Origin of the sequence: Aminobacter sp. UC22_36 (assembly GCF_044056035.1) — a bacterium.
Taxonomy (GTDB): Bacteria; Pseudomonadota; Alphaproteobacteria; order Rhizobiales; family Rhizobiaceae; genus Aminobacter.
The window spans coordinates 5,215,748-5,331,090 of sequence record NZ_CP171996.1; the positions used below are offsets into that span (position 1 = coordinate 5,215,748).

The following is a 115,343-nucleotide window of genomic DNA, read 5'->3' on the forward strand; positions in this document are numbered from 1 at the left end:
GGCACCGACGGCACGATCATCGTCGCCCCGAGTGTCCTTAACAACAACCAGCTCATCGCCGGCGGTGCGTTGACGGGCAGCCTCGGCGGCGGCGTTCTCGGCCTTCAGCAGAACAGCGCCGGCAACTTCACCATCGCCTCCACGATCACTGACAATGGCGGCGCCATCGGCTTCACCAAGGGCGGAAACGGGCTCGCGACACTGACCGGCGCCAACACCTATACCGGCGCCACGACGCTGAGCGGCGGCATCCTGGCGATCAATACCGTTGCCAATGGTGGGCAGGCGAGCAGCCTGGGCAAATCGAGCGCGGCTTCCTCCAACCTTGTCCTTGAAAGCGGCACGCTGCGCTATACCGGAGCCAACGGCTCCACCGACCGGGGATTCACGCTCGTCAATGGCGGTCCATCGCGCACGATCGACATCGTCAACGGCGCGGCGAACGTCGTCTTCAGCGGTCTTGTCACCAGCCCGGACGATTCCGGGTTCACCAAGACGGGCAGCGGCACGCTGACGCTGGCAAATGGCGCCAACGACTATGTCGGCGTTACCACCGTAAATGGCGGCGTGCTGGCGGTGACGACTCTCACGGATGGCGGCTTGGTCAGCAGCATAGGCATGTCGAGCAGCGACGCAGCCAATCTTGTTCTGGCAGGGGGCACGCTGAACTATCTCGGCGCGACCACCATCAGCAATCGCGGCCTCACCCTTGGGACGGGCAGTGGCGGCATCGGCGTCAATGAAGCCGGTTCGACACTCACCTTGAGCGGAACGGTGATAGGGTCGGGCGGCTTGCGCAAGGAGGGTGCCGGAACGCTGGTGCTCACCGGCGCCAACACCTATGCGGGCGACACTGTCGTAAACACGGGCACCCTGCAGGCCGGTTCGGCCCAGGCCTTCGGCAGCCCGTCCGGCTTCATGACCGTCAACAATGGTGCCAAACTGGAGCTTGGCGGCTACAACGTAACCGTTGCCGGGCTGCTCGGCGGCGGTACGGTCAACCTCGGCAACAACACGCTGACGTCGAGCGGCGGTTCCGCTCACGGTTTCACTGGCAAGATCACCGGTACCGGGGGCTTTACCCGTACCGGCGATTGGACCCAGACCCTGAGCGGCTGCAGCAACGACTATACCGGCAAGACGACGATCTCCGGCGGCAGCGCACTCGCCGTCGATTGCATCGCCAATGGCGGCGTGGCCAGCGGTATCGGCGCTTCCAGCAACGCCTCGGCCAATCTGGTCTTCAACAACGGCACGCTTGGCTATTCCGGTGGCACCGTTACCACCAACCGTGGCTTCACTCTCCAGGGCGGAGTCGGCGCCATCGGTGTCATGAACGCCGCAACGACCCTCACATTCACCGGTCAGGTCGTCGGCGCAGGGACCCTGCGCAAGGACGGCGCAGGCACGTTGGTGTTGTCGGGAGCCAACACCTATACTGGTGCAACACAGATCAATGGCGGCATTCTGCGTGCCAATTCGAGCAGCGCCTTCGGTGCTCCCGCGGCGATGATCCTCGCCAATGTCGCCGGCGCGGAACTCGACCTCAACGGCTTCGACACAAGCGTGACCGATCTGCAACAGGGCGGCGCGCTAGGCGGCAACATCACACTCGGCGGCGCCGACCTGACGATTGCAACCGGCAACAATTCCGCGACCTCCTACTTTGCGGGTGCCATCAACGGCACCGGCAGCCTGATCAAGAACGGCGCCGCAACCCAGAGGCTGACCGGCTGCAGCAGCAGCTACACTGGAAGCACGACCATCAATGGCGGTGTTCTGGCGGTTGCCTGCCTGACCGATGGCGGCACAGCCAGCTCGATCGGCATTTCGAGCGCGGCGGCAAGCAATCTGGTGATCAACGGCGGCACGTTGCGCTATATCGGCACCGGCGGCAGCACGGATCGCCGCTTTACGCTGGGCGCCAGCGGCGGGAACGCGCTCGACGCCTCGGGCACCGGCGCGATCAATTTCACCAGCAATGCGCCGGCCACATTCGCCGCGGCCAACACCGCGCAGACCTTGACGCTGACGGGCACCAACACCGGTGACAACAAGCTGGCCACGCGGCTGACCAACAACGGCACCGGTGTGACATCGCTCGCCAAGACCGGCACCGGCACCTGGATCCTCACCAATCCGGCCAGCACCTATACGGGCGTCACCACTATCAGCGGCGGCGTGCTCGGCGTCGACAAGCTTGCCAATGGCGGGCTGGCGAGCAGCCTTGGTGCATCTTCGGCAGCCGCATCGAACCTGATCATCGGCAACGGCTCGACGCTGCGCTACACCGGAGCGGGCGATACCACCAATCGCCTGTTCACGCTTTCGGCGGGTGTAACCTTCATCGAATCCTCCGGCACGGGTGCAATCGTCTTCACTGACACCGGACCGGTGACACTTGCAGGCGCCAACCAGAACCGCACCATTGCGCTGGGCGGCACGAATACCGGCAACAACACGCTCGCCGGCTCGATCGGCGATGCCGGCACGGGCAAGACCATTCTCGCCAAGAACGATAGCGGCACCTGGGTGCTGACCGGCAACAACACCTTTACCGGCAACACCGTCGTCAACGCCGGCACGCTGGTGCTGGGCAACGGCGGCACAAAGGGCTCGGTTGTCAGCGACGTCATTGTTGCCGGCGGTGCGCTCGCCTTCAACCGCTCCGATAGCTACAGCTACGGCGGTCTGATCTCGGGTGCCGGCGGCATCAGCCAGATCGGTTCGGGGACGACCATCCTGACCGGCAACAACAGCTATACCGGGGCGACGAACGTCAATTCCGGCACCTTGCTGGTCAATGGCAACCAGTCTGCCGCAAATGGCGTCACGACAGTCCGCGCCAGCGCGACGCTGGGCGGAACCGGCATCGTCGGCGGCAACGTGGTCGTCGCCGGCGGCACGCTCGCGCCGGGCAGCAACGGCGCCGGCACGCTCACCATCAACGGCAACCTTTCGCTCGATGCGGCGTCAACGCTTGCCATGCAGTTCGGGCAGGCCAGCACGGTCGGTGGGGCGCTCAATGATCTGATCGACGTCAAGGGCAACTTGACGCTAGACGGCACGCTGAATGTCTCCGCAACGGTGGGCGGCACCTTTGGCCCCGGCATCTACCGCATCATCAGCTACACCGGCACCCTGACCGACCACGGCCTCGACATCGGCGCCCTGCCAAGCGGCACCGGCGTGATCCAGACCTCGGTGGCGGGACAGGTCAATCTTCTGGCCGGCGGGAACAGTTTCAGCTTCTGGGACGGCGACGCCGGCCCGAAGTTCAACGGTGCCGTCAATGGCGGCAATGGCACCTGGCAGAACGGCACCGGCAACGACAACTGGACGGATTCAAGCGGCGTGCTCAACGCCGCCTACAGCGACGGCACCTACGCCATTTTCGCTGGCGCGGCGGGACCCGTCACTGTCGACAACGGCCTTGGCCAAGTGACGGCCGAGGGCATGCAGTTTGCGACGAACGGCTACCGTATCCAGGGCGGCGTTCTCCAACTCGTCGGCCCGCAATCGACCATCCGGGTCGGTGACGGCACGGGGGCGGGTGCCGGCATGACGGCCACCATCGACTCCGTGCTCGCCGGCAACACTCAACTGGTCAAGACCGATGCCGGCACGCTGGTGCTGACCGGCAGCAATACCTATACCGGCGGCACGGCGATCAATGGCGGCACGGTCAGGATCGCCAGCGACGCCAATCTCGGTGCCGCCGCGGGCGGCCTGAGCTTTGGTGGCGGAACGCTCAACACCACTGCGAACATCACGACCGGCAGAGCCGTGACACTGGCGGGCGCGGGAACATTGCTCACCGATGCCGGCACGACACTGACGCTGTCCGGGGCGATGACCGGCATCGGCGCGCTTACCAAGAGCGGTACGGGCACGCTGCTGCTGACCGGCAATGCCACGCATAGCGGCGGCACGACGATCGCAGCGGGTACGCTGCAAATAGGTAATGGCGGGACGACCGGCAGCATCGCTGGCAACATCGTCAACAACGGCGCGCTGATCTTCAACCGTTCGAATGCGCTCCTCTATGCCGGTTCCGTTTCCGGCACCGGTACGCTGACGCAGAACGGCACCGGCACGACGACCATGACCGGGACCAGCACTTATACGGGCACGACCTCGGTCGATGCGGGCAAGCTCGTGCTGCAATCCGGCGGCCAGATCAACGGAACATCCAACTTCAATGTTGCCACCGTTGCGGGCGTCAGCGCAGAAGCGGTCGTCGACGGCCCCGGTTCGCGCATCGTAGCAGGCTTGGGCATTTCCTCCGTTGGAAACAGCGGAACGGGCACCTTGACGGTGCAAAATGGCGGGTCGGCGTCCTTCGGCACCCTGGTTGTCGGTGCCAATGCCGGCAGCGACGGCACGCTCAGCATTGTCGGGCAAAATTCCCTGGTCATCACGACGGGAGGGGCCACGCAAGCGATCGGCTTCGGCGGCACGGCCACGCTCAGCATCCTGGACGGCGGTAAGATGGTCGCTGGCGGTTCCGATGGAATCAAAGTCGGCGTTAGCGCCGACAGCACGGGCACGATCACGGTTTCGGGTGCGCGATCACAGTGGGATGTGACGGCTGCATTGGATGCGCGTCGCGGCTCGGTCACCGTGTCCAACGGCGGCCTTGTGATGGCCGGCTCGGCCAGTTTCGCGGGAGTTGCCAATGGTTTGGCGGACCTGATCGTTACCGGCGCAGGGTCCCGCTTCGAGACGACTGGCGCGCTCACCATCGCAAGCAACGCAACCGCAACCGGCAGCGTCACGATCACCGACGGTGGTGTGGTCGAGGTGGGCACGCTTGCCATGGGCGCTGGCAATGCGGTGCTGAATATCGGCGGGGCGGAAGGCAGTGCGGCCGCTCATGCGGGTAAGCTGGAAGCGGCGGCGGTCACGATGGCCGCGGCCGGCAATCGCATCAACTTTAACCATGACGACAGCAACTATGAATTCGAAGCCGCGATCTCGGGAGCAGGGTTCGTCAACCACAACGGTCCCGGCGCGACGGTGCTGTCCGGTGCCAGCAGCTATGCTGGCGCAACGACGATCAATGCCGGCAGCCTCTATATCAATGGCGACCAGTCGGCGGCGCAGGGGCTCACCACCGTCAATTCCAGCGGCACGCTCGGCGGCATCGGCATCATCGGCGGCGACGTCCTGATTGCCAACGGCGCTGCGATCAATCCGGGTGGTCCTGGCGTCGCGCCGGGAACGCTGACGATCAACGGCAACCTTTCGCTCGCTAGCGGCTCGAAGCTGAATTACAGCTTCGGCCAGGCAAATGTCGCCGGCGGTCCGCTCAACGACCTGATCGATGTCGGCGGCAACCTGGTCTTGGACGGCACCCTCGATGTCGCGACCTCTGGTGGCGGCAGCTTCGATCCCGGCGTCTACAGGGTCATCAATTATGCCGGTACGCTGACCGGCAACGGGCTCACTATCGGCACGATCCCGTCGCCGGACTTCTACCTGCAGACATCGGTCGACCATCAGGTCAACCTGGTCAACACCGGAGGCTTGACGCTGCGCTACTGGGATGGTGCGGCGATGGCCAACAAGAACAACGACACGATCGATGGCGGAAACGGCATCTGGCAAAACGTCGCCGGCAACGACAACTGGACCGAGGATACCGGCGCTGCCAACGCGCCCTTCCAGGACGCGGCCTTCGCCGTGTTCATGGGGGCTTCCGGCACCGTCACCGTCAACAACGGCCTCGGCTCCGTCAACGCCGCTGGCATGCAGTTCGTCACCGACGGCTATGTCATCGACGGCGGTGGCATCAACCTTGCCGGCGCGCCTTCTTCGGTGATCCGTGTCGGTGACGGCACGACCGGAGGCGCGGGGATCACCGCCACCATCGCGTCCGTACTTGGAGGCGCAACCCAACTCGTCAAGTCCGATCTCGGCACGCTGGTCCTCACGGGCAACAACACTTATACAGGGGGCACCGCCGTCAAGGGCGGTACGCTTCTGGTCAACGGCGATCATACGGCGGCCGGCGGCCCGACCGAGGTTGCAGGCGGAACGCTCGGCGGCACCGGCATCATCGGCGGCGACGTTATAGTGGCCGGCGGCACGATCGCGCCGGGCAGCAACGGCGTCGGCACGCTGACGATCAAGGGCAATATGACGCTCGGCGCGGGTTCGACGCTGGCGATGGAATTCGGCGAGGCGGACGCGGTTGGTGGCGCGCTCAACGACTTGATCGATGTCGACGGCGACCTCGTCCTCGACGGCACGCTCCATGTCTCCGAATCTGCGGGCGGCGGCTTCGGCGCCGGCATCTACCGCGTCATCAACTATGGCGGCACGCTGACCGACAATGGGTTGAACCTCGGCACTATGCCGGTGGGCAGCAAGGCCGTGGTACAGACCTCAGTGTCCGGCCAGGTCAACCTGATCAACACCGGCGGCCTGTACCTCAGCTTCTGGGACGGCGCTGCCGGACCCAAATTCGACGGCGTAGTCAGCGGCGGCGACGGCGTCTGGCAGAACAGCAGCGGCAACGACAACTGGACCGATGGTGCCGGCGCGCTCAATGCGCAGTACGACGACGGCGGCTATGCGGTGTTCGCAGGCACGGCCGGTACTGTCACCATCGACAACGGCCTTGGCCAGATCACCGCATCCGGCATGCAGATAGCGAGCAATGGCTATCTGATCACGGGCGGTACGCTGGACCTCGTCGGTCCGCAGGCGGTCATCCGTGTCGGCGACGGGACGACGGCGGGCAGCGCCATTGTCGCGACGATCGCCTCGGAGCTTTCCGGCGCGAGCCAGTTGGTCAAGACCGACCTCGGCACGCTCGTGCTTACCGGAAACAACAGCTACACGGGCGGTACGGCCATCAATGGCGGCACGCTCGAGATCGCGGCCGACGTCAATCTCGGCGCCGCTGCCGGCGATGTCAGCTTCGACGGCGGCATCCTGCATACGACCGCAGACCTGGACAGCGACCGATCAGTCACGCTTGCGGGCAATGGCACGATCGCGACCGATGCGGGAACGACGTTCACGCTGAACGGCCTGCTTTCGGGCACCGGCGTGCTAACCAAGGGCGGGGTGGGCACGCTGCTGCTCACGGGCGACAGCAGCGCCTACCTTGCCACCAGCAAGGTTGCGGGGGGCACGCTCGCCGTCAATGGCATTCTCGGCGGCAAGGTGAATGTCGCAAGCGGCGGCCGGCTCGAGGGCGACGGACATGTCGGTGGCGTCACCAATGCGGGTGTTGTCGGGGCTGGCCACGAGGGCATCGGCACCCTGACCATCGACGGCGACTATGTCGGCTCGGGCGGCTTCCTCGAGATCGAGACAACCCTTGGAGGCGATGCTTCCCCGACCGACCTGCTGGTCGTCAACGGGGCCACCTCCGGATCTACGACGGTCAATGTCATCAACCGCAACGGGCTGGGCGCCCAGACGCTGAACGGCATCAAGATCATCGATATCACCGGCGTTTCCAACGGCACGTTCACGCTCAAAGGCGACTATCTGTTCGAGGGCGATCAGGCGGTCGTGGCGGGAGCCTTCGGCTATCGTCTCTACAAGAACGGCATTGCCGATCCGGTCGACGGCGACTGGTACCTGCGCTCCTCCCTCCTCGATCCCTCGGGGCCGGGTGAGCTCTACCAGCCGGGCGTGCCGATCTATGAAAGCTATGCCGGCTTGCTCCAGCAGCTCAACAAGCTCGGCACGTTGCAGCAGCGTGTCGGCAACAGGGCATGGGGAACCCGCACCGATGGTGCTCGTCTGACCACCGAGGGGCAGACCGCAGCCGACAGCAACGGCATCTGGGCGCGCATCGAAGCGGCCCATGCCGAGTTCGAACCGGAGGTCTCGACGAGCGGCGCCGACTATGACGCCACCACCTGGAAGCTGCAGACCGGGATCGACGGGCTGCTCATGGAAACCGAGGCCGGACGCCTCATCGGCGGCCTGTACGCACAATACGGCACCGCCTCGTCCAGTGTCTGGTCGCGCTTTGGTGTCGGTGGCATCGACTCCACTGGCGTCGGCCTGGGGGCGACGCTGACCTGGTACGGCGAAAACGGGTTCTACCTGGACGGGCAGGCGCAAGTCACGTGGTACGACAGCGATCTGCAATCGGCGACGGCCGGGCGCAGCCTGGTCGAGGGGAACGACGGCGTGGGCTACGGCCTCAGCATCGAGGCGGGACGGCGCATCGCCCTCTCCGGCAACTGGTCGCTGACGCCGCAGGCTCAGCTGGCCTATTCCTCGGTCCGGTTCGACGACTTCACCGATACGTTCGGGGCCGATGTGTCGCTTGGCAGCAGCCGCAGCCTCGTCGCTCGCCTTGGTATCGCTGCCAACCATGATGTCGAATGGCGAGACGGAGATGGGCGCATCAACCGCGCGCAACTCTACGGCATTGCCAATTTGTATTACGACTTGCTGGGCAGGTCAGAGATCGATGTCGCCGGCATGGCTTTCGCAAGCCGAGACGATCGCCTGCGCGGCGGCCTCGGAGTCGGCGGTTCCTACAACTGGGCCGGCGACAAATATTCGGTCTATGGCGAGGCGCATGTGAACACGAGCCTGGAGAACATCGGCGGCAGCAATGCCATTGGTGGCACCGTCGGCTTCCGGATGAGCTGGTAGCACCCACTAGCTATAGAGCCATACGCGTCAGGGGCGCTGTGGCAACTAACCCTCGATCGCGATGGGTCACGCTCGTAACGGCGTGGCCCACCGATGCCAAACTCACCAGAACGAGTGCAAGAACACCATGAAGACCTCCAGATTTGCTGCCCGGCATTTTTTGCTCGCATTGAGCGCCGCGACGTTGACGACCGCCGCCATGGCCCAGACGGCCGAGGGCGTGCAGGCGCCGAGCACATTGTCCGAAACCTACGAGGCCTGGACCGTGCAATGCGCCAATCGAGCGGAAGGAGAACAAATCCAGCGCACCTGCCAGATGAGCCAGGAACTGTTGCAGCAAGGTACCGGCCAGCGCGTACTCATGGTTGCAATCGGCAACGCCGATCAGGGCGGCGCCAAGGGGACGATGGTGCTGCCGTTCGGCCTGCGTCTGTCGGACGGCGTCAGCGTCAACATCGCCGAGGAAGAAGTCCTGCGCGGTGCCTACCGCACCTGCCTGCCAGCCGGATGTGTCTCTGAGATCGACTTGTCCGAGGAGCTACTCGGGAAGCTCGCGAATGCCGAGGCCGCCAGCGTGCTGATGACTGCCGACAACGGCCAGCCAGTGAAAACCGACGTCTCGTTGAAGGGTTTCAAGCCGGCCTATCAGCGATTAGTCGTGTTGGCAGGTTCAGGTAAGTGACTCCCTGAAACAGGTTGAGGGTCAGAGACATGAAGATCATTCCTTTTCGAACATAGTCTAGGATCTCAGAGTAGCAGCAGACAGCACCGCGATTCGCCTCCATGAACATTGCACGAACGGCTCTCGACTTCATTCCAGACAAGGATCGCAGCCTGATCGTAACGTTAAGTGGCGGGGCTACCCATTCTATCCGGTCCGCCACCTCGCTCTCCTTCATTGCCGAGAGCCACTATGCGACGGTCTTTTTTGCACCGGCGCGAAAGGTGAGAGCAGCAATCGATAGCAGCACCATGCAGGAGTTCGATGTGCCGGCAGGCGCCCTTGGCATCGTGCCCGCCGGAAGCGAGGCCGCAACGGTCTGGCCTTCGCGAAAGGAAAGCGTTTCAGTGGTAATCACGCCAGCTGCGCTGGCAGCCCTTTCGGAAGGGGAATATGACGGCAAGACTTTCGCACCGCGCCCGACGATGGCCACCACAATTGACTTGAACGCCTTGCATTTGGCCAGCCTGCTTAGATCGGAGCTTACGGAGCGACCCGCCGCGAACGAACTGTATGTCGATTCGATCGTCACCTTGTTCGGCATACATCTTCTGAGAAACTATTCTCAGGCCGAGCATCAGGCGACCGCGGCCCGCGGGGCGTTGTCACCACGCAATGTACGGCGCATCAGGGAGTACCTCGCCGAGAATTTCACCAGCAAACTGCTTGTGGCCGATCTGGCCGCGGTTTGTGAATTGTCACCGCGCCATTTCATTCAGGCCTTCACCAGGTCCTTCGGCAGGCAGCCACATCAGTATCTGATGGGTTTGCGATTGGATTTCGCCGAACGCCTGCTGGTCGAAGGGAAGCTGACGGCCACGGAAGTTGCCCTGCTCAGCGGCTTTGCCAGCCAAAGTCACCTTACCTATACGCTCAAGAAGCACCGGGGACTGACACCGGTCCAGGTCCGGCAGGGGTAGCCAGCCAGCAGTGTTGAGGAAAGCTTGTAGGGCAAGGATGGACGGGCAGAGAAAGCCCCCCAACGCCGTTACCGGCAAGAAATCGGTGGCGGAACGTCCGCGCTGGTCAGATCGCGTCGATGCGCTCAAAGAGGCTGAATATGCGCTTCTGACAATATTGGCCTCGAAGCCGCCAGTCCGCTCCCGACCCCCTAAGCTACCGGGCAGCGACGAGCCCATCTTGGACACCCACACCGACTTCGTCGGCGATCAAGAGCAGACATCGCGAGTGCCGGTGTCATAGGCGAGTTTTGCGCTAGAAATGGACATGACGCTCGCGCCGCATCGCTTGCTCTATATCCGACCATCAGCTTTTCGGCATGAGCTCGACCACCTTATCGATTGAGAAGCGAGCGACCTTGCCGCGGGGGATGCCCCTAACCGCTCATCCAAGGCATCTCAATCGCCCCGAGCGATACAGCGATGCCGAGGCCCACAAGCGCAAGGCCCAAAGCACCTTCGAAGCGGCGGCCACGCGGCAGCAGCTTCTCGATGAAGACGACCAGCGTCAGAAGCAGCATCCAGGCGACGCTCATGACGCCGGCCGCAACCAGCACGGCAAACAGCGCCCAGCAGCACCCAAAGCAATAGACGCCGTGGCGCAGCCCCATCTCAAGCGCGCCAACCCGGCCGTCGCGCCAGTGCTGCGCAACGAACGCGAGCGGCGAACGGCAATGGCTCAGGCAAATGTGCTTGAGGGTCGTGAACTGGTAGAGCCCGGCGACGCCAAGCGTGGCACCGAGCGCGAGCGGCGCCCATTTCGATCGCTGAGGCGGATCGAGGCTCGCCGCAAATTCGCTGCCGACCTGGACCAGGACATACACGAGAAGGCCTGCCGCCGCCCACACGAGCATGTAGCCCGCGACAAAGATCCATGTCGGGATGGCCATGTGCTGTTCGCGTCTCGCCTGTGCCGTCGCGAACATAAAGATCATGGGCGCTGCGGCGGGCAGCATCATAGCTGCCATCATCACAGTCCACACAGCGAGAAAGGCGGCGGCGCCGGTAACTGACCAGCCGGCGGCGGCGATTCCGGCCATAGCCATGCCGGCCATACCTTCCATACCCTCCATCCCGCCGCGCACGGCGATGCCCATGGGCATGTCCATGCTGAAGGCCTGGTAGAGGGTGAGCGCCCATGCCGCCGCTGTCAGCACAGCGAGCGATGCAAAGAGACCCAGCGGCACGCCACGGAGATTCCGAGTGAAACGCCACCATTTCCTGGGGAACGCGTCAGGCAACGGCTCGCCGCCCTAGTTGGGGCCGGTCCAGTCGAACGGAATGTGCTTGCTCGAGCGGGCGGTGCCCGTCCAGTCGAGCCCGAAACCCTTGGTGCTTACTTCTACGGAGCGCCCCCAGGTGGCAACCTGGCCCGGGCCAACCTCCGAGCCCGGCGGGTTGATCGTCTGCACCCGCTTGCCGGGCGGTGTGGTTGGACCGGAAAGTGCTTCTGCGCGCCCGACGACGCGGCCGGGAATTTCAACCCGCCAAGTGGCGAGGTCGCCCGCTACCTCAAAACTGATCGGCACGAACTCGATGCCACGCATCTCGCCGATATTGGCCGCAAAACCCGCCGGCCAGCCGCCGGCCTGGCCGCCGAAGATCGCCTGCAGGGCTTCGCGCTGCCGCTCGTTCGCCTTCTCGTCGATGTACATGCCCATCACGGCCTTTGCCTCGCCAGCCCAGAGATTGCCTTCGAACTCGCCGAGTGCGACGAGCGTCAGGCCGTCTAGCTTCACGCCGCCATATTGACCCTCGCGCACATGCCAAGCGAGCACGCCTTGGCAGTGATTACCCGTTGGCCGCTGTGCGAACTCGCAAGGGCAAGGGATGTCGCAGCTGCAGATGTCGAACCAATCGCCTGCGAGAACTCCATTGGGGCACTGCATTCATAGCCGTCCCTCCCGGAAAATTCAGGACCAGACTATACGTCGATGCCGGGTCACAATCCAGCAGTTCGTGCGTCGTTCGCTGATAGACTGGCCGTTCGGCCACAAGTCACCGCTTGTGCGCAGCAACTGCACCCAGAACCAAGCCGCCACATGCCAGCATCGCTTTTCTGACAGAGCCGTTGGGTCAGGCGTTCGGCCGCCGAAGATGGCTCAAAAGTTCGTATTTCCGACGTCCGCCTTGCGCCTCCAAAGCAGCATGTTTCCGCCCATCGACACCTGCTGGGTCGTCGCCGAAAGCGGGTGACGCAGACATTTCGTCTCCGGCCTGAAAAGTAGTTTTCGGGCGCTCGTCTGCCGAGCTGCCTGCGTGGCTCGGGCCGGCCAGCCCTCCTACCTGGGTGCCATTGCGTCTCCCGGCAAATCTGGCGAGACTGGGCTTGCGGGGAGACTGGCGACCGAGATGCATGAGGTCACGAAACTGGAGGGCTGGTCGTCGCCGCATGTCGAACAGGTGACGCACACCAGGTTCGCCACCGGGGGCAGCATGAAGATGCAGCCGGATGGCTGCTGGGACGTGGTCATTTTCAGGAATGCGGACGCGACGACCGTGCTGCGCACCGGCCTGACCACCACTGCCGTCACCCATGACTATGCCGCCGGCGACGAGATTCTCGCCATAACCTTCAAGCCGAGCAGCTTCATGCCGCTGATGCCGGGCGAGTTGATGCGCGACCAGGGTGTCGTGCTGCCTCTGATCGGCAAGGACCGCTTCCGGCTCGGGGCGGATGTGCTCGAAATTCCGACGTTCAACTCGGTCGACGGCTTTGTCGGCAGACTGGTGCGCAGCAGCATCGTCGAGGACAACAGGGTCGTTGCGTCGATCGTCTCGGGCCATCCCATGGCGATGTCGGAGCGGACCTTGCAGCGCCATTTCCTGAAGACAACAGGCGTCACCTACAAGACCTTCACGCAGATCGAACGCGCCCAGAAGGCGCTGGCGCTGCTGCAGCAGGGCCGGCCGGCGGCGGACGTCGCCTTTGCGCTCGGCTATGCCGATCAGCCGCACATGATCCGCTCGGTCAAGGCGATCATGGGCGTCACCCCCGGCCAGATCGCCCGCAGCTGAAACTGTCGGAAATCTTCAATCCCGTAGGCCGTCCGGTGGCTAGAAAGGATGCACTTTCAACCCCGTGCATGACCCCTGAAATCGGAACCGATTTCGAATGGGACCATGCACAAATTCAAAGTGGACACGCGGCAATGTCTGACATCACCCCCTTCAAGATCGCTATCCCCCAGGCGCAGCTGGCCGACCTGCGGGCGCGCCTGGCCAACACGCGCCTCGCCAACGAGATTTCAGGCGCGGGCTGGAGCTACGGCATGTCCAGCGATTTCGTCACCCGCGCGATCGAGCGGCTGTTGAACGGCTTCGACTGGCGCGCTGAGGAGGCAACGATCAACAGCCATCCGCAGTTCGTCACCGAGATCGACGGCCAGACAATCCATTTCCTGCACGTCAAGTCACAGGCCGCCAATGCCGTGCCGCTGCTTCTGCTGCATGGCTGGCCGAGCTCGTTTGTCGAGTTCCTCGGCACGATTGCACCGCTCACCGAGGCCGGCTTCGATCTCGTCATCCCTTCGCTGCCCGGCTTTGGCTTCTCCGGCCCGACGCGCGAAGCCGGCTGGAACGACGGCCGCATCGCCAACGCCATGCTCGAGCTGATGTCCCGCCTCGGCTATCGGCGCTTCGGCGTGCAGGGCGGCGACGCCGGCGCGATCATCGCGCCTGCCATCGGTCGCGCGGCGCCGGATCGTGTCATCGGCGTCCATGTGAATGCGGCGACCATGGGCTTCATTCCGCTCGGCCCGATCGATCCGAGCGAGATCGCCTCGTTCAGCGACGCCGAGAAGAGCCGGCTTCAACGGCTGCAGCAGTTCATGGCTGAGCGCTTCGGCTTCAACGCGCTGCAGTCGAGCCGGCCGCAGACGCTGGCCTATGGCATCACCGACTCGCCGGCCGGTCTCATCGCCTGGCTGGGCGACATGTTTGCCGGCTTCGGCGACAGCCCTGATGCCGTCGAGCTGGACCGGTTCCTGACCAATGTGCTGGTCTACTGGTTCACCGGCACCGCGGCCTCGTCGATCCGGCTCTATTATGAAAACGCGCATGATCCCGAGGCCTGGTCGCCGAAGCCGAATTCGGGCGTGCCGACAGGCGTTGCCGTGTTCGCGCGCGACGAGGTCGCCATCCGCCGCCACGGCGAAGGAGGCAACACCATCGTGCGCTGGACCGAGCTCACCAGCGGCGGCCACTTCGCCGCGATGGAGGTGCCAGAGGTCTGGGCAGGTGAGGTCGCGGCCTTCTTTGCCGGTCTGAAGCGCTAGCTGCCCAATTGCGGGAACGCGACAGCGCGCGGCCAAAGAAATGGCCGCGCGCTGTCGGCATCTGTCGTTCCCATGCGTCCTCGGTTCAGGACCGCAACGAGGAGACGGCGATGAGAGAGCTGGTGTTGAAGATGTCGATGTCGGTCGACGGCTTCGTCAGCGACATGGACGGGCGAAACGGCTGGATGTTCGGCACCGACCGGGAGGCCAAGGCGTGGAGCGTGGAGTTCCTGTGGAACGCCAGCCTGCATGTCATGGGCAGCCGCACTTTCCATGACATGGCCGCCTGGTGGCCTGCGTCCACCGACCAGTTCGCAGCACCGATGAACCAGATCCCCAAGGCGGTGTTCTCGCGGCAGGGGCCGGCGATGCCGACGAAAGCGAACGCCGAAGCGGCGACCACGCGGGCCGCGCCGCAAGCCGGCGCGGAAAGCTGGGCGGAGGCCTATGTGGCGAGCGGTGACCTCAGGGCGGAAATCGCAAAGCTGAAGGCCCAGGAGGGCAAGCCGATCATCGCCCATGGCGGGGTCAGCTTTGCGCGCAGCCTCGTCGCCGGTGGGCTGGTCGACCGCTTCGCGCTGCTGGTAGCCCCGGTGGGGCTGGGCCGGGGCCTGCCGCTGTTTTCCGAACTCGTCGCGCCTGTCCCTCTCGATCTGGTGAGCTCAAGAGCCTTTCCAGGGGGCGCCGTGGCGCAGGTCTATCGCACGGCGTGACGATGTCGGCCCGCTCAGGCGGCGGCCTGGGCCCGGTTCTGCTCGCGCCAGGAGGCCGGGCTGAGTGCAGTGACGCGCCGGAACTCACGGTTAAAATTGGACTTGGTCTGGAAGCCGGAGTCGAGCATGGCCGCGGTGACCGACATGTCGGTGTCCCTGAGCAGGCGGCAGGCTTCCGATATCCTGATGTCGTTGATGTATTGCGAGACGTTCTTGCCGGCGAGGCGGTTGACGGCGCCCGAGATCTGCCGCGCCGGCACGCACGCACGCCGCGCCAGCCGTGACAGGGTCAAATTGTCGTCGCGATAGAGTTTCTGGTCGACCAGCAAGCGCTGGACCTGGTCGAAGACCTCGCGGTCCTGCTCGGACGGCGACGGCTCGGGTGGACTGGGCTGGGTCGGCGCGGAGGGATGGGCCCGCGAGGCGACGAAGGCGGTCAGGCCGATGAAGAACAGGCCAAGCAGATTGGCGTTGCTGGCGATGACGGCGGCGTTTTCGCCCTGCAACCTTTCGAAGGCGAGCAGCACGCCGAGGTCGAACAGGGCCGAGACGCAGAGTGCCACTGCGGCGATGACAAGCGCGCGATGGGCGGCGACCGCACTGTCGAGGCGCGCCTCGACCAAGGCGTCCGGGCCGCTGCGTCCGAGGCTCAGCACGGCGATCGCATAGCCGACGAACAGCACGATAAGCGCCGCATCGATGAGGGCAGGCGCGAACAGCACGATGGCGGTCATCACCACCGGCGGCAAGGCGTGAAGCCAGCGCAGGCGGCCGTCCTCGAAATCGTCGCGCTGGAGCAAGGTGCGGAAACTGAACAGCACCAAAGGCGGCAGGCAGCTTGCCAGGATCGGCTGGATGTAGCGCGCCGCCTCGACATGATAGCCCCAGCGCAGACCGACGACGACCGACTGCAGGGCGCAGAGAGCGACAAGAAAGAGGAATGCCGTGTTGCCGCCGGTGGTTTCGCGGGCACGCAAAGCTGCGACGAGCAGGATGACCAGCAACAGGGCGGCGACGAAGGACAAGGGCACGAAGATCAAGGCTTAACCCACCGGAGGAATGAAGGCCGATCATGGCCTGCATCGCGATCGAGCACGACCTGAATCACGATCGAGGACGCTCATGATGGCCGATTTCGCCATCGCTTGCTCGTCTTGTTTCGCAAACAGAGCGAGGTTCCCGTGCTCCAGCTACTCACCACCATTCCCGCCCTCATCGGCTTCGTGTCCGCCTGCTTCGCCTCCGAAGTGGGCGTGCGCGAGCTGTCGGTCGCCCAGCCCGGCCGCGACCTAACCGTCACCGTCTGGTATCCGGCCGGCCCCGGCGGCAAGCCGACTGTCGTCGGCGACAACAAGGTGTTCCAAGGCGCGGCAGCCAGCGTCGATGCGCCTGTCGCGCCGGGGCGCCATCCGCTGGTGCTACTGTCGCATGGATCGGGCAGCCGCGTGCAGGCGATGGGCTGGCTCGCCACCCAGCTTGCCAAGGCAGGCTTCGTCGTTGCCGGTCCCAACCATCCGGGCACGACCAGCGGTTTTTCCACCCCGGCCGAAACGCCGAAGCTGTGGCAGCGCACAGGCGATCTTTCGACCATCATCGACGAGTTGGCCAAGAATCCGGCCTGGAGCAGCGTCATCGATGCCGACAGGATCGGCGTCGTCGGCTTCTCGCTCGGCGGGGCCACCGCCATGGAGCTTTCGGGCGCGCGCGCCAATCTCGAGGCCTATGCCAGCTATTGCGACGGCTACAAGAAGTGGGACTGCGCCTGGTTTACAAGCGGCACAGGCTACGTCAATGACGAGAAGGTGGACGTGGAAAAGCTCGACCTCAGGAGCATCGATCGGGCGCGCTTCGAGCAGTCGAACCTCGATCGCCGCATCAAGACGGCGGTGCTGGCCGATCCCGGCCTCGCCCAGGCCTATGACGCCGCGAGCCTGAAGCAGATCGCGATCCCGATGCACTTCATCAATCTCGGCGAGGGCGACACCATTCCGCTGGCGGTCATTTCCGACCGGCTGGCGCAGCTGACGCCCAAGGGCAGCTACGCCACGGTGGCAGGCGCGACGCATTTCAGTTTCCTGCCGGAATGCAAGGAAGGTGCTGCCGAGCTGCTCAAGTCGTTTGGCGAGTTCGATCCGATCTGCTCGGACGAGGCCAGCCGGCCACGCGCCGAGTTGCATGCCGAGCTGATTGGGCTGGTGAAGGATGTGCTGGTGCGCGACCTGATGGTATCAGGGCAATGAGCCCTGCCCGGCGCCGGCTACCAGGCCGGCGCCGGGACCTAGGCATGATGCCTGGCGCGCGGCCCGAAGGCAGCGAGGAAAATGCGCACGCTTTCAGCGGCATGGCCGCGGCAGGCCTCGGCGGGCAGGATGGCGCCGTCGCCCAGAAGCATGGCGTCGTTGACCGGGCCACCCATGACCAGCCAGTTGAAGAACGAGGCCGCGGCCTCGAGGTCGTCGGCCTCAATCTGGCCCAGCCTGCGGTAGCGCTCGAACGAGCGCGACAGGCGATTGATCGAGCGTTGCGGCCCGAGTGCATGCAGCGCCCTGCCGAGTTCCGGAAAACGCTCGACCTCGCCGATGACCAGCCGCCGCAGCTGCATCAGCTTCGGCGTCATGACGATGGTCAGCTGGAGTTCGGCGAATTCCTGGAGGTAGTCGGCGATCGGGCGATCGTCCAGCGGCTCGGCGACCTGTTCCTGGTGGACGTCGCCGGCAACGCCGGTCAGGCCCCTGACGACGTCGAGAAACAATGCCTCCTTGCTGTGGAAATGGGCATAGACCGTCTGCTTGGAGACGTCGGCCACCGCTGCGATCTCGTCCATATTGGCGCCAAGGAAGCCGTTGCGGAGAAACAACCCGGCGGCGGCACCGAGGATTGTGTCGCGTGTCCGTTCCTGGCGCGTTTTCGCAGCTTTCATCGATGCACTTTCCCCTGTGTCCCTGGCCGCATTCAGGAGGATAGACCGAAGCCGTTGACAAATCAAACTAGACGGTACAGTCTAGTTTCAAGTTCAAAGGACGAGGTGATGACATGGCTGACAAGGACATGCGACGGGTCGCCTGCAGGTGCGGACAGGTAGCGTTCGAGGCGAGCGGCGCGCCAATCGTCGGCGCGATCTGCTATTGCTCGAGCTGCCAGAAGGCGGGCGGGATTTTCGCCGCGCTGCCCGGCGGCACACCGGTGCTCGAGAGCGATGGCGGCACGAATTACACACTCTACCGCAAGGACCGGATCCGCTGCGTGCATGGCGCTGAGCTTTTGCGCGAACATCGGCTGAGCCCAACGGCGCCGACCCGGCGCGTGGTGGCCACATGCTGCAATTCGCCTGTTTTCCTCGAATTCAAGGGCGGCCACTGGTTGTCGGTCTATCGCGAGCGCATCGACCCCGCCGAGCGGCCGCCGGCCGAGATGCGCACGATGACCGCCGACCGCCGGCCCGGCGTCGAATTTTCGGACGGCTTGCCCAGCTATGCCAAGCATTCCGGCCGCTTCATGTGGCGGCTTTTGACGGCCTGGGCGGCGATGGGTTTTCGCGCCCCCAAGGTGGCATACGTAAAGGGAGAGCTCGATGTCCAAGGCGGCTGAGAAGATCGAGATCCGCAACATCGTCTCGCCCAACCATGTCGTGCGCGTCGACAAGGCCAAATACACGGCGATGCGGCACGCGCTGCTCCAGGTGCTGCCGGTAACGAGCCCGGGCCTGACGGTGGCGGAGGCCAAGGCGGCACTGCTACCGATCCTGTCTGAGGAGTTGTTTCCCGGCGGCGACAAGGCCGGCTGGTGGCTGAAGGCAGCGCAGCTCGACCTCGAAGCACAGGGCGTCATCCAGCGCGAAGCGACCAAGCCGCTCAGACTTCACCGGGCTTAGGGAGCACGTACCAGTTCAGCGGCGCGTACCGGCCCTGGTGACAGCTTCGGCGGCTGATCTGAGCTGGCCGAGGTCGACCCCCATCGCCCGCAATGCACGGGCTGAAACGCCGTGCGGCATGCCGGCAACGATGGCGACGACATGCGCGCCGAGCAGCGGGCCGTGCTGGCCACGGCTCGCCGCCAGCGCCTGCATGACCTCTTGACCGGAGGCTGACGCGTTGAATGCGCCAGGCCGGGCGACCAGTTGCGCCTGCCCGGCCGCAGCCTCGGACGGCGAACCGACGTCCAGCCCGATGGCGGCAAGGGCATTACCATACTGGCGGGCGATGGCATCCTTCAGTGCCGCAGGGTCCGCGCCGACGTCTGCGAAGGCGCGGCGCGCCGTACCGTCGGGCAGGTCGAGCGCAGCAAGCAGGAAGTGCTCAGCGCCCGGCTCGCGCTGCTGATCCCGCAGAGCGTGTTGCTCCGCTCCGGTGCATAGCGTGCCGATCGTGCCCATGTCGCTGAAGCGCGCCTTGATGCGGCTGAACATTCTTGTCTCCTAGCTCTCTGGCCCATCGCCGATGTCGGACAGCCGCTTGTGGGCGGCCTGCTTGCTGACGCCGAGCGCTTGGGGCGATCCGCGCCCATGACCATCCCTGGCCGAGCGCGGACCTGACGGCGCGCCGTTCGAGCGCGTCGGCCAGCCGCCGCAAGGCAACCACCGCGGCCAGCGCTTCGTCTGGATCATCGGGCAAGTGCAGAGCGCTCAGGTCAACCATGCGTCAACGTTAGTTGACGCAAGCGTGCCCGTCAACCAATGTTGACGAAAAACACAAGCGGCAGGGCGAAAGCATCTTTTGGATTGACGGGGCAGTCTTGGCAAACTAATGATACAGACCTGTCTCACCTCTGCGGTGAAAGGTCCGCAAATGCCCGCACCCTACGGCAATCGCGAGAAGCGCCAGCACATCCTGGAAACGGCCTATGGGCTGTTCAAGCGCGACGGCTTCCACGCCACCGGCATCGACAGGATCATTGCCGAGGCTGATGTGGCCAAGATGACGATGTACCGTCATTTTCCCAGCAAGGACGGCCTCATTGTCGAAGTGATCGACTGGCGGATGGAGCGCTTCGAGCACCAGCTTGACCAACTCGCAGAGGCCGGCGGCACGCCTGAAGCCAAGATCGAAAAGATCTTCGACTGGTATGGAAGCTGGTTCCAAAGCCCCGATTTTCACGGCTGCCTGTTTGCTCACGCGCTGGCGGAATATGGCGACCCGACGCATGCGGTGTTCAAGGCCGCGACCGATCAGAAGAACAGCCTGAGACGCCGCATCCGCGAGATTGTCGACGATGCGTTGCCCCAGGAACGAGCCGAGGGCGTTGCGACCGTACTGCTCATGCTGATTGAAGGCGCAACGCTTCTGGCACAAATGGGACAAGGTGAAACCGCTATCCGCGATGCCCGGAAAGCGGCGCTGGGCCTTTTCGCCCAGTCGACATCGCCGTCATGAGCGCGGTCGTCGTCGGCCTCGCCCTTTTCGCTGCGATCCTGCACGCGACCTGGAACGCCTTCTTGCGCACCGGCACAGACAGGCTTTGGACCATTACGGTGATGAGCTTTGCCGGCACTGTTATCGCGCTGCCGTTTGCCCTTGCCCATCCCATGCCGGCGTCTTCGGCGTGGCTCTACATCGTGCTCTCGGCCTGCCTCCAGGTCGGCTACAGCGTCTTTCTTGTCGCTGCCTACAGATATGGCGAACTCGGGCAGGTCTACCCCATCGTCCGAGGCTCGGTGCCGTTGCTGGTGACCCTTGGCGGGTTGTTGCTCGCCGGCGAGCGCCTCAGCGTCTCGCAGACGCTAGGTGTCGTGCTTGTGGCCACGGGCATCATCAGCCTGTCGTTCGGAAAAGGCAGAGCCGGCGCATCGTCGATCGTGTTTGCTCTGGCAACGGGTGCGATCATCGCCAGCTATGCGACGATTGATGCGATCGGCGTGCGTGTTGCCGGCCATAGCGGGGCCTACACCGCCTGGGTGGTGCTGCTCTACGGCCTGCTGCTGCCCCTAACCTTCATGCTGATGCGCGGCAGGCTGGTGGTCGATGTCAGGTCGCCGGAAACATGGAAAGCATTGGCAGGCGGGATCGTCGCGCTCGTTGCCTATGCCGTCGTGGTGGCGGCATTCGCGCTTGGACCTGCCGGCCCGATCAGCGCATTGCGCGAGACCAGCGTTGTGTTTGCCGTGCTGATCGGATGGCTGTTCCTTGGAGAGACGCTGACAATGCGGCGTATCATCGCCTGCGCCGTCGTTGCCGCCGGTGCCATCTGCCTCGGCTATTGATCGATGGACTGCCGCGGCTGCGGCCAATCAACCTTCCGTAGCGTCACTATTCTGAATTCTACTTTGATCCTTACCGGGAAAGGAATCTTAAAGCTTGCTCATATAGGTATTGCAAATATTCGCGCCGGAAACGCGAAGGAGAACAAGATGGGGGGCGAGTTCATTTCGCCGAACATGTGACGAGGCAACGCGACATCAGATCACGGTTTCAGCTCTTCGGGCTGCTGTGGCCCTTCATTGCCGTTGTCCTGATCCAGACCGTCATTGCCGGCGCCAGTCTTTACACGCTTTCCGCCGTACGCGCCTATGCCGCCGGCGAAAGCGCCTGGTCGAAGGGCCACAAGGACGCGATCTATTACCTGACGCTCTACGCCAACACAGGCGAAGCGCAGTATTACGAACGGTTCCGGCAGTCGATTGCGGTACCGCTGGCCGATCGCGACGCGCGGCTGGCGATGGAAAAGCCGCTTTTGGACTATGACGCGGCGCTCAACGGCTTCAGCCGCGGAGGCAACCATCCGAGCGACAATCCCGGCCTGATCTGGCTGTTCCAGAACTTCCGCCACGTGCCCTACCTCTCCAACGCTGTCGACCGCTGGGTCGACGCCGATCCGAAGATCCTGGAGATCGCGGCACTCGGCGAAGCCATGCATGCCGACATTTCGACCAACCATGCGACGCAGCACGAGCTCGCGGCGTGGAAGCGCAACATCCACCGCCTGCACGAGGAGACGGCGCCGCTGGCGGAGGCCTTCTCGGTTTCGCTGGGACGCGGGTCGCGCGACATCACGACACTGCTGCTCGGCGTCAATGTGGTGACGGCAGCGGCGCTGATCCTGCTGGCGATGCGGCGCACCGGCAATCTGCTGGAACAGCGCCGGGCCTTCGAAAGCGCGCTGAACGCCGAGCGCGAACGTGCGCAGATTACCCTTGCCTCGATCGGCCAGGCGGTGGTGGCGACCGACGCCGACGGCCGGCTCGACTACATGAACGAGGCGGCTGAGATCATGCTGGACTGGCACGGCGCCAGCGCCAAGGGCAAGCCGCTCGACCAGCTGTTCCGGCTGGTCAGCGAAGACAGCGACGAAGAAGAAAATGGCTTCATCGCGCGCGTGCTTTCAGGCGAGGCGATCGGCGGCAGCGGCGTGCCACAGCAGCTGATGCGGCCTGACCTTTCGAGCGTCGCGGTGTCGCTGGTGGCAGCCCCGCTCTATGTCGACGAAAAGGTGGCGGGCGCGGTGCTGGTGTTCCACGACCGCACCAAGGAACAGGAATTCATGGCGCAGCTGTCGTGGCAGGCGACCCATGACACGTTGACGTCGCTTGCCAACCGGCGCGAATTCGAGGCGCGGCTGAATGCGTCGCTCGCCGCTTTGGCCAAGCGCCCGGCGGTGCACGCGCTGATGTATCTCGACCTCGACCAGTTCAAGATCGTCAACGACACCTGCGGCCATGCCGCCGGCGACGAGCTGCTGCGCAAGGTGTCGGCAGCTTTGCGCAGCCAGCTGCGCCCCGGCGACCTGCTGGCGCGGCTGGGCGGCGACGAGTTCGGCATCCTGATGGAGAACTGCCCCGAAGAGCTTGCCGCCAGCACGGCGGAAGGGCTGCGCAAGGCGGTCGACGAGCTGCATTTCGTCTGGGCCGGGCGAGCCTTCAACACCAGCGTCAGCATCGGCGTCGTCGGCATGTCGGATGCCAGCATGTCGCTGGAAGAGACGCTGCGCAGCGTCGACGTCGCCTGCTACATGGCCAAGGAGCGCGGCCGCAACCGCATCCAGATCCAGCAGATCGGCGACATGGAGGTGGAGCAGCGCCTCAGCGAGATGGCATGGGTCCAGCGCCTGCGTGAGGCGCTGGAGCAAAACCGGTTCCGCATTTATGCGCAAGAGATCGTGCCGCTGCATGGCGATGGCGCGGCAGGCGCCCATGTCGAGTTGCTGATCCGGCTGGCCGACGCCGAGGGCAAGCTGATCGCGCCCGGCGTCTTCATTCCGGCAGCCGAACGCTACGGACTGATGCCGCTGATCGACCGCTGGATGGTCCGCTCTGCCTTCGACATCCTGTCCAGGCAGACAGCTGATGCAACGCCGATCAGCACCTGCGCCATCAACCTGTCGGGCGCGAGCTTCGGCGACGACAGCTTCGCCGACTTCGTGCTGGAGCAATTCGCCCGCAGCGGTATTTCGCCCGCCACGATCTGCTTTGAGATCACCGAGACCAGCGCGATCGCCGACCTCGACCGGGCGGCGCACTTCATCACCACCCTGCAGGCGCATGGCTGCCGCTTCTCGCTCGACGATTTCGGCTCGGGCATGTCCTCGTTCAGCTATCTCAAGGCCCTGCCGGTCGACTATCTCAAGATCGACGGCGGCTTCGTAAAAGACATGCTCGTCGACCGCATCGACCGCGCCATGGTCGAGATGATCCAGCATATCGGCGAGGTGACCGGCAAACGCACGATCGCCGAATTCGTCGAAAACGACGATATCGCCAGGGTGTTGCGCGACATCGGCGTCGACTATGCCCAAGGCTACTGCATCGCCAAGCCGCGGCCGTTCGGCGAGTGTTATGTCGGGATCAAGAGCCGCAGCTTCGAGGCCAGGACCGAGGCGCCCGACGTGGCGCTGGCGAGTTGAGGCTCAGATCATCTCCAGCGGTCGCTTGCGGGCCGGCGGCGGGAACAGCCGGTCGAGTTCTGCCAAGTCCTCAGGCGTGAGGCGGATGTCGCGCGCGGCGGCGTTCTGCCTGACGTGTTCGAGGCGCGTTGCCTTGGGGATGGCGATGACACCGGCCTGCGCCATGACCCAGGCAAGCGCTAGCTGAGCGGCCGTTGCATCGTGGCGGGCAGCGATGGCGGCAAGGCCCTTGTTGTCGGCCAACGCGCCCTGTTCGACCGGCGAATAGGCCATGACAGGCACGCCACCTTCCCGGCACCATGGCAAAAGGTCGAACTCGATGCCGCGTCGCGTCAGGTTGTAGAGCACCTGGTTGGTCTGGGCGCCCTTGCCTGCACGCAGGCGGCCCATTTCTTCCATGTCGTCGGTGTCGAAATTGCTGACGCCCCAATGACGGATCTTGCCTGACTGGCGCAGTTCCTCGAACACGGCGATGGTTTCCGACAACGGCACGCCGCCGCGCCAGTGCAACAGATAGAGATCGATGCGGTCGGTATGCATGCGCTTGAGGCTCGCCTCGCAGGCGCGGACGACGCCGTTGCGCGAGGCGTTGGACGGCAGCACCTTGGAGACCAGGAACACCTCGTCGCGGCGCCCGGCGATGGCCTCGCCCACCACCTTTTCCGCACCACCGCTGCCATACATCTCGGCGGTGTCGATCAAAGTGACGCCAAGATCGAGCCCGAGCCGGAGTGCGGCGATTTCGTCGGCGGCGCGATTGCGGTCCTCGCCCATCATCCAGGTACCCTGGCCGAGTACGGGAACGGCTTCGCCCGAAGGCAGTGTCGTGGTCGTGGATGGTGAAGGCATGGCGGTCTCCTCGGCGGTTTCCGCCAGCTTACTGCACCATTTGGCGTTGGCTACCGTGGCGACACCGGAAGTGTTTGCGACTCACTTCGCCGGGTTGGCGGCGAGCCAGGCGTCCATCTGCCTGATTTCGGCCTCCTGGGCTGTGATGACCTCTTCGGCGAGCTTGCGCATCTCGGGATTGTTGCCGTGTTCGAGCACCACCTTGGCCATGTCGATGGCCGCCTGGTGATGCGGGATCATGCCACGGGCGAAATCGACGTCGGCATCGCCGGAATATTCGACGGCCATCATCGCCGCATGCATCTTGTCCATCGCCGCCTTGTAGGCCTCGGTGGCGGCGCTGTTGGTGGCGGGCGCGGCGATGTCCATGGCGTGACCGCTATGGTCGGTCTGCGCCGGAGCGGTTTCGAGCAGCACGGCTACCAGCATGCCAGCCGCCATCAGGGCCAGCACGATCTTCTTCATCAGGTTCATCCACGATCTCCTTGGTGGTGGCTAGAGCTTGAGCGCCCTGAGCCGCAGCGCATTGGCAACGACCGACACCGACGACAGGCTCATCGCGGCGGCGGCAATCATCGGCGACAACAGCGTGCCGAGGACCGGATATAGGACGCCGGCGGCCACGGGAACACCCAGCACGTTATAGATGAAGGCGAAGAACAGGTTCTGCTTGATGTTGCCGATGGTCGCCTGGGCCAGCTTGCGCGCCCGCACGATGCCGCCCAAATCGCCCTTGACCAGGGTAATGCCGGCACTTTCCATGGCAACGTCCGCGCCCGTGCCCATGGCGATGCCGACATCGGCGGCGGCAAGAGCGGGCGCATCGTTGACGCCGTCGCCGGCCATGGCAACGCCCTGCCCCTTGGCGCGAAGTTCGTCGACCAGCGCCTTCTTGCTCTCGGGCAGCATGTCGGCGCGGACCTCGTCGATGCCAAGCTTCTGGGCGACGGCTCGGGCGGTACGCTCGTTGTCGCCGGTCGCCATGATGATCCTGAGGCCGAGAGCGTGAAGCGCGCGGATGGCTGCGGCAGCGGTTGCCTTGATCGGGTCGGCGACAGCGACGATACCCGTCGCCTTGCCGTCGATGGCAACGAACATCGCCGTCTTGCCATCCATGCGCAGGGCATCGGCCCGAGCCGACAGATCGCCCAATTGCAGACCGAGATCGGCCATCATCGCGGCATTTCCGAGCGCCACCTTGCGGCCAGAAACGGTGCCAGACACACCCTTGCCGGTGATGGATTCGAAATCCTGGGCGTCAGGCACTGCCACGCCACGCCTGGCCGCGCCGTCGACGATGGCTTCGGCGAGCGGGTGCTCGGAGCCCTTTTCAAGCCCGGCGGCGAGCGACAGCAGCTCTTCTTCCGAGATGCCGCCCGTGGCGACCACGTCGGTCAGTTGCGGCCGACCCTCGGTCAGCGTACCGGTCTTGTCGACGATCAGCGTGGCGACACTGGAGAACCGCTCCAGCGCCTCGGCATCCTTGATCAGCACGCCGGCCTGGGCACCACGGCCGGTCGCCGTCATCACCGACATCGGCGTGGCTAGGCCAAGGGCACAGGGACAGGCGATGATCAGCACCGACACCGCCGAGACGATGGCGTAAACCATGCTCGGCTCAGGGCCGAACATCGCCCAGACGGCGAAGGCAACGATGGCGATCAGCACCACCGCCGGCACGAAATAGAACGAGACGCGATCGGCGAGCCCCTGGATCGGCGCGCGGCTGCGCTGGGCCTTGGCGACCATCTCGACGATCTGCGACAGCACCGTGTCGGCACCGACTTTGTCGGCGCGCATGATCAGCGAGCCGTTCTTGTTGAGCGTCCCGCCGGTGACCCTTTCGCCCTCGACCTTTTCGACCGGGACCGGTTCGCCCGTAATCATCGATTCGTCGACCGAAGAGCGGCCTTCCAGCACGATGCCATCGACCGGAACGGCGTCGCCGGGACGGATGCGCAAACGGTCGCCGCTGACGACCTCCTCCAGCGGCACCTCGGTTTCCGAACCGTCGTCGGCGATGCGGCGCGCCGTCTTGGGGGCGAGATCGAGCAGCGCACGGATGGCCGAGCCGGTGCGCTCGCGCGCCCTCAGCTCCAGCACTTGGCCGAGGAAAACCAGCGCAACGATGACCGCCGCCGCCTCGAAATAGACCGGCACCGAGCCACCATGGCCACGGAACTGGTGTGGGAACAGATCAGGGAAGAGTGTGGCGACGACCGAATAGAGATAGGCGGCGCCGACACCAAGTGAGATCAGCGTCCACATGTTGGGGCTGCGGTTGACGACCGAGTCCCAGCCGCGATGGAAGAATGGCAGCGCCGCCCAAAGCACGACGGGCGTTGCCAGGATGAGCTCGAGCCAGGAGGCCAGCGGCTCGCCGATCCAGTCGCGCACCGGCAGGCCGAGCATCGGACCCATGGCGATGACAAGCAGCGGAATGGAGAGCGCAGCGCTAACCCAGAAGCGCCTGGTGAAATCGACCAGTTCAGGGTTGGGACCGTCGTCGGCGCTTGGCATCATCGGCTCCAGCGCCATGCCGCAGATCGGGCAGGAGCCGGGCTTGTCGCGGAGGATCTCGGGGTGCATCGGGCAGGTGTATTGCGAGCCTTTGGGCGCGGGCGCGGCAGCCGGCTTGCCCGAGAGGTACTTTGCCGGCTCGGCGGTGAACTTGCCCTCGCAGCCCGACGAACAGAAATAGTAGCCGGCGCCTTCGTGCTTGAGGAAGTGCCTTGCGCTGTCGCGGGCAACGTCCATGCCGCAGACCGGGTCTTTGGCGGTCACATACTTGTCCGTTGCCGCCTGGAACTTGTCGCGACACGAGGCACTGCAGAAATGAAACAGGTGGCCCTGATGTTCGAGCGACGGCTTGCCAACTGCAGGATCGACGGTCATGCCGCAGACCGGGTCGCGGACCACCGTTTCGGGTGGGGCTTCGCGGCCGTGGCCATGATGGGCGTGTCCGGCGTGATCTTCGGTATGTTTCATCTGAAAAAATCCAGTATATGCAGCGGCATGAACCAGTAAGGTAGATGTTCCACCTGCTGGAAGGTCAAGGCTTCCATGGGATGGAATGTCGTCCGAGCATAGCGGCGCTGGGATGGCTTACGCGAGTACAGATGCAAGATGACGGGCGCAGCCGAAACCAACGAGACTTCCCTTCCCGACCAAGCCGTGGTGAAAGTCCATGCCTGCCATTTCTGGCAGCAAATGGAACCGCACATGGCGGTCGAGATTTATGTCGCGCCATGGGCTCGGGCGTGCGGCGTGGCGACCGCACCCTGTGACGACATCGGACAGGCCGACCTCGTGCTGATGGGACCGTTTGCACCCAAGAACCAGAATGTGGGCCGCACACGCATGCCCAACGTGGCCGCTGGCGACTATGAGCGTGTGTTCCTGACGGGCGAGAACGCGACGCCGCTGATGGACTATTGCGAGTGGGCGCTGGGCTTCGACTACGAAGCCGACATCGGCCACGAAGGCTACATGCGCTATCCGCTCTATGTCTGGGGTAACGGCGGTGGGTCGATCCTGCACAGGCTGGCCGCAAGGCAGCCCGAGACACCAGCCGAGCGCCAGGCCCGGCCGCATTTCTGCGCCTTCATCTATGGCAACAAGCGCGCCAAGCTGCGCCGTTGGCTGTTTCGCGTGCTATCGCTGTACCGCAAGGTCGACGCGCCCGGCAGGGTGCAGCGCAACTGTGCGCCGATCGGCAGCTCGCTCGATGACAAGCTGGCGTTCCTGAAAGACAGGCGCTTCACCATCGCCTTCGAAAACAGCAGCGCCTCGGGCTACACGACGGAGAAGATCGTTGATGCGATGCTGGCCGGCAGCGTGCCGATCTACTGGGGTAACCCGCGCGTCGCCGAAGACTTCGACGAGCGTTGCTTCATCAACTGGCACGCACATGAAGAGCGCATCTGCCGTTCGCTGGCATTTGGCTGGCAGCCGCTGGCGCGGTCGCGCCTGATGCGCAAGCTGGCGACGCCGCTGACGCTGATTTCGGTTGCCCGGCGAACGATCAATGCGGACCGGGACGCCGCGACCTACGAGGCATTCTTCGCGCAAAGCCCGCTGACCGAGCATTCGCGCCAGTTCCTGGACGAGCAAGCCATCGCCAAACGCTGGGCAGCGATCCTGCTGAAAGCGCAAGCGCGGGCCTTGGCCAAGCTCGGCACAATCGCCAGCTGACACTTCGAAGGTCGGCCATACCCATGGCAAAAAATTCGCGCTATAGACGCCGCCACAAGGGCGAGGCCAGCCGAGGCAGATGAACAAAGTTCCGCTCAAACTCGAACAGCTGATAGACGCGGACGAACTGCGCCGCGAACTGACAGCGCAGACCAGCGACGGCGATGGCACCGACCCCGCCGTGCGGGCCAAGGCGCTGCAGTTGTTCAAGGAGCGCATTGCCGCCGGGAAAAGCGTCGCCGAAAAGCTGCTGATGGAAGACAGCGGCGGCACGAGTTGCGCCGTGCGGATTTCGCATCTGATGGACGAGAGCATCCGCGTCCTCTACGACTTCGCCGTCACCCATGTTTACCGGGCCAAGAACCCGTCCTCGGCCGAGCGCATGGCGGTTGTCGCTGTCGGCGGCTACGGACGCGGCACGCTTGCCCCGGGATCCGACATCGACCTGTTGTTCCTGCTGCCCTACAAGCAGACGCCGTGGGGCGAGCAGATCGTCGAATACATGCTCTACATGCTGTGGGACATGGGGCTGAAGGTCGGCCACGCCACCCGCAACATCGATGAGTGCCTGCGGCTTTCGCGCAGCGACATCACCATTCGCACGGCGATTCTCGAAGCCCGCTTTGTCTGGGGCGAAAAGCCGCTTTGTGACGAGCTGATCGACCGCTTCGACAAGGAGCTGGTGAAAGACACCGGGCCTGAATACGTCCAGGCCAAGCTTGCCGAGCGCGACGCGCGCCACGCCAAGGCAGGCGAGAGCCGCTATCTTGTCGAGCCCAACATCAAGGACGGCAAGGGCGGCCTGCGCGACCTGCACACGCTGTTTTGGATCGCCAAATATTATTACCGCGTGCGCACCGGCGCCGAGCTGATCGACAAGGGCGTGTTCACCGAAGGCGAATATGGCCAGTTCGTCGAGGCCGAGGACTTCCTGTGGGCGGTGCGTTGCCACATGCATTTCCTGACCGGCAAGCCGGAGGAGCGGCTGCATTTCGACATCCAGCGCGAGATTGCCGAGCGACTCGGCTACACCACGCATCCCGGGTTGTCGGCTGTCGAACGTTTCATGAAGGACTACTTCCTCGTCGCCAAGGAAGTCGGCGACCTGACGCGCATCTTCTGTGCTGCGCTCGAAGAGGAGCAGGCCAAGGACGTACCGGGCTTCAACCGCTTCCTGCAGGGCTTTTCGCGGCGGCGGCGCAAACTGGCCGGCACCAGCGACTTCATCATCGACAATCATCGCATCACTGTCGCCGACGACAAGGTGTTCGAGCGCGACCCGGTCAACATGGTGCGCTTCTTCTGGTTCGCTGACCGGCACGGACTGGAGCTGCACCCCAACGCGCTCAAGCTGCTGACACGCTCGCTCGGGCTTGTCGACAAGACGCTGCGCCGCAACGTCGAGGCCAACCGGCTGTTTCTCGATGTGCTGACCTCGGACCGCAATCCCGAGCTCAACCTCAGGCGGATGAATGAGGCAGGGCTGCTTGGCCGGCTGATCCCCGACTTCGGCAAGATCGTCGCGATGATGCAGTTTTCGATGTACCACCACTACACCGTCGACGAGCACCTGCTCCGCTGCATTGGCGTTCTGTCGGAGATCGAGCATGGCGACGGCGCCAAGATCCATCCGCTCAGCCATTCGCTGATCGGCGGACTGAAGAAGCAGCGTGAAGTGCTCTATGTCGCGGTGCTGCTGCACGACATCGCCAAGGGCCGGCCCGAGGATCATTCCGAGGCCGGCGGCAAGATCGCCCGCCGCATCTGTCCGCATATGGGGCTGTCGCCGGCCGACACCGAAACCGTCGCCTGGCTGGTCGAAAACCACCTCGTGATGTCGATGACGGCGCAGACGCGCGACCTCAACGACCGCAAGACGATCGACGACTTCGCCGATGTGGTGCAGTCGGTCGAGCGGCTCAAGCTTCTGCTGATCCTGACTGTCTGCGACATTCGCGGCGTCGGGCCTGGCGTGTGGAACGGCTGGAAGGGCCAGCTCCTGCGCACGCTGTACTACGAGACCGAGCTTTTGCTGACCGGCGGCTTTTCCGAACTGTCGCGGGCCGAACGCACGGCCGCAGCGCGCGAGACGCTGGCCACGGCGCTGTCTAACTGGACCGAAAAGGCGCGGCAGAAATACGTCAAGCTGCATTATGACGACTACCTTTTGACCGTCGATCTGGAGGACCAGAAGCGTCACGCCGAATTCATCCACGGCGCCGACGAGGCCGGCAAGCAGCTGTCGACGATGGTGCGGACGCACGAATTCGAGGCGGTCACCGAGATCACCATTCTGGCGCAGGATCATCCGCGCCTGCTGTCGGTGATCGCAGGTGCCTGTGCTGCTGCCGGAGGCAACATCGTCGACGCGCAGATCTTCACCACCGCCGACGGGCGCGCGCTCGACATCATCTTGATTTCGCGCGAGTTCGACCGCGACGAGGACGAGCGCAGGCGCGCCGAACGCGTCGGCCAGCTGATCGAGGACGTGCTGTCGGGCAAGAGCTGGTTGCCGGAGATGATCGCCAGGCGGGCCAAGCCCAAGCGCGGCCAGAAGACCTTCCGCATCCAGCCGCGTGCCGAGATCCGCAACGCCCTGTCGAACCGCTTTTCGGTGATTGAGGTCGAAGGCCTCGATCGTCCAGGCTTCCTGTCGGAGATCACCGGTGCGCTGTCCGACCTGTCGCTCGACATCGCTTCGGCGCACATCACCACCTTTGGCGAAAAGGTGATCGACACATTCTACGTCACCGACCTGACCGGCCAGAAGATCGACAATCCGACGCGGCTCGAAAACATCCGTACCCGCCTGATCGCCACGCTGGAAGGTCCGAACGCCGAGCGCAGCAAGGCCAAGGCGGCGGCGGAATGATCTGTCCCGATCCGAAGACCATCGTCCCGCCCGAATCCCCAAGGCATCGTCGCACCCCATGTCACTGATCAAAAAATTCGCGACGGTCGCCTCGGGCACGCTGATGAGCCGGGTGCTGGGGTTTGCGCGCGAGATGCTGATGGCGGCGGCACTCGGCACCGGACCGGTGGCCGACGCCTTCTACGCCGCCTTCCAGTTTCCCAACACCTTCCGCCGACTGTTTGCCGAGGGCGCCTTCAACGCTGCCTTCGTGCCACTGTTCGCCAAGGAGATCGAAGCCAACGGCGTCGAGGGCGCCAAGCGCTTTTCGGAGGAAGTGTTCGGCGTGCTGTTTTCGGCACTTTTGGTGCTGACCATCGCCATGGAACTGGCGATGCCGCTGATCGTGCGCTTTGTCGTGGCGCCAGGTTTCGCCGACAACCCGGAGAAATACGACCTGACGGTGGCGCTGGCGACCATCATGTTCCCCTACCTGATCTGCATGTCGCTGGCGGCGATGATGAGCGGCATGCTCAATTCGCTGCGCCGCTATTTCGCCGCGGCGATCGCGCCCGTATTCCTCAATATCATCCTTGTCGGCGTACTGGCCAATGCCTGGTATCGCGGCCATGACGGGCTGACAGTCGGCTATGCGCTCGCCTGGGGCGTGCTGGCGGCTGGGCTTGTGCAGTTGATCATCGTCTGGATCGCGGTGCGCCATGCCGGCATTGCCATCGGCTTCCGTCGGCCCAAGCTGACGCCCAACGTCAAGCGCCTTTTATGGCTGGCGCTGCCTGCGGCGATCACTGGCGGCATCACCCAGATCAACACGCTGATCGGGACGGCCATCGCCTCCGGCCAGGATAGTGCTGTGTCGTCGCTGAACCTCGCCGACCGGGTCTACCAGTTGCCGCTCGGCGTCGTCGGCGTTGCGGTTGCCATCGTGCTGTTGCCCGAGCTGTCGCGGGCGCTGAAGTCCGGCAACCTCATCGAGGCCGCCAACCTGCAAAACCGCTCTGTCGAGTTCACGCTGTTCCTGACCTTGCCTGCGGCAGCGGCATTGCTCGTCATTTCCGAGCCGATCGTGCGCGTGCTCTACGAGCGCGGCGCGTTCGCGGCGACCAATAGCACGCCCGTGGTGTCAGCGATCCTGGCCATATTCGGCCTTGGCCTGCCGGCCTTCGTGCTGATCAAGGCCTTTACGCCGGGCTTCTTCGCCCGCGAGGACACACGCACGCCGATGTATTTCGCCGCTGTGTCGGTGGCGGTCAACATTTCGGTGGCGCTGACGCTGTTTCCCTCCTGGGGGGCACCCGGGATCGCCGCGGCTTCGGCGGTCGCCGGCTGGGTCAACGCGGCAATGCTGCTTGGAACCTTGATCTGGCGCGGCCAGTGGGACCGCGATGCGGCGCTGCTGAAGCGTGTCCCGCGCCTTGTTGTCGCCTCGGCCGTCATGGCAGCTGGGCTTTGGTTCGCCGCCCGCGAAGCCGATCAATGGCTCGGGTCGGAAGCACCGGTCTACACCCAGGCGACGGCACTCGCCGTGCTGGTGGCAGGTGCGATGACCGTCTATTTCGCCATTGCCTTCGCCATCGGTGGCGCCGATGCCGGGATGATCAGGCGCAACATCAAGCGCAATCGCGCGAACCCCGCCCCCACCGCCGTCGAACCCGACTGACAAAATTACCGCCCACCTTGGCTGGTTTCTTAAGTTTTCACGGGCAATACATCAGGCGGGCGCAATATCGATCTATGAACGACTTCGCTCGTCCATAGTGCAGCGAGATGGGGGCTAGGGCCCGATGCAACAAAGCATGAGACTTCACTATATCGACTGGCTGCGGGTCTCAGCCTTTGCCATCCTGATTCTGTATCATTCTTCGATCGCCTTCTTCCCCGACCTTTCCTGGCTGATCAGCAGCCCGGAACACAGCCCGAACCTGTCGCTGGTGATGATGTTCCCGCGCGTCTGGCGGCTGGCGCTGCTGTTTTTCGTTTCGGGCATGGGCACGTGGTTTGCCTTCCGTTCGGAAACCGGGCTCGCCTTCCTGCGCGGTCGCTTCACCAGGCTGTTTTTGCCGCTGATCTTCGCCATGTGCGTGATCATCGTGCCGCAGGTCTGGTACGAGCGCCTGCTCGACGGCCGCTTCGACGGCTCACTGATGGAATTCTGGGTGCTGAACTACTTCACCGAAGGGCGCTACCCCACAGGCAATTTCTCCTGGGCGCATATGTGGTTCGTCGCCTATCTGCTGGTCATGACAGTGGTCTGCTATCCGGTCTTTCTGGCTATGATCGACCCGCGGATGCGGCCAGTGACCGACTGGTTCGAGCGCACGGCGCGTTCGCCCGCCATCTATCTGCTCGTGCTGATGCCGCTTGTGCTCCATCTCGCGCTGTCGCCGATTTTCCCACGCCAGACCAATGTGCTCTACAATGACGGTGCCTGGTTTGCTGCTTACGCGAGCTGGTTCGGGCTTGGCTTTCTCGTCGCCAAGCACCATCAGGCGGTGATCGGCGGAATCATCGGCAGGCGCTGGTGGAGTGCCGCTATCGCCGCCGTGCTGACCGCGAGCCTCTACCGCTTTGCCTGGGTGGACGAGGTACATGGCATCGGCGGTGCCCATGGCGGCATGAACGAGGTGGTTTACAAGACGCTGTCGTTCACGCTGGCCTGGTGCGTGATCCTGGCTGCTGTCGGTTTTGCCGCGCTCTACGTCAACCGCCCGAGCAAGGCGCTGACCTGGCTCAACGCCAAGATCTTCCCGCTCTACATCGCACACCAGACATTTGTCGTCATGGCACTTTATTACGTCCTGCCGCTCGGCCAGCCATTGATGGTCAAATACGCGCTCGTCGTTGCCATCACTACCTTCTGGTCGCTGACGTTTGCCATGCTCGCCGATCGACTGCCCGCACCCTACCGGACACTGGTCGGCCTGCCGGACAGGAAGGTTGCCCGCACCGCGCGCAGCAAAGCTGTATCATCGCGGACCTAGGACCACGCTCGTTCCCCATAGCCGTCGTCTCTTTTGGCGTTGCCTTTGACAGCGACTGGACAGATATAAGGGACGGGGAAGCTACCTGCACTGCTGCCGGACTGGTTGGGACGTGCCTGGTTTTGGGGAGAAGGCTAATTGGAAAAGCTCAGACTTACGGATTTCGTCGACGACCAGCCGTGGAACGACGACATTCCGTTTTTGGATGACGTCCCAGTCAATGATCAGATCGAGGGCGTGCGGCTCCAGCGGTTAAGCACGCGCGCAGACAAGCGCGGCGACCTCACGGTACTTTTGTCGGCATTGAAAGAGCCCATCGTGTCGCCTCCCCATATCTACCTGGTGTCGGCGGAACCGGGGTCGATCAGGGCGTGGGTCTATCACAAGCGGCAATCCGACCGCCTCGCCTACACAAACGGCGAGATAAGGGTTGTCCTCTACGACCTGCGTGCGGACAGCCCGACATACCAAAAGCTCAACGTCCTTGATGTCGGCGCCGCAAACAAGGTGCTTCTGACGATCCCGCCCTATGTCGTCCACGGCGTCCAAAACAGGGGTACGGTCGCGGCAACGTTCGTCAACATGCCGACGAACGCCTACGATCCTGCGAACCCGGACAAGTCACGGGTGCGCTACGATCATCCGGACATCCCCTACACATTCGTCTGACAGTGCCAACGCTGTCTGTCGTCATCGTGACTTACTGTCGGGGCAGGTACAGCACGAGGATGCCGGAATGAGCAGCAAACCTTTCGCCACCGTGCTGATGCCGACGCACAACCATGCGCACCTGATCGGCTATGCGATCCGGAGCATCCAGGATCAGACCTTCGCCGATTTCGAGCTGTTCGTGGTCGGCGACGGCGCATCGGCGGAAACGCGCGATATCGTCGAGGAGTTTGCCCGCAACGACCCGCGCGTCCGCTATTTCGATTTCCCCAAAGGCCAGCGCCATGGCGAGGCCCACAGGCATATCGTCCTGCAGGAAGCGCGCGGCGAGATCGTCGCCTATTGCGGCGACGACGATCTTTGGCTGCGCGGGCATCTTGCCAGCCTGGTCAAGCTGCTGAAGCAATATGACTTCGGCCACATGGTGCAGATCAACGTGCATGGCCCGGAGGAATTCGTCGTCTACGGTGGAAGCTTGGCCGAACCAGGATGCTGGCGCAAAGTGCGCGACGGCCAAGCGGCATTCTTCGGCCTGACCGTCGGCGGTCACCGGATGAGCGCCTATCGCGCCTTGCCTCTGGGATGGAGCCCGGCGCCGCCCGAAATCTACACCGACCAGTTCATGTGGCGTAAATTCTTGCGCCAGCCGGGCTTGCGCTTCGCCTCCTGCATCGAAGCGAGTTCGATCCATATCATTTCGCCATTGCGGACGGACTGGACCGCGGAACAACGGGTGGCGGAACTGAGTGACCTGTTCGAACGTCGCGACAGTGCCGAACTTCGGACCAAACTCGATACAGCGATCCGCAAGGCTCACAAAGGATGGACGGCGCCCAGTGATCCCTTGTCGAAGCGCCTTGCCGGCGGAGCGAAACGGCTCGGCCTGCGTATCGAGAGACAGGTTCGAAGCTGGCGTCCCTCTTGATCGGCTGAGCGCCATCGTCCATAAGCGCCACTCGAATTTCGCCGCGCGCGAAACGGCCCTCCACAAGCCACGGGATCCATCATGACCGCCTTCAAACCGCTGATCTTCTCCGGCGTCCAGCCGACCGGCAATCTGCACCTCGGCAACTATCTCGGCGCCATCCGCAAGTTCGTCGCCCTGCAGGAAACCAACGAATGCATCTATTGCGTCGTTGACCTGCACTCGCTGACGGCCCAGCTCGTCCATGACGACCTCCAGGGACAGACACGCTCGATCACCGCGGCGTTCCTGGCTTCCGGCATCGACCCGAAGAAGCACATCGTCTTCAACCAAGCCCGCGTGCTGCAGCATGCCGAACTGGCATGGATCTTCAATTGCGTGGCGCGCATCGGTTGGATGAACCGGATGACGCAGTTCAAGGACAAGGCCGGCAAGGATCGCGAGAACGCGTCGCTGGGCCTGCTTGCCTATCCGAGCCTGATGGCTGCCGACATCCTGGTCTACCGCGCCACCCATGTGCCGGTCGGCGACGACCAGAAGCAGCATCTCGAACTGACGCGCGACATCGCCCAGAAGTTCAACAACGACTTCTCCGCCCGCATCGCCGATCTCGGCATCGGTGTGGAGATGCAGGTGGGCGAAGAGACGGTCAACGGCTACTTCCCGATCACCGAGCCGATCATCGGCGGGCCGGCGGCGCGCATCATGTCGCTGCGTGACGGTTCGAAGAAGATGTCGAAGTCGGACCCGTCCGACCTATCGCGTATCAACCTGACCGACGATGCCGACACGATCTCGAAGAAGATCCGCAAGGCCAAGACCGACCCGGCGCCGTTGCCGAGCGAACTCGATGAACTCAAGGAACGCCCGGAGGCGGAAAACCTCGTCGGCATCTATGCCGGCCTGGCCGACACGACCAAGGAAGAGGTGCTGCGCCAGTTTGCCGGCCAGCAGTTCTCGGTGTTCAAGCCGGCCCTTGCCGACCTCGCGGTCGACAAGCTGGCGCCGATCGCCGACGAGATGCGCCGCCTGATGGCGGATCCCGGCCATATCGATGCCGTGCTGCGTGACGGCGCAGACCGCGCGCGTGTCATCGCCGAAGGCACCATGAAGGACGTGCGCAACATCATCGGCCTGCTCGGCGACTGAAACAACATCGGCGCTGGCTGCTTGCGGGCAGCCGGCGCCGGTGGCAGATTGCCGATCAGAGCCTGTTCCATTCCGACTTTGTCGGAATGGGCTCTATCTTATTGCTGGAGCATGATCTTATCCGAAAACCGGTTACCGCTTTTCGGGATCATGCTCTAAAACGCGGCGCAACACGGGTAGGAAATGGTCTCCAAACGCCTCAGCAAGGAAGCCGGCCACCGGCGCAAGTTCCTGGCCATCATCGACGACACGCCGGAATGCGAGCGCGCCGTTGCCTATGCTTCCAAGCGCGCCAGGAGCACGAGCGGCGTGCTGGTGCTGCTCTATGTCATCGAGCCCGACGACTTCCAGCACTGGCTGGGCGTCGAAAAGATCATGCGCGAGGAAGCGACCGCTACTGCCAACGCAGCGCTCGACGGCCATGCCGCGAAGGTGCGCGAGACGCTCGGCATCGAGCCGGAACTGGTGGTGCGCGAAGGCCGGCCGGCCGACGAGATTCACAAGCTGATTGAAGACGACCAGGATATCGCTATCCTGGTGCTGGCGGCAGGTGCCGGCAAAGAAGGCCCCGGGCCGCTTGTCGCCTCGATCGCCGGCAAGGGCGCAGCTTTCCCGATCCCGGTGACGGTGGTGCCGCAGAACCTGTCCGACGAGGACATCGACAGCCTGGCTTAATCGACCCCTGGCCTAATGGACTGGGCGCAACATATTGGCGCGGAGGCGCGCCAGCCGCTTGAATGTCGGCCGTGTAAAGCCTAATTAGAACTATTCCAAACTGAGATCCCGCGCGCGCGGGCACGGAGACACGTCCATGTTCATCCAGACCGAAGCGACCCCCAATCCGGCGACGCTGAAGTTCCTGCCGGGCAAGGAAGTTTTGCTCGAAGGCACGGCCGATTTCCGTGATGCCGAAAGCGCCCGTGCGGCTTCGCCGCTGGCCGGCCGGCTGTTCGACATTGCCGGCGTGACCGGCGTGTTCTTCGGCTACGACTTCATCACCGTGACCAAGGACGGCCCGGACTGGCAGCATCTGAAGCCGGCGATCCTCGGTTCGATCATGGAACATTTCATGTCGGGCGTGCCTGTCATGGCCGGCCAGGCTGCCGGTGGCGGCGGCCATCATGACGACCAGAACGAATTCTTTGACCAGGCCGACGCCGAGATCGTGGTGACGATCAAGGAACTGCTCGACACGCGCGTGCGTCCGGCGGTCGCCCAGGACGGCGGCGACATCACCTTCCGCGGCTACGAGAACGGCACGGTGTTCCTGCACATGAAGGGCGCTTGCGCTGGCTGTCCGTCGTCGACGGCGACGCTGAAGCACGGCATCCAGAACCTTCTGCGCCATTTCGTGCCTGAGGTGCAGCAGGTCGAGCAGATCTCCTGAGACCCAAAAGTCTCGCACCAGACAACAAAAAACCGGGCCAAAGAGCCCGGTTTTTCATTTGGACGTCCGTGTTGCCTGGACGGTCCGCAGCTATTTCACGATGACCTTGGCGCCGACTTCGACGCGATTGTAGAGGTCGATAATGTCCTGGTTCATCAGGCGGATGCAGCCCGACGACATGGCCTTGCCGATGGAACTCCACTCCGGCGTGCCATGCAGGCGGTAGCCTGAGTCGCCACCCTTGTTGAAGAGATACAGCGCACGCGCGCCGAGCGCGTTCTTGGGGCCGCCCGGCATGCCGCCCGACCATTTGGCGAGTTCGGGCTGGCGCTTGATCATTGCGGGCGGCGGCGTCCACACCGGCCATTCACGCTTCACCGCGATGCGGGCGGTACCTTGCCACTCGAAACCTTCGCGTCCGACGCCGATGCCGTAGCGCACCGCTTTGCCATCTGGCTGGACGAGGTAGAGGAACTTCTGTCCCGTATCGACGACGATGGTGCCAGGCTGCTCATCGGTTTCGTAGCGCACGATCTGGCGATGGAACTGGCGCGGAACCCTGCTGATCGGAATTGTCGGCAGCTGGTAGCCGGCATCGACGCGGCCACCGTAGTCGTTGGAGAACATGCGCGAGACGCCGTCGGTCGAACAGCCCGCGAGTGCGGTGGTCAGCGCCAGGGCGGCGACAATGGCAAGAGACTTCAATCGCATGTAGGGGTTCCCAAGCAAGAGCGGATCCGGACCGATTCGGCCTCATTTTTGCCACCATTCTTACCGGGCAGGCGTTTTGCTTGCCAAGGGGCGCAGGCCAGCAAAGCCGCGCCCGCCGCAACGTAAGCTTCGGGTTATGGCATTTCGGCAACACGCATCGCGGGAAAAGCCAGCAGATTCAACGATAGGCGGCAATGGCGGATTTTGCCGAGATGCCGAAGCGGTTGGCGGGAGCGCGTCTGGAATAATCCAGCGAACGGGTTCAAAACGTGAACAAATGATGCGATGATTGGTCCATGCCGATCATTTCACCTGTCATATCCAATCCGCTCGTCGACGGTCGCCAGTCCGACCGCGCCATGATGGTACGCCGCGGCGTGCAGCGCCTGCTGATGCAGATGGGCGCGCATGTGTTGCCCGAGATTTCGCTGGCGACGGGGCGGCGCGCCGACCTTTTGGCGCTGACGCGTCAGGGCGACATCTGGATCATCGAGATCAAGTCGTCGATTGAGGATTTCCGCGTCGATCGCAAATGGCACGACTACCGGCTGCATTCCGACCGCTTCTTCTTCGCCACCCATCCCGAGGTTCCGGCCGAGATCTTCCCGCAGGAATGCGGCTTCATCCTGTCGGACGGCTACGGCGCGGAGATCATGCGCGACGCACCCGAGCACCGCATGGCGGCGGCGACACGCAAGGCGCTGATGCTGCGCATCGCCCGCGCGGGTGCTGCCCGCCTGCTTGCCGCCGAACTCGCCGGCGTTTCGGTGCCGGCGCTGGAGGGGGAGAGTGAGTAGGGGAGTAGGGGAATAGGGCAGTAAGGCAGGCTAATCAGCCGCCCCTATTGCCTTACTGCCCTATTCCCCTAATGCCTTGCTTACCGCGGCGCCCGCTTGGCGAGGATGCGCTGTAGCGTGCGGCGGTGCATGTTGAGCCGGCGCGCGGTTTCCGAAACGTTGCGCTCGCACATCTCGTAGACGCGCTGGATATGCTCCCAGCGGACACGATCGGCCGACATCGGATTTTCCGGCGGCGCGGCGCGTTCGCCCGAGGAATTGGTGAGCGCGGCATAGACGTCGTCGGCATCGGCCGGCTTGGACAAATAGTCGATGGCGCCGAGCTTCACCGCGGTGACGGCAGTGGCGATGTTGCCGTAGCCGGTGAGGATGACGGTACGAGTGTCTTCGCGGCGCTCGCGGATGGCCGACACCACGTCGAGGCCATTGCCATCGCCAAGCCGCATGTCGACCACGGCGTAGGCAGGGGGATTGGCGCGCACCTTGGCGACCGCTTCCTCGACGCTCTCGGCGGTGTCGACGGCAAAGCCGCGGCTTTCCATGGCTCGCGCCAGGCGCGTCAGGAACGGCTTGTCGTCATCGACAAGCAACAATGAGTGGTCTTCGCCCGGCAACCCGGCCGCAATGTCCTGGGCGGTCATCGCCTTTGATCCTTTTTGTCGTTGATCCCAGTCGTTCTTATGTTTTTCCAAGCAGATATAGGTGCAAAGCCGCGATGTCCAATGGCTGGCCGCACCCTGCGACCATCGGCAACCGGTTTGCCGGCAGGACGCCAGCCGAATTTGGCGAGTGGCATAGCTTTTCAGACTTGGCGTTCATGCCGTGTCGAACATCGTCGAGCCGGCAGGCAGCCGGCTGAGGAAGGCGGCGCGCGGCCAGGAGATCTCGACGACGGCGCCCTCACCCGGACCGCTCGAATTGGTGAAGCTGATTTCGGCGCCCGAACGCTCGAGCAAGGTCTTGGCGATGAACAGGCCAAGGCCGAGGCCGCCGCCGGGTTCAGCACCCTGGCGGGTCGACATGTAAGGTTCGCCGATACGGTCGATGATATCGGGCGGGAATCCAGGGCCGTCGTCGAGGATGACGAAACTGACGTCCTCGTCGTCCCATCTCCATCTTATTGTCACGCGGCTGCGGGCGAAATCGACGGCGTTTTCGACAAGATTGCCGAGGCCATAGATGACGCCCGGGTTGCGATGGCCGACCGGCTCGGGGCCGACGCGCTCGCCGGGATCGAGCTTGATCGAGATACCGAAATCGCGATGCGGGGCGATGACCTCCTCGACCAGCGAGGTCAAAGGCAGGCGGGCGAGGTGCTCCTCGCCCTCCGACGACAGGCTGGTGAGGCGCTTGAGGATCTCGCGGCAACGCTCGCTCTGGCTACGCAGCAGGACGACGTCCTCGCCGAATTTGGGATCGTTGCCGAGCGCCCGCTCCATCTCCTTGGCGACAAGCGTGATGGTGGCAAGCGGCGTGCCGAGCTCATGGGCGGCAGCCGCGGCAAGGCCATCGAGCGCCGACAGATGCTGCTCGCGCTGCAGCACCAGCTCGGTGGCGGCAAGCGCGTTGGCAAGCAGACGCGCCTCGTCGGCGACGCGGAAGGCATACATGGCGGTGAAGGCGATCGAGCAGCACACCGCAATCCAGATGCCCGAGGTGTAGATGAAGGGCATGGCCAGAACGATGCCGTCGTACCACGGCAGCGGCAGATGGAAGAAGGCGAGCAGGCTGACGAAGATGATGACCAGCACGGCCAGCATGGCGGTCAGCCGCAGCGGCAGCGACGTCGCCGAGATGACCACGGGCACGGTCATCAGCAGCGAGAACGGGTTGGTCAGGCCGCCGGTCATGAACAGCAGGCCGGCAAGCTGCAGGCTGTCGAAGCTCAGGATGCCGAAGGCGGCGAACGGATTGAGCCGGTGGGTCGCCGGATAGCGGAAGGCCAGGAACAGGTTGAGCCAGGCGGAACTGGCAATGAGCGCGAAACACAGGCTGACCGGCAGCGGGAATTCGAGCCAGTAAGCGACCACAACGACAGTGAAGCTCTGGCCGACGATGGCGAGCCAGCGCAGCCGGATCAGCGTGTTGAGCCTGAGCCGATGGCTCTGCTGGAGGTCGGGGGCGCGCATCAAAGAGTTCATGTCAGCTATATGCGCTGCAAGGCGCATCCGCGCCAAGCCCCAGAGCCCGTTCCACCCCGATAGAATCGGGATGAGGCTCTGTTCTTTTGATTAAGCACGATCTTTTCCGAACACGCCTCCACCTTTCGCTACGCGGACCTTCGGTTCGGGATCATGCCCTAGGTACCGCGCGGCTTGGCGCGAGCGGTTGCCTGGGCTTCCAGCGGATTGTCGGGCCAGACGTGCCTGGGATAGCGGCCGCGCATGTCGGAGCGCACGTCGGCCCATGAGCCGCGCCAGAAGCCGGGCAAGTCGCGCGTCGTCTGGATCGGGCGATGCGCCGGCGACAAAAGTTCGAGCGTCAGCGGCACGGTGCCGCCGGCGATCGAAGGGTGCTTGTCCATGCCGAACAGTTCCTGCACGCGCACCGCCAGCACCGGCCATTCGCCATCGTAGCGGATCGGCACATGGCTGCCCGAGGGCGCACTGAAGTGGGTCGGCGCAAGCGAGGTAATCTTGCGCTGGAGATCGGGCGGAACGAGCGACAGCAGGGCATCGTGGAGAACGCCGGAACCGATGCGGGCGAAGGACGCCTCACCACGCAGGAAGGGCAACAGCCAGTCCTCGAGGTGGTCGAGCAGCGCCTCGTCGGACATGTCGGGCCAGGGATCGCCGAGGCCGCGATGCAGCCAGGACAGGCGCTGGCGCAGCGTCTCGGCCTCCTTGCCCCAGTCGAGCAGGTCGAGACCGTGAGTACGCAGCGCTTCGAGAATGGCGCGGTCGGCTTCCTCACCTTTCGGCGCTGGCAACATGCGTTCGGACAGGGTGACCGCGCCGATGCGGACGGTCTCGCGGACACGGACCGAGCGTTTGTCCTTGTCGAAACTGGCTTCGGTTCTGCGCTCCAGATGGCTCGCAAGAATGTCCCGAATGTCGGCCTCGCTCACGGCCGCGGCGGACGAGATGCGGGCGTTCTGGGCCTTGCCCTGCAGGTCAGCGACGACCAGGTACTGCTCACCGGCGAGTGGATCGGCGGCGTCGACAGCGGCACCACTGCCATTGGCGAGCACGAAACGGCCGCGCTCGCCACGCGCCCTGGCGACACGATCGGGCCAGGCAAGAAGCAAGAGGGCGCCGACGCTTCCACCCTCCCCCTTGTGGGGAGGGTCGGACCGCAGGTCCGGGGTGGGGGTCGACTTTCCGCGCTCACCCCCACCCCGCCCCGCTTCGCGGGTCAACCCTCCCCACAAGGGGGAGGGTGAAGCCTGCCGCGCCAGCCGTTCCGCCAGTTGCCGGGCGGCGTTGGCGCGCGGCGAGCGCTCGGAGCGGAAACGCTGCAAGCGCCGTTCGAGATCGGCACTGTCGCCACCAAGACCGCGCTCGGTCATCAGCACGGCGAGTTGTGCCGCCTCAAGCGCCGCACCCTTGTGCGCCGCTTCGGCGACCATGTGGGCAAGACGGACAGGCAGAGCGAGCTTTCTCATGGCCTGGCCGGAGGGCGTCAGGCGACCGTCAGCGTCGATGGCGTCGAGCTCGGTCAGAAGCGCCCTCGCCTCAGCCAATGCGGGCGTTGGCGGCGGGTCGAGGAAGGCAAGTGTTGACGGGTCGGCGACACCGAAGGCGGCACAGTCGAGCAGGAAGCCGGACAGGTCGGCCTCCAATATCTCGGGTGGCGAGAAGGCCGGCAGTGCGGCGGTCTGCTCGGCGCGCCAGAGGCGGACGGCGACGCCGGGGCTGGTGCGGCCGGCACGTCCGGCGCGCTGGTCGGCGGCGGCGCGCGAGGCACGCACGGTTTCGAGCCGGGTCAGGCCATTCGCCGGTTCGTATTTCGGCAGGCGCGACAGGCCGGAATCGATGACCACACGCACGCCGTCGATGGTGATCGAGGTCTCGGCGATAGCCGTGGCGAGCACCACCTTGCGGCGGCCCAACGGCGCCGGCTTGATCGCGGCATCCTGCGCCTTGCCGTCGAGCATGCCATAGAGCGGCACGATGTCGGTGTCAGTGCCGACGCGGCCAGCGAGGCGTTCGGCGGTGCGCTCGATCTCGCGCTGGCCGGGCAGGAAGGCAAGCACGCTGCCCGGCTCGTCGGCAAGCGCATCGCGGATCGCCTTGGCCATGGCGTCCTCGATGGCAACGCCAGCAGGACGCTCGTGATAGCGGATGTCGACGGGGAAGCTGCGACCCTGGCTTTCGACGACCGCGGCACCGTCGAGCAGTCTTGAGACACGGGCGCCGTCGAGCGTCGCCGACATCACCACCAGCCTGAGGTCAGGCCGCAACGCGCCTTGCACGTCGAGCGCCAGCGCCAGGCCGAAATCGCCATCGAGCGAGCGCTCGTGGAACTCGTCAAACAGCACGGCGGCGACGCCGGGCAACTCGGGATCGTCGAGGATCATGCGAGCCAGCACGCCCTCGGTGACGACGAGGATTTTCGTCCTGGCGCTGACCTTGTTTTCCATGCGCATGGCGTAGCCGACTGTTGCACCTGGCTCCTCGCCGAGCAGCGAAGCCATGCGGCGGGCGGCGGCGCGGGCGGCCAGCCGGCGCGGTTCGAGCAGGATGATCCTGCCGTCGCCGCGCCAAGGCGCATCAAGCAGCGCCAACGGCACCAGCGTGGTCTTGCCGGCGCCGGGCGGCGCGACCAGCACGGCGCTGTTGCCTGAAGCAAGCGCGTCGGCAAGTTGCGGCAGGACCGCCGTCACCGGCAGGTCGGGGAGCTTGATCATCGGTTCCGTTCCGGGCAGCCGCACGGGCGGCAAGGCCGCAATATCAGCGGAAGCGGGCACGAAGCAACACGGACGACGCCGGAACCGCGTGCGCCAGCAACGGCTGAGGCTCGGCCCTATCTGCCGGCCGCGCATTCTTACGGTCGGTTGCGAGGATTGATTAAAACGGCGACCGGCAGCCCTTTCCCTGCCCGAAACGAGGCTCATGTGACGTTTACCTGACAGTTTTGCGACAGGAGAGGCCCATGGCGCAGGTTATCGGCACGGTAGCGCATGACGCTCCGGCGAACATGGCGCAACGTGGCCGGCTGCTGGCATGCGCGATAGCTGTGGTGAGTGCGGTTACGCTCACCGCTGCAGTCGTGGCTGTCTTCGCCCCGGGCATACGCTCCCTGCTGCTGCAAGAGGACGGCATCATCGAGATGGGCACCGCGCTCTTGCTGGCGGTGGCCGTGCTGGGAGCGGGCACTGCGACAGCGCTTGGGGGGCTGCGCCTGCCGCCGGCACTGGCGGGGCTGATCGGGTTCGCCGAATTGCTTGATGAAACCAGCTTCGGTTCGCGGCTGTTCGGGTTCGAGCCGCTGCCGCTTTATGGTGGCGGGCAGCTCGACGGATTCCACGACCTGCTGATCCTGGCATTTCGGCTACTGCAGGGCGTCAGCCAGAATCTCGGCTGGCTGCTGGTTGGCCTGATGCTCGTGCTATCAGCCGGGCTTGTTTTCTTTGCGCTGCGCCAGATCGTGCGAAACATGGCGGGGTCAACGACATGGCTCTCCGGCCACGTGCTGCTGGTGCTGCATGTCGGCCTGATCGGCCTGGCGCAGGTCATCGACATCGCAGCTTCGTCGCGCGCGTTCGCCGCTGTCGAAGAGGTGCTTGAACTCAACGCCGCGATATTGCTGGCGTTTTATGTGATGCAGGTGGGATGGGCGGGCCGGGCTCCCCTGAAACCCTCATGGTAAGCCTGCCGATCCATGAGTTTTGGGGTAGGCAGGACATGGCGCCCAGCGCCCGCGTGTTTCGACAAGCTCACCATGAGGGCTACTGAAGCCCTTGCCTGCCCCCTACCTCACCTTCACCCACTTCTGCTCGGCGAACGACTGCGCCATCGCATGCACGGTGCGTTCGATCTCCAGGCCGTCGTCGAAGTCGATGACGCGCGCCGGCTCTCCGGCAATGCGGGCGAGCAGTTCGCGGCATTCGATGGTCTTCAGATCGTTGAAGCCGAGGCCGTGGCCGGGCGCGGGGATGAACTTGCCGTAGGGCGCGTGGGCGGGGGCTGCGAGAATGGTGCGGTAGCCCTGCTCGGTCGCACGGTCGGAGGTGACGTAGAGCTGGATCTCGTTAAAGCGCTCCTGGTCGAAGACGATCGAGCCCTTGGAGCCGAAGATCTGGACCTGGATGCGGCCCTTGCGGCCCCAGGCCGAGCGGTTGACCAACAGCGTGCCGGAGACGCCGTTTTCGAGATGGATCAGGCTCGAGGCGATGTCATAGGTCTCGACAGCACGGCGGCCGCCGCCTGTCATCTGCCGGTCGGGATAGGGTTTCGCCATGTCGCACATGACCGAACCGACCCGGCCGAACAGCGCCGAAATCAGCGACAGCGGATGGACGGCGAAATCGTCGAGCGCGCCATAGCCTGATGTCGCCTCGTGCTTCCAGAAGAACGGGGCGTCGGGATCGGCCATGAAGTCCTCATCCATCTCGACGCGGAGATGGTTGACGTCGCCGATGAGCTTTTCGTCGAGCAGCTGGCGGATGTGGCGGATGGCTGGGCTCTGGATGTAGTTGTAGCCGAGCACCGCCACCTTGCCCGACTTGCGCGCGGCGGCAGCCATAGCCTCGGCCTCGGCGAGTGTCGGCGCCATCGGCTTCTCGCACCACAGATGCTTGCCGGCTTCGAGGATGGCGATCGCCATCTCAGGGTGGAACTGGTTGGGCGTGGTCAGCGAGACGATCTCGACCTCGGGATCGGCGATGACGGCGCGCCAATCACCCGAGGATTTCTCGAAACCGAGCTCGGACGCGCGGCTGGCAGCGAGATCGGCATTGGCCTCGCCGAGATGGACGAGCCTGGGCTTTTCGACGTCGCCGAACACCGTGCGCACCGAATTCCACGCCAGCGCATGGCACTTGCCCATGAAGCCGGTTCCGATAAGACCAATACCTGTCACTTCACGCTCTCCCGGTTTATAGAGCTCGCATTCCAAAGCGTCGGAACTGGGCTCAAACTTTTTGCCGGAGCATGATTTTATCCAAAAACCGGTTCTCACTTTTTGGGATCATGCTCATGGCGGATTGAATAGTCGAATTTTGTCGAAAATGGAACATACGGTTCATTTTATTTGGACAGCCGGTCGACCCGGCGCTATGGTGGAATAGGCGGAGGCGGAATGGACGATATGGCGGACACGATTTCGGAGGCACTGCCGCGCGACTTCGAGGCGCTGAGGGCGCTGATCCTCGACCGCCGCGAGAGCCTGCCCAAGCGCATTGCGCAAGTGGCGGCCTATGCGCTCGACAATCCCGACGAAATCGCCTTCGGCACCGCCGCCAGCATCGCCACGTCGGCCGGTGTGCAGCCCTCGACGCTGATCCGCTTTGCCCAGCACCTCGGCTATGACGGCTTCACCTCCCTGCAGCAGGTTTTCCGCGAAAGGCTGCGTGAGCGCACGACCTCCTATGAAGAGCGGCTGACGGTGGTGCGCGGCGACGCCGATGAAGGCACGTCCAATCGCCGCATCGTCGACGGCTTCCTGGCCGCCGCCAGCAAGTCGCTCGACGTGATGTCGCGCAATCTCGACGACGATACGCTCGACCGCGCCATCGACATCCTCAACGGTGCCGAGACGATCTACATCCTTGCCCGCCGCCGCTCCTATCCTGTCGCCAGCTACATCGCCTATGCGCTGGGCAAGCTCGGCGTGCGCAGCCAGTTGATCGAATCCGCTTCGGGCCTCAGCCCCGAGATCATCTCGTTTGCCAGTTCCAGGGATGCCGTGATCGCCATCAGCTTCTCGCCCTATGCCTCGGCGACGGTGGAGGAGGCGCGCATTCTCTCGGCCAACAACGTGCCGGTCATCGCCATCACCGACAGCGCGTTTTCGCCCCTGGCGCAGTTCGCCAGGGTCTGGTTCGAAGTCGCCGAGGCGGATTTTGGCGGCTTCCGCTCGCTCGCCGCGACGATGGCGCTGGCGATGGGCCTGACTGTCGGCGTCGCCGAGCTGAGGCGCGGCCGCAAGGGCAAAAAATCGACCATTTCCAAGGGCTGAGCCGGCTCTGTGCTGCGCTGGGCGCATGGCAGCCGCCCGCAAACGGCATGCCAGGGCGCGCGCGGGACGAAAAATAGTTGACGCAGGGGCGATAGTGGCTCAATCCCAAGCTTAGCCATCTATTGTATGAGAGAGCCCCATGCCTGCTTATCGTTCGCGCACCACCACCCACGGCCGCAACATGGCGGGCGCGCGTGGTCTATGGCGCGCCACCGGCATGAAGGACACCGATTTCGGCAAGCCGATCATCGCCGTGGTCAACTCCTTCACCCAGTTCGTGCCGGGGCACGTCCATCTCAAGGATCTCGGCCAGCTCGTCGCCCGCGAGATCGAGGCTGCCGGCGGCGTGGCCAAGGAGTTCAACACCATTGCCGTCGACGACGGCATCGCCATGGGCCATGACGGCATGCTCTATTCGCTGCCGAGCCGCGAGATCATCGCCGACAGCGTCGAATACATGGTCAACGCGCATTGCGCCGACGCCATGGTCTGCATCTCCAATTGCGACAAGATCACGCCAGGCATGCTGATGGCCGCGATGCGCCTCAACATCCCCGCCGTATTCGTTTCCGGCGGACCGATGGAAGCCGGCAAGGTGGTTCTCGGTGGCAAGAACGTCGCGCTCGACCTGGTCGACGCCATGGTGGCGGCTGCCGACGACAAGGTTTCGGACGAGGACGTCAAAATCATCGAACGCTCGGCCTGCCCGACCTGCGGTTCGTGCTCGGGCATGTTCACCGCCAATTCGATGAACTGCCTGACCGAAGCGCTCGGCTTGTCGCTGCCCGGCAACGGCTCGACGCTGGCAACACACGCCGACCGCAAGCGGCTGTTTGTCGAGGCCGGCCACCTGATCGTCGACCTCGCACAGCGTTATTACGAGCAAGACGACGAAAGCGTTCTGCCGCGCCGTATTGCCTCCAAAGGCGCGTTCGAAAACGCCATGGCGCTCGACATCGCCATGGGCGGGTCGACCAACACCGTGCTGCACATCCTGGCCACGGCGCATGAAGGCGAGATCGACTTCGACCAGGACGATATCGACGCGCTGTCGCGCAAGGTGCCGGTGCTGTGCAAGGTCGCGCCGGCCAAGGCCGACGTGCACATGGAAGACGTCCATCGCGCCGGCGGCATTTTCGCCATCCTCGGCCAGCTCGACAAGGCCGGACTGCTCAACCGCGACCTGCCGACCGTGCACACGGCGACGATCGGCGAAGCCATCGACCATTGGGACACATCGCGAACCAAGAGCCAGGCGGTGCGCGACTTCTACCTCGCCGCGCCTGGTGGTGTGCCGACACAGACAGCCTTCAGCCAGGACCGGCGCTGGGACGAGCTCGACCTCGACCGCGAAAAGGGCGTTATCCGCTCGGCCGAACATGCCTTCTCCAAGGACGGCGGCCTTGCCATACTCAAGGGCAACATCGCGCGCGACGGCTGCGTGGTGAAGACCGCCGGCGTCGACGAGTCGATCCTGAAATTCTCCGGGCCGGCGCGCGTGTTCGAGAGCCAGGACGCCTCGGTCAAGGCAATCCTCGCCAATGAGGTCGTGGCCGGCGACGTGGTGGTGATCCGCTACGAGGGCCCGAAGGGCGGCCCCGGCATGCAGGAAATGCTCTACCCGACCAGCTACCTCAAGTCGAAAGGCCTGGGCAAAGCCTGCGCGCTGCTCACCGACGGCCGCTTCTCGGGCGGCACCTCCGGCCTGTCGATCGGCCATGTATCGCCTGAGGCGGCGAATGGCGGCACGATCGGGCTGGTGCGCGAGGGCGACATCATCGACATCGACATCCCCAACCGCACCATCAACCTGCGCGTCGATGAAGCCACACTCGCCACCCGCCGCGGCGAGCAGGACGCCAAGGGCTGGAAGCCGGTCGAAGTGCGCAAGCGCAAGGTGACCAAGGCGCTGAAAGCCTATGCCGCCTTCGCCACCTCGGCCGACCGCGGCGCTGTGCGCGACCTCGGCGACTTCGAGTGAGGTTGAGTCACGCTGAATGACCAAGGGCCCGCAATGCGGGCCCTTTTCGTTTGACGCGGTTTTCGCCGGTTCAGAGCAGCCCGGTCATGGCGGCGTTGATCCAGCTCCATTCCTCGCTGATCTTGTCGGGCTGGCGTTCGCCGCGCAGGATGCGCAGCAGCTCGTAGTAGCGCGCCGAGCGCGAATGGTACTTGCGATACTGGTCGTTGTGCCAGTCCAGGAACGCCTTGTCGGGCGCCTTGTTCATCGCTTTGGCCGAGCGCTCCAGCCATTCCCGGGCGATCGCCTTGCCGGCTTCCGACTCCGGCTTCGCACCCTGATCAATCGCCTCCCTGACGCGGGCGAAAGTGGCGTTCGAGGCTTCAGCATAGGCGGCAGGGTCGAACTCGCCGTTCCACATCGTCGACATGCTGTTGCGCAGTTCGGCGACATACTCCCTGTCCGAAACGAAGGCCATGATCTCAGTCCAGGCGTCGACCTGTTCGGGTGTGGGATCGTCCGGGAGATCAGGCGTCGAGGCGTCGATCATCTGCTTCTTCCATTCCGGCGACATCTTGGCGTCGGCGGCAACGTCTTCGAAGAAGCTCTCGATGGCAGCGCGGAATTCACTCTGGGATAGTTTTGTCACGGTCCATATTCTCCTGAGGTCTGCAAGTGTCGGGTCGGGAACCCGAATGGCCGCCCTGAGGGCAGCGGCGACGCGGCGCTTGGACTTGATTTCCGCCTCGAGCGCCTTGAGGCGCAGTTCGAGAACCGAGCCGATGGCGAGGCGTTTCGACAGGATCCTGGCGATTTCGGCGAGGCTGACCCCGGCATCGCGAAGCGCCAGGATGAGACCCAGCCGTTCGAGATCGGCCGCCGAATACATCCGGTAGCCGCTCTCGGCCCGAGCCGTTGGTGGCAACAGCCCCTTGTCGGAGTAGAAACGGAGCTTGCGAACCGAGATGCCGCTCAGCTTCGAAAGCTCGCCGATGGTGTAGATCCTGCCGTCCATGACTGCCCTTCTAGGTGCTCCACCAAGTGGAGAGTCAACAATACCCGCAAAGAGAAATGTATTGCCCGCAAGCGGAACTAAACGTGGCGCGTGAGAATTTCCTTCTCAAGCTTTCGCAGTAAACGAAAAGCCCTGCCTTTGTTCGGATGAGGCGGCACCGGTAAATGCGCCAGATGGCCGCGCGGCCGCGTGAAGCTTCCGGGCGGCTGGTGTCCGCCCGCCTGACATGGGATATTCCAATGAACCTGCCTGCTGAGGGAGACGCTGCCATGAGCCGTTTGAACCCGCCCTTCAGGTCCGTGCTCGATTTGATCGGCGAAACGCCTGTCGTCGAGCTGACGCGCTTCGACACCGGCCTGTGCCGGCTGTTCATCAAGCTGGAAAGCCAGAACCCCGGTGGTTCGATCAAGGATCGCATCGCGCTGTCGATGATCGCGACAGCCGAGCGCGAGGGCAAGCTCAAGCGCGGCGGCACCATCGTCGAGGCGACAGCCGGCAACACCGGACTGGGGCTGGCCCAGGTCGGCATCCCCAAGGGCTACCGCATCATCCTCGTGGTGCCCGACAAGATGAGCCGCGAGAAGATCCAGCACCTGCGCGCGCTCGGCGCCGAGGTCCGGCTGACGCGCTCCGACGTCGGCAAGGGTCACGCCGAATATTACCAGGACATGGCCGAGAAGATTGCCGCCGACATCCCTGGCTCATTTTACGTCAACCAGTTCGCCAACCCGGCCAACCCGCTGGCGCATGAGACGACGACCGGTCCGGAAATCTGGGAGCAGCTTGAAGGCGACGTCGATGCGGTTGTTGTCGGCGTCGGCTCGGGCGGTACGCTGACCGGGCTCGGACGCTACTTCGCCAAGGTCTCGCCCAAGACCGAGATGGTGCTGGCCGACCCCGTCGGTTCGGTGCTGGCGCCGCTGGTCAAGACCGGCAAGATGGAGGAAGCTGGCAGCTGGACCGTCGAAGGCATCGGCGAGGACTTCGTGCCGCCGAACTGCGACCTGTCGCTGGTCAAGAAGGCCTATTCGGTCAACGACAAGGCGAGCATGCTGGCGGTGCGCGACCTGCTCGCCAAGGAGGGCATCCTCGCCGGCTCATCCTCGGGCACGCTTTTGTCGGCGGCGCTGCGCTACTGCCGCGAGCAGAAGACGCCGAAACGGGTGGTGACCTTCGTCTGCGACAGCGGCAACAAATACCTGTCCAAGGTGTTCGACGACTTCTGGCTGGCCGAACAGGGGCTGGACGAGCGCGAGCAGCATGGCGACCTCAGCGACCTCGTGGCACGTTCGCACCGCGAGGGCGGCACGGTGTTCGTCGGCCCCGGCGACAGCCTGTTGACCGCCTATGGCCGGATGCGGCGCGGAGACGTGTCGCAGCTGCCGGTGCTGGAAAACGGCAAGCTTGTCGGCATCGTCGACGAGGGCGATATCCTCGCCGTGGTCGAAGGCCCCTATGACAGCCGCTGGAACCGTTTCAACGCGCCGGTTTCGACCGCCATGGCCAAGGACCTGCACACGCTTCAGGCCAACCAGACGCTCGACGCGCTGCTGCCGATCTTCGACCGCAACGAAGTGGCGATCATCTTCGACGGCGAAGAATTTGTCGGGCTGATCACCCGGGTCGACCTCATCAACCATCTCAGGCGAGCAAAATGACGACGCACAAGAACCGGCTGGCATTTTCGACGCGCACCATCCATGGCGGCCAGAGCCACGACCCGACGACGGGCGCTGTCATGGTGCCGATCTACGCCACCTCGACCTATGGCCAGCAGAGCCCGGGCGTGCACAAGGGTTTTGAATACGCCCGCAGCCAGAACCCGACGCGCTTTGCCTTCGAGCGCGCCATCGCCGACCTCGAAAGTGGTTCCGCCGGCTTCGCCTTCGCCTCTGGATTGGCGGCCATCGCCACCGTGTTCGAACTGCTCGATACGGGCGCGCATATCGTTGCTACCGACGACATCTATGGCGGCACCTTCCGGCTGCTCGAGCGGGTGCGCAAGCGTTCGGCCGGGCTGCAGGTCAGCTTCGTCGACTTCACCGACCTCGCCGCAGTCGAGGCGGCGATCCGGCCGGAAACCAAGATGCTGTGGGTCGAGACGCCGACCAACCCGCTGCTGCGCGTCGTCGACCTCGAAGGCATCGCGGCACTCGCCAAGCGCAAGGGCGTGCTTTCGGTCGCCGACAACACCTTCTGCAGCCCCTATCTGCAGCGGCCGCTGGAACTCGGCATCGACCTCGTCGTGCATTCGACGACCAAATATCTCAACGGCCACTCCGACATGGTCGGCGGCTGCGTGGTGGTGGGCGACAACAAGGAACTGCGCGACCAGCTGAAGTTTTTGCAGAACGCCATCGGCGCGATCTCCGGGCCGTTCGACAGTTTCCTGGCGCTGCGCGGCATCAAGACGCTGGCGCTGCGCATGGAACGCCATTCGCAGAACGGCGCCAAGATCGCGCGCTGGCTGGAGGCCCGCAAGGATGTGCGCCGGGTGATTTATCCCGGTCTTGAAAGCCATCCCCAACATGCCATCGCCAAGGCACAGATGTATCATTTCGGCGGCATGATATCGGTCGAGCTCGACCGCGATCTGGCCGCGACCAAACGTTTCCTCGAACGGACGCAGCTGTTCACGCTGGCCGAAAGCCTGGGCGGCGTCGAAAGCCTGATCGAACACCCGGCGCTGATGACGCATGGCTCGATCCCGGTGGAGAAGCGCGCCGAGATCGGCATCTCGGATTCGCTGGTCAGGCTATCGGCGGGCATCGAGGACGGCGACGACCTGATCGCCGACCTGGAGCAGGCACTGGCGGGGTGAGGTTCACGCCAGCGACTCTCTCAAGAAGTTCGCCCCTCACCCTTATCCTCTCCCCGTGAAGAACGGGGCGAGGGGGACGTCGGCGTGGAACCTCACTCTGCTTCTGCGAACCGGAGGACGGCCGACGCCGGAGCGTCATTCCTGCGCCTGACTACCATTGCTTATCGCGAGACGCCTGTTCGCGTCACGAAATGCGTCACGGCTAGCCCCTTCTCCCCGTCCTTACGGGAGAAGGTCCCGGCAGGGGGATGAGGGGCAGCGCTGCGGCTAGTGCCCCTACCCCCGCCTCACGCGCTCTCGAACCCGATCAAAAACTTGCTGAGCAGCGTGTCGAGCGCCGCTCGCTCCTGCTTGGTCAACATCGAGACGATGCGCGTCTGCGTCGCGACATGGTCGGTGACGGCGGCATCGATGGTGGCGAAACCCTTTTCGGTCAACGAGACGATGAAGCTGCGGCGGTCGTCGGGATTGAGCCGCCGTTCGACAAGGCCTGCTTTTTCCAGCTGGTCGACGCGGTTGGTCATGGTGCCCGAGGTGATCATCATTGTCGCCGAGAGGTCGCCGGGAGACAGCGCATAAGGCGGGCCCGAACGGCGCAGCGTCGCCAGAACGTCGAAGCTGGCGAAATTCAGCCCGTGCGCAGCGAAGGTCTTTTCCATCTCGCGGCCGAGATGCTGCGACACCCTGTTGGCGCGGCCGATAAGCCCCATCGGCGCGACGTCGAGGTCGGGCCGTTCGCGGTTCCACTGGGCAAGAATGTCGTCAACCTGATCCATGGCTCACCATCCCGAAGATTTATCTTGACGTCAAGAGAATACGGATTATCTTGAGATCAAGATACTCGACGTAGAGAGATATGGCTATGACGACGCGCAACACCGACCTGCTGCTGACGGCAATCGCCCCCGCGATCTGGGGCAGCACCTATATCGTGACGACTGAGTTTCTGCCCGCCGGCTACCCGCTGACGGTTGCCATGCTGCGGGCGCTTCCAGCCGGCCTGCTGCTTTTGCTGCTCGTCCGGCAGCTGCCGCAGGGCATCTGGTGGGCTCGCGTGCTGGTGCTCGGCGCGCTGAACTTCTCCGTCTTCTGGTGGCTGCTGTTTGTTGCCGCCTATCGCCTGCCGGGCGGCGTGGCGGCAACCGTCGGCGCGATCCAGCCGCTGATCGTCATCCTGCTCGCCCGCGCCTTGCTCGGCTCGCCGATCCGCCCGCTTTCGATCGTGGCTGCCCTTGCCGGCATGGCCGGCGTGGCGCTCCTGATCCTGACGCCGCATGCGGCACTCGACCCCATCGGCATCGCTGCCGGCCTCGCCGGCGCCGTCTCGATGGCCGCAGGCACGGTGCTGAGCCGGCGCTGGCAGCCGCCCGTGTCGCCGCTGACCTTCACCGCCTGGCAGCTGACCGCAGGTGGTGTGCTGCTGCTGCCGATCGCCCTGCTGCAAGAGCCGGCGCTGCCTGCACTGACGACAGCGAACCTGCTCGGCCTCGCCTGGCTCGGTCTGCTCGGTGCGGCACTGACCTACATTCTGTGGTTCCGTGGCATCGCCCGGCTGGAACCGTCCGTCGTGTCGCCACTCGGCTTCCTCAGCCCGATGACCGCCGTGATCCTCGGCTGGTCGGTGCTCGGCCAGTCGCTCAGCGCTGCACAGATCTTCGGCATGGTGGTGGTGCTCGGCAGCGTCTGGCTCAGCCAGCGTGCCCAGCAAGCAAAGCCTGCCCCGGCCAAGCTCGCCACCGCCTGAACAACTGAGCCGCTTCCGGGCGGCACGTCCTCCCACAATCGAAACCTGCATCGCTTCCGGCTCAAGCCGGCAGAAGGAGATTCCCATGCCCAAGATCCTGGTTCTTTATTACTCCGCCTACGGCCACATCGGCACCATGGCCGAAGCCATTGCCCAAGGGGCGCGCGAGGCCGGCGCCACCGTCACGCTCCGCCGCGTTCCCGAGCTGATGGACGAAGCAACGATGCTCAAGGCAGGTATCCGGCACGACGACACGCCCTTGGCCACGCCAAGGGAACTCGCCGACTATGACGCCATCGTCTTCGGCACGCCGACACGCTTCGGCAACATGGCTTCGCAGATGAAGAACTTCATCGACCAGCTCGGTGGGCTGTGGCTGCAGAACGCGCTGGTCGGCAAGGTGGCGAGCGTGTTCACCTCCAGCGAGAGCCAGCATGGCGGGCAGGAGCATACGCTGCTGTCGATGCACGCGACGCTGATGCATCTCGGCATGGTGACCGTCGGCCTGCCCTACACCTTCCGGGGCCAGACGCGCATGGATGAGATAACAGGCGGTTCGCCCTATGGCGCAACGACGCTTGCCATCAACGTCGATGGCAGATCAAGGGCTCCCAGCGCCAATGAACTGGCCGGCGCCCGCCACCAGGGTCGTTATGTCGCCGAGATCGCCGGGCCGCTGGCCGAACGGCGCCTGGAGGTGTCTCGCCAGCCCGTGGAATTGGCAGCATAGGTTTGGCCACGCCATTGACCACGGCAGCGATAACGACCGCCGGGCTTGTTGCGACGCCGCCTGCAGTGCCGGCGATCTCCGACTAGGCCGGCAGCGGCTGCGCCGTCCTCAGCGGACGCGGCTTGAGATGGCCCAAAAGCGCATCGAGGAAAACCCGCGTCTTGCGCGGCATCAGTTGCCTGCTCGGAAAGACGGCGCGCACCATGGCCGGGGCAAGACTCCATGCTGGCAGGATGCGGACGAGTTCGCCGCTTGCCAGGTAAGGCCGCGCGAAAAGATCGGGCATCGCCGTAATGCCGGCGCCAGAGCGCGCCAGGCGGAACAGCAGCTCGTAAGAATTCGCGCAGACCCGCCGTCCCGACATGTCGGCGGGAACCGACTGGGCGTCCTTGTTCAGAACCCAGTTGACCGGAACGCCGTCGGCGAGCAGCACCAGCACGTCATGCTGTGCAAGCGCCTCGGGCGCATCGGGCTGGCCGGCGCGATCCCTGTACTGCGGCGAGGCATAAAGTCCGATGCCGAGGTCGACCAGATGCCGGGTGGTCAACCGCAGGTCCTGCGCTTCGCCACCGATCCGTATGGCGAGATCGAAACCGTCGGCAATGACGTCGACATAACGAGGCGACAGATCCAGTTCGAGCTGGATCTCACTATATGCCTTGCTGAATTCAGCCAGCATCGGAGCGAGCGAGATTGCGGCGAGGTCGCCGGGAACGGAGACACGCAGCCGTCCCGAAGGGGTCACCTGCCGGTGTTCGGCGACCGCCATGACGGCATCCACCTCGTGGATGATCTGTTCGGCGGGGATGAGAATACGCTGGCCCATCTCGGTCAGGAAATTGCGCCGCGTGCTGCGCTGGAGCAGACGTTCTCCCAACTGGGCTTCGAGGACGGTGATACGCCGGGACACTGTCGACTTCGGCAGACCAAGCCGTTCGGCCGCAGCGCTGAAGCTTCCCGTTTCCGCAACGCGCGCAAAGATCATCAGGTCGAATGGATCGGGCGTTGTCGGCATGACTGGGCCTTGATTGGTTCAAGTATGAAACAATCAAACCCATTCCCGCCAATAGCGCAACGACGAGATTGCCGATTAGCTGACCGCTTGGACTTCATTGCTCAGCGGGTGCAGACGACGTGACTGTTTCAGCCAACAACCTCATCGCCAAGGCTGTCGTCTGGGAAAGTGCCGTTGGCTGGACTCCCGAATGTCTCGATGAAGGACCTGACATGCTGGTCCGCTATCGCGACGCGGGGTTTTCCTTCCTCTCGCTCACAATCGGCGCCGACTGGGACCGACCGGAGCCGACGTTCCGGCATCTCTCCCAACAGAGGCGCTGGTTCGAGCAACGCGCCCACGATTACCAGCTCATCGAAACCGTGGCCGACATCCGCGCCGCCAAGCAGTCGGGCAAGATGGCGATCGGCCTGCATCTGCAAGGTGCCGGCCCGGCCGCACATGAGCCGGCGATGATCGACAGCTGGTACCGGCTTGGAATCCGCTGGATGATCGTGGCCTACAACACCCGCAACCCGCTTGGCGACGGCTGCCACGAGCCCTCGGATGCCGGGCTTTCCATGCTGGGCCGTGCCTTCGTGGCCGAGGCCAACCGCGTCGGCATGATGCTCGACGCAAGCCACGCCGGCATCAACACGTCGCTCGACATCATCGAGCTGTCGGAAAAGCCGGTGGTGTTTTCGCATTCGAGCGTGCGCGCGCTGAAGAACCATGAGCGCAATATCGACGACGTCCAGATCAAGGCGCTCGCCCGGCGCGGCGGCGTGGTCGGCATCAACTCCATCGGCGCATTCCTGACCGACGACAACCGTTCCGACGTTCCGGCGCTGATGCGCCATATCGATTACGTCGCCCAGCTCGTCGGGCCCGAACATGTCGGCCTCGGCCTCGACACCGTTTTCTACCAGCCCTTCATGACCAAGCTCTACGACTCCGGACCGATGATGGCGTTGCGCGGCTATCCGCGTCCGCCCTGGGCCGATGTCAAACCCGAAGTCCTGCCCGAACTGGTCGAAGCGCTGGAACGCCATGGCTATTCGGAGACGGCCATACTTGGCGTGCTGGGCGAGAATTTCCTGCGGGTCGCCGAACAGAACTGGCGCCCCTCCATCGTGTAATCCCAACCTTAGGAGCGTGTCGTGAAATTGATGAAGTGGCTGCTCGCTGCAGCCTTGCTCACCGCCGCGAATGGCGCAGCCCTGGCTGACCCTAAACTGGTCGAAATCGCCAGCTTCGGCGAACACCCGGCGCTCAACCAGGTCGCCGAAGGCTTCAAGGCCCGGATGAGCGAATTGGGCTACGTCGAAGGCAAGGACGTCACCTACGGCTTCCAGCACGCCAATTTCGACCGCAGCCTCGTTCCCCAGATCCTGCAGCAGGTGGAGGCCAAGCATCCGGCGCTGATCCTCGCCATCACCACCGGGCTCAACCAGGCGGCGGTGCGCGGCATCACTGACAAGTCGATTCCGGTCGTGTTCGGCGCGGTCGTTGACCCGGTCGTGGCGGGCATCGTGCCGGATTGGCAGCACGGCTCGGCCTGGAGCACCGGCGCGTCCATGCTGCCCGATTTCGATGCGTCCTTCGACTACCTCAAGAAGGTGTTGCCCGAGGTCAAGAAGGTCGGGACCCTGTTCAATCCGGGCGAAGACAACGACACCTCCAATATGGAGCTGATCCACAAGGCGGCCGCCAAGGCCGGGATCGAAATCGTCGGCGTGCCGGTCGACAATCCCAACGACCTGCCCCAGCGTGTCCAGACCTTCGCCGGACAGGTGGACGCCATCTTCCTCATCCAGTCCAACGTGGTGCAGACCTCGGTGCCGGTCGTCGCTCAGGTGGCACAGCGGATCAAGCTGCCGCTGTTCAACTCGGTCTACGCCCCCGACCTCAAGGACCAGCTCGCCGGTTTCCACGCCATCTCCTACCGCAAGAATGGCGAGCATGCTGCCGATATCGCCGACCGGATCCTCAAGGGCGAGAAGCCGGCCGACATCGCGCCCTATGTTCCCAAGGGCGAAGACTTCGACGCCTATGTCAGCCCCAAGGGCCTCGCAGCCGTCGGCCTGACGGTTCCGGAAGCGCTCAAGGACAGCCCATGGCTGCTCAAGTGACAGCGGTGGGCATGCCCCTGCTCGTCTGCGCGGACTTGCGCAAAACCTTCAATGCCGGCCTTGCCGGGGCGCGGCCGGCGTTGAACGGGGTGGATCTGGCGCTCAATCACGGCGACTTCGTCGTGATCATCGGCTCCAACGGCGCCGGCAAATCGACGCTGCTCAACACGATCGCGGGCGCGATCGAGCCGGATGGCGGCTCGATCGCGCTGGACGGCCAGGACATCACCCGCCTTGCGGCACATCGCCGGGCGGGCATGATCGCGCGGGTGTTCCAGGACCCGATGATTGGTACCGCAGCGGCCATGACCATCGAGGAAAACCTGGCCCTGGCCGAACAGCGCGGGCAACGCAGAGGTTTTGCGCGCCATCTCGACCGTGCCAAGCGCGACCGCTACCGGGCGCTGCTCGCCGGCCTGGCGCTCGGCATGGAAGACCGGCTGTCGACGCCGGTAGCCCAGCTCTCCGGCGGGCAACGTCAGGCCTTGTCCCTGATCATGGCATCGTTGTCGCGCCCCTCGCTGCTGTTGCTCGATGAGCATACGGCAGCATTGGACCCGCGCACCGCCGACCTGATCATGGCGACGACCTTGCGGATCGTCGCCGAGCAGTCGCTGACCACGCTGATGGTCACCCATAACATGCGCCAGGCGATCGAGACCGGTAACCGGCTCGTCATGATGGACGCCGGCCGCATCCGCGACGACATCGGCGGCACCGAGAAAGCAACGCTCACGTCTGCCGATCTCGTCGCGAAGTTCAGAATCGAAAACGACCGCATGCTGCTCGGAACCTGACCAATGGACGTGATCCACGCCTATCTCAATCTCGTGCCGGTGACGCTGTCGCAAAGCCTCATCTATTCGTTCCTGGTGCTCGGCATCATGATCCCGTTCCGGTTGCTGAGCTTTCCGGACCTGACCAGCGAAGGTGCGTTTCCGCTTGGCGGCTGCGTCTGCGCCACACTTTTGCTGGCGGGGTATTCGCCGCTCTTGGCAACCGTTGTCGCGATGCTCGCCGGTGTCGGAGCCGGCGCGGCAACCGCGCTGGTGCATCTGCGTTTTCGCATCAATTCGCTGCTGGCCGGCATCCTGGTCTTCACAGCACTCTACAGCGTGAACATGCGCGTTCTCGGCCGCTCGAACATCGCCTTGTTCAACACCGACAACATCTTCATCCAGATCAACCCGGCCATCCTGACCGACGTCCGGCTGCAGGTCGCCACATTCGCCGTGCTGATCGTCGTGGCCCTGGTCGCCTTGCGCTGGTATCTGGCCACGCAAGCGGGAGCGGCGCTGCGCGTCATCGGTATCAACCCGGAGTTGGCGCCATCGCTCGGCATCAGCATCTGGACATACACGATCGTCGGATTGGGTGTTGCCTCTGGCCTGACCGCGCTTGGCGGCGCGCTCATCGTGCAGTTGCAGGGCTATGCCGATGTCGGCATGGGCACCGGCATCCTGATCAACGGCCTCGCCTCGCTGGTTATCGGCGAAACGATCACCGGACGGCAGACCGTCACCCGGCAATTGCTGGCGCCTGTCGTCGGTGCAATGGTCTATTATCAGCTCGTGTCGCTGGCACTGTCGCTCGGGCTGCAGCCAAGCGACCTCAAGGTTGTGACGGCCGGCTTCGTGCTGGTGACGTTGGGCCTTCCCATGCTGCGCGGTCGCAGCACCATGCGCGAAACCATGCGGGCATAAGCGCTGGGCCGCAGCCTCGGCCGACCGCTACGCGCGGCCGGCCCAGGGCACCAGCCTGCGCTCGACAAAGCGCAGGCTGAATTCGAGCACGAAGGCCACCGCCGCGATGACGAAGATGCCCATCACGACGACGTCGGTGACGAGGAACTGCGCCGCCGACTGGATCATGAAGCCGAGGCCCCTTGTGGCGGCGACAAGCTCGGCAGCGACCAAAGTGGTCCAGCCAGCGCCGAGCGCGATGCGCAGGCCGGTGAGGATCGACGGCAGCGCGCTGGGCAGGACGACGAAGCGGATGACCTGCCGACGTGTCGCACCGAGCGAGCGGGCAGCGTTGAGACGATCCTGCTGGACACCACGCACGCCAGACGCCGTCGACAGCGCGATCGGCGCCACCATGGCAATCGCGATGACCAGTACCTTGGCCGACTCGCCGATACCGAACCAGATGATAACAAGCGGCAGATAGGCGAGCGGCGGGATCGGCCGCAGGAACTCGAGCACGGGGTCGAAGATGCCGCGGCCGATGCGGCTGGTGCCGATGGCGAGGCCGACCGGGATGCCGACGAGCGTGGCCGCTACGAGTGCGGCGAAGACGCGTCCGAGCGACGCGAGCAGATGCTGGGCAAGGGTCGCGTCGACGAAACCCTGCGAGGCGACCGTCCAGAACTTGGCGAGCACGTCCTGCGGCGGCGGCAGGAACAGCGGCGCGACCAGCCCGAGCCTGGTGACGAGGGTCCAGGCGATCAGCGCAATCAGGATCGTGATGGCGCTGATGCTGCGCGACGACAGCTCGCGGCGGGGGTGTTTCGCTGCGCGGCGCGCGCACCGTCGAAATCTCGGGTTCAGCCAGTTCGCGGCGGCCGCGCTCGGCATGAAGCAGGGTCATGCCGGCTCTCCCTCGAAGATGGCATCGGCAAGTTCGGCCCGCGCTGCGGCGAAAGCCGGGTCGGCCTTGATCGATCGGACCGGCTCACCGGCGGCATAACGGCGGCTGAAGCCGGCATCGAACGAGTGGGCGATGCGGCCGGGATCAGGCGCCATGACGACTACGCGCGTGCCGAGCAGGAGCCCCTCCTCGATGCCGTGGGTGACCATCAGCACGCCGAGATTGCCCGGCGCCCAGATATCGAGCAGCAGCGTCTGCATGCGCTCGCGGGTCAGCGCATCGAGCGCGCCGAGCGGCTCGTCCATCAGCAGGAAGTCGGGTTCGGCGGCGAGCGCGCGGGCAAGGCCGACACGCTGGCGCATGCCGCCGGACATTTCCCACACCGGCTTGTCGCCGAGGCCGTCGAGCCGGACACGCCTAAGCAGTTCGTTGGCAAGGGCGTGGCGCTGCCTTTCGCCGATGCCGCGCAGCCTGAGCGCGAAGGCGACGTTGTCGCGAGCCGAAAACCATGGAAACAGCGCGTCGCTCTGGAAGACCACGGCGCGGTCGGCGCCCGGTCCCTCGATCGGCCGGCCATCGGCCGAGGCCTCGCCGCGCTCGGGCAGAACCAGGCCGGCCGCCACGTTGAGCAAGGTCGACTTGCCGCAACCGGAACGGCCGGTCAATACGACGAACTCGCCATGGCCGACCGACAGCGATGCGCCCTCGACGGCGGGTCGGGCCTGCCCGGTGTAGCGCACGGCGATATTGCTGAGCAAAAGCGTCGACATGAATGGATCTCCTGGAAAATGGGATGCCCCGGCCGGGAGGAGCCGGCCGGGGCTTCGTGCCCGCGCGGGAGGTCGCGGGTCGCTTGCGCCTCAGTTGGAGGCGAGCGCCTCGGTGACGTATTTCGACGTCACATATTTCGAATAGTCCGGCTGAACGGCGTCGATCTTGCCTTGCTCCTTGAGGAAGGCTGAGGTCGCCGCCACCGCCTTGACGGTGTCGCCACCGAGGAACTTCGCCGACGCCTGCTCTTCCAAGGTCGGGAAGACATAGCCCTTGAGCAGGGCCGGCACTTCCTCGACCTTGGCACCGGTGAGCCGGGCGATCTTGTCGGCCTGTGGCGAGCCCTTGGCCCAGGCTTCAGGTTTGGCGAGGAACTCGGCATAGGCAGCGCCGGTGACCTTGACGAAGTCGCGCACGGCGGCCGGGTTCTTTGCGGCGAAGTCGGTGCGCACAATCCAGGCGTCAAAGGTCGGTGCACCCCATTCGGCGACCTTGGCCGAGTCGAGCACGACCTTGCCGGAGGTCTTGATCTGGCCAAGCGCCGGATCCCAGACATAGGCCGCGTCAATGTCACCGCGCTGCCAGGCGGCCGCTATCTCAGGCGGACGCAGATTGAGGATTTCGACCGCCTTGGGATCGACGCCCTCGTGCTTGAGGGCGGCGAGCAGGCTGTAATGCGTCGTTGAGACGAAGGGAACGGCGACCTTCTTGCCGGCGAGATCGGCGGCCTTTTCGATACCGGCGCCATCGCGGGCGACAAGTGCTTCGGATTCGCCGATCAGGCCGACAACGAAGATGGTTTCGATCGGCAGCTCGCGGCTCGCGGCAGCGGCGAGCGGGCTCGAGCCGACATAGCCGATGTCGACCGCACCGGAAGCGATGGCTGCGATGACATCGGCACCGGAATCGAACTTGCGCCAGTCGATGCTGGCCTTGGTGGCAGCCTCATAGGTGCCGTCGGCCTGTGGCACTTTCGAGGGCTCGACAACTGTCTGGTAGCCGATGGTGATCTTGAGGTCCTCGGCCTGGACCGCACCGATGGAAGGCGCAAGCGACAGGGCGGCGACGGTGGCGAGCAAGGCACGGCGCGTGAAATCTGACATGGGCTTCCCCCTTGGGGTTGAAATGTGATGCCCATTCAGGATGTTTAATTCTACAAACTCTGTAGAGTTAATTTATTCCGGCAAAGCCGGGCGTCGGTAAAATGTCCTGCCCCATTTTGCCGGCAACGGGATTTGTGCCGGTCGCCAGGCAGCTCAGACCCGGATGCCGATCTCGTCGGCGGCGGCGATGAAGGCCCGCTTGGCCGCCTCGCGCGTGCGGGTGCCGGCAAGGGCTGCGGATACGCATTCCACCGCCTCGCGGTAAAGCGGGCCGCTGCGCTTGGCATGCGGCCAGTCGACCAGCGCTTCATAGGCGCCCTTGACGGTCGTCACCTCGCGCTGGGTGCTTTCCGCCCCGATGCGGATCTGTACAGGGCTATCGAAGAGCATGCGATCCATGGCGGTCCTCCGAGGTTGATTGCGTCCAACAACGCTCTGAATTGGCTCGGGTTCCCTGGCCACGGGCTGCCCGCACCACTTCTTCGCCCCACAGCGTTCCGGCGCTGGCGGGCCGCGCAAGGCGTTGCCGGATCGCCTGTTGCATCGTAGCTTGTTGGCAAAGCGATTTGGGGGTGCACATGCGATCCACGAACCCAATCACCGCAGGCATGCCGGGCAAGACGCCAGCATGCGCCCCTCCCAAACGACACCTCACCGCCCTCGCCCTTTGTCTGCTGTTGCCTGTTTCCGCCTGCCAGAAGCAGGAAACGGCGGAACGGCAGCCCATCGTCGTGCGCTCCGTCGAAGTGAAGCTGTCCGACTATGCACCGTCGACGTCACTGACCGGCGTCATTGCCGCCAGGACGCTGAACAATCTGTCGTTCCAGGTCGGCGGTCGGGTCGCCGAGCGCAGCGTCGACATCGGCCAGCGCGTCACCAAGGGCCAGGTGCTGGCCAGGCTCGACCCGCAGGAGCAGCAGTCGGACGTGCGGGCGGCGCAGGCCAGCCTCTATGCCGCGCAAGCGCAGCTCAGGCAGGCCGCCGCCGCATTCGACCGGCAGAAGACGCTGCTTGCCCAAGGGTTCACGACCCGGCGCGACTACGACCAGGCCGATCAGGCGCAACGCGTCGCCCAAAGCGGTGTGGAATCGGCGCAGAGCCAGATGAGCAACGCCGAGGACCGGCTGACCTATACCGAGCTGAAAGCCAGCGCCGACGGCGTGGTGACGGCACGGACGATCGAGGTCGGCCAGGTGGTGCAGGCGGCGCAGACGGTTTTCACCGTCGCCGAGGACGGCGACCGCGACGCGGTGTTCAATGTCGACGAGGCGCTGGTGGCGCGCAACCCGGTGGCGCCCGACGTGATGATCGCGCTGATTTCGGATCCGCGCATCAAGGCCCCGGGACAGGTGCGCGAGGTGTCGCCGGCGGTCGATCCGGCATCCGGCTCGATCCGGGTCAAGGTGATGGTGCCGAACACGCCGATCGAGATGCCACTGGGCGCGGCGATCACAGGCACGATCGTATCGAAGCCTCAGCCGGCAATCGTGCTGCCCTGGCAAGCGCTGATGTCGGATGCGGGCAAGCCGGCGGTCTGGACCATCGACCCCGCGACCAAGGCGGTGGCGCTGGCGACGATCGAGGTGCAGTCCTTCGCCTCGGGCGTCGTTGTCGTCGCCAAGGGACTGGAGGTCGGACAATCGGTCGTCGCCCAGGGCGGCCAGTTGCTCAGTCCCGGCCAGGTGGTGGAGGTGGCTCCATGAGGCCCAAGACAAGCATGCTCGCCCTCGTCTCCCTGCTTGCGCTTGCGGCCTGCAGCGAAGCCGAAGCGCCGGCGCCCGAAGTCATCCGGCCGGTGCTATCGACGGTTGTCGAGCCGCATGGCCAGGCCGCGCAAGGATTTGCCGGAACGATCCAGCCCGAATTCTCCGCCGACCTCGCCTTCCGCCTGCTCGGGCGGCTGGTGGCGCGCGACGTCGGCGTCGGCGACATGGTCGCCAAGGGCGAGACGCTCGCCGCGATCGACCCGCTGGCACTCGAGCTGGCAGCGCAGGCGGCGCGCGCCGACCTGACGACGGCCGAAGCACAGTTCGCCAATGCCGCCGCCAGCGAGGAGCGGCAGCGCAGCCTGCTGGCCGAATCCAACACCTCGCAGGCTGTGTACGATTCGGCCAAGCAGGCGCTGGATTCCGCGGCGGCCAATGTCGAGCGGACGCGCGCCGCACTGGCCAAGTCGGAGGAGCAACTCGGCTATGCCCGGCTGTTTTCCGATTTCGACGGCATCGTCACCGCGGTCGGCGCGGAGGTTGGCCAGACCGTGTCGCCCGGACAGATGGTGGTGACGGTGGCGCGCTCGGACGCCCGAGAGGCCGTCGTCGACGTTCCTGACCAGATGGCGATCAGTCTCCGCAACGGCGACGAATTCGAGGTGGCGTTGCAGATGCTGCCCTCGCTGCGGGCCAAGGCGCATGTCCGCGAGATCGCGCCGCAGGCAGATGCTGCGACGCGCACGCGGCGGGTGCGGCTGGCGCTGGCAGACCCGCCGACGGCGTTCCGGCTCGGCTCGACGGTGACGGCGACACAGTTGTCGAAGGCCGACGAAGCGATCGACCTGCCGCTGACGGCGCTGCTCGAAAGGGACGGCAAGAGCTTCGTCTGGGTTGTCGATCCCGGTGCGTCGACCGTCAACCTGCAGGCCATCGAGGTCAGGGCAAAGGACGGCGCCAGCTTCATCGCAGACGGCATCAAGGCGGGCACGCGCGTGGTGACAGCGGGCGTGAACAGCCTTGCAGAAGGCCAGAAGGTCAGAATTCCAGAGGGGGCGTAGCGTGAAGGGTTTCAATCTTTCCGACTGGGCGCTGAACCACCGTTCCCTGGTCTGGTATTTCATGCTGATCTTCACCGTCGCCGGCGTTTTCGCCTATCTCAATCTCGGCCGTGAGGAAGACCCGAGCTTCACCATCAAGACGATGCTGGTCCAGGCCAACTGGCCGGGCGCCTCGGTCGACGAGACGACACGGCAGGTGACCGACAGGATCGAAAAGAAGCTCGAGGAGTTGGAGAGCCTCGACTTCAGCCGCAGCGTGACGACAGCCGGCCAGACGATCATCTTCGTCAATCTCAAGCCGACCACCAAGGCGCGCGACGTGGCCCCGACCTGGGTGCAGGTCCGCAACATGGTCAACGACCTCAGGCCGAACTTCCCGCAAGGGGTGCAAGGACCGTTCTTCAACGACCGCTTCGGCGACGTGTTCGGCAACATCTATGCCTTCACCGCCGACGGGCTGTCGATGCGCCAGCTGCGCGACTATGTCGAGATGGTGCGCACGCGCATCCTGACCATTCCCAATGCCGGCAAGGTCGAACTGATCGGCGCGCAGGACGAGGTCATCTATCTCGAATTCTCAACGCGCCAGATCGCGGCACTCGGCCTCAACCAGCAAGCCGTGGTCGCCAGCCTGCAGGCGCAGAATGCGATTGCGCCGTCGGGTGTCATCCAGGCTGGACCGGAGCGCATCGCCGTGCGTGTCGGCGGCCAGTTCGCCTCGGAAGAGAGCCTCAAGGCGATCAACCTCAGGGTCAACGACCGCTTCTTCCGGCTGAGCGACGTCGCCACCATCAGCCGTGGTTATGTCGACCCGCCGACATCTTTGTTTCGCGTCAATGGCGAGCCGGCGATCGGGCTCGCCATCGGCATGAAGCCGAATGCCAACCTGCTGGAGTTCGGCGACGCGCTGAAGACGCTGATGGGGCAGGTAACCGGCGAATTGCCGGTCGGCGTCGGCGTGCACCAGGTCGCCGACCAGCCGGTCATCGTCGAGCACGCAGTGTCAGGCTTCACCCGCGCGCTGTTCGAGGCCGTCGCCATCGTGCTCGCTGTCTCCTTCATCAGCCTCGGCATGCGTGCCGGCTTCGTGGTGGCGCTGTCGATCCCGCTGGTGCTGGCGATCACCTTCCTGGTCATGGCCTATATGGGCATTTCGCTGCAGCGCATCTCGCTGGGCGCGCTGATCATCGCGCTCGGGCTGCTGGTCGACGACGCCATGATCGCCGTCGAGATGATGGTGGCCCGGCTCGAGGTCGGCGACTCGCTCAGAAAGGCCGCCACCTATGTCTACACCTCGACCGCCTTTCCGATGCTGACCGGCACGCTGGTGACGGTCGCCGGCTTCGTCCCGATCGGCCTCAACACCAGCCAGGCCGGCGAATACACCTACACGCTGTTCGTGGTCATCGCCGTGTCGCTGCTCCTGTCATGGATCGTGGCGGTGCTGTTTGCGCCGTTGCTCGGCGTGACGCTGCTGCCGGCGACGATGAAGAAACATGACGAGCGGCCGGGCCGCTTTGCAGCGGGCTTCTCGCGCCTGCTGCGCCTTGCCGTGCGCCGCTACTGGCTGACCATCATCGCCACCGTCGTCGCCTTCGTGCTGTCGGTGGTGGGGCTGACCTTCGTCCAGCAGCAGTTCTTCCCGCCGTCCGACCGGCCCGAGCTGATCGTCGACTGGAACCTGCCGCAAAACAGTTCGATCGCCGAGACACGTGCCCAGATCGAGCGCTTCGAAGAGATCGCGCTGAAGGGCAATGCCGATATCGACCACTGGAGCTCCTATATCGGCCAAGGCGCGGTGCGCTTCGTGCTGGCTTATGACGTGCAACCGGCCAACCCCTATTTCGGCCAGACCGTGATCGTGACCAAGGATCTCGAAGCACGGCACAGGGTGCAACCGGCGATCGAAAAGATCCTGCGCGAGCAGTTCGTGGGCACCGATACCTATGTCAAGACACTGGAGCTCGGCCCGCCAGTCGGCCGGCCGGTGCAGTATCGCATCAGCGGCCCCGAAGTGCAGACCGTGCGGGCGCTGTCGCAGCAGCTCGCCGGGGTCATTTCGGCCAATCCCAAGCTGCAGGCGCCTGGTTTCGACTGGAACGAACCGGAGCGCGTGCTGAAGGTCGAGGTGCTGCAGGACAAGGCGCGCCAGCTCGGCATCACCTCCGAAGACATCGCAAGCGCCATGAACAGCGTTGTCGGCGGCGTGGCGATCACCCAGGTGCGCGACGCCACCTACCTGATCAATGTCGTGGTGCGGGCGCAGGACGCCGAGCGCGGCTCGATCGAAACGCTGCGCAACCTGCAGATCCCGACCGGCAACGGCGAATCCATCCCGCTGGCGACGGTGGCCGACTTCCACTACGAGATCGAGCAGCCGACGGTCTGGCGCCGCAGCCGCCTGCCCACCATCACCGTCAAGGCGGGCATGGTCGGCAGCACCCTGCCCGACACTGTGGTCGCCGAACTCAAGCCCTCCATCGAGGCCTTCGCAGCCAAGCTGCCCGACGGCTACACCGTCGTAACAGGCGGTTCGGTCGAGGAAAGCGCCAACAGCCAGGGACCGATCATCGCGGTGGTGCCGCTGATGCTGTTCATCATGGCAACGGTGCTGATGCTCCAGCTGCAGAGCTTCCAGCGGCTGTTTTTGGTGGTGGCTGTCGCACCGCTCGGCCTGATCGGCGTGGTGGCAGCGCTGCTGCCGACGGGCCAGCCGCTCGGTTTCGTTGCAATCCTCGGCGTTCTGGCGCTGGTCGGCATCCTGATCCGCAACTCGGTGATCCTGATCGTCCAGATCGAGGAGCTGATCGCCACAGGGACAGACAGGTGGCACGCGGTGATCGAGGCGTCGGAACACCGCATGCGGCCGATCGCCTTGACCGCAGCAGCCGCCAGCCTGGCGCTGATCCCGATCGCGCGCGAAGTGTTCTGGGCGCCGATGGCCTATGCGATGATGGGCGGCATCCTGGCCGGCACGGCAATCACCCTGCTGTTTTTGCCGGCGCTGTATGTCGCCTGGTTCAGGCTCAAGGAGCCTGATGAAGACGGCAACGCCAGAACCAAGGCAATGGAGCCGCCTGCGGCATAGTGGCCGCTGGAGCCGTGCATCGCGATCGGGTCACTCGAGCGGAAGCCGGGCCTCGAAGCGCTTGATCAGAGCGGTGAGCTCATCCGGCTTTTCGACGCAGGGGATATGGCCGGCGCCGTCGATGATCTTGAAGCGCGAACCGGGGATGAGGTCGGCCAGCGCGCGCACCAGCGCCGGTGGCGTCGAGCCGTCCTGATCGCCGACGACGCAGAGCGTCGGTACCGCGATCGCCTTCGCCGCCTCGGTGTAGTCGGCATCGCGCAGGGCAGCACAGGTGCCGGCATAGCCAGCCACCGGCTGGCGCGTCAGCATGTTTCGATAACCTGTCAGGTCGTCCTTGCGCTGCTTATGGAACTCGGGCGTGAACCACAGCTTCAGCACGGTGTCGACTATGGAGGCGATACCATTTTTCTCGACCGCGGCGATGCGCGTGTTCCAGCTGTCGTCGGTGCCGATCTTGTGGGCGGTGTCGCACAGCACCAACGCGCGCACCAGGTCTGGCCGCCTGGCGTAGAGCCCCTGGGCGATCATCCCGCCGACAGAGAGACCGCAGATGATGGCATCCTTGACGTTGAGATGGTCGAGCAGGCCTTCGAGGTCGCCGATGTGGTCGTCCATCCGATACGGCGCCGTGCCGACATCGGAGAGGCCGTGTCCGCGCTTGTCGTAGGTGACGATCGGAAAGTCGCTGGCGAGGCGCACGATGACGTCGCGCCAGATGCGGAAATCGGTGCCGAGCGAATTGACGAAGACGAAGACCGGCTTGTTGGCAGGCCCGCCGATCAGCTGGTGGTGCAGCGTGACGCCGCCAATGTTGGTAAACTGCACTCGAAGGCTCCTCGTGGCGAGGTCATGGACATGGGGCCTAGAAGTCGCCCGTCAGGCCGGCGCGGTCAAGCCGCGAAGCCGGTGGCGAGCGCGGCTGAACGCCGCCATCGGTCGCGCCCCCTCGCAATGGCAAGGTGCATCCGCTACATACGCTGTGAGCTTGAAATGAGGATGTGATGGCCGAAACCACCGAAGGGCGAAAGACGATCGTTTTGACCGGAGCCAGCCGCGGCATCGGCCATGCGACGGTGAAGCGCTTTTCGCGCGAGGGCTGGCGCGTCATCACCTGCTCGCGCCAGGCGTTCTCCGAGAATTGCCCGTGGCCGCAAGGGCCCGAGGATCACATCAAGGTCGATCTCGCCGACCAGGGCGATGTCGGCAGCGCGGTTTCGGAAATCCGCCAGCGCCTGGAAAAGGAAGGCGGCCTGCTGCACGCGCTGGTCAACAATGCCGGCATCTCGCCCAAGCACAAGGGTGGCGGCCGGATGAACTCGATCGACACGCCGATGCATGTCTGGCGCGACGTGTTCCAGGTCAATTTCCTCGCCCCGATCATGCTGGCACGCGGCCTGTTCAAGGAACTGGCGGCGGCCAAGGGTTCGGTGGTCAACGTGACCTCGATCGCCGGCACGCGCGTCCACCCCTTTGCCGGCACCGCCTATGCGACGTCAAAGGCGGCACTTGGTGCACTGACGCGCGAGATGTCGGCCGACTTCGGCCCGCACGGCATCCGCGTCAACGCGATTGCGCCGGGCGAGATCGACACCGCGATCCTGTCGCCGGGTACGGACAAGATCGTCGAGACGATCCCGCTGCGCCGCCTCGGCCTGACATCGGAAGTCGCCGACATCATCTACTTCCTGTGCTCGGAGCAAGCGTCCTACGTCACCGGCTCCGAAATCCACATCAATGGCGGCCAGCACGTGTGAGCTTTCCTCTTCCTTCTCCCCTGCGGGAGAAGGAATGGCGCTATCCCCGAACGAAAAAGCCCGCCAGTTGGCGGGCTTTTGTTTGATCGGACGCGCTGGGATCAGGCCTTGACCTGCTTCGCCGCCTCGTCGAGCGACTTCTCGACCGCGTCGAAGATCTCGTCGACCTGCTTGTCGTTGATGATCAGCGGCGGGCAGAAGGCCAGCGCGTCGCCCATGTTGCGGGAGATGATGCCGTTCTGCTGCAAGATGCCGTTGACGAGGCCACCAAGCGCGCCGACAGAACCCCATGGCCCCTTGGTCGCCTTGTCGGCAACCAGTTCCATGGCGCCGATCAGTGCCACACCGCGGACCTCGCCGACGAGATCGTGCGAGACGAGCTTGGCCAGGCGCTTCTGCATGTGGGCGCCGACCTCGCGGGCATTGGCGACCAGGTTGCGCTCCTCGATGATCTTGAGGTTTTCGAGCGCGACAGCGGCAGCGACGGGATGGCCGCCGGCGGTGAAGCCGTGGCCGAAGGTGCCGATGCGGTTGCTTTCATCGGCAATCGGCTCGAACACCTTGTCGTTGATCATCAGCGCCGAGATCGGCAGGTAGGACGACGAGATCTGCTTCGACATCACCATGATGTCGGGCCTCATCGCATAGGTCTCGCTGCCGAACATGTTGCCGGTGCGGCCGAAGCCGCAGATGACCTCATCGGCGACGAGCAGGATGTCGTACTTCTTGAGCACGGCCTGGATCTTCTCCCAGTAGCCGGCCGGCGGCACGACGACGCCGCCCGCGCCCATGACCGGCTCGCCGAACATGGCAGCGATGGTCTCAGGGCCCTCGGCCAGGATCAGCTTTTCCAAATCGTCGGCCAGGCGCGTCGAGAACTCCTGCTCGGTCTCGCCGGGCAGCGCCTCGCGCCAGTGATGCGGCGACGAGGTGTGCAACACATTGGCGATCGGCAGGTCGAAGGACAAATGATTGTTGGGCAGGCCGGTGAGGCTGGCCGAGGCGATGGTGACGCCATGATAGGCGCGCTTGCGCGAGATGATCTTCTTGCGCTGCGGCTGACCGAGGGCATTGGAGCGGAACCAGATCATTTTCATGGCCGTGTCGTTGGCCTCGGATCCGGAATTGGTGAAGAACGCCTTGCTCATCGGCACCGGCGCCATGGAGACCAGCTTCTCAGCGAGGTCGATCAGCGGCGAATGCCCCTTGTGGGTAAAGCTGTGGTAGTAGGGCAGCTTGGACATCTGCCTGGTCGCAGCATCGACAAGGCGCTTCTCGGAGAAGCCGACGCCGACGCTCCACAGGCCGGCCATCGCCTCGATGTAGCGCTTGCCCGAGATGTCCTCGACATAGATGCCATCGCCCTTTTCGATGATCAGCGGCCCGACCTCCTGGTGCCGGCGGGCATTGGTGTAGGCGTGCATATGGTATTTCTTGTCGCGCGCCTCGGGCGAATTAGGCTGGCAGTCCATGGTCGTTCCTCACTGGATGGAATGTCGCCGGCAGGGCGACGATGTCGTCGATCTTGCGTTCGCAGTCAGCGACCGCTTGCAAAATTCGCAAATTGTTGTTTGATGCATCATGTTTTTCATGTGGACCAATGTCAAGGGCCAGAGGGGCGGCAGCGGCAGGCCAGATAAGGCAAGGCCGCCGCACATGCCCAGTACCGACAAAGGGGCACGCAGCCGCCTGGAACCAGGCGGCAAGCGAGACCGGACAATGAACCAATGAACGAGGGTTTCAGTTTGCAGATGGTTGAGCACGACAATCTCGGCGAGATTGTCTACGGCCAGCTGTCGGACGCGCTGATCAAGGGACGCTTCGCACCGGATGCGCGGCTGACCATCCGCGACCTGGCGCAGTCTCTGGGCACATCGGTGACGCCGGTGCGCGACGCCATCCTGCGCCTCATCCAGGACGAGGCGCTGGTGCAGAAGTCGGCACGCGAGGTACGCGTGCCCGTCATGACGCTGGATCGCTATCTCGAGATCCGCCAGATCAGGATGAAACTCGAAGGGTTGGCCGCACGCGAGGCGGCGCTGAAGGCCGAAGCCAAGGATATAGCGCGGTTGCGCGATCTCATCGCACGTAACGAACAGGCAATCGCGTCAGGGGATCGGCCGACGGCACTCGAACTCAATCAGACCTTCCACTTCGCCCTGGCCGAGATCGCCGGCATGACCGTGCTGCGTGGCATCCTCAACCGGCTGTGGTTGCAGATGGGGCCGATGATCGCAGCGTCCTACCAGCATGGCGGCCGGGCGATGATCGACCACCACCACGTCATCCTTGCCGCCATCGAAGCCCGCGACGCCGACAGGGCCGAACGCGCCATCGTCGACGACATCAGGGGCGCAAGCTCGGTCATCATCGAGCAACTCGCGGCGCTGAAGCCGGCGGGGGGCACTGCCTGATCATGGAGACGGTCGACTGCATCATCGCCGGCGCCGGCGTCATCGGCCTTGCCGTGGCGCGCGAGCTTAGCCGACTTGGCATGGAGACGATCGTTCTGGAAGCCGCCGACGCCGTCGGCACAGAGACCAGTTCGCGCAATTCGGAAGTGATCCACGCCGGCATCTACTATCCTCGGGGCAGCCTGAAGGCGGAGCTTTGCGTCGCCGGCCGCGACAAGCTCTACGCCTACGCCGCCGAGCGCAACATTCCGCACAAGCGCTGCGGCAAGCTGATCGTGGCGACGCTGCCGGAACAGGTGCCAACGCTGGCCGGCATCATCGACAAGGCACGGGCCAACGGTGTCGACGACCTCGTGATGCTTGACGCCGCCGCGGCACAGGCGATGGAGCCGTCGCTTGCCTGCCACGCCGCAGTGCTGTCACCGTCGACCGGCATCATCGACAGCCATGCGCTGATGCTGTCGCTGCTTGGCGGGGCCGAGGCGCATGGCGCCTATCTCAGCCTCAACACCGAGATCGTATCAGGGCGCATCGAAACGGACCATTTCGTGCTGCAGACGCGGGACACGTCGAGCGGCGCGAGCTACGAGATCGCCGCCCGCCATTTCGTCAATGCCGCCGGTCTTGGTGCCAATGCCTTGGCGGCCAATCTCGATGGCCTTGACCAGCAATTCGTGCCAACACTTCTGATGGCGCGCGGCAACTACTTCTCGGTCACCGGCAAGCCGGCGTTCTCCAGGCTGATCTACCCGGTGCCGGAGCCAGGCGGGCTCGGCGTGCACCTGACGCTCGATCTCAATGGCGGCATGCGCTTCGGCCCCGATGTCGAGTGGATCGAGGCCAAGGATTATTCGGTCGATCCACGACGGGCCGACCATTTCTATGGCGAGATCCGCAAATACTGGCCTGCCCTTGCCGACGGCAGCCTGAGCCCGACCTATAGCGGCATACGCCCCAAACTTTCCCGGCCCGGCGAGCCGGCGGCCGACTTCGTCATCCAGGGCCCGGAGGTCCATGGCGTTGCCGGACTGGTCAACCTGTTCGGCATCGAAAGCCCAGGGCTGACCTCGTCGCTGGCGATCGCCGAGCTTGTGGCGCGGAGGCTTCGCCAGACCTATGTGTAGCTCGACAATTCCAGCGCCCCGCACCATTCGGCGACAACGCTGACCAACGCCCTCACCCGTTTACGACCGACCCAGCAAGGACACCCAATGTATCCCGAAGTTAAACTGTTCATCGACGGCAAATGGACGGCTGCCGAAGGCGGCAAGACCATCGACGTCTACAACCCCGCTACCAACGAGGTGATCGGCAAGGTCGCCTCAGCTAGCAAGGGCGATCTCGACCGGGCGCTCGCCGCCGCCGACCGTGGCTTCAAGGTCTGGCGCAAGGTGTCGCCTTACGACCGCTCCAAGGTGCTGCGCCGCGCCGCCGACCTATTGCGCGAACGCGCCGATGCGATCGCCGCGCTCTTGACGCAGGAACAGGGCAAGCCCGTCGGCGAAGCCAAGATGGAGGTCCTGTCCTCGGCCGACCTGTTCGACTGGTTCGCCGAAGAAGGCCGCCGCACCTATGGCCGCGTCATTCCGGCCCGTGCGCCTGGCATCCAGCAGATCGTCGTCAAGGAACCGGTCGGCCCGGTGGCGGCGTTTACGCCGTGGAATTTCCCGATATCGCAGGCGGCGCGCAAGATCGGCGCAGCCCTTGCCACCGGCTGCTCGATCATCGTCAAGCCGCCGGAAGAGACGCCGGCGTCACCGGCCTGCCTCGCCGACGTCTTCAAGGATGCCGGCCTGCCTGACGGCGTGCTCAACCTGGTCTATGGCAACCCGCCTGAAATCTCCGGCTATCTCGTGCCGCATCCGGTCATCCGCAAAGTGTCGTTCACCGGTTCGGTGCCGGTCGGCAAGCATCTGGCGGCACTCGCCGGCACCCACATGAAGCGCGCGACGATGGAGCTCGGCGGCCATGCGCCGGCGATGGTGTTCGACGACGCCGACATCGACCAGGCAGCTGCAACGCTAGCTGCGTCGAAGTTCCGCAATGGCGGCCAGGTCTGCGTGTCGCCGACCCGCTTCCTGATCCAGGAGGGGGCCTACGACCGCTTCCTCGGCAAGTTCGTCGATCATGCCAAAGGCGTGAAGGTCGGCGACGGCCTGGAGGCAAGCAGCCGCATGGGCCCGCTGGTCAATGAACGCCGCCTTGAAGCCGTCGAGAAGCTGATCAACGAAGCGGTGGCCGACGGCGCCAAGCTCGAGACCGGCGGCAAGCGCATCGGCAACAAGGGCTCCTATTTCGAACCGACGGTGCTGTCGGGCGTGCGCACAGACATGCGCATCATGAACGAGGAGCCGTTCGGCCCGGTGGCACTGGTGATGCCGTTCAAGACGTTCGAGGATGTCGTCACCGAGGCCAACCGCCTGCCTTACGGGCTTGCGGCCTATGCCTTCACCAAGTCGAACAAGACCGTGACCAATCTCAGCGCCGAGATCGAAACCGGCATGCTGACGATCAACCATCTTGGCCTTGCATTGCCGGAGACGCCGTTCGGCGGCGTCAAGGACAGCGGCTACGGCTCGGAAGGCGGCACGGAAGCGCTCGAGGCCTATCTGGTCACCAAATTCGTGACCCAGTCAGCTGCCTGACACTGACCACAGAGCCGGCGTACCATTTGGGCGCCGGCTTTTCTTCAAGATGTCTTCGGCCTCTTCGACTGCAGGACGTTGCGGATCGAGAAGCTCGAATGGATGCGGGCGAGGCCCGGCAGCGCCGACAGGATCTCCTTGTGCACGCGCTCGAAATCGCCGGCGCTGGCCACCTCGACGCGCAGGAAATAATCGGAGTCGCCGGTCATCAAATAGCACTCCTTGATCTCGGGGTAGCGCCGCACCGCAAGCTCGAAGCGGTTGAAATACTCCTCGGTCTGCCGCTCCAGCGTGATCTGGACGATGACGGCGATGCCCTCGTCGGAAGCGGCATTGCCGATGATCGCGGTGTAGCCGCGGATCACCCCTTCCTGCTCCAGCAACTGCACCCGCCTGAGGCACGCCGACGGCGACAGGCCGACCTCGGCCGCCAGGCTGGCATTGCTGACGCGCGCATTGGCGCGCAACGCCCTGATGATGCCGCGGTCGATCGCGTCCAGAGAGGGCATCGCAGTTCCTTTCAAGATTCCGCCGAAAATTGCGCAACTTGCCAGCAGTTCGCACGATCGTCGTCACATTGGCAAGATTTTCGCCGATCATTGCGGTATTCTTGGGATCAGGCGAGGACAGTTCCCTGATATGACAATGGACGTGCAAAGCGACATCGAAGGCCGTGCGGCTTGCGGCGTGCTGACCATCGATCTCGGCGCGCTGGTGGAGAACTACCGGCAGCTGAGCCAGCGCAATGCGCCCGAGAAGACCGCGGCCGTGGTCAAGGCGGATGCCTATGGCCTCGGCGTGGCCGAGGTCGCGCCAGTACTCTACGACGCCGGCTGCCGCGATTTCTTCGTCGCCCATTTCATCGAGGCGGTCAGGCTCAAGCCGCATCTCGCCGCCGACGCGCGCATCCTGGTGCTCAACGGCCTGATGCCGGGCAGCGAGCCCGACTGCGCCGACCTCGGCGTGGTACCGGTGCTGAATTCGCTCGAACAGGTCGCCAACTGGTCGGCGACGGCCAAGTCGCGCGGTACTATTCTGCCAGCAGCGCTCCAGGCCGACACCGGCATGTCGCGGCTCGGGCTCGAGCCGCGTGAACTGGAAACGCTGATTGCCGAAGCGCACCGTCTCGACGGCGTCCACATCGATATCGTGATGAGCCACCTCGCCTGTGGCGACGAGCCGGCGCATGACGCCAACGCCCGCCAGCTCGAGCGCATGCGGGCGGTGCGCGCCCGCTTCCCTGACGCCAAACTTTCCTTCGCCAATTCGGCTGGCATCTTCCTCGGAGACGACTTTCGCGGCGACGTGGCCCGCCCCGGCATCGCGCTCTACGGCGGCGCGCCACTGGCCGGCCACGACAACCCGATGCGCCAGGTGGTGCGGCTCGACGTCGGCGTCGTGCAGACCCGCACCGTGAATGCAGGCGCCGAGGTCGGCTACGGCGCGAGCTTCGTCGCCAGGTCGGAAATGCGGCTTGCCACCATCGCCGCCGGTTATGCCGACGGCCTGCCGCGCCATCTCAGCAACGCGGGTGCCGCCTATCTTGGCAACATCCGCCTGCCGATCGTCGGGCGCGTGTCGATGGACAGCATCATCCTCGATATCACCGCCTTGCCGGCCGGAACACTGAAGCTCGGCGACACGGTCGAACTGATCGGCCCGCACCAGACACTCGAAATGATCGCGTCGGATGCCGGCACCATTTCCTACGAAATCCTGACCAGCCTGGGCCGGCGCTACAGACGCCGCTACCTCAGCCCGGCAGCGCGCTAAACCACAGGGGCAATCATGCGCATAGTTATTCTCGGTGCCGGTGTCATCGGCGTCACCTCCGCCTACTACCTGGCCAAGGCAGGTCACAAGGTGACGGTGCTTGACCGCCAGGCCGGCCCGGCGCTGGAAACCAGCTTTGCCAATGCCGGCGAGATTTCGCCCGGCTACGCCTCGCCCTGGGCCGCCCCCGGCATTCCGCAGAAGGCGATGAAGTGGCTGTTCATGAAGCACGCGCCGCTGATCATCCAGCCGATGCTCGACGTCTCGACCTGGCGCTGGGTGACGGCAATGCTGCGCAATTGCACCTCGGCCCGCTACGCCCTCAACAAGAGCCGCATGGTGCGGCTTGCCGAATACAGCCGCGACCAGCTGATTTCGCTGCGCGACGACACCGGCATCCAGTACGATCACCGCACCCAGGGCACGCTGCAGCTGTTCCGCTACCAGAAGCAGCTCGACGGCATGGCCAAGGACATCGAGGTGCTGCAGAGCGACGGGGTGCCTTACGAAGTGCTCGATCCCGCCGGCTGTATCGGTGCCGAGCCGGGCCTGGCGCCGGTGCGCGAAAAGATCGCCGGCGGCCTGCGCCTGCCCAATGACGAGACCGGCGACTGCTTCAAGTTCACCAACGAACTGGCCAAGCTCGCCGAAAGCCTCGGCGTCGAGTTCCGCTACAATGTGAAGCTCGAAAGCCTGCGCCTGGAAGGCAAGCGTATCGTTGCCGTCCGTACCTCCGAGGGCGAGATCGAGGCCGACACGTTCGTCGGCGCGCTCGGCAGCTTCACGCCGTCCTTCGTCAAGCCGCTCGGCCTCACCGTGCCGGTCTATCCGGTCAAGGGCTACTCGATCACCGTGCCGATCGTCGACGAAAGCAAGGCACCGGTGTCGACCATCATGGACGACACGTACAAGATCGCCATCACCCGCCTCGGCGACCGCATCCGCGTCGGCGGCATGGCCGAGATCGCCGGTTTCAACACCGACCTGTCGCCGTCACGCAAGGCGACGCTGCAGTTCTCGGTCGAGGACTTGTTCGGCGGTGCCGCCGACCAGAGCCGCGCCACCTTCTGGAGCGGGCTCAGGCCGATGACGCCGGATGGTACGCCTGTCATCGGGCGCACCAAGTTCGACAACTTCTACCTCAACACCGGCCACGGCACGCTGGGCTGGACCATGGCCTGCGGCTCGGGTCGCGTGCTCGCGGACATGATCGGCGGCGTCCGTCCCGAAATCGACGTGTCGGACCTGGCGCTGTCGCGCTACGCCTGAGGCGTAGCCGGCGTTGCGTCAGCCCGCACCGGCTGACGCTCGCCAGGCATCCGCATAGGAACGCCATTCCGGCGGCAGTTCGACGCCACCGGCACTTTCGACCTGGAGCACGGCGGATGCCCCGCCGGCCAACAACGCGGCGCCGATGCTGGTGCCGGTGGCCTGGCCGGCCTGCGGCAGGACTTGCCGGTCGGTCGCAGCCTTTAACATGTCGCAATAGTGCTGGTTCGCAGCGAACGGCCCTTCAACCACGATTGGCCCCTCCGCCCCGATGAGATCGAGACAGGTCGCGGTCATCAAGGCGAGATAGAAGGCAGCGACGACGGTGCGTTCGGATTGCGACGGCTCGCCCACCCAGCGCGCCACAGCAGTCGGGAACGGGCCTGATCCCTGCTGCACCGACGGCAGCAGCATGATCCCCTGCGCCAGCACAGCCGCTACCAAAGCGTCGTCCCATTTGCCGTCAGCGTTCGCCGTCAAAAGCGCGAATTCGCGGCCGCCCATGAAGCGTGCGGAACAAACCGGATCGCCAAGCGCGTTGACGTTGATCAGCGTGTCGCGGGTCGGATCGAGCGTCACCTTGTGCCCACCTATCGCCATCGACACGACCCATGTGCCGGTCGAGACGACCGCGAAAGGAGCCCTTCGCGCCAACAGGTGTGGCAGCAAAGAGGCGTTCGAATCGTGGATACCGCAGAGCACGGTCGTAGCCGCGTCGAGCCCTACGCGAGCAGCGATATCGGGGCGAAGGCTGCCCAATGACGCGCTGGCCGGAAGCAGCGGTGGGAACAGCTTGCGCCAGCCCATGCGGTCGACCAGTGAAGAAAAGTTCCCGGCCCGCGGGTCCCACAGGTCCGTGTGGCAGCCGAGCGACGTCACCTCGCTTGCCGCAACGCCGGTCAACCGACAAGCCCAGTATTGCGGATAGGTCAGGATCGTAGCAGTGCGCGCGAAGGCATCCGGGAATGCCTGGCTCTGCCAGTAGAGCTGTGCACCGAGGTTCAGGCCTTGCGGCAACGGCGGCGAGCCGGTCTTATCGAAGCTCGGACGCACAGCCTCGTATTGTGCCCGCAGCGAGTCGGGCCCGCCATCCTCGTAGTCGAGCACCGGCAGCGCGAGCTTGCCCTCGGCATCGAGCAATGCTGCGGTGGCGCCGTGGGTCGTCACCGATATGGCGTCTACCTGCCGTTCCCCGCCAAACGCCGCAAGGCTTTCAAGAATGAAGCCCCAGATCGCCTCGACGTCATGGTGCCGGTATGGTCCATCGGTCAGCGGACGGTTCGCGATCTTGCGGACGGCGATTTCCGACAACGTTGCGAGATCGACAAGCGCCACCTTGGCGTTGGTCTTGCCGATGTCGATGACGGCGACGCAACGAAGCTCGGTCATTTCATATGAAAGACGGTTTGCAGCGGCACAACGACCGGCTCGTTATCCGCATTGGTTGCCATGATGTCGGCCATGTGTAGCCACCAGCGTTTCATGACGGGATGGTCTGGCAGCGCGTCCATGGTGTGGTCCGCGCGGCGCCACAACACACCGAACAGCGTGTTGGTCTCGTCATCGAGATGGATCGAATAGTCGGAAACGCCGGCATCCCTAAGCAGCGTCACCAGTTCCGGCCAGATCTCGCTATGGCGCTTGATATACTCGGCCTTCATTCCGGGATTGAGCCTCATCTTGAAGGCGAATTTTTCAGCACTCATGCCAGACGTCTCCTGCTGAAGCGACCCCACAGGATCGGCAGCGCGATGACAAGGATCAACAGCAACCCGATGAAGATCGACATGACGATGCCTGGCACGTTGAGCAGCCCAAGGCCAAAAGTGACGAGCCCCATGATCAGCGCTGCCAGCACCACGCCCAGGATGGAACCGGCTCCACCGAGGATGCTGACCCCGCCAAGCACCACCATGGTGATGACTTCGAGCTCATAGCCCTGCGCGATGGACGGCCGCGTCGAGCCAAGGCGCGAGGTGATCAGCACGGCAGCGATGCCCGACATCAGACCGGTGAGGCAAAACAGGATGAACTTGATCCGCCCGACGCGCACGCCGGAAAACTGCGCCGCAACCGCATTGTTGCCGATGGCGAAGATGCGGCGGCCAAAACTCGTCCGATGCAACACGAACCAGTAAACGGCAGCTGCAAGCGCAAACAGCGCCAATTCGAACGAGAACACCCACCAGACATAACCCTGGCCGAAAAAGGCAAAGGAGGCGGGATAGCCCTTGTAGGCCTGGTCGCCAAGGATGATGAAAGCCGTGCCGCGAAACAGGCTCATCGTGCCGATGGTGACAACGATGGACGGCAGGCCAAGACCGGTCACCAAAAGACCGTTGAAGGCGCCGCAGACGAACCCGACGCCAACGCCGATCAGCACGAGGCCCGGCGTATCAACGCCGACTTGCGCCGCCATGCCCATCAGCGTCGAGGCCAGTGCGATGATCGCCGCCACGGACAGATCGATCTCGCCCGATATGATGAGCAGCGCCATCGCGAGCGCGATCAGGCCCTTTTCGGTGAAGTTGAAGGTCAGGTCGGAGAGCGACCACACATCGAGGAAATAGGGCGAGGCAAAGCTGTTGACGATGAAGATCGCAACCACGACCGTTACCAGCAGCGCCTCCCAAGAGAAGATCGCCGAGCGCAGCGGCTTGTCGAGCCGGTTGGGAATGTGGCGCCGGGCGGGAGTGGTGTCGGTCGCGCTCATGCCACTTCCGCCTTCCTCAGGATGATACGACCCTGCTTGCGTTCGCCGCGTGCGTTGAGCACCACGGCAAGCAGGATGGCGCTGCCCGAGATCGCCATCTGCCAGAAGGGCGAGACGTTGATGACGGGAAGTGCCGTCGAGATGATGCCGAGAAACAGTGCGCCGAGGACCGCACCCGCGACCGAACCGATGCCGCCGGCGATCGAAATGCCGCCTATGACACAGGCCGCGATGATGTTGAGCTCGTAGCCATTGGCGACCTCGACCGAGGCAATGACGTAGCGCGAAATCCAGAGGTAGCCGCACAGGCCAGCAACCGCGCCCGAGATGCAGAAGGCGAGGAACTTGCTGCGGCCAACGTCAATGCCGGCATAGACCGATGCCGTTGGATTGACACCGATGGCATAAAGCGAGCGGCCGACCGAGGTCCTGGTCATCAGCACGAAGAACAGGCCGATGACAGCGATGGCGATCCACGACAGAACCGGCACGCCGAGCAGTTGCATGCGCTGCAGCCCAACAAAGGCCGGGCTCATCTGGTCGGCATTGACCCAGGCGCCGCCCGAAATCAGGAAGGTAGCGCCGCGATAGATGGTCAGTGTGCCGAGGGTCACGACAATCGATGGGATGCCGAGCTTCCAGACCAGCAGGCCGTTCAGCGCGCCGAGCAACAGCCCGACGCCGATGGCGACCAGCATCAGCAGCGGGATCGGAAACGCCGGGAATGCGGCATTGATCATCGCCACGACCATGCCTGTGAAAGCGAGGTTCGAGGCCATGGAAAGGTCGATCGAACGCGTCAGGATGACGACCATCTGGCCGAGCGCCAGGATCATCAGGATCGAGGTGTCGTTGAACACCGTCGCCAGATTGCCTGGACGGGCAAAGCCGGGAAAGCGTATCGAGATCGCCACGACGAGGGCGGCGATGGCAGCGAGCAACCAGATTTCGCGATATTTCGTCAGCATCTTCATGCGGCGATCCCCGCGGCGGTCTGGACCAGCGTCACGGCGTCGAGCTCCTTGTTGTCATAGACAGCAGCGACGCGGCCTTCGCGCATGACCACAACCCGGTCGGACATGCCGAGGATTTCCGGCAGTTCGGACGACACCATGATGACGGAGAGCCCCTGCGCCACCAGCTCGGCCATGAAGGCGTGCACGGCTGCCTTGGAACCGATGTCGATGCCCTTTGTCGGCTCGTCGAGGATGATCACCTTGGGATCGGTGGCAAGCCACTTGGCGATGACCACCTTCTGCTGGTTGCCGCCCGACAAAGTGCCGACATCCTGACTGAGCGAGGAAGCGCGCAGGTCGAGCCGCTCGGTGTATTTGCGCGCCAGGGCGAATTCTTCCTTCAACTGCAGCACGCCGGATTTCGAGGTGCGCTTCAGCGACGGCAGCGAGACGTTCTTGAAGATCGGCATGCCGATGACCACGCCCTGCTTGCCGCGTTCTTCCGGCACATAGACGACGCCAGCCTCGATGGCTTCGGCGGCGGAGCGCGGCGCGACAGGCGCGCCGTCCAGCGTCATGGTGCCCCGACTCGTCCTGGTAATGCCGAAGATCGCATGCATGAGCTCGCTGCGGCCGGCACCGACAAGGCCGTAGAAGCCAAGTATCTCGCCCTTGTGCAGCTCGAAGCTGATGCCGTCGAATTCGGTCGGATGCGACAGGTCGGAAACGCTCAGGACGGGCGCGCCGATCTGCGGCGTCCGCTCGGGGAAGATGTGATCAACGGCGCGGCCGACCATCATCTTGACGATCTCGTTCTGGCTTGTATCGGCAAGCAGCCCTTCGCCCACCATCTCGCCATCGCGGAAGACAGTGTAGCGCTCGGCGATGCGGTAGATCTCATCGAACTTGTGACTGATGAACAGGATCGCCTTGCCCTCGCGCTTGAGCAACTCGATCAGCTCGAACAGATCCTCGATCTCCTTGGCTGACAAAGCAGCCGTCGGCTCGTCCATGATGACGATCTGTGCGTCGATCGACATCGCACGAGCGACCGCCACCAGATGCTTGTTGGCGATGCCGAGATCTTTGAGCCGCGCATCGGGATCGATATGGGCAGCACCCATGACCTTCAGCACCTCGCTTGCCCGACTGCGCATGGCGCGCCAGTCGATAGTGCCGAAGCGGGTGCGCGGCGCGTGCCCCAGAAAGATGTTTTCCGCCACCGACAGGTCGTCGAACAGCACTGTTTCCTGGTGGATCGCGGTGATGCCCTGCTCAAAGGCGTCATGCGCGCTGGTCAGCGAAACCTGCCTGCCATCCACGGTGATGGAGCCGGCGTCGGGTCGGTAGATGCCGGTCAAGATCTTGACCAGCGTCGACTTGCCGGCACCGTTTTCGCCGATCAGCGCGGTCACTTGTCCAGGATAAAGCGACAGCCCGACATTGTGCAGCGCGCGCACACCCGGGAAAGTCTTGGTCACGCCTGCGAGCGTCAGTCGCGGCGTTGCCGGATGATCCCGCATGGGCGTCTGTGTTGTGTGGGCTTTCGTATCCATATCCGTCTCAGGCCCTGCGGCAGGTCCGGGGAAAGGCGCGGCGGGACAACAGCCCCGCCGGCCATGGCGTTCCGAAATCAGTAGATCTTCGAGAACTCTTCGATGTTCTTCTTGTCGAAGGTGAAGGGCGCTGCCATCGGCGCTGAGTTGGTGTCGTCGAGCGTGACTTCGCCGACGCGGCCGATCGAAAGCTTGGCGCCCGGCTTGGCTTCCATCTTCTTCACCGCCAGATCATGGGCGAGGTAGACGGCGGAGTAGCCGAGGTCGATCGGGTTCCACAAAGCGACCGCCTGCGAAGCACCGTTGTCGATGAACTTCTTGAACTCGGACGGCAGCGCAAGGCCGGTGACGTTGACCTTGCCGATCAGGTTCGCGTCGGTCACGACCTGGGCGGCGGCGACGACGCCGACGGTGGTCGGCGCGATGATCGCCTTGAGGTTCGGATAGGACTTGAGCAGGCCCTTGGCTTCATCGGTGCTCTTGGCCGAGTCGTCATCGCCATAGACGGTGGCGACAAGATTGATCTTGGGGAACTTCTCCGGTAGCGCCTTCTTGGCCGCTTCGATCCAGGCGTTCTGGTTGGTCGCGGTCGAGGATGCCGACAAGATGGCGACGTCGCCACCTTCAGGCAGATAGTCGGCGGCCAGCTTGATGATGGTCTCGCCGATCAGGTTGGTGTCGGACGGGTTGAGATGGACCTGGCGGCCTTCGGGAGCGACGCCTGAATCCCAGGAGATGACAGTGATGCCACGCTCCATCGCCTTCTTCAGCGCCGGCACCAGCGCGTCGGCGTCATTGGCGGAAATCGCGATGGCGTTGACCTTCTGGGCGATCAGCGCGTTGACCACTTCGATCTGTGCTTCTGCTGTAGCCTTGGTCGGGCCGGTGTAGATCACCTCGACATCGCCGAGTTCCTTGGCCGCTTCCTGCGCACCCTTGTTGGCGGCATCGAAGAAGCCGTTGCCGAGCGACTTCACCACCAGGGCGATCTTGACGTTTTCGGCATGCGCGGCAGTTGCGAACATGGCGGCCGACAGTGCTGCGGCAACCATCAGTTTCCTCAGAATGCTCATCGTTTCCTCCCTAGAGCGTTGCATTCCATCAGCACTGCGGCGCGGGGCCATCCCTCATGCCTGCAGCGAAGATTCCTCGGTATTCCTCGCCTGGCTCTTGGCGACGACCAGCGTCACACCGGCACTCTCAAGCATGGTGGCCTCGCGGTCCTCGATGCCCTCGTCGGTGATGACGGTGGCGATCCGCGCCAGCCCGCACAGGATCAGGCTCGACCGCTGCTTGAACTTCGAGGAGTCGACGAGAACGACGAGTTCATCGGCCTGGTCGATCAACTTCTGTTCGGCCTGGATGAGCAGCGGGTCGCCTTCCATCAGGCCGAGCGGTCCGAGCCCCTGCGCCCCCATGAACATGCGCCGAGCATAGAAGTTGCGCGTCACGTCATTGTCGAAGGGCGACAGGATGATGTTCTGCTCGCGATAGATCGTGCCGCCGGACAGCATCACCGTGTTCTTGGAGTGCTTGAGCAGGTGCTCGGCAATCGGAAATGAATTGGTGAAGATCGGCATGCGCCGGTTGGTCAGGAAGTGCACCATCTGGAAGGTGGTGGTGCCGCCATTGATGATGATCGGCTCGCCGTCCTTGCACAGCTCCACCGCCTCGCGGGCAATGGCCCGCTTCTTGGAGGCGTTGAGGGTCTCGTTGACGCTGAAAGGGCGGCCGGCAAGACCGACGAACTGCGGCGGCGTGATTGCTTCGGCGCCACCGCGCACCCGGCGCAGGCGCTTCTGGACATGAAGGGCTGCGATGTCGCGCCGGATCGTCGCCTCTGACGACGAGGTCAGGTCGACCAGTTCCTGCACCGTCACCACAGGCTTTTCCTGGACGGCGGATAGAATGATCCGATGGCGTTCTTTTTCGTGCATGGTTCCTCCCTGCATGGTCATTAACTCACCGCAACCGCGCAGTGTCAATCATTTCCAATCATATATTTTCATTGTGCAGTGCATCATGATCGATATTGATCGTTTCTGATTGACACGTCGCGGCTGGTCGTGTGATTTTGACACCTATCACAGCACCGCCGTCTCGTGTGCACTGGGAGGATCCGACATGTCAGAAACGCGCCCAAGCTCGCGCCTCGCCAATCTCTGGGATGACGCGAAGGCCGCCGCCATGAGCGAGCCGCAGCGTCTGCTCTATCGCTCCAATCTGCTCGGATCGGACAAGCGCATCACCAATTTTGGCGGCGGCAACACCTCGGCCAAGGTGATGGAGAAGGACCCGTTGACCGGGGGCATGGCCGAAGTGCTGTGGGTCAAGGGCTCGGGCGGCGACGTCGGCACGATCAAGCTCGACGGCTTCTCGACGCTCTACCAGGACAAGCTCAACGGCCTGAAGCAGCTCTATCGCGGCGTCGAATTCGAAGACGAGATGGTCGGCTACCTGCCGCATTGCACCTTCAACCTCAATCCGCGCGCCGCCTCGATCGACACGCCGCTGCACGCCTATGTGCCGAAGAAGCATGTCGACCACATGCATCCCGACGCGATCATCGCCATCGCCGCTTCGAAGAACAGCCGCGAACTGACCAAGGACATCTTCGGCGGCGAGATCGGCTGGCTGCCATGGAAGAAGCCGGGTTATGAGCTCGGCCTGTGGCTCGAAAAATTCTGTCTCGAAAATCCAGATGCCACGGGCGTCGTGCTCGAAAGCCACGGCCTGTTCACCTGGGGCGATACGGCCAAGGACAGCTACGAAACCACGATCCGCATCATCAACCGCGCTATCGAGTGGTTCGAGCAGAACACCGCCGGCAAAACCATCTTCGGCGGCGTGGCCCGGCCGACGCTGTCAGTCGCCGATCGGCGAGCGGTCGCCGCAAAGCTGATGCCAGCGATCCGCGGCCTGATCTCGTCGTCGGAGCCGAAAGTCGGCCATTTCGACGACCAGAACGCAGTGCTGGAATTCGTCGGTTCGAATGAACTCGAAAGCCTTGCGGCACTGGGCACCAGCTGCCCCGATCACTTCCTGCGCACTAAGATTCGCCCGCTGGTTGTCGATTTCGACCCGGCCAAGCCCGACATCGACAAGACCCTCGCCGAGCTGGCCGAGGCCATTGAAGAATACCGCAAGGGCTATGCCGCCTATTACGAGCGCTGCAAGCGCGCCGACTCGCCCGCTATCCGCGACCCCAATGCGGTGGTCTATCTCGTGCCCGGCGTCGGCATGATCACCTTTGCCAAGGACAAGGCGACGGCGCGCATATCGGGCGAGTTCTATGTCAACGCCATCAATGTCATGCGCGGCGCCTCGACGGTGTCGACCTATGTCGGCCTGCCCGAGCAGGAAGCCTTCGACATCGAGTATTGGCTGCTCGAAGAGGCCAAGCTGCAGCGCATGCCGAAGCCGAAATCGCTGGCTGGCCGCGTCGCACTTGTCACTGGCGGCGCCGGCGGCATCGGCAAGGCGACGGCCGCAAAGCTGCTGCGCGAAGGCGCCTGCGTGGTGCTCGCCGACATCGACCCGACCGCCCTCGATAATGCCGACCAGGAGCTGTCCAAGGCGTTCGGCAAGGACTTGGTCCGCCCCGTCCAGATCGACGTGACCAGCGAGGAACAGGTCATCGCTGGCTTCACCGACACGGCGATCGAGTTCGGCGGCATCGACATTTTGGTGTCCAATGCCGGCCTCGCCTCGTCCGCTCCGATCGAGGAGACAACGCTGGCCCTGTGGAACAAGAACATGGACATTTTGGCCACCGGCTATTTCCTGGTGTCGCGCGAGGCGTTCAAGCTGTTCCGCACCCAAAAGATTGGCGGCAACGTGGTCTTCGTCGCCTCCAAGAACGGGCTTGCCGCCTCGCCCAATGCCGCAGCCTATTGCACCGCCAAGGCCGCGGAGATCCACCTCGCGCGTTGCCTGGCGCTGGAAGGTGCGGGCGAACAGATCCGCGTCAACGTCGTCAACCCGGACGCTGTGCTGCGCGGTTCGAAGATCTGGACTGGCGAATGGAAGGAACAGCGCGCGGCGGCCTACAACATGTCGACCGATGAGTTGGAAGAGCATTATCGTTCCCGCTCGATGTTGAAGCGCTCGGTATTCCCGGAGGATATCGCCGAGGCGATCTACTTCTTCGCCTCCGACATGTCGTCCAAATCGACAGGTAACATCATCAATGTCGACGCGGGCAACGCGCAGAGTTTTACGCGCTAACAAATTCGGGACGGGGAGGAACGGCCGATGGAACATGTGATCGACAAGACCGTCGTCGAAAAAGACAACGCTGCGCGTGAAAACAACCTGCAGCGCGATTACGACACGCTTGGCGAGCAGCTCGAGCGGCGCGGCATCAAGATCGACGCGATCCGCGACAAGGTCCAGAATTTCGGTGTCGCCATCCCCTCCTGGGGCGTCGGCACTGGCGGCACACGTTTCGCCCGGTTCCCGGGTGCTGGCGAGCCGCGCGACATCTTCGACAAGATCGAGGACTGCGCCGTCATCAACGAACTGACCAGGGCGACGCCGACCGTGTCGCTGCATATCCCCTGGGACAAGGCCGACGCCAACCGGCTGAAACAGGCGGCGAGCCGCTTCGGCCTCGGCTTCGACGCGATGAACTCCAATACCTTTTCGGACGCCAAGGACCAGGAGCGTTCCTACAAATACGGCTCGCTGTCGCATGCCGATACCGGCACGCGGCAGCAGGCCATCGAGCACAATCTCGAATGCATCGAGATCGGTAAGACGATCGGCTCCAAGGCGCTGACGGTGTGGATCGGCGATGGCTCGAATTTCCCTGGCCAGGTCAATTTCGCCAAGGCATTCGAGCGCTATCTTGACTCCATGCGCGCGATCTACACCGCCCTGCCGGACGACTGGCGGCTGTTCTCCGAGCACAAGATGTACGAGCCGGCGTTCTATTCGACCGTCGTGCAGGACTGGGGTACCAATTACATCATAGCCAAGGAGCTGGGGCCGAAGGCGTTCTGCCTCGTCGACCTTGGCCACCATGCACCCAACGTCAATATCGAGATGATCGTTTCCCGGCTGATCCAGTTCAAAAAGCTCGGCGGCTTCCATTTCAACGATTCGAAATATGGCGACGACGATCTCGATGCCGGCTCGATCGACCCGTACCGGCTGTTCCTCGTCTTCAACGAACTTGTCGATGCCGAGCTGAACCAGGCCGAGGGTTTCTATCCGGCCCACATGCTCGACCAGAGCCACAATGTCACCGATCCGATCGAGAGCCTGATGCTGTCGGCTGTCGAGGTACAGCGCGCCTATGCGACAGCCCTTCTGGTCGACCGCACGGCGCTCGAGGGTTACCAGGATGCCAATGACGCGCTGATGGCGACACAGACGCTGAAGGCGGCCTACCGAACCAACGTCGAGCCGATCCTTGCCATGGCGCGGCTTAGCTCAGGCGGCGCCATCGATCCCGTCGCCGCGTACCGCGCCGCGGGCTACCGCGCCAAGGTGGCGGTGGAGCGGCCGGCAGTGGTCGGCGGCAGCAGCGGAATCGTCTAGCACCGCGCCCCGCATCGTCTGGCCGAACAGAGACCGCGCCCGCATTAGGCGCAGCGCGCCTGCCTGTCCATGCGGCGGCGCTCGTGCGCAACCCAACCGCTTGATTTCATGCACTTTCGCTCAGGTACTAACGCGCCAGCCAACGCGCGGAACCGGTACTCAGTAATGGCTGTTTCGTCGCGGTTTTCGGGCGGCTGGACGCTGCTCGCACCTCGCGGCAGGCATGACGCAGGCGACCGCTGCTGAAAACTCCTGACATTTCCGATTGACAGCACGCGTCAGCCTATGCAGAAATTGGTCCGACCATTGTACCAATTGGAAATACTGGCGTGTTCGACCTGCCTCCCATTCAAGCCACGGCGCGCGACGATGCGGTGCTCAATGTGCTGGCGGATTTCGTCATGCAGGAGGAGCTCAAGCCTGGCGACCGACTGCCGACCGAGCGTGTCCTTTCGGAACGGCTCAAGGTCAGCCGCACCACCGTGCGCGAGGCGCTGACGCGGTGGGAGGGGCTCGGCCTTGTCGAGCGCCGCCAGGGCAGCGGCACCTATCTCAAGGCGGCGGTGTCGCGCGACATGCTGCACCTGCCGCTGACATTCGCCTCGGGCAACGACTTCGAAAGCCTGATGCACACGCTGGAAATCCGCCGCGGGCTCGAGGCGGAGGCTGCAGCTCTGTGCGCCTTGCGTGCCGGTCCGGCGGAACTGGAAATCATCCGACAGAAGCTTGAGACCATGGAAGAAGCCTTCCACAGCCGCGCCGGCATGTCCTCGGACGAGGATTGGGATTTCCACCAGGCGATCTACCGGGTGTCGGGCAATCCCCTGTTCGAGCAGATCATCTCGGCCATGCACGAACTGTTCCACCGCTTCTGGGAGCATCCGCTTGGCGTGCGCGATTTCGGCCACGCCAGCTTTCCCTACCACCGCACGATCTACGAGCGGATCGCAGCGCGCGATGCCGAGGGCGCGCGAGGCGAAGCCCTGAAGCTGATCGCCACCGTCGAGGCCGACCTCAGGCGCGGTGATGCCAATCTCAAACGTGCAGGCACCAAATGAGCAACGATTTCGAGCGGGATTTCATTGCCGAGGCAGCAACCTTGCTTGCCCATGACGAGCCATTTCCTGGCGGCGCCGTCGTTCCGCCGATCTACCAGACGTCGCTGTTCACCTTCGACAGCTATGCCGACATGGCCGACGTCTTTGCCGGTCGCAGCACCAAGCCGATCTATTCGCGCGGCAACAACCCCACCGTCATGGAGTTCGAAAGCAAGATCGCGGCGCTCGAAGGAGCAGAGGCCGCGCGCGGTTTCTCCAGCGGCATGGCGGCAATCAGCTCGACGGTGCTGGCCTTTGTCGGCGCGGGCGAACGCATCGTCGCTGTCCGCAACTGCTATGGCGACGCCTATCGCCTGTTCGAGCGGCTTTTGCCACATCTCGGTATCAAGGTCGATTATGTCGACGGCTCCGACCCAGACGCGGTTGCCGCGGCACTTCCGGGTGCTGCCATGCTCTATCTCGAAAGCCCGACCTCGATGATGTTCGAGCTGCAGGATCTCGAGCTTTTGACTGGCATGGCGCACGAGCGCGGCATCGTCAGCGTCATCGACAATTCCTGGGCGACGCCGCTGTTCCAGAAGCCGATCCTGCATGGCATTGACCTCGTCATGCATTCGGCCTCGAAATATCTCGGCGGCCACAGCGATACTGTCGCTGGCGTTGTCGCCGGATCAGCCGAGCACATCCGCCGCATCAACGAGCGCACCTATCCCTATCTTGGCGCCAAGCTGTCGCCCTTCGAGGCCTGGCTTTTGCTGCGCGGCCTGCGCACGCTGCCGCTCAGGCTGCCGCACCACATGAAGAGCGGGCTTGCCATCGCCGAGCGGGTCAAGGGCCACGCCCATGTCGAGCGCGTCAACCATCCGGCCTTCTCCAACCATCCGGGCAAGAAGACGCTCGCGGGCTATTCCGGCCTGTTTTCCTTCGAGGTGACCGACGACGTCGACGTGCCGGCCTTCACCGACGCGCTGAAGCTGTTTCGTATCGGCGTCAGCTGGGGCGGCCATGAAAGCCTTGTCGTGCCGGCGCTGGCCTCGCTGCAGCAAACGCCGGATGCCAATTCCATAGGCCGGTTCGGGGTCAGCCCGCGGACCATCAGGCTGAATGTCGGGCTGGAAAATGTGGAGGATCTCTGGGCCGACGTCAGTCGAGCCTTCGAGGAAGCAAAAAGAAAATAACTTCAAATCCAAGAATGGGAGTGACTGGAATGAAGAAGTACAAAGTGTTGTTCGCAACGGCCCTGGGCCTCGCATTGACGGCCGGATCGGCACTGGCCGACTCGACCATCAAGATGGTCGAGGTCATCACCAGCCCGCCGCGCACCGAATTCCTGAAGAAGCAGATCGCCGAGTTCGAAACGGCAAACCCGGGCGTCAAGGTCGAGCTGGTCTCGCTGCCCTGGGGCCAGGCCTTCGAAAAATTCCTGACCATGGTCCAGGCCGGCGACACGCCTGACATCGTCGAGATGCCCGAGCGCTGGCTCGCGCTTTATGGCGCCAACGGCCAGCTCGAGGACCTCGGCCCCTACATGGCGAAATGGAAGGATGCCGCGACGCTGGGCGAACGCGCCAAGGAGTTCGGCTCGGTCGTCGGCGGCAAGCAATACACCATCCCCTACGGCTACTATCTGAAGGCGATGTTCTGGAACAAGAAGCTGTTCAAGGAAGCAGGCATCGACCACGCGCCGGCAACGCTGGACGAGTTCGTCGAGTCAGCCAAAAAAATCTCCGCCATTCCCGGCAAATACGGCTACTGCCTGCGCGGCGGGCCCGGTGCGATCTTCGGCATGAACATGTTCATGAACATCGCCAACGGCAAGGGCGGCTACTTCAACGCCGATGGCACCGCGACCATCAACGAGCCGGGCTCGGTGAAGGGCCTGGAGACGCTGGCCGAGATCTACAAGAACGGCTACGCGCCGAAGGACAGTGTCGGCTGGGGCTTCAACGAGACCGTGACCGGCTTCTATTCCGGCACCTGCGCCATGCTCGACCAGGACCCGGATGCGCTGATCGGCATCGCCGAAAAGATGAAGGCGGAAGACTTCGCGGTGGCACCGGTTCCGGCCGGACCCAACGGCAAGTCCTACCCGACGCTCGGCTATTCCGGCTGGTCGATGTTCGCCAATTCCGACGTCAAGGATGACAGCTGGAAGCTGATGGAAACGCTGCTGTCGCCGCAGGGCAACCTCGAATGGGCCAAGATGGTCGGCGTGCTGCCGATCCACAATGGTTCGGACCAGGATGCCTACTTCAAGACCGAGCAGTTCAAGGGCTGGTTCGACGAGTTGAACGGCGGCGACAAGTACGAATTCGTGACGCCGCCGACCCATCTCGAAAATCTCGGCAACTTCGTCGACCAGATCGCCATCAAGGGCTTCCAGGAAGTGTTGCTCGGCAAACGCCCGGCCAAGGAAGTTGCCGATGAGTGGGCTGCCTACCTGACCAAGGAGCAGCAAGACTGGATGGCCAAAAACAAGAAGTAGACGGCCATGGCGGGGCAGCATTGCTCCGCCAACCCCGTCCCCCATTCAGGGCTCCCTTGCTGCCCCCTTGCCGACCGCTCCGCGGTCATGCCGGCGTCGCCGCCAAGCCCTTTCTCCCCTTGGAGGCGAGGTCGCGCGCGAGGGGGCGATTTTTTTGCCATGTCGAAAGCAATCGCCATGACCACAGCAGTCACCGAATTGAGAACACCCAAGGAGGCGCGGCGGAGAGGTTCGTCGCTGCCCGGGCTGGAACCCTGGCTCTATCTCGGGCCGGCGCTGATCCTGCTTGTCACCGTGCTGCTGGTGCCGCTGATCGTCGGCATCAGCTATTCGTTCCGCAAGTTCTCCGCCTTCAAGTCCGAATTCGTCGGTCTTGGCCAATATCAGGCGATGCTGTCCGACGCTTTGCTCGGCCAGGCGCTCATCAACACGCTGTGGTGGACAGTTGGCAGCCTGTTCTTCCAATTCTTCCTCGGTCTCGGGCTGGCGCTGCTGCTCGACCGGCCGTTCTTCGGACGCAAGGTGGTGCAGGCGGTGGTGTTCCTGCCCTGGGCGGTGCCATCGTTCCTGTCCGGCCTGACCTGGGCCTGGCTGTTCAACCCCATCGTCGGGCCATTGCCGCACTGGCTCTATGCGCTCGGGCTGCAGGCGGAACCGACAAGCATCCTCTCCGACCCGGCCACTGCAATGTGGGGACCAATCATCGCCAATGTCTGGTTCGGTGTGCCGTTTTTCGCCATCACGCTGCTTGCGGCGCTGAAGTCGATACCGTCCGAACTGCATGAGGCGGCGGCGATCGACGGCGCCTCGCCATGGCAGCGCTTTTCCAAGGTGACGCTGCCGTTCCTGGCGCCGACGATTGCGATCACCGTGATGTTGCGCACCATCTGGATCGCCACCTTCGCCGACCTGATCTTCGTCATGACCGCAGGCGGCCCTGCCGGCGCCACCAACACGGTCGCCACCTACATCTATGTCAGCGCCTTCAAGTCGCTGGACAAGGGCTACGCCTCGGCTGTCGCCGTGCTGCTTCTGGTGCTGCTCATCCTTTATGCGGTCGTGCTCATCGGCATCCGCCGCTCGCTTGCGAGGAATTCGTGATGATTGCCGGACGTTCGACTTCCGCACGCCTGCTTGGCGGCATCGGCCTTTATGGTGCGATCGGTGCCTATGTCGTGTTCGCGCTGTTTCCGATCTACTGGACGCTGAAGATCTCGGTGACGCCGCAGTCGCTGCTCTATTCCGAAGGCATCACGCTGTGGCCTTCGGCGACCACCTTCGAAAACTATGTCACCGTGCTCAAGGCGAGCGACTTTCCACTCTATTTCTTCAACAGCGTGCTGGTTTCGGTGACCACCGCCTTCCTGGTGACGGTCATCGCCTCGGGCGCCGGCTATGCCATGTCGCGCTTTTCCTTCCGCGGCAAGACAACGGTGGCGATAGCTCTGCTTTTAACCCAGACCTTCCCACTGGTGATGGTCATACCGCCGATCTACCGCATCATGGGCGAACTCGGCCTGACCAACAGCCTGACCGGGCTGATCATCATCTACACCGCCTTCAACACCGCGTTTGCGACCTTCCTGATGCAGTCCTTCTTCGATGGCATCCCGAAGGATCTCGAGGAAGCAGCGATGATCGACGGCTGCACCCGCTTCGAGGCGCTGCGCCGCATCATCATTCCACTGACACTGCCCGGCATGGGCGCGACGCTCGGCTTCGTCTTCACTGCGGCATGGAGCGAACTGCTGTTTGCGCTGATGCTGATCTCCAGCGAAGGCCAGAAGACATTTGCCGTCGGCCTGCTCACCTTCATCGGCAAGTTCGCCGTCGACTGGGGGCAGATGATGGCGGCGTCGATCCTTGCGCTCATCCCGGTCTGCATCTTCTTCGCATTCCTGCAACGCTATCTCGTGACCGGCCTGACCGCCGGCGCCGTCAAAGGGTAGGACCATGGCTTCGGTAACGCTCAACAAGGTCCAGAAGGACTACGGCTCGCTCAACGTGCTTCAGGCCGTCGACCTGGAGATATCAGATGGCGAGTTCGTGGTGCTTGTCGGCCCGTCCGGCTGCGGCAAGTCGACGTTGCTCAGGATGATCGCCGGGCTGGAGGAAGTATCGGCAGGCGAGATCCGCATCGGCGACCGCGTCGTCAACGACGTCGCGCCCAAGGATCGCGACATCGCCATGGTGTTCCAGTCCTATGCGCTCTACCCGCATATGAACGTCGCGGCGAATATGGGCTTCAGCCTGACACTCAGGAAAGCCGAGAAGAACGCGATCGATGCCAGGGTCAATGGCGCAGCAAGCCGGCTTGGCCTCGACAAACTGCTCGCACGCCTGCCGCGCCAGCTCTCCGGCGGCCAGCGCCAGCGTGTCGCCATGGGCCGGGCCATCGTGCGCGATCCAAAAGTGTTCCTGTTCGACGAGCCGCTGTCCAATCTCGACGCCAAGCTCAGAGTGCATATGCGCACCGAAATCAAGGCGCTGCACCAGCAGCTCAAGACGACGTCGGTCTATGTCACCCATGATCAGGTCGAGGCGATGACAATGGCCGACCGCATCGTCGTCATGCATGACGGTGTCGTCCAGCAGGTCGGTGCGCCGCTCGACCTCTATGACCGGCCGGCCAATGCGTTCGTTGCCGGCTTCATCGGTTCACCGGGCATGAATTTCCTGCCGGCAATGATCAGGCGAGCCGGCGATGATGCGGCCGCCGTCCTGGCCGACGGCCAGCATTTGCCCATACTGGCGAGCCTGCCGCTCGTCGATGGCGACGAGGTGACAATCGGGCTGCGGCCGGAGCATATGCGCGTCGCTGCCGACGGTGACATCTCCGCCGAGGTCGAAGTCGTCGAACCCCTGGGCTTGTCGACGCAGTTCTACGCCAAGCTAGCTGGCCAGCAGGTGTGCGTGTTTGCCATGGGGCGGGTCTCGGTGAAGCCGGGCGATATAGTTCGGCTGTCGGCGAGCGCCGCTGACCTGCATGTTTTCGACCCGAAAAGCGGCCAGCGTATCGGGTAAGGTGACTGCGGCGGGCGCCATGAGCGCCCAGCTGGAGAAGGCGTCGGCGTGGCCGGCGCCTTTTTCATTTGTGCACAAACCTTCTGTGGCTGCCGATGGCAGCACGCATTGCAACTAAACAGGAAGTAAAACTCGACGAGATTCAACCACGAGCAGAGGGCCTGCATCAAGGCCTCCGCACCATGATTCCCCTTGTTCGGCGAATTTCAAAACCAGCTCACAACCGGCGCGCGCAGACACCGCAACAGGTCGCCTGACTCAAGGTCAACTTGGCCACCATGCCGCAAAAAAATTTACATGACTCAGCGGAAATTCGCGGCACATCGCCCTCTGAACTCTAACAAGCTCACCGCTGCGCCCGGCAAGAATCAGCCCGTTACCTCGCGGCCTTTCCGTTGAGTCATCGGGCAGCAACCGTTCGACAACGCCAGCAAGGCAGCAGGCTCGACTATTGATTGCGGGTCAAATGGAACGGCGGGGACTAGGACTCAGCCCGATTCAATTGATGAATGATCTTGCAGATGTACTGGATCGTCTTGGGACGATCATCCTCAATACCGGAAGTTTAACTTCCCAGCATTGCTTCGGCATCGCCCGAACTGCTTGCCGTACAAGTACTGAAGACTCAAAACCTAGGCAGCATTGCCGTCATTTACACTTGAGTAATTTCTTCTGAATACGTCGAGTCAACGAGATTGCTAAATTTTTAAGCACAGGGAGGGGTTCCTGTCGGCGCTCTCGGGGAATGGAATACGCAGGCAAAGCATGAGCACTTTCTAATAAGCTACGTTTGAAAAACCTCCTTTAGATCTCCTCCTTTTTCGAAGAATTCACGCGCTGGCGACGCCGCCGGCGCGGTCACCCACGTCACATTCTGCATGTCTCCTGGCGGCGCGAAGCAAAAAAGCTTCTCGCTGGACGGCCATACTTTGCCGACAAAGAAGACCTGCGGCCAGGCAACCACATTCGCTATCTCTACGGCAAGGAAACGCCCAATGAGTTCCACATTCGACCAGACATCCACCCACTACGGCGCGCCGCCGCAGAGACGGGGCTTCTCAACGGCCAATCTCAGCATCACGCGCAAGCTGATGCTCGCTTTCTCGGCGATCGTTGTCGTCAGCCTCGTCGTCGGGATGATGATGATGCGCGCCCTTAGCCAGCTCGAGGCTGCCAGCGCAGAACTTCAGGTGGCAAGCAGCGTGCTCAACACCCTCGGCAAGGCCGAAGCTCTGCACCTCGACCGCGCCAACATCGCCCGCACCTATGTGCTGAGCCTGCGCGAGGACGTTGCAAAGCGCTATCACGACACGTCCGCGAAGGTCGACAAAACGATCGCCGACGCCAAGACCCGGCCAATCCCGGACAAGGACGTGATCACAGCGATCGACAATTTCGAGACGGCGGCCAACAACTGGCGCACCGAAATCGGTGACCCGATCGTGCAGCTCGCCAGCAAGCCCGAAACCTTTGACCGCGGTCGCGAGCTTGCTGGCTCGACCCGCGCGTCAGAGGTGCAGACCACCGTCCGCAAGGCGGTTGCTGACATGCAGATCGAGATCACCAAGTGGGAGGACGAGACTGCAATCGTCAAGAACGACGCCATTGCAACCGCACAATACCTGCAGCTCGGCAGCGCAGGCTTGACCATCGCCATCCTGGTGGCGATCGCGCTGTGGCTGTCGAGCCAGATCGCAACGCCGGTCAACAGCATGACGCAGGCGATGCGCAGCCTGGCCGCCGGAGACCTCAAGGTCATCGTTCCGGCCATCGGTCGCGAGGACGAGGTCGGCCAGATGGCATCTGCCGTGCAGACCTTCAAGGAGGCCGCGATCGAAAAGGTGCGCCTCGAAGCCGAAGCGGCTGAAACGCGCCGTCGCGTCGAAGAAGACAACGCAGCACGCGCAGCGCAGAAGGCCGAAGAAGATCGCCAGGATCACGTCGCCATCGTTGCACTGGGCAATGGTCTCGACGCCCTGTCGAAGGGCGACCTGATGCACCGCATCGACGCGCCGTTCCCCGACAAGCTGGTCAAGCTGCGCTCGGACTTCAATGACTCCGTCGAGAAGCTGCAGCAGACGATGCTCAGCATCACCTCGAGCGTGAAGGCGATCCACGCCGGCACCGGCGAGATCTACACCGCTGCCGACGACCTGTCGCGCCGCACCGAACAGCAGGCTGCAAGCCTCGAAGAGACCGCTGCGGCGCTCGACGAGATCACCGCGACCGTCAAGAAGACGGCTGAAGGTGCAGTGCATGCTCGTGACGTCGTCTCCACGGCCAAGTCGGACGCGGAAACCAGCGGCATCGTGGTGCGCAAGGCAATCGATGCCATGGGCACGATCGAAAAGTCGTCCGAGCAGATCAGCCGCATCATCGGCGTGATCGACGAGATCGCCTTCCAGACCAACCTGCTGGCGCTCAACGCCGGTGTCGAAGCGGCACGGGCCGGCGATGCTGGACGCGGCTTCGCCGTGGTTGCCTCCGAAGTTCGTGCACTGGCCCAGCGCTCCGCCGAAGCGGCTCGCGAGATCAAGAGCCTGATCTCGGCATCGACGACCCAGGTCGGCGAAGGCGTCAAGCTTGTCGCGGAAACCGGCAGGGCGCTGGAACGCATCGTGCTTCAGGTGGCCGAGATCAACTCGGTGGTCACCAACATCGCTGCCAGCGCGCATGAGCAGTCGACTGGTCTCGACCAGGTCAATTCGGCGGTCAACCAGATGGATCAGGTCACCCAGCAGAACGCTGCAATGGTCGAGGAATCAACCGCCGCAAGTCACTCGCTGTCCCAGGAAACCGAAGAGCTGTCGCGTCAGATCAGCACCTTCAGGCTTGGCAAGCCCATGGCGGTCGAAACAAGCCGTCCGGCAAGCCACAAGGCCGCAATCCGCGCGCCCAGGCCTGAACTGAAGGTTGCCGTTGCCAGCTACGGGTCCAACGCCGCTCGCGCGATCGCTCCGGCGGCCGACGACTGGCAGGAATTCTGAGGCACCCATGACGACCGTTACCGATCCATCGCAGCGGATACTCGAGCTGGCTGCAGTTTTGGACTTCAGGGCGGCGACGCCCTTGGCCGAAGGCTTGCTCGCACTGCGCGGAACCGCGCTGACCATCGATACCTCGCGTGTGGAGCGGATCGGCGGCCAATGCCTTCAGGTTCTCCTGTCGGCCAAACAAACCTGGAGCGCGGATGACACCGCGCTCTCCTTCACCAACCTGACGCCCACCTTCATCGAAGGCTTGCGGCTGCTGGGAATTGCGGAAGCGGATTTCACAAGGGAGGAAATGTCGGAATGAGCGCGACCATTTTGACCGTCGATGATTCTCGCACCATGCGCGAGATGTTGAAACTGGCGCTGTCGCAAGCCGGCTACCGAGTCATTCAGGCCGAGGACGGAGTACATGGCCTCGAAGTGCTGAAGGGCGAGTCTCCGCAAGTCATCGTGACCGACATCAACATGCCCAGGCTGGATGGCTTCGGCTTCATCGAGCAGGTGCGCAGTGACGAGACCTATCGGGGCATTCCAATCTTGGTTCTGACCACCGAAAGCGATGCCGAAAAGAAGGATCGCGCGCGGCGTGCCGGGGCGACCGGCTGGATCGTCAAGCCCTTCGACCCGGCCAAATTGATCGATGCCATCCGCCGCGTGGCGGCGTGAACTGACTAGGGAACATGTCCGTGGACGCAATGGCAACGGTCAAACAGACTTTCTTCCAGGAATGCGAGGAGCAACTCGCTGAACTGGAAGCAGGCCTCCTCGCAATGGAACGCGGGGAAGCCGAATCCGACACCGTCAACGCGGTGTTCCGCGCGGTGCATTCCATCAAGGGCGGCGCGGGCGCCTTCAGCCTCGAAGACCTGGTGCGTTTCGCCCATGTTTTCGAAACCACCCTCGACCATCTGCGAACCGGCGCGCTTGCGCCGTCAGCCGATGTGTTGATGGTCATGCTCCGCGCCGCCGATCTTCTGGCCGATCTGGTAGCTGCGGCACGCGACGGCGTCTCCGTGGACAGCGAGCGCAGCGAAGTGCTGGTCAACGAGTTGAACGCCTTTGCACCCGGCGGCGTGATAGCGTCGGAGCAAGGCGATGACGGCGACGACATGGAAGACTTTGTCTTCAACCCCGTCGCGGTCTCTTTCGACTTTCTCGACGGCGCGGCCGACGCGCCAGCCGGGCGCAGCTTCACCATCAGCTTCAAGCCCAAGCCCGAGCTCTATGCCAAAGGCAACGAGACAGCACTGGTGCTGCGCGAACTGGAGCGTCTGGGTCAGATGGACGTCATCTGCGACGCAGGCGAACTGCCACCGCTGGGCGAACTCGATCCGGAAGGCGCCTATCTCGACTGGACGATCAAGCTGACAACGGAAAAGGGTGAGAACGATATCCGCGAAGTCTTCGAATTCGTGGAATGGGATTGCAGCCTGAGCATTCGGGCCGACGATGCCGAGACTGGTTCGACGGACGACGCGCTTGCCGCACTACTGCGCTCGATCCAGACCGAAGAAGACATCATTCCGATCATCGTGCCGAAAGCTCCACCGGCTCCAGCGGTCGAGGAAGCCGAGGCCGTGGCTGATCCGGCAACGGCTTCGGCCAAGACCGGCGCGGCGCGCAACGAGGCGGGTGCCGCAGCACCCCAGACAATCCGCGCCGATCTCGAGCGCGTCGACCGCCTGATCGATCTGGTTGGCGAACTGGTCATCAACCAGGCGATGCTGTCGCAGCGTGTCATCGAGGCGGGGCATGTGCCAGGTTCGGCGGTTGCCATCGGCCTCGACGAACTCGAACAGCTGACGCGCGAAATCCAGGAATGCGTCATGGCGATCCGCGCTCAAGCGGTGAAGTCGGTGTTCCAGCGCATGCCGCGCCTGGTGCGCGAAGTCGCAGGCATGACCGGCAAGTCGGTCCGCCTGATCACCGACGGCGAGGGTACCGAAGTCGACAAGACGGTGATCGACCGGCTGACCGACCCGCTGACCCACATGATCCGCAATGCCATCGACCATGGGCTGGAAAAGCCCGAGATACGCGTTGCCGCCGGCAAGCCGGCGGAAGGCGTTGTCCGCCTCTCGGCAATGCACCGCTCCGGCCGCATCGTCATCGAGGTCGCCGACGACGGCGCCGGCATCAACCGCAGCAGGGTCAAGGCGATCGCCGCCGAAAAGGGGCTTATCCCGGTCGATGCGGCGCTCTCCGACGAGGAGATCGACAATTTGATCTTCTTGCCGGGGTTCTCCACGGCGTCCGAGGTGTCGAACATCTCCGGCCGTGGCGTCGGCATGGATGTGGTCAAGCGTTCGATCCAGGGCCTGGGCGGTCGTCTGTCGATCACGTCGCGGCCCGGCAAAGGCTCGACCTTCACCATGAGCCTGCCGCTGACCCTCGCAGTGCTCGATGGCATGGTGGTGACCGTCGCCGGCCAGACACTGGTCGTTCCGCTGACCGCGATCATCGAAACCTTGCAGCCCAAGGCTCCCGACGTTCATGGCCTTGGCGGCGGCGCGCGCGTCATAGCGATCCGTGACGCCTTCACGCCGCTGATCGACATCGGCCGCGAACTCAGTTTCCGCAGCCAGGCCACCGATCCGCTGGCGGCTGTCGCTATCCTTGTGGAAACCGAAGGCGGGCGCCGCAGCGCATTGCTCGTCGACACCATCCAGGGCCAGCGCCAAGTGGTCATCAAGAGCCTTGAATCGAACTACAGGCACGTGCCGGGCATCGCCGCCGCCACCATTCTGGGCGACGGCCGTGTCGCCCTGATCCTCGATGTCGATGCGGTGATCGCCAACTCGCAGTCCGACGTGACCATTCTTGAACCCGTTCTTGCAGCAGCAGGGTGATGCCATGACCGAGACCAACAAACACGACAACTCGACGCGCGAGCTCATCGCGTTCCGCATCGGCGACCAGGAATTCTGCGTCGACATCATGTCGGTGCGCGAAATCAGAGGCTGGGCTCCGGCAACAGTACTGCCTAAATCGCCGGCCTTCGTGCGCGGCGTCATCAACCTGCGCGGCGCCATCCTGCCGATCGTCGACCTCGCGGCCCGCCTCGGCTTTCAGCCGCCGGAGCCCACCGTGCGCCATGTCATCATGGTCGCCCAGGTCGGTCCGCAGGTGGTGGGCCTTCTGGTCGACGCGGTTTCCGACATCCTGTCGGTAACCGACGACGCGATCCAGCCGACGCCGGATGTCGCCTCCGACATGGCCAAGACCTTCGTGCGCGGCGTGCTGGCCATCGAAGGCCGTATGATCAGCCTGATCGCGCTCGACAATGTCCTGCCGACGCTCGAGCCGATCGCGGCATGAGCAACGTCCAAAACATCGACGCGCCGCGCCACCAGCGCCAGAGCCTGGTGGCGGGTGAGTTCGTGCTCACCGGCGAGGACATGCGGCAGATCGCGGCGATGCTTCACGCCGATGCCGGCATCCATCTGACCGAGGCGAAGGCCTCGCTCGTCTACTCCCGGCTGTCCAAGCGCTTGCGCGCGCTGGGGCTCGAAAGCTTCCGCGACTATTGCGCGCTCATCGCCTCGCGCGACGGGCTCGACGAGCGGCAGAAGATGCTTGCGGCGCTGACCACCAACGTCACCAACTTCTACCGCGAGCCGCATCATTTCGAGCATCTGGCAAAGCAGGTGTTGCCACCCCTGCTCGATGCGGCGCGCCGTGGCGGCCGCGTCAGAATCTGGTCGGCGGCATGCTCCAATGGCGCCGAGCCCTATTCGATCGCGCTGACCATCCTGTCTTTGATGCCCGAAGCCGCCAGCTACGACATCAGGGTTCTGGCGACCGACATCGATCCCAACATGATCGCGATGGGCCGCGAGGGCGTCTATAGCGAGGCTGCGTTGCGCCCGGTGCCACCGGATCTGCGCCGGCGCTGGTTCACACCGATACGCTCGGGCGAAGGCAATGCGTTCGGCGCCACCGAAGAGATGCGCACCATCGTCGCCTTCCGCGAACTCAACCTCATCGGCGCCTGGCCGATGAAGGGCCGTTTCCAGGCGATCTTCTGCCGCAACGTCGTCATCTACTTCGAAGAAGCGACGCAATCGCGCGTCTGGAGCCGTTTCGTACCGCTTTTGACCTCCGGAGGCCACCTCTACATCGGCCACTCCGAACGGGTATCGGGGCCGGCGATGGCGGATTTTCAGCCCGAGGGCATCACCACCTATCGGCTACGCGAGGCAACCGCCTCATGAAGCAGGTCCGCGTACTGATTGTTGACGATTCAGCTACCATGCGCAGCCTGCTTTCGGCGGTGCTGCGTCTTGATCCGGCCATCGAGGTCGTCGGCCATGCCGCCGACCCGCTGGAGGCACGTGAGAAGATCAAGGCCCTCAACCCTGATGTCATCACGCTCGATGTCGAAATGCCGAACATGAACGGCCTCGAGTTCCTCGAAAAGATCATGCGGCTGAGGCCAATGCCGGTGATCATGGTGTCGAGCCTGACCAGCCGCGACGCCACGGCCACGATCACCGCACTGGAGATCGGCGCCTTCGACTGCATCTCCAAGGCATCATTCAGCGATGACAGGGCCTTCGGCGCGTTGCAGGCGACGGTGAAGGCGGCAGCGCGTGCCCAGATTCGCCCGTTGGCGGGGAACATGCACCAGGCCAGCGGACATCGCGAGCAGCCTGCCGGCAATGCCGACTACGTGCCCAATGGCAAGATCGTTGCGATCGGCTCGTCGACCGGCGGCGTCGAGGCGTTGATCGCTGTGTTGTCGCAGTTTCCCGAAAACTGCCCGCCTACCGTCATCACCCAGCACATGCCGGGCGCCTTCACCAAGAGTTTTGCCGAGCGCCTCAACCGGATGTCGAGGCCGCGCGTCAGCGAGGCCGTCGATGGCGCACCGCTCAGCACGGGGCATGTCTATCTCGCCCCCGGCGGCGCCACGCATCTCGAGATCTCGGGCCCGGGACAGTTGCGCTGCCGGCTGCGCAGCACCGATCCGGTCAACGGTCACCGGCCATCGGTCGATGTGCTGTTTGCGTCAGTCGCCAAGGCGACGGGTTCCAAGGCCGTCGGCGTGATCCTCACCGGCATGGGCCGTGATGGCGCAGCGGGACTTATGCAAATGCGCCAAGCGGGCGCTTCCACGCTCGGGCAAGACGAAGCGACCAGCCTTGTCTACGGCATGCCGAGAGTCGCCTTCGAACTCGGCGCGGTCGAGCGGCAGGCGCCGCTGGACAAGATCGCCTCCCACATCCTCGCGCTGACGCGCTCGAATTCCAACGGAGTCAAAAATGTCCTTCCTCGAACACTTTAAGGTCCTTGTCGTCGACGATACGACGACCAGCCGCATGCTCATCACCGATGCGCTGCAGGACATGGGCATTCGCAAGATCGCCATCGCCAAGGACGGCGAGCAGGCCCTGCGCATGATGATGGAGCAGCCCTCCCATATGGTCATCTCCGACTTCAACATGCCGAAGCTCGACGGACTGCAGTTGCTGAAGGCGATCCGCTCCTACGGCCCTACCCGCGCGACCCCATTCATCCTGCTGACCGGCAAGGGCGATCGCCAGCTGCTGGAAGCTGCTGTCGCGCTCGGCGTCAACAACTTCCTGACCAAGCCGTTCACCATACCGGCGCTCAAGAAGGCCATCGAAGCGATCGTTGGAGTCCTTAAGTGACCCTGGTCACCAAAAGCCACCGCATCACGGTGATGCGCGGCGAATACCATGTGGTCCATGAGGGGGACGTCGTGCTGACGACCATTCTCGGGTCCTGTGTCGCCGCCTGTATTCGAGATCCCTTTGCTCAGACCGGCGGCATGAACCATTTCCTGCTGCCCGGCAACAACGGCCGCTCGTCGCTCGATGCCCAAAGTTATGGCGTTCACCTGATGGAGCTTCTCGTCAACGGCCTGCTGCAGCGTGGCGCGCATCGCCACCGGCTTGAGGCCAAACTGTTCGGCGGGGCGCGGACCATCGAGGGCCTTTCGGATATTGGCGCGATGAATGCCGAGTTTGCCGAGACGTTCCTGCGCAACGAAGGCATCAGCATCGTTGGCGGCGACCTCGGCGGAGATCGCGGCCGCCGTGTCGAGTACTGGCCGCTGTCCGGCCGCGCCCGCCAGGTCATGCTCTCCGGCGACAAGGGTTTCGTCGCCCCGGTTCCCAAGCAGCAGCCGGTCGCGCCCTCGGGCGGTTCCGTCGAGTTCTTCTGATTTTTTGAAAGGCCTTCCGTCATGCCATCGCGTGCCAGTGCACTTTGCCATGAGCCCCATACGCCGGTGTCCGAGCTGCTCGGGCGGGTCAGCATCGAGTTGGTTGACATCGCGGCGCAAGTGGAACGGTTGCATCCGCTGGTTTCCGCACAGAGCGGGCAGCTCGCCGCCGGCGACCCGCATTATGCGCAGGCGCTGCAGAGCTTCGATCACATCGAACAGAAATTGCGATGCTTAGCCAGCTATCTTAATGATCTCGGCGCGGCCGCAGCCCCAGGCTGGCGCCTCGAACCTCATGCGGCACTGGCCGCGATCACGCTTTCGGACCTGGCATCACGCTTGGCCGGCCAGAACTCCGAGCCACTGCGCAGTGCATCGCCGGGCGATTTCGAGCTGTTCTAGCCAGCCGCGAACACGTGCAAGGCGCCATCAGCCTCCTCGTCCACGGCACAAGAAGTTGGTTGTTCGACCGTCTGGATCAGACAATCTTCTCTTTCCGGCGCTCGTGCTGATACGGTCGCATTGATGCGCCGCGCGCTGTCGGAAGGGCGCCGCTTGCACGGAGCGCGTATCGCATGTCAAAGGGCGAATAGATGACGACAAGGCCGCAGCGACTCTTCCAGATCATGATCACCAACGGCGACCAGCCATCCGCGGCAACCACCGACACCTTCGCCCGCAACGTCGACTCGTTCAGGTCTACTTACCCCGGCGCCGAATACCAGCGTTATGGCAATGACGAGCTGGTCGCCTTTCTCACCGAGAACTATCCCGAACCGGTGCTGCAGGCCTACCGGGCACTGACACCCTACGCGTTCAAGGCCGATCTCGCGCGCTACTGCCTGCTTCATACCTATGGCGGGCTCTATTCCGACCTGTCCTATCTCCACCTGCGCCCGATCGAGATCGGCGGCCGCTGCGAGATGGTGGTGTTCCGCGATATTGCAGGCCATCCGTCCTGGGCCGTGAGCAATGCCATCATCTATGCCGAAGCCGGAAGCCCCGTGCTCGAGCGCGCCATCGCCCGTGTCATCGAACATTTCAACGCCCGCTTTTACGGCCATTCATCGCTGGAGCCGACCGGCCCCTATATGTTCGGGCGCGTTCTGGCCGAAACGTCCGACTGGACCTCGATCACCTTCGGCGACTCGCCGCGCCTTAACATCGATCGAACCGGCAGGGTCAACATCGTCAAGATGATGCCGTCGGGCGAAATCGTCGCCATTCGCAACAAGACAGCGGAAGGCGAGTTCAGCGATCTGGTACCGTCAGGGGGAAACAACTACAACAGCCTGTGGGGCGAAAGGCGGATCTGGGGCGAGCCCGATACACGCGGTGTGCTTGACCGGCTGCGCTCCAATCTCAAGGCGACACGGGCGCGCAAGCGCCGCTCCCAATGACAGGGCGGGGAATGGATTTGCATGGATCTGAAACTGACCAGCCAGTGCCTGGAGCACGGCTTTTGCGTTCTGCCGTCAGTCTTCGACAAAGCCGAAATCGAGACGTTTCGCACCACTACTGTCGACAATCTCGGCAGCATGGGGCAGACGCGCGACGTCGCGCATTCATACCATCTTGCCGGATTTCACCGTTTTCCGTCCGTGGCGGCGATCCATGCCAGGATCGTCGCTGACGACACGATCAACCGGTTCCTGGCTGCCTATTACGGCGGCAGGCCGTATTTTGCCCTTGGCCTGAACGACATTACCGTCAACCGCTCCCAGCACTGGCACACCGATCTGCTGCGCGGCCGCTACAGCGAGTTCCTCAAGGGCTGTGATCCCTGGGACGAGGCCGTGGGGAGCCTCAAGGCGCTGGTTTACCTGCAGGACGGTGCCAGCTTGCGGATCTTGCCATGCTCTCACCTCTCGCCAACGCCACTGGATGACGCCTTGCTCGAGGCGCTTGCCGAGGCCGCCCGGGACGTCGTTCGCGTCGACGTCAAGGCCGGCGACGTGGTGATGATGGATATCCGCGCGCTGCACCGCGGCTCGACCGACGCGGACATGCAGAGCCCCGCACTCGCGCAAATGCAGAAGATCCTGGTGTCGACCGTCTTCGGTCCGGTCGATTCAGCCTTTGCCCGGGCGATGCAGGTGGGCAACGCCTATCGCATGGCCGACTGGGACAGACGGTTCCTGGCCTGAGCCAAGGCCTTCAGCTTATGAGCCTGACGGGCGTGGCGGACCAGCGAATGTTCCGGGACGTTCGCCGCAGCCCCCTTCTTATGGTGGGCTAGCTGTACGTCCTTTGCATTCTGCGAGCTGTCTGCCGTCTAGCGGTTTTCCTGCGGTTGCCGCCTTGTCTTTGGCTATGTCTTGAAAACAAAATAGCCCGTCGGTTTAGTGCCTGACGGGCTGTTTTGTTTGTTGGTTTTGGTTTCAGGCTTTGGCTTTTTTGTCCCGCTTGGTCGGCTGTCGCCTGCTTGCGGGCCCCTGATGCAGGTTCAACTCGGCCGTGCCGTGCATCTAAATACACAAAAGCCCAGACAAGCTGGGCTGTTTTGTTATTTGGTTGCGGGGACACGCAACTACCGATTCCGACATTTGCTTCAGATCGCAGTTTGACAGAGATAGCCCCAAAAACTTTCGAAGCTCAGCGACATCAGGCGGCAGGAGTTGCGGCGCGCGGCAATGACCGTAATGCAGCGCGAAGGCGCTGCGGCGACCACGCTCAAAAAGGTGGCGACTGAGGCGGGTGCCTCCGAGCCGACACGTCCGAGGCTGAACCAATATGGTCTGAATTCCTTCGCCGCTGGCCGGAGCGTCCTGCGCGGGATCAAGGCTCAGCGTCTCCTCGACGTCCATGAAGATCAACGCCTGTCACTAGGTGCTCTGCATTTGCCACAGGGTCCATCACGAGACAGTCGCGATGGACCCATAGACAAGCCGCAACGGTTCAAGCAAATGCGATCGCTAAGGTCATTTCGTGAGTGCACCCGACTTCTTCGCCGTCCAGGTGGCGATGTAGTCCATCAATCCAGGCGACAGGCAGTCATAAGGCTCGAGGCCGAGTTCCTTCAGCCGGCCACGCACGCCGTCCATCTCCGCGGGATCGACGCCCGCCTCGATGATCGACGACACGAAAGCGGCAAAGCCGGGCTCGGCCCAGCCGGCTTCCTCGAAGCGCTCGGGATGGATGAAGTCGAGGCCCTTGAGGCGTGGTCGCGCTCGACCGGGCCGTACATGTGCACGCCGCAGGCCTTGCAGGCATGGCGCAGGATGAGTGCTGAAGGATCGACGACGGCAAGCTTGTCGCCATTCTCCAGCACCGTCACGTTTTCATGCGCGGTGACAGCCACGACCGAAAACTTGGCGCCTTCCGGCTTCCAGCATTTGGTGCAGCCGCAGGCGTGGTTGTGGGCGACCTGGCCCTTGATCGCCACCTTCACCGGCCGGTCGGCGCAGGCACAGACAAGCGTGCCACCAGTGAAACTGGCACTGCCGGGCCTGACCCCGCCGTCGAGTGCTGGATGTATTGAAGCCATGTCCTGTTCCTCCATGTGATGACAATTCGAGATATGCGAACTCTGACAATGGGGCGCTAGTAAACGACGACGCTGCGGATGCTTTCGCCTGAATGCATCAGGTCGAAGCCCTTGTTGATGTCTTCGAGCTTGAGGGTGTGCGTGATCATCGGGTCGATCAGGATCTTGCCCTCCATGTACCAGTCGACGATCTTCGGCACGTCGGTGCGGCCACGCGCGCCGCCGAAGGCCGTGCCCTTCCAGGTCCGGCCGGTGACCAGCTGGAACGGCCGCGTTGCGATCTCCTGGCCGGCACCGGCGACACCGATGACGATGCTTTCGCCCCAGCCGCGATGCGATGCTTCGAGCGCCTGGCGCATCACCTTGACGTTGCCGGTGCAGTCGAAGGTGTAGTCGGCACCGCCGATCTGGTCGGTCCCACGCTTGGTCAGGTTGACGAGGTAAGGCACGATGTCGCCCTCGACCTCCTTCGGGTTGACGAAATGCGTCATGCCGAACTTTTCGCCCCAGGCCTTGCGCTCATTGTTGATGTCGACGCCGATGATCATGTCGGCACCGGCCAGGCGCAGGCCCTGCAGCACGTTGAGGCCGATGCCGCCGAGCCCGAAGACGATCGCCGTCGAACCGATCTCGACCTTGGCGGTGTTGATCACCGCACCAATGCCTGTCGTCACGCCGCAGCCGATGTAGCAGATCTTGTCGAACGGAGCGTCGGGGTTGACCTTGGCCAGTGCGATCTCGGGCAGCACGGTGAAGTTCGAGAAGGTCGAGCAGCCCATGTAGTGGAAGATCTTGTCCTTGCCGATCGAGAAGCGCGACGAGCCATCGGGCATCACGCCCTGCCCTTGCGTCGAGCGGATCGCGGTGCAGAGGTTGGTTTTCCGCGACAAACAGGACGGGCACGAACGGCATTCCGGCGTGTAGAGCGGAATGACGTGGTCGCCCTTCTTGAGCGAGGTGACACCCTTGCCGACATCGACGACGACACCGGCACCCTCATGGCCGAGAATGGCAGGAAAGATGCCTTCGGGATCGGCACCCGACAGAGTGAACTCGTCGGTGTGGCAGATGCCTGTCGCCTTGATTTCGACCAGTACCTCGCCCTCGCGCGGACCTTCGAGGTCGACCTCCATGATCTCGAGCGGCTTTCCAGCTCCTACGGCAACGGCGGCGCGGGTTTTCATGGATATACTCCGATTATTGTGGTAAAATTATCAGGTTTTGGTAGTTGTAGCTCCAAGATGTTATGAGGCGAATTGATTCATTGTGTTGTGGATGCCGCCTGCCTTGACCGCTGTGTCACCAGCGAAATATTCCTTATGGTCATCGCCAAGGTCGGAGCCGGCCATATTCTGGTGCCTGACGCAGGCAATGGCTTGCCGAATTTCCTGACGCTGGACGTTGGCTACGTATCCTAACATTGCCTGCTCGCCGAAGTATTCTTTGGCGAGATTGTCAGTCGACAATGCCGCAGTGTGATAAGTTGGCAAGGTGATGAGATGATGGAAGATGCCCGCGCGCGCTGCTGAATCGCGCTGGAAGGTTCGGATTTTCTCATCTGCTTCTTGACCAAGTTCCGAACTGTCATATTCCCCGCTCATCAACATCGCGCGGTCATAGCCGGTCAGGTCTTTGCCGGAGGAAAGCCATGCATCAAAGACCTGCTGTCTGAAATTAAGCGTCCAGTTGAAAGACGGCGAGTTGTTATAGACCAATTTCGCATTGGGGATGACTTGGCGGATGCGGTCGACCATGCCGGCGATCTGATCGATATGTGGCTTCTCGGTCTCGATCCAAAGCAGATCTGCACCGTTTTGCAGCGCGTTGACGCAGTCCAGAACGCACCTGTCCTCGCCAGTGCCTTCACGGAACTGGAAGAGGTTCGACCGCAGCCGTTTTGGCCGGAGGACCTTCGGGCCCCGCTTGATGAGGACATCCCCGTTTGCGAAATCGCCTTCCGCAACCTCTTCGCAATCGAGGAAGGAATTGTAGACGTCACCGTCGTCGCCTTCAGCGGCGCTGAATGCGATCTGCTTGGTCAGGCCTGCACCGAGCGAGTCAGTGCGCGCAACAATGATCCCGTCATTGACCCCAAGCTCAAGAAATGCGTAGCGACAAGCGCGGATCTTGGCAACGAAATCCTCGTGCGGAACTGTGACCTTGCCGTCCTGATGCCCGCATTGCTTTTCATCTGATACCTGGTTTTCGATCTGAAGGGCGCACGCACCGGCCTCAATCATCTTCTTGGCCAGAAGGTACGTGGCTTCAGCGTTACCGAAACCGGCATCGATGTCGGCGATTATGGGAACGACATGGGTTTGATAGTTGTCTATCGCATTAAGCGATTGCTGCTCGAGGGAGACGTCTCCGCTCTCTCTGGCCCGGTCCGCTTCGCGGAACATCATGCCAAGTTCACGAGCATCAGCTTGGCGCAGAAAAGTGTAAAGCTCAGCGATTAGTGAGGGAACGCTGGTTTTTTCGTGCATGGACTGATCCGGCAGTGGCCCAAACTCCGAGCGGAGCGCTGCAACCATCCAGCCAGACAAATATATATAGCGACGCTCGGTTGTTCCAAAATGCTTCTTGATAGAGATGACCTTTTGCTGACCGATGAAGCCGTGCCAGCAACCGAGAGATTGAGTATACTTGCTAGCGTCCTGATCGTAGGCAGCCATGTCATTACGTATGATTTTTGCTGTGTACTTGGCGATGTCGACGCCGGTGCGAAATCTATTCTGCAGTCGCATCCGAGCAACCGCCTCGGCGGATATGCCCGTCCAGTTTTTGTTGGCGTTAATTGTATTGCTCGCTTCGTCAGTGATAGCGCGGTATGACATTGTCTCTCCAGGTCCGAAAGCGGATTTCATCGCCCAGCTAGCCTCACGAGCCGAGCATGGCCAGACCCCGCAGTGTCACGTTGTAAAACTTTACAAGCCATTGGTGTAATGCTGTAATGATGTCATGGAGAGAAATGGTGTTTACCTTGGTCCGCGGCTGCGGCGCCTTCGCAAGGACCTCGGCCTGACACAGGCGACCATGGCCGCCGACATCGGCATTTCTCCCTCTTACATTGCGTTGATGGAGAGAAATCAGCGCCCGGTGACAGCCGAGGTGCTGATCCGTTTGGCAAGGGCCTACTCGATCGATGTGTCGAGTTTGACGGAAGACAACGGGGCAGGTCTGATAAGTCGGCTACAAGCCGCAATGAGGGATCCGATATTCGCCGATATCGAGGTTTCACCGATTGAACTGGGGGATGTTCTCAGCAACTTTCCAGGTTTCACCGAGGCGATGCTTCGTCTGTATACTGCCTACAAGAGCGATCAGTTTGCCTTGGCTGACCAGCAACAGCTCGCCGTCAGTCCTGCAATGGCAGACGTTGCCCTCGATCCGGTCGCCTCTGTTCGAGCATTTCTGGCTGCGCGGCGGAACTGCTTCCCTGAACTGGATGCGGCTGCAGAAACCACGGCATCGCACATCAACAATGCGGGCGGACTGATAGCTTTTCTCAAACAGCGTCACGGGCTCAACGTCAGACGGTTGCCCCAGGACGTAATGATGGGCTCGGTTAGAAGGCTTGACCGTCATCGGAGAGAGATCCTGCTGGATGATTGTCTTGACCTCGCGAGTCAGAATTTCCAATTGGCCCAGCAGCTTGCCTATCTGGAAGTCGACGGCGAAATTCGGAAAACTGTCGAAGCGGGTAATCTGTCCTCTGAGAACGCCCGCCACTTGGCCCATCGGGCTTTGGCTGGGTATTTTGCAGCTGCAGTGCTTATGCCCTATGCACAGTTCGCAAATTCTGCCGAAGGCAAGCGATATGATGTCGAGGCAATTGCGCGTCAGTTTAACACAAGCTTCGAGCAAACTTCGCATCGCCTTACCACGCTGCAAAGGCCGGGCCAGGAGTGTGTTCCCTTCTTCTTCATCCGTGTGGACGGCGCGGGCAATGTTTCTAAGAGACTGGACAGCGCTAACTTCCCCTTTGCGCGGCATGGGGGGGGATGCCCGTTGTGGAGTTTACATCAGGTATTCACTTCGCCGAGGGTCGTAGTCACGCAGTGGCTGGAATTGCCAGATGGTCAAAGATTCTTCTCGATTGCTCGTACCGTTAGTTCGGGAAGAGGGGCATATCCGACAGCACGCGTAACTCGTGCCGTTGCATTGGTCTGCGAGGCGCACCACGCCGAGCGGATGATTTACAATGATCGAAATAGTCCCCCCCACTTCACCCCGATAGGCATCTCCTGTCGACTCTGCCACAGATCCACCTGCACGTCCCGATCAGCACCACCGATTAGCCGCAGCATATTGGCTGATGACTACAGGCGCACTGAAGCCCCATTCGGCTTCTCCGATTGATAGGTCGATTGGTGAAGCGAAGTCGAAGGATCGATTCCCACCACCCCCACAAGACCAAGTATAAAACCTACGGGGCGCCAGAAAGGAGCGTCGAGTGGTATAGCCAACGCGGTTGGCGCTGCGGAGAAGCATCTGCAGCAAGTTGGGTGCTGGCTGACGCACCTTGTCGAGCCGTTCCCAAGGGTCTTCGGTCAGGAAGCGCATCGCAACGTCGAAGTTGCCCCCCAGCATCCGAGCGACAAGAGCTGTGGCAGCGCGCGGGCAAGTCCCCGCATCTTGGCGATGTCGTGGGTGCGCACGCGCGTCGCAAGCGGCGACTGTGGCATCGAGCTTCTTGATAGGGTTACGTTCAAAGCCAGGGACTGTCGCAACAATGAGCCACTTTGTCTGGCTGTCAGTCGTCTCTGCGAAGAAATTGCCAGCAAAGGGAAGGCCTTCGAACGGCCGACCGAGGATTCTATGTCGCCGCCAAAGACAAGCGGCGCCTGCGCTTGCCGCTTTTCGTACATCGCAGCGGCCAGCTCTTCTAAATCGTCACCTTCGTAGCGCCCGGACACGATGCAGGTCAGCAAGGGGTCAGTGGAGCCGATCACCCGACCATCGACCCTGCGGACG

General features: G+C 63.6%; 95 protein-coding genes and 3 pseudogenes (1 of these 98 cut by a window edge). 64 read left to right on the top strand and 34 right to left on the bottom strand.

Translation table 11 applies throughout. The annotated features are described in order from the left end of the window. The 3 genes from ACHMW7_RS29080 to ACHMW7_RS29090 all read left to right on the top strand — a co-directional run. Positions 1-8,634, top strand: the 3' portion of a protein-coding gene (locus ACHMW7_RS29080; protein ID WP_395448798.1) for an autotransporter-associated beta strand repeat-containing protein. The gene continues 2,418 nt to the left of window position 1, outside the view; 8,634 of the gene's 11,052 nt are visible here — the last part of the coding sequence; its start codon lies off the left edge, out of view; its stop codon occupies positions 8,632-8,634. 127 nt (positions 8,635-8,761) lie between these two features. Continuing rightward, entirely contained in the window at positions 8,762-9,316 is a 555-nt protein-coding gene (locus ACHMW7_RS29085) for an invasion associated locus B family protein (protein ID WP_395448799.1), read from the top strand. A 101-nt stretch (positions 9,317-9,417) separates the two neighbouring features. Then, positions 9,418-10,275: a helix-turn-helix domain-containing protein gene (locus ACHMW7_RS29090; RefSeq protein ID WP_395448800.1), complete on the top strand. Its 858-nt coding sequence runs from the start codon at positions 9,418-9,420 to the stop codon at positions 10,273-10,275. A gap of 416 nt (positions 10,276-10,691) precedes the next feature. Here the strand turns inward: ACHMW7_RS29090 and ACHMW7_RS29095 are convergent, their stop codons facing one another. Both ACHMW7_RS29095 and ACHMW7_RS29100 read right to left on the bottom strand, forming a co-directional pair. Next, entirely contained in the window at positions 10,692-11,501 is an 810-nt protein-coding gene (locus ACHMW7_RS29095; RefSeq protein WP_395448801.1) for a DUF2182 domain-containing protein, read from the bottom strand. 66 nt (positions 11,502-11,567) lie between these two features. Beyond that, complete coding sequence (locus ACHMW7_RS29100) at positions 11,568-12,203, bottom strand: DUF1326 domain-containing protein (protein WP_395448802.1); 636 nt, start codon at positions 12,201-12,203, stop codon at positions 11,568-11,570. A gap of 463 nt (positions 12,204-12,666) precedes the next feature. Between ACHMW7_RS29100 and ACHMW7_RS29105 the strand changes: the two genes are divergently transcribed. From ACHMW7_RS29105 to ACHMW7_RS29115, 3 genes are all read left to right on the top strand, one after another. Beyond that, on the top strand, positions 12,667-13,332 hold the full coding sequence (locus ACHMW7_RS29105; protein WP_395448803.1) for a helix-turn-helix domain-containing protein: 666 nt from the start codon (positions 12,667-12,669) through the stop codon (positions 13,330-13,332). 134 nt (positions 13,333-13,466) lie between these two features. Next, positions 13,467-14,591 carry an epoxide hydrolase family protein gene (locus ACHMW7_RS29110; protein WP_395448804.1) on the top strand — a complete coding sequence of 375 codons (1,125 nt, stop codon included), beginning with the start codon at positions 13,467-13,469 and terminating at the stop codon, positions 14,589-14,591. A gap of 110 nt (positions 14,592-14,701) precedes the next feature. Further along, the gene (locus ACHMW7_RS29115) at positions 14,702-15,304 is read left to right on the top strand and encodes a dihydrofolate reductase family protein (protein ID WP_395448805.1); all 603 of its coding nucleotides are present in this window, start codon (positions 14,702-14,704) and stop codon (positions 15,302-15,304) included. A gap of 14 nt (positions 15,305-15,318) precedes the next feature. Here ACHMW7_RS29115 and ACHMW7_RS29120 read toward each other — a convergent pair whose 3' ends face one another. After that, the gene (locus tag ACHMW7_RS29120; RefSeq protein WP_395451476.1) at positions 15,319-16,335 is read right to left on the bottom strand and encodes a helix-turn-helix domain-containing protein; all 1,017 of its coding nucleotides are present in this window, start codon (positions 16,333-16,335) and stop codon (positions 15,319-15,321) included. 150 nt (positions 16,336-16,485) lie between these two features. On the opposite strand from ACHMW7_RS29120, the gene ACHMW7_RS29125 reads away from it, so the two are divergent. Then, positions 16,486-17,544, top strand: a complete 1,059-nt coding sequence (locus ACHMW7_RS29125) for an alpha/beta hydrolase family protein (RefSeq protein ID WP_395448806.1) — start codon at positions 16,486-16,488, stop codon at positions 17,542-17,544. A 38-nt stretch (positions 17,545-17,582) separates the two neighbouring features. Here ACHMW7_RS29125 and ACHMW7_RS29130 read toward each other — a convergent pair whose 3' ends face one another. Next, complete coding sequence (locus tag ACHMW7_RS29130; RefSeq protein ID WP_395448807.1) at positions 17,583-18,224, bottom strand: TetR/AcrR family transcriptional regulator; 642 nt, start codon at positions 18,222-18,224, stop codon at positions 17,583-17,585. 113 nt (positions 18,225-18,337) lie between these two features. Between ACHMW7_RS29130 and ACHMW7_RS29135 the strand changes: the two genes are divergently transcribed. Next, entirely contained in the window at positions 18,338-18,892 is a 555-nt protein-coding gene (locus tag ACHMW7_RS29135) for a GFA family protein (protein ID WP_395448808.1), read from the top strand. Then, positions 18,876-19,175: a DUF6958 family protein gene (locus tag ACHMW7_RS29140; protein ID WP_395448809.1), complete on the top strand. Its 300-nt coding sequence runs from the start codon at positions 18,876-18,878 to the stop codon at positions 19,173-19,175. The genes ACHMW7_RS29135 and ACHMW7_RS29140 overlap by 17 nt, the downstream gene beginning before the upstream one ends. 15 nt (positions 19,176-19,190) lie before the next feature. Here the strand turns inward: ACHMW7_RS29140 and ACHMW7_RS29145 are convergent, their stop codons facing one another. Beyond that, complete coding sequence (locus ACHMW7_RS29145; protein ID WP_395448810.1) at positions 19,191-19,709, bottom strand: Clp protease N-terminal domain-containing protein; 519 nt, start codon at positions 19,707-19,709, stop codon at positions 19,191-19,193. Between the two features lie 379 nt (positions 19,710-20,088). On the opposite strand from ACHMW7_RS29145, the gene ACHMW7_RS29150 reads away from it, so the two are divergent. The 3 genes from ACHMW7_RS29150 to ACHMW7_RS29160 all read left to right on the top strand — a co-directional run bounded on the left by ACHMW7_RS29150 (position 20,089) and on the right by ACHMW7_RS29160 (position 24,136). Continuing rightward, complete coding sequence (locus ACHMW7_RS29150) at positions 20,089-20,673, top strand: TetR/AcrR family transcriptional regulator (protein ID WP_395448811.1); 585 nt, start codon at positions 20,089-20,091, stop codon at positions 20,671-20,673. Beyond that, complete coding sequence (locus tag ACHMW7_RS29155; RefSeq protein ID WP_395448812.1) at positions 20,670-21,500, top strand: EamA family transporter; 831 nt, start codon at positions 20,670-20,672, stop codon at positions 21,498-21,500. The genes ACHMW7_RS29150 and ACHMW7_RS29155 overlap by 4 nt, the downstream gene beginning before the upstream one ends. A 176-nt stretch (positions 21,501-21,676) precedes the next feature. After that, on the top strand, positions 21,677-24,136 hold the full coding sequence (locus ACHMW7_RS29160; protein WP_395448813.1) for an EAL domain-containing protein: 2,460 nt from the start codon (positions 21,677-21,679) through the stop codon (positions 24,134-24,136). 3 nt (positions 24,137-24,139) lie between these two features. Here the strand turns inward: ACHMW7_RS29160 and ACHMW7_RS29165 are convergent, their stop codons facing one another. From ACHMW7_RS29165 to ACHMW7_RS29175, 3 genes are all read right to left on the bottom strand, one after another. Continuing rightward, the gene (locus tag ACHMW7_RS29165; RefSeq protein ID WP_395448814.1) at positions 24,140-24,985 is read right to left on the bottom strand and encodes an aldo/keto reductase; all 846 of its coding nucleotides are present in this window, start codon (positions 24,983-24,985) and stop codon (positions 24,140-24,142) included. 81 nt (positions 24,986-25,066) lie between these two features. Then, the gene (locus ACHMW7_RS29170) at positions 25,067-25,459 is read right to left on the bottom strand and encodes a DUF305 domain-containing protein (RefSeq protein WP_395448815.1); all 393 of its coding nucleotides are present in this window, start codon (positions 25,457-25,459) and stop codon (positions 25,067-25,069) included. Positions 25,460-25,480: 21 nt separating this feature from the next. Next, positions 25,481-27,973 (bottom strand): heavy metal translocating P-type ATPase, encoded by a 2,493-nt coding sequence (locus tag ACHMW7_RS29175; RefSeq protein WP_395448816.1) that lies wholly within the window; start codon positions 27,971-27,973, stop codon positions 25,481-25,483. Between the two features lie 234 nt (positions 27,974-28,207). Between ACHMW7_RS29175 and ACHMW7_RS29180 the strand changes: the two genes are divergently transcribed. From ACHMW7_RS29180 to ACHMW7_RS29220, 9 genes are all read left to right on the top strand, one after another. Further along, positions 28,208-29,179 carry a glycosyltransferase family 10 domain-containing protein gene (locus ACHMW7_RS29180; protein WP_395448817.1) on the top strand — a complete coding sequence of 324 codons (972 nt, stop codon included), beginning with the start codon at positions 28,208-28,210 and terminating at the stop codon, positions 29,177-29,179. Between the two features lie 79 nt (positions 29,180-29,258). After that, complete coding sequence (locus ACHMW7_RS29185) at positions 29,259-32,051, top strand: [protein-PII] uridylyltransferase (RefSeq protein WP_395448818.1); 2,793 nt, start codon at positions 29,259-29,261, stop codon at positions 32,049-32,051. Between the two features lie 58 nt (positions 32,052-32,109). Beyond that, on the top strand, positions 32,110-33,708 hold the full coding sequence (gene murJ, locus ACHMW7_RS29190; RefSeq protein WP_395448819.1) for a murein biosynthesis integral membrane protein MurJ: 1,599 nt from the start codon (positions 32,110-32,112) through the stop codon (positions 33,706-33,708). Between the two features lie 136 nt (positions 33,709-33,844). After that, positions 33,845-35,029 (top strand): acyltransferase family protein, encoded by a 1,185-nt coding sequence (locus tag ACHMW7_RS29195; protein WP_395448820.1) that lies wholly within the window; start codon positions 33,845-33,847, stop codon positions 35,027-35,029. Between the two features lie 138 nt (positions 35,030-35,167). Further along, positions 35,168-35,698, top strand: a complete 531-nt coding sequence (locus tag ACHMW7_RS29200; protein ID WP_395448821.1) for a dTDP-4-dehydrorhamnose 3,5-epimerase family protein — start codon at positions 35,168-35,170, stop codon at positions 35,696-35,698. 67 nt (positions 35,699-35,765) lie between these two features. Then, complete coding sequence (locus tag ACHMW7_RS29205; RefSeq protein WP_395448822.1) at positions 35,766-36,623, top strand: glycosyltransferase family 2 protein; 858 nt, start codon at positions 35,766-35,768, stop codon at positions 36,621-36,623. A gap of 81 nt (positions 36,624-36,704) precedes the next feature. Next, positions 36,705-37,772 (top strand): tryptophan--tRNA ligase, encoded by a 1,068-nt coding sequence (gene trpS, locus ACHMW7_RS29210; protein WP_395448823.1) that lies wholly within the window; start codon positions 36,705-36,707, stop codon positions 37,770-37,772. Positions 37,773-37,955: 183 nt separating this feature from the next. Continuing rightward, a complete protein-coding gene (locus ACHMW7_RS29215; RefSeq protein ID WP_395448824.1) occupies positions 37,956-38,447 on the top strand; it encodes a universal stress protein in 492 nt (163 codons plus the stop codon). Between the two features lie 136 nt (positions 38,448-38,583). Further along, positions 38,584-39,159, top strand: coding sequence for a NifU family protein (locus ACHMW7_RS29220; RefSeq protein ID WP_395448825.1), 576 nt, complete (start codon positions 38,584-38,586; stop codon positions 39,157-39,159). 90 nt (positions 39,160-39,249) lie between these two features. Here the strand turns inward: ACHMW7_RS29220 and ACHMW7_RS29225 are convergent, their stop codons facing one another. After that, positions 39,250-39,870 carry a L,D-transpeptidase gene (locus ACHMW7_RS29225; RefSeq protein ID WP_395448826.1) on the bottom strand — a complete coding sequence of 207 codons (621 nt, stop codon included), beginning with the start codon at positions 39,868-39,870 and terminating at the stop codon, positions 39,250-39,252. A gap of 296 nt (positions 39,871-40,166) precedes the next feature. Here ACHMW7_RS29225 and ACHMW7_RS29230 point away from each other — a divergent pair, with 296 nt between their 5' ends. After that, positions 40,167-40,667, top strand: a complete 501-nt coding sequence (locus tag ACHMW7_RS29230) for an MmcB family DNA repair protein (RefSeq protein WP_395448827.1) — start codon at positions 40,167-40,169, stop codon at positions 40,665-40,667. Positions 40,668-40,747: 80 nt separating this feature from the next. On the opposite strand, the gene ACHMW7_RS29235 is transcribed toward ACHMW7_RS29230, so the two are convergent. The 3 genes from ACHMW7_RS29235 to hrpB form a co-directional block, all read right to left on the bottom strand. Continuing rightward, positions 40,748-41,308 carry an ActR/PrrA/RegA family redox response regulator transcription factor gene (locus ACHMW7_RS29235; RefSeq protein ID WP_395448828.1) on the bottom strand — a complete coding sequence of 187 codons (561 nt, stop codon included), beginning with the start codon at positions 41,306-41,308 and terminating at the stop codon, positions 40,748-40,750. 174 nt (positions 41,309-41,482) lie between these two features. Then, the gene (locus ACHMW7_RS29240) at positions 41,483-42,808 is read right to left on the bottom strand and encodes an ActS/PrrB/RegB family redox-sensitive histidine kinase (protein WP_395448829.1); all 1,326 of its coding nucleotides are present in this window, start codon (positions 42,806-42,808) and stop codon (positions 41,483-41,485) included. Between the two features lie 158 nt (positions 42,809-42,966). Further along, positions 42,967-45,516: an ATP-dependent helicase HrpB gene (gene hrpB / locus ACHMW7_RS29245; protein WP_395448830.1), complete on the bottom strand. Its 2,550-nt coding sequence runs from the start codon at positions 45,514-45,516 to the stop codon at positions 42,967-42,969. Between the two features lie 245 nt (positions 45,517-45,761). Here hrpB and ACHMW7_RS29250 point away from each other — a divergent pair, with 245 nt between their 5' ends. Beyond that, a complete protein-coding gene (locus ACHMW7_RS29250) occupies positions 45,762-46,478 on the top strand; it encodes a hypothetical protein (RefSeq protein ID WP_395448831.1) in 717 nt (238 codons plus the stop codon). A gap of 102 nt (positions 46,479-46,580) precedes the next feature. Here ACHMW7_RS29250 and ACHMW7_RS29255 read toward each other — a convergent pair whose 3' ends face one another. Beyond that, a complete protein-coding gene (locus ACHMW7_RS29255; RefSeq protein ID WP_395451477.1) occupies positions 46,581-47,657 on the bottom strand; it encodes a Gfo/Idh/MocA family protein in 1,077 nt (358 codons plus the stop codon). 252 nt (positions 47,658-47,909) lie between these two features. Between ACHMW7_RS29255 and ACHMW7_RS29260 the strand changes: the two genes are divergently transcribed. Next, a complete protein-coding gene (locus ACHMW7_RS29260; protein WP_395448832.1) occupies positions 47,910-48,788 on the top strand; it encodes a MurR/RpiR family transcriptional regulator in 879 nt (292 codons plus the stop codon). Positions 48,789-48,927: 139 nt separating this feature from the next. Beyond that, positions 48,928-50,769, top strand: coding sequence for a dihydroxy-acid dehydratase (ilvD, locus tag ACHMW7_RS29265; RefSeq protein WP_395448833.1), 1,842 nt, complete (start codon positions 48,928-48,930; stop codon positions 50,767-50,769). 70 nt (positions 50,770-50,839) lie between these two features. On the opposite strand, the gene ACHMW7_RS29270 is transcribed toward ilvD, so the two are convergent. Further along, positions 50,840-51,763: a MerR family transcriptional regulator gene (locus ACHMW7_RS29270; protein ID WP_395448834.1), complete on the bottom strand. Its 924-nt coding sequence runs from the start codon at positions 51,761-51,763 to the stop codon at positions 50,840-50,842. A 269-nt stretch (positions 51,764-52,032) separates the two neighbouring features. On the opposite strand from ACHMW7_RS29270, the gene ACHMW7_RS29275 reads away from it, so the two are divergent. Beyond that, positions 52,033-53,421, top strand: a complete 1,389-nt coding sequence (locus tag ACHMW7_RS29275; protein ID WP_395448835.1) for a pyridoxal-phosphate dependent enzyme — start codon at positions 52,033-52,035, stop codon at positions 53,419-53,421. Then, positions 53,418-54,584 (top strand): cystathionine gamma-synthase, encoded by a 1,167-nt coding sequence (locus tag ACHMW7_RS29280; protein WP_395448836.1) that lies wholly within the window; start codon positions 53,418-53,420, stop codon positions 54,582-54,584. Before ACHMW7_RS29275 ends, ACHMW7_RS29280 begins: the two co-directional genes overlap by 4 nt. A gap of 287 nt (positions 54,585-54,871) precedes the next feature. Here ACHMW7_RS29280 and ACHMW7_RS29285 read toward each other — a convergent pair whose 3' ends face one another. After that, the gene (locus ACHMW7_RS29285; protein WP_395448837.1) at positions 54,872-55,360 is read right to left on the bottom strand and encodes a MarR family winged helix-turn-helix transcriptional regulator; all 489 of its coding nucleotides are present in this window, start codon (positions 55,358-55,360) and stop codon (positions 54,872-54,874) included. A gap of 86 nt (positions 55,361-55,446) precedes the next feature. On the opposite strand from ACHMW7_RS29285, the gene ACHMW7_RS29290 reads away from it, so the two are divergent. Then, the gene (locus ACHMW7_RS29290) at positions 55,447-56,328 is read left to right on the top strand and encodes an EamA family transporter (RefSeq protein WP_395448838.1); all 882 of its coding nucleotides are present in this window, start codon (positions 55,447-55,449) and stop codon (positions 56,326-56,328) included. 85 nt (positions 56,329-56,413) lie between these two features. Continuing rightward, entirely contained in the window at positions 56,414-57,058 is a 645-nt protein-coding gene (gene wrbA, locus ACHMW7_RS29295; protein ID WP_395448839.1) for an NAD(P)H:quinone oxidoreductase, read from the top strand. An 82-nt stretch (positions 57,059-57,140) separates the two neighbouring features. Here wrbA and ACHMW7_RS29300 read toward each other — a convergent pair whose 3' ends face one another. Further along, the gene (locus ACHMW7_RS29300; RefSeq protein ID WP_395448840.1) at positions 57,141-58,073 is read right to left on the bottom strand and encodes a LysR family transcriptional regulator; all 933 of its coding nucleotides are present in this window, start codon (positions 58,071-58,073) and stop codon (positions 57,141-57,143) included. A gap of 119 nt (positions 58,074-58,192) precedes the next feature. Here ACHMW7_RS29300 and ACHMW7_RS29305 point away from each other — a divergent pair, with 119 nt between their 5' ends. Genes ACHMW7_RS29305 through ACHMW7_RS29320 form a run of 4 tightly spaced genes read left to right on the top strand, consistent with a single transcriptional unit; the run spans position 58,193 to position 61,887 of the window. After that, positions 58,193-59,191: a dipeptidase gene (locus tag ACHMW7_RS29305; protein WP_214393734.1), complete on the top strand. Its 999-nt coding sequence runs from the start codon at positions 58,193-58,195 to the stop codon at positions 59,189-59,191. A 30-nt stretch (positions 59,192-59,221) separates the two neighbouring features. Next, positions 59,222-60,184 carry an ABC transporter substrate-binding protein gene (locus tag ACHMW7_RS29310; protein ID WP_395451478.1) on the top strand — a complete coding sequence of 321 codons (963 nt, stop codon included), beginning with the start codon at positions 59,222-59,224 and terminating at the stop codon, positions 60,182-60,184. 17 nt (positions 60,185-60,201) lie between these two features. After that, a complete protein-coding gene (locus tag ACHMW7_RS29315) occupies positions 60,202-60,981 on the top strand; it encodes an ABC transporter ATP-binding protein (RefSeq protein WP_395451479.1) in 780 nt (259 codons plus the stop codon). 3 nt (positions 60,982-60,984) lie between these two features. Continuing rightward, the gene (locus tag ACHMW7_RS29320; RefSeq protein WP_395448841.1) at positions 60,985-61,887 is read left to right on the top strand and encodes an ABC transporter permease; all 903 of its coding nucleotides are present in this window, start codon (positions 60,985-60,987) and stop codon (positions 61,885-61,887) included. Positions 61,888-61,914: 27 nt separating this feature from the next. On the opposite strand, the gene tauC is transcribed toward ACHMW7_RS29320, so the two are convergent. The 4 genes from tauC to ACHMW7_RS29340 all read right to left on the bottom strand — a co-directional run bounded on the left by tauC (position 61,915) and on the right by ACHMW7_RS29340 (position 65,046). After that, a complete protein-coding gene (gene tauC / locus ACHMW7_RS29325; protein ID WP_395448842.1) occupies positions 61,915-62,760 on the bottom strand; it encodes a taurine ABC transporter permease TauC in 846 nt (281 codons plus the stop codon). Between the two features lie 9 nt (positions 62,761-62,769). Continuing rightward, positions 62,770-63,543, bottom strand: coding sequence for a taurine ABC transporter ATP-binding protein (locus ACHMW7_RS29330; protein ID WP_395448843.1), 774 nt, complete (start codon positions 63,541-63,543; stop codon positions 62,770-62,772). A gap of 90 nt (positions 63,544-63,633) precedes the next feature. Then, on the bottom strand, positions 63,634-64,647 hold the full coding sequence (gene tauA, locus ACHMW7_RS29335) for a taurine ABC transporter substrate-binding protein (RefSeq protein ID WP_395448844.1): 1,014 nt from the start codon (positions 64,645-64,647) through the stop codon (positions 63,634-63,636). 153 nt (positions 64,648-64,800) lie between these two features. Further along, positions 64,801-65,046, bottom strand: coding sequence for a DUF982 domain-containing protein (locus tag ACHMW7_RS29340; protein WP_395448845.1), 246 nt, complete (start codon positions 65,044-65,046; stop codon positions 64,801-64,803). Positions 65,047-65,255: 209 nt separating this feature from the next. On the opposite strand from ACHMW7_RS29340, the gene ACHMW7_RS29345 reads away from it, so the two are divergent. From ACHMW7_RS29345 to ACHMW7_RS29355, 3 genes are read left to right on the top strand one after another with little or no spacing between them, the layout of a single operon-like run. Continuing rightward, the gene (locus ACHMW7_RS29345) at positions 65,256-66,350 is read left to right on the top strand and encodes an efflux RND transporter periplasmic adaptor subunit (RefSeq protein WP_395451480.1); all 1,095 of its coding nucleotides are present in this window, start codon (positions 65,256-65,258) and stop codon (positions 66,348-66,350) included. Then, complete coding sequence (locus ACHMW7_RS29350; RefSeq protein ID WP_395448846.1) at positions 66,347-67,414, top strand: efflux RND transporter periplasmic adaptor subunit; 1,068 nt, start codon at positions 66,347-66,349, stop codon at positions 67,412-67,414. The genes ACHMW7_RS29345 and ACHMW7_RS29350 overlap by 4 nt, the downstream gene beginning before the upstream one ends. Before the next feature lies 1 nt (position 67,415). Then, positions 67,416-70,502 carry an efflux RND transporter permease subunit gene (locus ACHMW7_RS29355; protein ID WP_395448847.1) on the top strand — a complete coding sequence of 1,029 codons (3,087 nt, stop codon included), beginning with the start codon at positions 67,416-67,418 and terminating at the stop codon, positions 70,500-70,502. Positions 70,503-70,532: 30 nt separating this feature from the next. Here the strand turns inward: ACHMW7_RS29355 and pcaD are convergent, their stop codons facing one another. After that, positions 70,533-71,330 carry a 3-oxoadipate enol-lactonase gene (gene pcaD, locus ACHMW7_RS29360; protein ID WP_395448848.1) on the bottom strand — a complete coding sequence of 266 codons (798 nt, stop codon included), beginning with the start codon at positions 71,328-71,330 and terminating at the stop codon, positions 70,533-70,535. 176 nt (positions 71,331-71,506) lie between these two features. On the opposite strand from pcaD, the gene ACHMW7_RS29365 reads away from it, so the two are divergent. Further along, positions 71,507-72,259, top strand: coding sequence for an SDR family NAD(P)-dependent oxidoreductase (locus tag ACHMW7_RS29365; protein ID WP_395448849.1), 753 nt, complete (start codon positions 71,507-71,509; stop codon positions 72,257-72,259). Between the two features lie 101 nt (positions 72,260-72,360). On the opposite strand, the gene ACHMW7_RS29370 is transcribed toward ACHMW7_RS29365, so the two are convergent. After that, positions 72,361-73,731 carry an aspartate aminotransferase family protein gene (locus tag ACHMW7_RS29370; protein WP_395448850.1) on the bottom strand — a complete coding sequence of 457 codons (1,371 nt, stop codon included), beginning with the start codon at positions 73,729-73,731 and terminating at the stop codon, positions 72,361-72,363. A gap of 255 nt (positions 73,732-73,986) precedes the next feature. Between ACHMW7_RS29370 and ACHMW7_RS29375 the strand changes: the two genes are divergently transcribed. The 3 genes from ACHMW7_RS29375 (at position 73,987) to ACHMW7_RS29385 (ending at position 77,318) form a co-directional block, all read left to right on the top strand. Next, positions 73,987-74,673 carry a GntR family transcriptional regulator gene (locus ACHMW7_RS29375; RefSeq protein WP_395448851.1) on the top strand — a complete coding sequence of 229 codons (687 nt, stop codon included), beginning with the start codon at positions 73,987-73,989 and terminating at the stop codon, positions 74,671-74,673. 2 nt (positions 74,674-74,675) lie between these two features. Continuing rightward, positions 74,676-75,797, top strand: coding sequence for an NAD(P)/FAD-dependent oxidoreductase (locus ACHMW7_RS29380; RefSeq protein WP_395448852.1), 1,122 nt, complete (start codon positions 74,676-74,678; stop codon positions 75,795-75,797). Positions 75,798-75,884: 87 nt separating this feature from the next. Then, the gene (locus ACHMW7_RS29385; protein ID WP_395448853.1) at positions 75,885-77,318 is read left to right on the top strand and encodes an NAD-dependent succinate-semialdehyde dehydrogenase; all 1,434 of its coding nucleotides are present in this window, start codon (positions 75,885-75,887) and stop codon (positions 77,316-77,318) included. 44 nt (positions 77,319-77,362) lie between these two features. On the opposite strand, the gene ACHMW7_RS29390 is transcribed toward ACHMW7_RS29385, so the two are convergent. After that, positions 77,363-77,827 carry an Lrp/AsnC family transcriptional regulator gene (locus tag ACHMW7_RS29390; RefSeq protein WP_395448854.1) on the bottom strand — a complete coding sequence of 155 codons (465 nt, stop codon included), beginning with the start codon at positions 77,825-77,827 and terminating at the stop codon, positions 77,363-77,365. A 130-nt stretch (positions 77,828-77,957) separates the two neighbouring features. Here ACHMW7_RS29390 and alr point away from each other — a divergent pair, with 130 nt between their 5' ends. Both alr and ACHMW7_RS29400 read left to right on the top strand, forming a co-directional pair. Continuing rightward, on the top strand, positions 77,958-79,091 hold the full coding sequence (alr, locus tag ACHMW7_RS29395; protein WP_395448855.1) for an alanine racemase: 1,134 nt from the start codon (positions 77,958-77,960) through the stop codon (positions 79,089-79,091). A 15-nt stretch (positions 79,092-79,106) separates the two neighbouring features. Then, positions 79,107-80,360, top strand: coding sequence for a D-amino acid dehydrogenase (locus tag ACHMW7_RS29400; protein WP_395448856.1), 1,254 nt, complete (start codon positions 79,107-79,109; stop codon positions 80,358-80,360). Between the two features lie 18 nt (positions 80,361-80,378). Here ACHMW7_RS29400 and ACHMW7_RS29405 read toward each other — a convergent pair whose 3' ends face one another. The 7 genes from ACHMW7_RS29405 to ACHMW7_RS29435 all read right to left on the bottom strand — a co-directional run bounded on the left by ACHMW7_RS29405 (position 80,379) and on the right by ACHMW7_RS29435 (position 87,522). After that, entirely contained in the window at positions 80,379-81,749 is a 1,371-nt protein-coding gene (locus tag ACHMW7_RS29405) for an FGGY-family carbohydrate kinase (protein ID WP_395448857.1), read from the bottom strand. Next, on the bottom strand, positions 81,746-82,066 hold the full coding sequence (gene rhaM / locus ACHMW7_RS29410) for an L-rhamnose mutarotase (protein ID WP_395448858.1): 321 nt from the start codon (positions 82,064-82,066) through the stop codon (positions 81,746-81,748). The genes ACHMW7_RS29405 and rhaM overlap by 4 nt, the downstream gene beginning before the upstream one ends. Continuing rightward, the gene (locus tag ACHMW7_RS29415) at positions 82,063-83,073 is read right to left on the bottom strand and encodes an ABC transporter permease (protein ID WP_395448859.1); all 1,011 of its coding nucleotides are present in this window, start codon (positions 83,071-83,073) and stop codon (positions 82,063-82,065) included. The genes rhaM and ACHMW7_RS29415 overlap by 4 nt, the downstream gene beginning before the upstream one ends. After that, the gene (locus ACHMW7_RS29420) at positions 83,070-84,047 is read right to left on the bottom strand and encodes an ABC transporter permease (RefSeq protein ID WP_395448860.1); all 978 of its coding nucleotides are present in this window, start codon (positions 84,045-84,047) and stop codon (positions 83,070-83,072) included. The genes ACHMW7_RS29415 and ACHMW7_RS29420 overlap by 4 nt, the downstream gene beginning before the upstream one ends. Continuing rightward, complete coding sequence (locus tag ACHMW7_RS29425; RefSeq protein WP_395448861.1) at positions 84,044-85,585, bottom strand: sugar ABC transporter ATP-binding protein; 1,542 nt, start codon at positions 85,583-85,585, stop codon at positions 84,044-84,046. The genes ACHMW7_RS29420 and ACHMW7_RS29425 overlap by 4 nt, the downstream gene beginning before the upstream one ends. Positions 85,586-85,662: 77 nt before the next feature. Beyond that, a complete protein-coding gene (rhaS, locus tag ACHMW7_RS29430; RefSeq protein WP_395448862.1) occupies positions 85,663-86,658 on the bottom strand; it encodes a rhamnose ABC transporter substrate-binding protein in 996 nt (331 codons plus the stop codon). A gap of 54 nt (positions 86,659-86,712) precedes the next feature. Beyond that, positions 86,713-87,522, bottom strand: coding sequence for a DeoR/GlpR family DNA-binding transcription regulator (locus ACHMW7_RS29435; RefSeq protein WP_395448863.1), 810 nt, complete (start codon positions 87,520-87,522; stop codon positions 86,713-86,715). Positions 87,523-87,709: 187 nt separating this feature from the next. Between ACHMW7_RS29435 and ACHMW7_RS29440 the strand changes: the two genes are divergently transcribed. The 21 genes and pseudogenes from ACHMW7_RS29440 to ACHMW7_RS29540 form a co-directional block, all read left to right on the top strand. Then, positions 87,710-89,812 carry a bifunctional rhamnulose-1-phosphate aldolase/short-chain dehydrogenase gene (locus ACHMW7_RS29440; protein ID WP_395448864.1) on the top strand — a complete coding sequence of 701 codons (2,103 nt, stop codon included), beginning with the start codon at positions 87,710-87,712 and terminating at the stop codon, positions 89,810-89,812. Positions 89,813-89,839: 27 nt separating this feature from the next. Continuing rightward, on the top strand, positions 89,840-91,129 hold the full coding sequence (rhaI, locus tag ACHMW7_RS29445; RefSeq protein ID WP_395448865.1) for an L-rhamnose catabolism isomerase: 1,290 nt from the start codon (positions 89,840-89,842) through the stop codon (positions 91,127-91,129). Between the two features lie 329 nt (positions 91,130-91,458). After that, positions 91,459-92,187, top strand: coding sequence for a FadR/GntR family transcriptional regulator (locus ACHMW7_RS29450; protein ID WP_395448866.1), 729 nt, complete (start codon positions 91,459-91,461; stop codon positions 92,185-92,187). Continuing rightward, complete coding sequence (locus ACHMW7_RS29455) at positions 92,184-93,365, top strand: PLP-dependent transferase (protein ID WP_395448867.1); 1,182 nt, start codon at positions 92,184-92,186, stop codon at positions 93,363-93,365. The genes ACHMW7_RS29450 and ACHMW7_RS29455 overlap by 4 nt, the downstream gene beginning before the upstream one ends. A 29-nt stretch (positions 93,366-93,394) precedes the next feature. Next, a complete protein-coding gene (locus ACHMW7_RS29460) occupies positions 93,395-94,672 on the top strand; it encodes an ABC transporter substrate-binding protein (RefSeq protein ID WP_395448868.1) in 1,278 nt (425 codons plus the stop codon). 177 nt (positions 94,673-94,849) lie between these two features. Then, a complete protein-coding gene (locus tag ACHMW7_RS29465; RefSeq protein ID WP_395451481.1) occupies positions 94,850-95,773 on the top strand; it encodes a carbohydrate ABC transporter permease in 924 nt (307 codons plus the stop codon). Then, complete coding sequence (locus tag ACHMW7_RS29470; protein WP_395448869.1) at positions 95,773-96,621, top strand: carbohydrate ABC transporter permease; 849 nt, start codon at positions 95,773-95,775, stop codon at positions 96,619-96,621. Before ACHMW7_RS29465 ends, ACHMW7_RS29470 begins: the two co-directional genes overlap by 1 nt. Positions 96,622-96,625: 4 nt before the next feature. Then, positions 96,626-97,696, top strand: a complete 1,071-nt coding sequence (locus ACHMW7_RS29475) for an ABC transporter ATP-binding protein (RefSeq protein WP_395448870.1) — start codon at positions 96,626-96,628, stop codon at positions 97,694-97,696. A 995-nt stretch (positions 97,697-98,691) separates the two neighbouring features. Continuing rightward, the gene (locus ACHMW7_RS29480) at positions 98,692-100,683 is read left to right on the top strand and encodes a methyl-accepting chemotaxis protein (protein WP_395448871.1); all 1,992 of its coding nucleotides are present in this window, start codon (positions 98,692-98,694) and stop codon (positions 100,681-100,683) included. A 7-nt stretch (positions 100,684-100,690) separates the two neighbouring features. Beyond that, positions 100,691-100,993 carry an STAS domain-containing protein gene (locus ACHMW7_RS29485; RefSeq protein WP_395448872.1) on the top strand — a complete coding sequence of 101 codons (303 nt, stop codon included), beginning with the start codon at positions 100,691-100,693 and terminating at the stop codon, positions 100,991-100,993. Beyond that, positions 100,990-101,355 (top strand): response regulator, encoded by a 366-nt coding sequence (locus tag ACHMW7_RS29490; protein ID WP_395448873.1) that lies wholly within the window; start codon positions 100,990-100,992, stop codon positions 101,353-101,355. The genes ACHMW7_RS29485 and ACHMW7_RS29490 overlap by 4 nt, the downstream gene beginning before the upstream one ends. 29 nt (positions 101,356-101,384) lie before the next feature. Beyond that, positions 101,385-103,538: a chemotaxis protein CheA gene (locus tag ACHMW7_RS29495; RefSeq protein ID WP_395451482.1), complete on the top strand. Its 2,154-nt coding sequence runs from the start codon at positions 101,385-101,387 to the stop codon at positions 103,536-103,538. Positions 103,539-103,542: 4 nt separating this feature from the next. Further along, positions 103,543-104,007 carry a chemotaxis protein CheW gene (locus ACHMW7_RS29500; RefSeq protein WP_395448874.1) on the top strand — a complete coding sequence of 155 codons (465 nt, stop codon included), beginning with the start codon at positions 103,543-103,545 and terminating at the stop codon, positions 104,005-104,007. Continuing rightward, positions 104,004-104,903: a CheR family methyltransferase gene (locus ACHMW7_RS29505; protein WP_395448875.1), complete on the top strand. Its 900-nt coding sequence runs from the start codon at positions 104,004-104,006 to the stop codon at positions 104,901-104,903. Before ACHMW7_RS29500 ends, ACHMW7_RS29505 begins: the two co-directional genes overlap by 4 nt. Then, on the top strand, positions 104,900-105,976 hold the full coding sequence (locus tag ACHMW7_RS29510) for a chemotaxis response regulator protein-glutamate methylesterase (RefSeq protein ID WP_395448876.1): 1,077 nt from the start codon (positions 104,900-104,902) through the stop codon (positions 105,974-105,976). Before ACHMW7_RS29505 ends, ACHMW7_RS29510 begins: the two co-directional genes overlap by 4 nt. Beyond that, positions 105,954-106,343 carry a response regulator gene (locus ACHMW7_RS29515; protein ID WP_395448877.1) on the top strand — a complete coding sequence of 130 codons (390 nt, stop codon included), beginning with the start codon at positions 105,954-105,956 and terminating at the stop codon, positions 106,341-106,343. The genes ACHMW7_RS29510 and ACHMW7_RS29515 overlap by 23 nt, the downstream gene beginning before the upstream one ends. Continuing rightward, on the top strand, positions 106,340-106,879 hold the full coding sequence (locus ACHMW7_RS29520; protein WP_395448878.1) for a chemotaxis protein CheD: 540 nt from the start codon (positions 106,340-106,342) through the stop codon (positions 106,877-106,879). The genes ACHMW7_RS29515 and ACHMW7_RS29520 overlap by 4 nt, the downstream gene beginning before the upstream one ends. 66 nt (positions 106,880-106,945) lie before the next feature. Continuing rightward, entirely contained in the window at positions 106,946-107,281 is a 336-nt protein-coding gene (locus tag ACHMW7_RS29525) for a hypothetical protein (protein WP_395448879.1), read from the top strand. A gap of 191 nt (positions 107,282-107,472) precedes the next feature. Next, entirely contained in the window at positions 107,473-108,279 is an 807-nt protein-coding gene (locus ACHMW7_RS29530; RefSeq protein ID WP_395448880.1) for a glycosyltransferase family 32 protein, read from the top strand. Between the two features lie 21 nt (positions 108,280-108,300). Further along, on the top strand, positions 108,301-109,026 hold the full coding sequence (locus ACHMW7_RS29535) for a phytanoyl-CoA dioxygenase family protein (protein WP_395448881.1): 726 nt from the start codon (positions 108,301-108,303) through the stop codon (positions 109,024-109,026). A gap of 456 nt (positions 109,027-109,482) precedes the next feature. Further along, a pseudogene (locus tag ACHMW7_RS29540) lies at positions 109,483-109,587 on the top strand (transcriptional regulator BetI); the annotation flags it as partial. A gap of 213 nt (positions 109,588-109,800) precedes the next feature. Here ACHMW7_RS29540 and gfa read toward each other — a convergent pair. The 3 genes and pseudogenes from gfa to ACHMW7_RS29555 form a co-directional block, all read right to left on the bottom strand. Next, positions 109,801-110,366, bottom strand: a pseudogene (gene gfa / locus ACHMW7_RS29545) (S-(hydroxymethyl)glutathione synthase). Positions 110,367-110,422: 56 nt separating this feature from the next. Further along, positions 110,423-111,550 carry an S-(hydroxymethyl)glutathione dehydrogenase/class III alcohol dehydrogenase gene (locus tag ACHMW7_RS29550; RefSeq protein ID WP_055980154.1) on the bottom strand — a complete coding sequence of 376 codons (1,128 nt, stop codon included), beginning with the start codon at positions 111,548-111,550 and terminating at the stop codon, positions 110,423-110,425. Between the two features lie 60 nt (positions 111,551-111,610). Then, positions 111,611-113,203 carry an isocitrate lyase gene (locus ACHMW7_RS29555; RefSeq protein WP_310329373.1) on the bottom strand — a complete coding sequence of 531 codons (1,593 nt, stop codon included), beginning with the start codon at positions 113,201-113,203 and terminating at the stop codon, positions 111,611-111,613. A 124-nt stretch (positions 113,204-113,327) separates the two neighbouring features. On the opposite strand from ACHMW7_RS29555, the gene ACHMW7_RS29560 reads away from it, so the two are divergent. After that, positions 113,328-114,728 (top strand): short-chain fatty acyl-CoA regulator family protein, encoded by a 1,401-nt coding sequence (locus ACHMW7_RS29560; RefSeq protein ID WP_082496693.1) that lies wholly within the window; start codon positions 113,328-113,330, stop codon positions 114,726-114,728. A 96-nt stretch (positions 114,729-114,824) separates the two neighbouring features. Here ACHMW7_RS29560 and ACHMW7_RS29565 read toward each other — a convergent pair. Beyond that, positions 114,825-115,048: pseudogene (locus ACHMW7_RS29565) on the bottom strand (2-oxoglutarate decarboxylase); the annotation flags it as partial. Positions 115,049-115,343 lie beyond the last annotated feature (295 nt).

What these genes read in the sequence shown, in the direction of transcription:
- ACHMW7_RS29085 (WP_395448799.1), top strand. Translation starts at nt 8,762, where the DNA reads ATGAAGACCTCCAGATTTGCTGCCCGGCATTTTTTGCTCGCATTGAGC.
- ACHMW7_RS29090 (WP_395448800.1), top strand. Translation starts at nt 9,418, where the DNA reads ATGAACATTGCACGAACGGCTCTCGACTTCATTCCAGACAAGGATCGC.
- ACHMW7_RS29100 (WP_395448802.1), bottom strand. Translation starts at nt 12,203, where the DNA reads ATGCAGTGCCCCAATGGAGTTCTCGCAGGCGATTGGTTCGACATCTGC.
- ACHMW7_RS29105 (WP_395448803.1), top strand. Translation starts at nt 12,667, where the DNA reads ATGCATGAGGTCACGAAACTGGAGGGCTGGTCGTCGCCGCATGTCGAA.
- ACHMW7_RS29110 (WP_395448804.1), top strand. Translation starts at nt 13,467, where the DNA reads ATGTCTGACATCACCCCCTTCAAGATCGCTATCCCCCAGGCGCAGCTG.
- ACHMW7_RS29115 (WP_395448805.1), top strand. Translation starts at nt 14,702, where the DNA reads ATGAGAGAGCTGGTGTTGAAGATGTCGATGTCGGTCGACGGCTTCGTC.
- ACHMW7_RS29130 (WP_395448807.1), bottom strand. Translation starts at nt 18,224, where the DNA reads ATGAAAGCTGCGAAAACGCGCCAGGAACGGACACGCGACACAATCCTC.
- ACHMW7_RS29135 (WP_395448808.1), top strand. Translation starts at nt 18,338, where the DNA reads ATGGCTGACAAGGACATGCGACGGGTCGCCTGCAGGTGCGGACAGGTA.
- ACHMW7_RS29140 (WP_395448809.1), top strand. Translation starts at nt 18,876, where the DNA reads ATGTCCAAGGCGGCTGAGAAGATCGAGATCCGCAACATCGTCTCGCCC.
- ACHMW7_RS29145 (WP_395448810.1), bottom strand. Translation starts at nt 19,709, where the DNA reads ATGTTCAGCCGCATCAAGGCGCGCTTCAGCGACATGGGCACGATCGGC.
- ACHMW7_RS29150 (WP_395448811.1), top strand. Translation starts at nt 20,089, where the DNA reads ATGCCCGCACCCTACGGCAATCGCGAGAAGCGCCAGCACATCCTGGAA.
- ACHMW7_RS29155 (WP_395448812.1), top strand. Translation starts at nt 20,670, where the DNA reads ATGAGCGCGGTCGTCGTCGGCCTCGCCCTTTTCGCTGCGATCCTGCAC.
- ACHMW7_RS29165 (WP_395448814.1), bottom strand. Translation starts at nt 24,985, where the DNA reads ATGCCTTCACCATCCACGACCACGACACTGCCTTCGGGCGAAGCCGTT.
- ACHMW7_RS29170 (WP_395448815.1), bottom strand. Translation starts at nt 25,459, where the DNA reads ATGAACCTGATGAAGAAGATCGTGCTGGCCCTGATGGCGGCTGGCATG.
- ACHMW7_RS29175 (WP_395448816.1), bottom strand. Translation starts at nt 27,973, where the DNA reads ATGAAACATACCGAAGATCACGCCGGACACGCCCATCATGGCCACGGC.
- ACHMW7_RS29180 (WP_395448817.1), top strand. Translation starts at nt 28,208, where the DNA reads ATGGCGGTCGAGATTTATGTCGCGCCATGGGCTCGGGCGTGCGGCGTG.
- ACHMW7_RS29185 (WP_395448818.1), top strand. Translation starts at nt 29,259, where the DNA reads ATGAACAAAGTTCCGCTCAAACTCGAACAGCTGATAGACGCGGACGAA.
- murJ (WP_395448819.1), top strand. Translation starts at nt 32,110, where the DNA reads ATGTCACTGATCAAAAAATTCGCGACGGTCGCCTCGGGCACGCTGATG.
- ACHMW7_RS29195 (WP_395448820.1), top strand. Translation starts at nt 33,845, where the DNA reads ATGAGACTTCACTATATCGACTGGCTGCGGGTCTCAGCCTTTGCCATC.
- ACHMW7_RS29205 (WP_395448822.1), top strand. Translation starts at nt 35,766, where the DNA reads ATGAGCAGCAAACCTTTCGCCACCGTGCTGATGCCGACGCACAACCAT.
- trpS (WP_395448823.1), top strand. Translation starts at nt 36,705, where the DNA reads ATGACCGCCTTCAAACCGCTGATCTTCTCCGGCGTCCAGCCGACCGGC.
- ACHMW7_RS29215 (WP_395448824.1), top strand. Translation starts at nt 37,956, where the DNA reads ATGGTCTCCAAACGCCTCAGCAAGGAAGCCGGCCACCGGCGCAAGTTC.
- ACHMW7_RS29220 (WP_395448825.1), top strand. Translation starts at nt 38,584, where the DNA reads ATGTTCATCCAGACCGAAGCGACCCCCAATCCGGCGACGCTGAAGTTC.
- ACHMW7_RS29225 (WP_395448826.1), bottom strand. Translation starts at nt 39,870, where the DNA reads ATGCGATTGAAGTCTCTTGCCATTGTCGCCGCCCTGGCGCTGACCACC.
- ACHMW7_RS29230 (WP_395448827.1), top strand. Translation starts at nt 40,167, where the DNA reads ATGCCGATCATTTCACCTGTCATATCCAATCCGCTCGTCGACGGTCGC.
- ACHMW7_RS29235 (WP_395448828.1), bottom strand. Translation starts at nt 41,308, where the DNA reads ATGACCGCCCAGGACATTGCGGCCGGGTTGCCGGGCGAAGACCACTCA.
- ACHMW7_RS29240 (WP_395448829.1), bottom strand. Translation starts at nt 42,808, where the DNA reads ATGAACTCTTTGATGCGCGCCCCCGACCTCCAGCAGAGCCATCGGCTC.
- hrpB (WP_395448830.1), bottom strand. Translation starts at nt 45,516, where the DNA reads ATGATCAAGCTCCCCGACCTGCCGGTGACGGCGGTCCTGCCGCAACTT.
- ACHMW7_RS29250 (WP_395448831.1), top strand. Translation starts at nt 45,762, where the DNA reads ATGGCGCAGGTTATCGGCACGGTAGCGCATGACGCTCCGGCGAACATG.
- ACHMW7_RS29255 (WP_395451477.1), bottom strand. Translation starts at nt 47,657, where the DNA reads ATGGGCAAGTGCCATGCGCTGGCGTGGAATTCGGTGCGCACGGTGTTC.
- ACHMW7_RS29260 (WP_395448832.1), top strand. Translation starts at nt 47,910, where the DNA reads ATGGACGATATGGCGGACACGATTTCGGAGGCACTGCCGCGCGACTTC.
- ilvD (WP_395448833.1), top strand. Translation starts at nt 48,928, where the DNA reads ATGCCTGCTTATCGTTCGCGCACCACCACCCACGGCCGCAACATGGCG.
- ACHMW7_RS29270 (WP_395448834.1), bottom strand. Translation starts at nt 51,763, where the DNA reads ATGGACGGCAGGATCTACACCATCGGCGAGCTTTCGAAGCTGAGCGGC.
- ACHMW7_RS29275 (WP_395448835.1), top strand. Translation starts at nt 52,033, where the DNA reads ATGAGCCGTTTGAACCCGCCCTTCAGGTCCGTGCTCGATTTGATCGGC.
- ACHMW7_RS29280 (WP_395448836.1), top strand. Translation starts at nt 53,418, where the DNA reads ATGACGACGCACAAGAACCGGCTGGCATTTTCGACGCGCACCATCCAT.
- ACHMW7_RS29285 (WP_395448837.1), bottom strand. Translation starts at nt 55,360, where the DNA reads ATGGATCAGGTTGACGACATTCTTGCCCAGTGGAACCGCGAACGGCCC.
- ACHMW7_RS29290 (WP_395448838.1), top strand. Translation starts at nt 55,447, where the DNA reads ATGACGACGCGCAACACCGACCTGCTGCTGACGGCAATCGCCCCCGCG.
- wrbA (WP_395448839.1), top strand. Translation starts at nt 56,414, where the DNA reads ATGCCCAAGATCCTGGTTCTTTATTACTCCGCCTACGGCCACATCGGC.
- ACHMW7_RS29300 (WP_395448840.1), bottom strand. Translation starts at nt 58,073, where the DNA reads ATGCCGACAACGCCCGATCCATTCGACCTGATGATCTTTGCGCGCGTT.
- ACHMW7_RS29310 (WP_395451478.1), top strand. Translation starts at nt 59,222, where the DNA reads ATGAAGTGGCTGCTCGCTGCAGCCTTGCTCACCGCCGCGAATGGCGCA.
- ACHMW7_RS29320 (WP_395448841.1), top strand. Translation starts at nt 60,985, where the DNA reads ATGGACGTGATCCACGCCTATCTCAATCTCGTGCCGGTGACGCTGTCG.
- tauC (WP_395448842.1), bottom strand. Translation starts at nt 62,760, where the DNA reads ATGCCGAGCGCGGCCGCCGCGAACTGGCTGAACCCGAGATTTCGACGG.
- ACHMW7_RS29330 (WP_395448843.1), bottom strand. Translation starts at nt 63,543, where the DNA reads ATGTCGACGCTTTTGCTCAGCAATATCGCCGTGCGCTACACCGGGCAG.
- tauA (WP_395448844.1), bottom strand. Translation starts at nt 64,647, where the DNA reads ATGTCAGATTTCACGCGCCGTGCCTTGCTCGCCACCGTCGCCGCCCTG.
- ACHMW7_RS29340 (WP_395448845.1), bottom strand. Translation starts at nt 65,046, where the DNA reads ATGGATCGCATGCTCTTCGATAGCCCTGTACAGATCCGCATCGGGGCG.
- ACHMW7_RS29345 (WP_395451480.1), top strand. Translation starts at nt 65,256, where the DNA reads ATGCCGGGCAAGACGCCAGCATGCGCCCCTCCCAAACGACACCTCACC.
- ACHMW7_RS29350 (WP_395448846.1), top strand. Translation starts at nt 66,347, where the DNA reads ATGAGGCCCAAGACAAGCATGCTCGCCCTCGTCTCCCTGCTTGCGCTT.
- ACHMW7_RS29365 (WP_395448849.1), top strand. Translation starts at nt 71,507, where the DNA reads ATGGCCGAAACCACCGAAGGGCGAAAGACGATCGTTTTGACCGGAGCC.
- ACHMW7_RS29370 (WP_395448850.1), bottom strand. Translation starts at nt 73,731, where the DNA reads ATGGACTGCCAGCCTAATTCGCCCGAGGCGCGCGACAAGAAATACCAT.
- ACHMW7_RS29375 (WP_395448851.1), top strand. Translation starts at nt 73,987, where the DNA reads ATGAACGAGGGTTTCAGTTTGCAGATGGTTGAGCACGACAATCTCGGC.
- ACHMW7_RS29380 (WP_395448852.1), top strand. Translation starts at nt 74,676, where the DNA reads ATGGAGACGGTCGACTGCATCATCGCCGGCGCCGGCGTCATCGGCCTT.
- ACHMW7_RS29385 (WP_395448853.1), top strand. Translation starts at nt 75,885, where the DNA reads ATGTATCCCGAAGTTAAACTGTTCATCGACGGCAAATGGACGGCTGCC.
- ACHMW7_RS29390 (WP_395448854.1), bottom strand. Translation starts at nt 77,827, where the DNA reads ATGCCCTCTCTGGACGCGATCGACCGCGGCATCATCAGGGCGTTGCGC.
- alr (WP_395448855.1), top strand. Translation starts at nt 77,958, where the DNA reads ATGACAATGGACGTGCAAAGCGACATCGAAGGCCGTGCGGCTTGCGGC.
- ACHMW7_RS29400 (WP_395448856.1), top strand. Translation starts at nt 79,107, where the DNA reads ATGCGCATAGTTATTCTCGGTGCCGGTGTCATCGGCGTCACCTCCGCC.
- ACHMW7_RS29405 (WP_395448857.1), bottom strand. Translation starts at nt 81,749, where the DNA reads ATGACCGAGCTTCGTTGCGTCGCCGTCATCGACATCGGCAAGACCAAC.
- rhaM (WP_395448858.1), bottom strand. Translation starts at nt 82,066, where the DNA reads ATGAGTGCTGAAAAATTCGCCTTCAAGATGAGGCTCAATCCCGGAATG.
- ACHMW7_RS29415 (WP_395448859.1), bottom strand. Translation starts at nt 83,073, where the DNA reads ATGAGCGCGACCGACACCACTCCCGCCCGGCGCCACATTCCCAACCGG.
- ACHMW7_RS29420 (WP_395448860.1), bottom strand. Translation starts at nt 84,047, where the DNA reads ATGAAGATGCTGACGAAATATCGCGAAATCTGGTTGCTCGCTGCCATC.
- ACHMW7_RS29425 (WP_395448861.1), bottom strand. Translation starts at nt 85,585, where the DNA reads ATGGATACGAAAGCCCACACAACACAGACGCCCATGCGGGATCATCCG.
- rhaS (WP_395448862.1), bottom strand. Translation starts at nt 86,658, where the DNA reads ATGAGCATTCTGAGGAAACTGATGGTTGCCGCAGCACTGTCGGCCGCC.
- ACHMW7_RS29435 (WP_395448863.1), bottom strand. Translation starts at nt 87,522, where the DNA reads ATGCACGAAAAAGAACGCCATCGGATCATTCTATCCGCCGTCCAGGAA.
- ACHMW7_RS29440 (WP_395448864.1), top strand. Translation starts at nt 87,710, where the DNA reads ATGTCAGAAACGCGCCCAAGCTCGCGCCTCGCCAATCTCTGGGATGAC.
- rhaI (WP_395448865.1), top strand. Translation starts at nt 89,840, where the DNA reads ATGGAACATGTGATCGACAAGACCGTCGTCGAAAAAGACAACGCTGCG.
- ACHMW7_RS29455 (WP_395448867.1), top strand. Translation starts at nt 92,184, where the DNA reads ATGAGCAACGATTTCGAGCGGGATTTCATTGCCGAGGCAGCAACCTTG.
- ACHMW7_RS29460 (WP_395448868.1), top strand. Translation starts at nt 93,395, where the DNA reads ATGAAGAAGTACAAAGTGTTGTTCGCAACGGCCCTGGGCCTCGCATTG.
- ACHMW7_RS29465 (WP_395451481.1), top strand. Translation starts at nt 94,850, where the DNA reads ATGACCACAGCAGTCACCGAATTGAGAACACCCAAGGAGGCGCGGCGG.
- ACHMW7_RS29470 (WP_395448869.1), top strand. Translation starts at nt 95,773, where the DNA reads ATGATTGCCGGACGTTCGACTTCCGCACGCCTGCTTGGCGGCATCGGC.
- ACHMW7_RS29475 (WP_395448870.1), top strand. Translation starts at nt 96,626, where the DNA reads ATGGCTTCGGTAACGCTCAACAAGGTCCAGAAGGACTACGGCTCGCTC.
- ACHMW7_RS29480 (WP_395448871.1), top strand. Translation starts at nt 98,692, where the DNA reads ATGAGTTCCACATTCGACCAGACATCCACCCACTACGGCGCGCCGCCG.
- ACHMW7_RS29485 (WP_395448872.1), top strand. Translation starts at nt 100,691, where the DNA reads ATGACGACCGTTACCGATCCATCGCAGCGGATACTCGAGCTGGCTGCA.
- ACHMW7_RS29490 (WP_395448873.1), top strand. Translation starts at nt 100,990, where the DNA reads ATGAGCGCGACCATTTTGACCGTCGATGATTCTCGCACCATGCGCGAG.
- ACHMW7_RS29495 (WP_395451482.1), top strand. Translation starts at nt 101,385, where the DNA reads ATGGCAACGGTCAAACAGACTTTCTTCCAGGAATGCGAGGAGCAACTC.
- ACHMW7_RS29500 (WP_395448874.1), top strand. Translation starts at nt 103,543, where the DNA reads ATGACCGAGACCAACAAACACGACAACTCGACGCGCGAGCTCATCGCG.
- ACHMW7_RS29505 (WP_395448875.1), top strand. Translation starts at nt 104,004, where the DNA reads ATGAGCAACGTCCAAAACATCGACGCGCCGCGCCACCAGCGCCAGAGC.
- ACHMW7_RS29510 (WP_395448876.1), top strand. Translation starts at nt 104,900, where the DNA reads ATGAAGCAGGTCCGCGTACTGATTGTTGACGATTCAGCTACCATGCGC.
- ACHMW7_RS29515 (WP_395448877.1), top strand. Translation starts at nt 105,954, where the DNA reads ATGTCCTTCCTCGAACACTTTAAGGTCCTTGTCGTCGACGATACGACG.
- ACHMW7_RS29530 (WP_395448880.1), top strand. Translation starts at nt 107,473, where the DNA reads ATGACGACAAGGCCGCAGCGACTCTTCCAGATCATGATCACCAACGGC.
- ACHMW7_RS29535 (WP_395448881.1), top strand. Translation starts at nt 108,301, where the DNA reads ATGGATCTGAAACTGACCAGCCAGTGCCTGGAGCACGGCTTTTGCGTT.
- ACHMW7_RS29550 (WP_055980154.1), bottom strand. Translation starts at nt 111,550, where the DNA reads ATGAAAACCCGCGCCGCCGTTGCCGTAGGAGCTGGAAAGCCGCTCGAG.
- ACHMW7_RS29555 (WP_310329373.1), bottom strand. Translation starts at nt 113,203, where the DNA reads ATGTCATACCGCGCTATCACTGACGAAGCGAGCAATACAATTAACGCC.
- ACHMW7_RS29560 (WP_082496693.1), top strand. Translation starts at nt 113,328, where the DNA reads ATGGAGAGAAATGGTGTTTACCTTGGTCCGCGGCTGCGGCGCCTTCGC.